This window comes from Chachezhania sediminis (assembly GCF_009765275.1).
Lineage (GTDB): Bacteria > Pseudomonadota > Alphaproteobacteria > Rhodobacterales > Rhodobacteraceae > Chachezhania > Chachezhania sediminis.
The window spans coordinates 56,103-171,445 of record NZ_VOPH01000007.1 but is presented as its reverse complement, the minus strand read 5'-3'; the positions used below and the strand labels follow the sequence as shown (position 1 = coordinate 171,445).

Sequence of the window (115,343 nt, the reverse complement as noted above, 5' to 3'; positions counted from 1 at the left end):
GCCGCCGACGCTCAGCGCGTAGATGCCATAGGAGAAATCGGAATAGGTGGTGATGTCGGAATTCCCGGCCTCGACCGTAACCGCGCCGCCGTCGCCGCCGGAGGAGCCGGTGCCGCCGATCGCCACGGATGTCGTGACCGCGTTGGCATAGGACATCAGCTGCGACAGCGAACTGCCCGCGCCGCCGGATCCGCCACCGCCGCCGATGCTGCGGGCAACGATGGCGGACGACTGGTCGCCCGTGGTCTCGACCTTGCTGTCCGCGACCTCGATCTCGACGTCGCCCCCATGGCCGCCCTTGCCGCCGGACCCGCCCACCGACACCGCGACCGACACGGCGTCGATCGTGCTTGCGTACTGCACCGCCAGGGTCTGCGCCGTCGCGTTCCCGCCCGCGCCGCCACCGCCGCCGATGCTCTGCGCCTCGATCGCGTTGGCATTGCTGCCATGCGTGGTGACCGCCGCGCGGTTGCGGATCCGCACCGTGCCGCCGTCACCGCCGCCGCCACCAGTGCCGCCGATGGCCGTCGAGACGGAAATCGACGGCAACTTTGGCACGCCGACGCTGATCGAACGGGCCTTGGCGCCGCCCCCGGCCCCGCCGCCGCCCCCGACCGACTGGGCCAGGATCGCCGTTGCCGCGTCGCCATTGGTCGTGATGTCCGACATGTTGGCGACCGAGATGGCGCCGCCATGGCCACCGTCGCCGCCGGACCCGCCCACGGCCACCGAAACCGAGATGACGGGACCAAGGGAATTGCTGTTGGCCGCGCCGCCGTTGCCCCCACCGCCGCCGACCGACTGTGCCAGGATCCCGTAGGCGGTATTGCCCCGGGTCTCGATCCTGGATCCCGCATGGCGGGCGATTTCGTCCGTGTCGTCGAAGGCGTCGTATTCGCCGATCTCCACGTCGGCCCCGTCGCCGCCGGGGCCCCCGTCCCCACCGATCGAGACGGAGACGAAGAAGCTGGCGTCCGTATCGCCGCCCCCATTCCCGCCGTTGCCGCCGATGGACTGGGCCAGGATGCCATAGGCCCCGTCGCCCTGGGTTGCGATCGTCCCGTAGTTGCTGACCGTGACCGTGTTGGCCGCGCCACCCCGGCCGCCGTCGCCGCCATGGGACCAGAACCACCAGCCGCCGCCGCCGCCATCCCCGCCGCCACCGGCCACATAGGTGCCCTTGGTGGAATCGAACGCGGCCATCGGATCGCCGCCGCCGATCGACTGCGCGACGATGGCCGTCGATCCGTCGCCCCGGGTGCCGATGTCGCCGGCATTGGTGATGGTCACCGTTCCGGCAGCCCCCGCATCGCCGCCGTCGCCGCCACTGGCGGCAAAGGCATTATACCCGTCGCCGCCGTCGCCCGCGACAGACTGGGCGACGATCCCGAAGGCATAGTCCTGCGTCGTCTCCACACTGCCGTCCAGCGTCGCCGTCACATTCCCGGCATCGCCCCCGGCGACGGCGTCCTCTGCATCCGAGTTGCCGTCGCCGCCCCGGCCGCCCACGCTTTGCAGCAGGATCGCGGTCGAGGCATTGCCCGTGGTCCGGACCCGGGTGCCGGCCTCGGCGGTGAAGGTCACGTCACCGCCCTTGCCCCGCTTCGAACTGTTCCCGATGTCGCTGCCGGATGTGCCCGCAGCCCCGCCCACGCTTTTCAGGACGAAGGCCTGCGCGTTGTCACCGCTGGTGCCCACCGTGAAGGTCTTGCCGGAACCGTCCGCGGCCAGCCGTGCCGCCACGGTGCCGCCGTTGCCTCCGTTGTTCGCCGGATCGCCCTTGACATAGGGCCCGCCCTTGCCGCCGGTCGAAACCGCGACGACCAGCGGATTGGCGTCCTCTATCGTCTGGACCGCGGCCCCCAAGGTGACACCGATATCGCCACCCTTCCCGCCGTTCCCGCCTTTCCGCGCCTTGTGCCACTGCGCATTGTCTTCCGTTCCGCGACCCGGGTTGCCGCCGGCCGCCCCGGTCGTTTCCAGCAGGATCAGCGGGTGGCTGTCGTCGCCATCCTGCGCGCCCGTGTCGGCAACCCGTATGGTCCCGTCGACCGTCAAGGTCAGGCTCCCGCCATCGCCGCCGTTGCTGCCCACGCCGGCCTTGCTCTGAGTCCAGTCGTTGGGTCCGTACCGTCCGGCCGTGCCCCCCGTCGATGACAGGTGGATCTGGGTCTGCGTGCTGCCGGATGTGTCGCCCACGGTCCCGGTGGCGCTGATCGTGACGTCGATCGCCTCGGCCGCCTGCCCGTCGGTCTTCTGGCTTTCCGTACCCGCCATCTGGTCGCCGGCCTGCCCCACGGTGGACCGGATCAGCGCCATATCCTGATCATCCGAGATCGTGATGTCTTCGGCATGCAATGCGCTGCCGCTGCCGGACAGGACCACGGAGATGGCAAGCACGCTTGCGCATCCGCGCAGCATCGTCAGCGCAGAGGATTGGGCGCAGCGGGTCGTCATGGGGAGTTATCCTGAACTCGTTGGAAATCGGACATAATGAAAAGGCCGAAACTGTGGACCATCAATCAAATACCATATGGTATGAAGCAGTTGTGGCCTGCCCTGGCCGCCGGCCCACTTTCGCCCGTGTTGTTGTCGCACTACATCGGTTCTCTTGTACAACTTGCAGTACAATAAAATCATACAACCTAGAGTGGCATCCAGCAATGCAATGGCTGGACATCTCCCCGCCGCGCACCATCACACGACAGTCCGTTGGCTCGTGAAATTCAGCGCCTTCACGGCAATCGTGCTGCCGCGCGACCGGATCGAACCTGGCCAAAGGCCAGCCTGCGCGGTCCCGGCATGGCGGCACCTGCGTGTCGCCAATGAAAATGACGACGTCGGCGCCGATCTCGACCACGACGCACCCGGGCCGGCCGTGCGAACCAGTTCGGTCATGTGCCCGCCGCCATGTTCGCAGAAATCGGACGCGAAGTGGCCGGCCGAATGGTCGAAATCGACAAGGTTCTGGACGCGCGGTGACGGGTGGCGTCCCCCGTCGGCATATCGGTCCGCCCATTCCCGTCCAACACGGGCCAGACCGGGCGGCACCCTTTCGGGGGGCAGGAGAAGCCAAAAAACATCCCCTCACCCAGCGGCAGGATCCGGATTTCGTCGCAGCCAATTGTCCCGCGCAGAAAGCTGGGCGCGATCCGGCCCACTCGGTGCATCCGGGCAAGGTCGAGTTTCGAGCGCAAGCACGCCCGGAACAGATTGCAGTCCCCCTTCGATTTCAGGCGACTGAAGAAACCGGACCAGGAACAGGCGCGCGATACACGCGGCCATTCAGGACCGGAAAATCCCGGCCGCGCATGTTCTGGAACACCCCACGCCAGATCGGTCGAAGGCCATGATGTGCGGCAGAGGCATGGCACCCAAGCCCGGGTGGCTTCACTTCCCCGGTCCGTAATTGGAAAAGGCCGCGATCACCTCCTCCATCTGCGCGTCGGTCAGGAGTACCGGCTCGCCGCTCATGCGGGACAGGAGGTAGACCCGGGCAAGGTTTTCCAGCTCCTCCATCCGCCAGAGCGCCCGATCGAGGCTTTCGCCGACCACCGTCGCACCGTGGCTGGCCATCAGGCAACCGTGACGGTCGCGCATCGCATCGGCCACGTAGCCCGCCAGCTCGGCACTGCCGAACAGCGCGTAGGGGGTGATCGGCACGTCGTTCCCGCCGAAGGCGGCGATCATGTAGTGGCAGGCCGGGATCGGTTGCCCCTGCATGGCCACGGCCGTGCAATGGGCCGGGTGGGCATGGACGGCTGCCGACACATCGGGCCGTGCCGCCATCAGGTACTGATGAAAGCGCCATTCGGTCGAGGGCCGCAGGTCGCCGCTCATGTCGGGCTCGCCCTCGGTCACCAGCCGGACGATCATGTCCGGGGTCATCCGATCATAGGGCACGCCCGAAGGCGTGATCAGGATCGCGCCCGGCACACGGACGGAAATGTTGCCCGACGTACCCTGGTTGATGCCGCGGTCATTCATCCAGCGGCAGGCATCGATGATGGCCTGGCGGGTTTCCGTCGTGTCTTCGTATCGGGTCACGTGTCGCTTTCCAGAAGTTCAGCCGCGATATCGGAGCTGGTGGCGAGATGGGTGGCGAAACCGCCCCTGAGAGCGGCCCGGGTGGCGGCAACACGGTCGATCCCGGCGGCAACCAGCAGGCCCATGGGCTTGTTTGCCATCTGGTCGAGTGTCACGCCGATCATCCGGTCCTCGTTGCCCGAGGGCATGGGACGACCTTCGCTGTCTATGAGCTGCCCGCAGATCACCCCGGTGGCACCGCGGGCGCGCATGTCGGCAAGCTGGGCATCGCTCAGAAGCCCGGTGCGGGCCATGTGGCTGTCCGGGCCGCAGGTCCCGGCGGCGAAGACCACCTTGTTGCATTCGGCGACGGCGCGAAGCTGCTCAGCCACCACCGGCTCGGCCTTGAGCCGGGCACAAAGGTCGCGGTCACTGAGCAGAAGCGGCACGTGCAGGTTGATGCAGGCCGCGTCGAGCCGGCGGGCGAGGTTCGAGGAACAGGCTTCTGCCGCGAAGCCCAGATTTGCGGAGCGCGAGCCAAGAAGCTGCACCACCGTCAGGTCGCCCACGGAAGTGCGGGGCGAGGCTTCGGCCAGCCGATAGATCGTCTCGCCCCAGGCGACGCCCAGCCGGTCCCCGCGTTCCAGCAGTTCCGGCAGCCAGTCGGCGGCGGCGCGGATCACCCGGCCGATCCCGCGCGTGGCGTCGCCCGCCGGCACGATCAGCGTTTCCGTCAGCCCGAACCGGTCCTTCAGCCGCGTGGCCAGGGCGCTCGTCCGGAAGACCTCTGTGTCGAGGGTGATCCGCACGTATTCCCGGCGCCGCGCCTCGGCCAGGTAGTTCACGACCGAAGCACGGCTTACGCCGAGGCGCTGCGCGATCTCGTTCTGGTTCAGCCCCTCGTGGTAGTAGCACCAGGCGGCTTCCACGATGGCCTCGTCCTGCCGGGCACCGCGGCCGTCCGGGTCCGAAACCGTCCGGCCGCGCGAGGTGGAGATCGGGCTCATGCCCCTATTCCGCGGCCTGCACCATGTCCGGGAACAGTCCGGCCAGCCCTTCGGGCGTGGCAGCGCAGACCCCGCGTTCGGTGATCAGGCCGGTGACCAACCGGTTGGGGGTAACGTCGAAGGCCGGGTTGCCTCCGGGCGTTCCCTCGGGCGAGACGCGAACCCAGGCGATTTCGCCGTCGTCGCCGACGCCCTGGATATGGGTGGTCTCGAAGGCGTTGCGTTCCTCGATCGGGATCTCGGCCACGCCGTCGTCCACCGTCCAGTCGATGGTGGGCGACGGCAGCGCGACATAGAACGGCACGCCGTTGTCATGGGCCGCCAGCGCCTTGAGGTAGGTGCCGATCTTGTTGCAGACATCGCCGCGACGGGTGGTGCGGTCGGTGCCGACGATCACCATGTCGACCAGCCCGTGCTGCATCAGGTGGCCGCCCGCATTGTCGACGATGTAGGTATGCGGGATGCCGTGGCTGCCAAGCTCCCACGAGGTCAGCGCGCCCTGGTTGCGGGGCCGCGTCTCGTCCACCCAGACATGCAGCGGGATGCCTTCGTCATGGGCGTGGTACATGGGGCTGGTGGCAGTCCCGAAATCCACGGTGGCCAGCCAGCCGGCATTGCAGTGCGTCAGGATGCGAACCGGCTCCCCGGCGGGCTTCTTGGCCGCGATCTGGCGGATGATCTCCAGCCCGTTCCGGCCGATGGCACGGTTGATCTCGACGTCCTCGTCGGCGATCTCGTGTGCCATCTGCAGCGCAAAGGCCGCCCGTTCGGCTTCCGGCACGGCACGCAGCGCGCGGCGGCAGCGGTCAAGCGCCCAGCGAAGATTAATCGCGGTCGGCCGGGTTTCGTGCAGGTGGTCCCAGGTCTTGTCCAGGTTGGCGTCCGACGCGTCCTCGGACATGGCGAAGGCCACGCCGTAGGCGGCGGTCGCCCCGATCAGCGGCGCGCCACGCACCCGCATCTCGACGATTGCGACGGCATAGTCTTCCAGCGTGTCCAGCTGCTGGATGCGGAAATCATGCGGCAGCCAGCGCTGGTCGATGATCTGCAGCGCGCCAGCGGTCTCGTCCCACCAGAGCGAGCGGTAGGGAGTTCCATTGACCTTCATAGCACGTCCTTTCCGTTATAGGCCCGGGCCATGTCGCACAGCGCGGCCGGGTCGGCGATAGTCTCGGCATTCAGGATCAGATCCCGGCCCATCATCAGGTTGCGCACCTCCAGCGACGCACGCATTGCGACATCCTCGATTTCTTCGAAATCGGCGTTGTGGGCCAGCGACAGGCAGCGGCGATGCATCTCGATCCCGCAGATCGCCATGGCATCCTGCCAGATATTGCGCAGCAACTCGTCGCGTGCCTCGTCCGAAGGCTGACCCTGATCCTCGAACAATGCGGCAGGATACAGCATCCCGGTCCGTTCCTCGCGCCAGAGCCGGGCGAACTCCGCCTTGAAGGCGGCGAAGGTGCCGGTGATGACCTCCAGCAGCCACTCCTGGTACGCTTCCAGGTCCGCGCCGCGATGGGCCGGCTGGCTGAAATAGGCCATCAGGTAGTTCGCGGTCAGCATCCCGATATCGAAGCCCATGGGGCCGTACTGCACGAATTCCGGGTCGATGACCTTGGCTTCCGTTTCCGTCGCCATGATCGAACCGGAATGCAGATCGCCGTGCAGCATCGTTTCGGTGTTGGAGGCGAACGTCATCAGCATCCGCTGGACCCTGGCCTTCATCCGGGCGTCGCCGCGCAGGGTGGCGATGATCGGCTCCAGCCCCGGGGTATGACTGTTCATCTCGGCGTCGAAATAGGGGTCGGTGAAGACCAGGGACTCGGTGATCGCCGGGATCTCGACATTGCCGGAAAACAGGCCGACATCGGCCTTCTTGCGGCCGCTCTCCATGCTCAGCTCGGACCCGCGGAAGGCGGTGCGGGCGCAGAAGAGACCCAGCCGCTCGGCCAGCCCCCCGACCTGCTCTCCCAGGATCAGCTTGCGCCGCAGGATCACGTGGGGGCTGAGGAATTCCATGACGATCAGCGCCTGCGCCTCGTCGAAATGATAGATCTCTGGCACGGACCCCGGATCGCGCTCGGCCTGCCGGATCAGGGCATGGTACTCGTAGAACGCGCGGTAGAGCGGGAGGGGCCAGCTGTCGCCCACCAGGCGGACGTAAGGCAGGGCCTGCTTGACGATCGCGGTTCCCTTCGGGCCTTCGACGATGAACACGAGGTTCAGGTTCCCGTCGCCGACCTCGCGCACCTTCCAGAGTGACGGATCCGCGCCGACACGCTCTTCCAGCCGGTCGATCCCGGACAGCCTTTCGCCCAGGGTTTCCACGCTGAGGGCACCGTATTCGGTGCCTGCGGCCTCTGCTGACATGGATCGATTCCTCCTTTTTTCCGGGAACATCACACCGGGCTTGGCAATAGTCAATGGATTTGACATTCGTCACAAGCGGCGAAATAAGTGCCCCGTCCAGCCTTGGAGGAAGAGGTCGGACGACGGAGGACGGATGAACGAAATTGCTTGCAAGATCCGTGGGTTGGAAAAATCCTTCGGCCAGAATCACGTGCTGCGCGGGATCGATCTGGACCTTGCGCCCGGGCAGGTGACGGTGCTCATGGGCGCCAACGGCGCGGGCAAGTCCACGCTGGTCAAGGTGCTTTGCGGCTATCACCGCAAGGATGCGGGCACCCTGGAACTTGGCGGGCACCCCTACGATCCGACGGACGCGGCCGATGCGATTTCCAATGGCGTGGTCACGGTCCACCAGTCGATCGACGACGGCGTCATTCCGGATCTGGATGTCGCGACCAACCTGACTCTGGACCGCCTGACCGCGCCGGGTGCCCGGCTTTTCGTCCGCGACCGCCAGCTACGCCAGGCCGCGCGCAAGGTGGCCGAGGGCATGGGCCTGACGATGGACGTGCGCACCCGGGTCGGGGACCTGGACGTGGCCGACCGGCAGATGATCGCCATCGCCCGCGCCATGGCCCGCGCGCCCCGGATCCTGGTGCTGGACGAACCGACATCGTCGCTTTCGGCGGCCGAGGCGGAACGCCTGTTCCAGCTGATCGACCGGCTGCGTGCGCAGGGTGTGGCCGTCCTCTACATATCGCACCGCATGTCGGACATCCGCCGCGTCGCGGACAAGATCGTCTGCATGCGCGACGGCGCCATTTCCGGCATCTTCGCCGACGCACCGCTGGACTATGAAGGTGCCGTCTCGGCCATGCTGGGGCATGCCATGACCGACGTGGACATCGCGCCACAGGCCGGCACCGCCCCGATTCTGGAAATCGAGGCCATGCGCCTGACCGCCGACGGTCCGAAGCTGGACTTCACCGCGCGGGATGGCGAGGTGGTCGCGGTCACCGGGCTTCTGGGAAGCGGTAAGACCAGGCTGGCAGAGATCATCTTCGGCCTTGCGGACGCGCCCGAAGGCACGATGAGGATCGACGGAAAGCCCTATGCGCCCCGACACGCGCGCGAGGCCGTGGCCCGCGGTGTCTTCATGACGCCCAAGGATCGACGGTCGAACGCGGTGATCCCGGATTTCGACATCAACGACAACATGACGCTGCCCTTCCTTGGCGCCTTCAGCCGACTGTCCTTCCTGTCCCGCAGGCGTCAGCGGCAGGCATCGGACGACATGATCGGCCGCATCGGCGTGGTCTGCCAGGGCGGGACGGATTCCATCCTGACGCTGTCCGGCGGCAACCAGCAGAAGGTGATCATCGGCCGCTGGCTGATCGAACCCTGTCGGGTGCTGCTGCTGGACGAGCCATTCCAGGGCGTCGACATCGGCGCGCGGCGCGACATCGGACATCATATCCGCGAAACGGCCAGGGGCCGCGCCACCGTCGTCTTCGTTTCCGAAATCGACGAGGCGCTGGAAATCGCGGACCGCATCGTGGTGCTGCACGAAGGCGCCGTGGCGGGCGAGCATGTCAGCGGAAACATCGACCTTGGCCTGGTGGTAGCTCAGGTGTCCGGGCAGGCAACCGGCACCGCACCGGGACAACCCGGAACAGGGGTCGGGACAGAAGGACAACAACATGGGTAACGAGCGTTTCCTGAATTTCGCGATCAAGTACGGCTTCCTGATCCTGCTGGCCGGGCTGGTGATCTTCTTCAGCCTTTCGACCAACGGCTTCGGCTCGGCCCGGTCGGCGGTCTTCATCCTGCAATCGGTGGCGATCACCGGGATCCTTGCACTTGGCGTGACCTGCACGCTGGTGGTGGACGGTTTCGACCTCTCCATCGGCTCGGTCGCGACGTCGTCGCTGATGCTGTCGGCCTATGCCATGGTCGTGCTGGAGCTTTCGGCAGGCAGCGCGATCCTGCTCTGCCTGCTGATGGGCGCGTTCGTGGGCCTTGTGAACGGGCTTTTGATCGTCAAGTTCAAGGTGCCCGACCTGCTTGCGACGCTGGGCATGATGTTCCTGCTGATCGGCCTGCAACGCATTCCCACCCAGGGCAATTCCGTGGCGACCGGTATGGCGCTGCCCGACGGCAGCACGGCCGAAGGCACGTTCTCGCCCGCGTTCCTGTGGCTGGGCCGGCATCGCATGGATTTCTTCCTCGAAAACCTCCTGCCCGTGCCGGTGGTGATCTTCCTGCTGATCGCCGTGGGCATCTGGCTGTTCCTCGGCTTCACCCGGCAGGGGCGGCTGATGTACGCGATCGGGTCGAACGAACGGGCAGCCGAACTCGTCGGGACACCCGTGAACCGCTACAAGATCATGGCATACATGATCTCCGGGGTCATGGCCTCGATCGGCGGCATCCTCCTGGCGGCACGTCTGGGGCGGGGCGACATCGCCTCCGGCACCAACCTGCTGCTCGACAGCGTGGCGGCGGCCCTGATCGGCTTCGCCGTGCTGGGCGCGGCCCGTCCGAACGCCTTCGGCACCGCCGTCGGCGCGCTCTTCGTCGGTATCCTGCTCCAGGGCCTGACGATGATGAACGCGCCCTATTACACGCAGGACTTCGTCAAGGGGGCGGTGCTGGTCATCGCGCTTGTCTTCACCTTCTACCTCTCCTCGCGCCGCAGCGCGGGCGGGAAATGAACGAAACAGGGATTCAAGGGAGGAATTTCCTAATGCTCAGACGCAATCTTCTGAAACTGGCCGGGGCGGCCACGCTCACGTTCGGGGCTCTGCCGGCGATGGCGCAGAACGCGCCCGCACCCTTCGACAACCCCGGCGACGTCAAGATCGCGCTGGTGCGCTATCTCTCCACCGGCGACTTCTTCCAGTCCTACCTGTCGGGCGTGGAACAGCAGGCCGCCGCCCTGGGCGTCGATCTGCGCGTGCTCGACAGCCGCCAGGACGCCGCACTTCAGGCGGACATGGTCGACCAGGCCATCGCGCTTGGCGTGGACGGGATCATCATCCAGCACGGTCTGACCGAATCCATGAAGGCCGCGGCACAGCGCGCCGTGGATGCGGGCATCAAGGTCGTGGCCTTCGACGTGGACGTGGAAAACGACGCGATCCCGCAGATCGAACAGTCGGACTACATGCTGGCCAAGCTGGCGCTGGACCAGGCCATCGCGGACCATGGCGACGACTTCACCGCGGGCTATGTCTATGTCCCGGGCATCGCCCCGCTCGACCGTCGCGACGTGGCGTGGAAAGAGGTGAAGGCCGCCAACCCGGGCATCACCGAAGCCGCGCAGTTCGGCACGCTCGACAACCCGATCGCCAACGCGGTGGCCAACCAGGCGCGGTCCGTGCTGCAGGCCAACCCGACGATCAACGTGATGATCGCCCCCTTTGACGAATTCGCCAAGGGCGTGAAGATCGCCGTGGACGAAGCCGGCCTGAGCCAGGACATCGACATCTACTCGGCCGACGTCTCGACCGCCGACATCGCGGCCATGCGCGAACCGGATTCGGCCTGGGTCGCGACCGTGGCGACGAACCCGGCGGTTGTCGGCGAAGTCTCGGTCCGGGCGCTGGCACTGATGCTGGCGGGCGAGGACCCGGGCCACAACGTCGTCGTCCCGCCGACGCTGATCACCCAGGACTTCCTGAACGAGAACGACGTCAAGAACATGGGTGAACTCGGCTCCAAGATGCCCCAGTTCCAGCATGCGGACGTGGCCACGGCGGACTGGATCGCCCTGCCCGCGCGGTAAGATCGTTTCCGCCGGTCCGCCCCCCGGGGCGGGCCGGCCCCCTTCAAGAAGGACGCAAAACAATGCTGAACGGTATCGACAGACGGATCTCGCCGGCCCTTCTGCATTGCCTTGCGCGCATGGGCCATGGCGACGAGATCGTCATCGCCGACGCGAATTTTCCCGCCTCGTCCATCGCCCGGCACTGCCAGGTGACAGAGGCGCTGCCGCTGACCGGCCTCGACGCGGTCGAAGCCATCGACGTCATCACGACCCTGATGCCGCTGGACGGGTTCACGGACTATGCCGCGCTCAGGATGGAGATCGACGGCGCCGCCGACACTGTCGGCGAGGTGCACCAGGCGGCCTGGGACGTGCTGGAACCGCGGCTGCCCGAAGGCGGCGGGCTGTCCAGCCTGGAACGGCTGGCATTCTATGAACATGCGCGGCAGGCCTTCGCCGTCGTGCTGACGGCCGAGGCCCGGCCCTATGGCTGCTTCATCCTGAGAAAAGGGGTCGTCTTCTGACGGCGTCGACGGAATTCCGGCGGGCAGTCCCGCCCGCAACAGACACACTTGCAATGCGCCCGGCACGACCGGCCGGGCCACGAACGGAGTATTGCGATGCGCAATGAAAAGACGACCGAGGAGGTGGCGCTCGGCATCCGGCGGCGCGTGTTCGAACATGCGATGCGCAACAATGGCGGCTATCTCAGCCAGGCCTGTTCGGCGGCCGAGCAGCTGGCATGGCTCTATAACGAGGAACTGAACCTGGGTGCGCCCACGCTGCCCCCCGTGCCGGAGCCGTTCCAGGGAGTGCCGTCCGCGGACAACCCGGATTATCACACCGGCGCGGGCTATAACGGCCCGTTCACGCCGGAATACGACCGTCTGTTCATCGCACCGGCGCACTATGCGCTGGTGGCCTATGCCACGCTGATCGAAACCGGCCGCATGGCGCCCGAAGGGCTGGAGATGTTCAACAAGGACGGCTCTTCGGTCGAGATGATCGGCGCCGAGCATTCGCCGGGCATGGAAGTGCACAACGGCACGCTGGGTATCGGCCTTTCGACGGGCGCCGGGCTGGCCTGGGGCCGCAAGCGCCGGGGCGAACCGGGCCGCACCTGGGTCTTCATGTCCGACGGCGAGGTCCAGGAGGGCCAGACCTGGGAAGCGGTGCAGGCCTGCGCCTTTCACGGAATCGACAACCTCTATGCCATCATGGACGTCAACGACCAGCAATGCGACGGCGCGATGTCGAGCGTGATGGAAGTGGGCGACATCGCCACCAAGTTCCGCAACTTCGGCGCCGCCTGCGTCGAGGTGGACGGACACGACCTGTCGGCCATCCGCGATGCCGCCAAGGAAGCCCATGAAGGGCGGCCGCTGATCATCCTGGCACGGACCTCGCCGTTCCACACCATGTCGATCCTCGAGGAACGTTTCCCGCGCCTGCACTACGTGCGCTTCAAGTCGGAAGACGAACGCGCCCGATTCAACACCTCGATCGCCGCCGATCTCGGTGTCGATCCCATCGACTACGCCCATTGAGGAGCACGCGACATGGTTGAAATGGTGTCCCGCCCCTATGCCACGGCCTTCGAGAAGTTCGCCGCCGGCAATCCCGATATCCTGTGCCTGTCGGCCGACCTGACCTCCTCCTGCGAGATTGACGGCTTCCGCGACCGCTACCCGGACCAGTTCGTTTCGATGGGCATGGCCGAACAGAACATGCTGAGCTTTGCCGGCGGCCTGGGCCTTGCCGGGTTCCGGCCGTTCATCCACACCTTCGGGGTGTTCATGTACCGCAGGCCCTATGATCAGCTCATGGCCTCGATCGCCTACCCGCGGCGCAAGGTGCGGCTGATGGGCTTCCTGCCGGGCGTCACCACGCCGGGCGGCATGACCCACCAGTCGATCGAGGATATCTCGGTCATGCGGTCGATCCCGAACATGACGATCCTGGAAACCGGCGACGCGACAGAGGTGGAAAGCATCTGCGAAGCCGCCGACAGCATCGACGGGCCGGTCTGGTGCCGGGTCCTGCGCGGTTCCGTCCCGCGGCTTTTCGATACGCCGATCAAGGTCGGCGAGATGCGGGTCCTGTCCGAAGGCGACGACATCCTTGTCGTGACCGCCGGTATCACGACCGAAGAGGCGATGCGGGCCCGTTCGGCCCTTGCCAATGCGGGCCTGTCCATCCGGCACATCCACCTGCACACGATCAAGCCCTTCGATCACAGGCAGCTGCTGGACCATATCGGTTCGGTCAAACATGGCGTGGTCACGCTGGAAAACCACGTGACCGAAGGCGGCATCGGCAGCCTCGTGGCGGAAACCATGGCGGATGCCGGTGTCGGCAAGCGGCTGGTGCGGCTGGGGCTGAAGGATACCTATGCCCATGGCGGATCGCGGCCCTACCTGATGCGCTATTACGGTCTGGATGCGCTGGCGCTGGTGCGCGGCATCGAAGGGCTGATGGGTCAGGAATTCGGCATTTCCGAAAACGATCTGGATGCCGCGCGGATCGATGACGTGCATTCGCTGGTCAAGGCAGAGGCGCTCTGATGGAGCGCTTCGAGGTCACCTACCGGATCTTCGCCGACGACCAGTCCGACGCGGAATCGCGGGCGGCCAACATCGCGCTGGAAGACACGGTCGAGATCCCGCGCGACGTGGTCCCCGCGGGCTATGTCGAGGACGTCGTGCTGGGCCGCGTCGAAAGCGTGGTTCCAGAGGACGAAGGCACGTGGCTTGGCCGCATCGGCTATCACATCGATGCGGTGGGCCGGGAACTGCCCCAGTTCCTCAACGTGGTGCTGGGCAATGCCTCGATCCTGCACGGGGTGAAGGCGGTGGCCCTGACCCCGAATGCCGAGGTGCTGGACCGCTTTCCCGGCGCGCAATACGGTGTCGAGGGACTGCGCAAACTGACCGGTCGTGCCACGGGCGGCTATGTCTGCCCGGTGATCAAGCCTCAGGGCTCGTCATCGGAAACCCTGGCGCGCCTGTGCTATCTGACCGCCCGCGCGGGCGCCGACATCGTCAAGGAAGATCACGGTCTTTCGAACCAGGATGCCGCGCCCTTCCGCGAACGGGTCAAGCTGGCGGCCGAGGCCGTGGCCCGCGCCAATGTCGAAAGGGCAACAGAGGGGGATACTGCGCAGTCGCTCTATTTCCCCAGCATCGGCGGCCATGGCGACGAGGTGCGCGAGCTGGCGATGTACGCGCAGGATGCCGGCGCTTCCGGCATCCTGCTGATCCCCGGCCTCTTCGGCTTCGACGCGATGAACCGGCTGGCGCAGGACCCGGATTTCACGCTGCCGATCATGGCGCATCCCAGCCACCTTGGCCCCTACGTGCTGTCGCCCGAGGCCGGCTATGCTCACGGCATGCTCTTCGGCACGCTGATGCGGCTGGCCGGCGCCGATATCTCGGTCTTTCCGAACCATGGCGGGCGCTTCGGCTTCTCGCTGGCCGAATGCGAGGAAATCGTGGAAGCCTGCCGGGGCGATGGCCCGGGGCTCCCGATCCTGCCCAGCCCCGGTGGCGGCATGAGCCTCGACCGGTTGCCGGACATGATGCAGCTTTATGGCGAAGACTGTGTCTACCTTCTGGGCGGCAGCCTCCTGCGCTACGGCGACTGGATCGGTGATGCCATCCGCGAGATGCGCACCGCGCTGGACGCCACCTGACCGGTTCTCCGGCGGATAAGCCGGGGAATTCGCGGTATCGTCGAAGGGGCAGGTCAATTGCCCCGACTCTTCAGGCTTGGACGGGAAGCGCTGCGGAGGTGATCCCCGGGCCCGCTTTTGGCCGATTGGGGAATTCCTCCGTGCACTGCCGGTATCGGCCGCCGGTCAGAACCGTTTGATCAGGCGGAATGCCACTCCGTTGCTTCTGTAACCGTCGCCGAATGCACCGTCATATTCGACCTTCAGGTCGATGCCGGACTCTTCGTTGACGAACGAGGCGCCGATGCCGACCCGGCCGATCAGGTCTGCGATCGGAAGGTCGGTCCCGAAGGTGCCGGCCCCCGCCGGGGCGTCGGCCAGGCGGGCGGTGGTGGTCCAGTGATCCTCGGACGAGGCGCTGACACCCAGCGTGGTGGTCAGGTTGGTGGACCAGCCATTCCGCGTCTGCCAGCCGGTCCCGATCTCAACCGAAGGTGTCACCACGACGGCCGTCTGGGTTTCTCCGGCAACGTCCAGGTTGTAGATCCCCGCGCCGGTTTCGGTATAGCCGCTCATCCGCGTACGAACGAGGTCGAGGTCGAGCATCGGCGTCACGTATCCGGTCCCGGTTGTGATCGCGTAGGCGGCCCGAAGACGCGCCCCAAGGCTCGACAGGTCCGTGTCTCCCGTGGCCGTGCCGGCATAGCCGGGGACCGAGACATTGCGGGTGGTGTCGAAATTGCCCCAGGACCCGGCCAGCGCGCCCGACAGGGTCAGGTCGCCGATCTCGCGTCCGATGGCCAGCGCCAGGAAGCCCGTATCGCCTTCCGTGCCCGACACGCCATTGGCGCCGTCATAGCTCGACTGTTCCCAACCCGCCGAAATCCCGGCAATCCAGTCGTCCGCGAATTCGAACCGCGCACCACCGCTCAGCCCGGAGGCAGAGCCGTCATAGCCGTTGTCGCCGGACTGGCCCATGCGCGCGGTGCCGCCATCCAGCCACGCACAGCGGCCCGGCCCGACAGCGACATTGGCATCCAGCCCGGTCGGGCAGCGCAGCGCACTGTCCAGCCGGCCCTTGGACAGGGCGACCTGCGCGGCGGCCATGGCCTGCGACGCGCCGGGGCCCATGGCCGACAGCGCCTGCGCATAGGCGGTGCCGTCGCTGTTCGGACCCGCCAGCGCGTTCATGCCGCCCAGCAGACCCGCATATTGCGGAGCGCCGTTGGCGAAGATCGCATCCAGGTGTGCGCCCATGCTGCGTTCAGAGGCCGAGAGCGCGTCGAAGGCCCGGGCGAAATGGGTGCCTGCCACGCCGACGCTGATCCCGTTCCCGCTGCGGGTCGACTCGAAATCCACCGCGCGCGAGTTCGCGACGCTGAGGTTGCCCGTCAGCGCCCCATCCGCCGTGATCAGCCGGACCCTGCCGGACGTTGTAAGCGTCGCGGCTTCGATCTGGACCGTGCCGTCAAGGGCCGCGTCGCCCCGGACCCGAAGGCGGTCGCTGGTGCCGGGGTTCGCGAAGTCGACGCCCATGACGATGGTGCCCCTGGCGGTCTGGGTCAGGTCGCCCGCGATCCGCAGCCGGTCGCCCGCGCCGCTGCCACCCACAACCATGCGGCCGTTGTTGACCACGTGGGCCTGATAGACCTGTGCACCGGACAGCGAGGTCATGCTGTTGTTGGTGACGGTCCCCGCAGTCCGGCCATCGGCGTTCCGCAAGAGGATGTCACCGATCACGCTGCCGCCTTCCGCCACCATCACGTCGGCAGTGCTGCCGTCCGTGGTGGTGCCATTGTCGGCGGTATAGGTGATCGCGGTGCCCGACAGGGCCGACACGGTCGCGCCGTCCAGCACCGTCACCGTGTTCGCGTTGCCCGAGGCGATGACGATCCCCGCCCCCTGCCCCGACCCGCCGGTCACATCGGCCGACACCGTGACGGCCACGGTGCCCAGCATCTCGCCGCTGTTTCCGCCGCCCATGCTCTGCGCGAAGATCCCGATGGCGTTCTCGCCCGTTGTCGTGATTTCGCCCGTCGTCGTCACGGTCACGTCACCCGCGCCGTAGGCATTGCCCTGAAGGCCCGAAGTCGAACCGGCGAAGACCCCGTCGGTACCGCCGCCAATGCCGCCACCGCCGCCGATGCCGCCACCGCCGCCGATGGACTGCGCAACGATGCCATGGGCCATCGCGCCGGAGGTCAGGATCTGGCCGTCCAGCGACACCTCGACCGTGCCGCCGGTGCCGGCCGCGCCCGCGACGAAGCCCGGCGTCGTGTTAAAGGGTCCGACCGAGATGTCGCCGCCGATACCGCCGCCGCCGCCGATGGACTGCGCGATGACGCCATGGGCGCCGGTGCCGAAGGTCTGGACCAGCGTGCCCGCGGTCAGGTCGACCGAGACCGCGCCGCCATTGCCGCCATTGCCGCCGAAGCCGCCGACCTGCACGCTGGCGACGCCGCTGGCCTGGCCCGAGGTGCCGACGCCGCCGCCACCGCCGATGGACTGGGCCAGAACGCCGAAGCCGCGGTCGCCGAAGGTGTGGACATTGACGCCCATGTTCAAATCGACGGTCGACCCGTTGCCGCCCGATCCGCCCTGCCCGCCGACGACGATGTCGATGGCGTGGCCGTCGCTGTCGTCCTGCGCCGCGGCGCTGCCCACACCGCCAATGCCGCCACCGCCGCCGATGGACTGGGCCAGCAGGCCGTAGGCATCGTCGCCGGTCGTGGTCAGGTTGACGAAGTTCGCCCCCGTGTCGGCAATGGTCACCGTGCCGCCGTCTCCGGCCGATCCGCCGGACCCGCCGACGCCACTGCCGATTGTCAGGCTGCCGCTGGCCATGTCGGACCCGTCGCCACCCTGGCCGCCACCGCCGCCGATGGACTGCAGGACCACGCCATGGGCCATGAAGCCGCCGGTGGTGACGGCGTTGTTGCCGTTGTCGTTGAAGCTTGCGGTGACGGTCCCGCCATTGCCGGCCGTCCCGCCGGAGCCGCCGACGCCGATGTCCAGCTGCGCCGTCTCGCCCGTGCCGGAGGACATGGCGGTGCCGCCCGTGCCACCGCCGCCACCGATGGCCTGCACGACGACGCCGTCGGACCAGTCGCCGGTGGTCGTGACGCGGCTGTCGAAGGTCAGGTCGACCCCGCCACTGTCACCCCCGGTCCCGCCCGAGCCGCCGACCGTCACCGTCATCGTCACGTCTACGGGATCGTCATCATCGTCGTCGTCGTCGCTCGTGACTGCATCGTCGGAACTGCTGTCGGCCGTATCGTTGTCCGACCCCATGGTGCCGCCAAGACCGCCGCCGCCGCCGATGGACTGGGCCAGGATCCCGTCCGCATCGACGCCCGCGGTGCTGATCGTGCTGCCCTCGTAGGTCTCGACCGTGACCAGCTGGCTGGCGCCGCCCTGCCCGCCGGTCATGCCGACCTGAACGGTCACGGTGCCCTGGTATTCCTTGTCGTCGTCGCCCCCGTCGTCACCACCGTCGTCCCCGGCGACTTCCTCGCCGCCGCCACCGCTCTTGATGTCGGCGCCCAGCTGGATTTCGCCGCCCTGCACGGTGCCGCCGCCGCCGCCGATGGACTGGACCACCGCGCCGCGCGCGCCGGCCCCGGTCGTGGCGATCTGCGCGTCCCCATAGAGGGTCAGTCCGGCCGTGCCGCCCTCGGCCCCGGTTTCCCCGCCTTCAAGCAGGCCCGTGGACCCGACCCCGAAGCTGAGATGGACGGTTGCTGCGCCCCGGATCGTGTTGGTCTTGGTGGTGGGCACGCCGCTGTTGCCACCGCCGCCGCCGATGGACTGCACGATGACCCCGTTCGCATAGGCGCCCGAGGTCGCGATGACCGAGGCCGTGGAGGCGGGCGTGGCGCTGCCGATGGTGACGCTGGCCGCGCCACCATTGCCACCGTCGCCGCCCGCCCCGCCGACCGAGCCGTTTATGGTCAGGCCGTACTGTTCGGTCGAATCCGGGATCGTCGTCGTAGCGGTCGAGGCATCGCCGCCATTGCCGCCGCCGCCGCCGATGGATTGGACCAGCATCCCGTGAGAGCCGGCGCCCTGCGTCGTGATCGAGGATCCGCCCGACAGCGTGACCGAGGCCGCCTCGCCCGCGCCGCCGGCGCCGCCGCGTCCGCCCATCGCGAACTGGGCGTTCAGGGTGACGGTGAAATCCGGATCCTCGGGGTCGATGGGCACGCCCGTGGTGATCGCGCTTGCTGCCGAGGCGCCGCCGATGCCGCCGCCGCCGCCGATGGACTGCGCGATGATGCCGATGGAATCGTTGGCCTCGGGCCGGTCATTGGCGGTGGAGGTGCGGATCGCGCTGCCGTCTGTGACGGTGACCGAAACCGCGCCCCCGTCGCCGCCGGAATTGGCAAGCCCGCCCGCCGTCAGGCCGATGTTCAGGAAGCTGGCGGCCTTGCTTGTGGCCGACCCGCCGGACCCGCCGCCGCCGCCGATGGACTGGGCGACGATGCCGGCCGACAGGCTTTGCCGCGTCTCGATCGTGGCGCCCGACAGGGTCGCGGTGACCGTGTTGCCGGCGCCCGCGGCCTGGGCCGATCCGCCGATGGCGAACTGCATCAGGTCCAGTACCGCGTCGGTCTGGGCATTGCCGCCCGACCCGCCGCCGCCACCCACGGATTGCAGCAGCATGCCCGCGGAATTGGTGCCGTTGGTGGTCACCGACACGGTATCGGCATTGGTCACCGTCACGGTGCCGCCATTGCCGCCGCCGCCCGACTGGCCGCCCACGGCGCCCGCGGGGATGTTCAGGATGCCCACCGCGAAGGCATTACCGCCGGCGCCGCCGCCGCCGCCCACGGACTGGGCCTGAAGGCCGAAGGCGAATTCGCCCTGGGTCGACAGGGTGCCGACATCGCTCACGCTGACCACGCCGCCGGGGCCCGCGCCGCCGCCGCTCGACCCGATGGCCAGGACGCCGGTGCTGGAACTGTCGTCCGGTCCGGCATCGCCCGCGGCACTGCCGCCGCCACCGCCGATGGACTGCGCCAGGATCGCCGGGGCCGCGTCGCCCACCGTAGTGACCGACCCGGTATTGGCGATCCGCACCGCGCCCGCCGCGGTATTGGTGTCGTCGCCGCCGGTGGCGCCGATGCTGATCGTGGCGCCGGAAACGCCCGCAGCACCGCCGCCACCCGCGATGGACTGGGCCAATATGCCCGTCGCGTTGTAGCCCGTGGTCGCGATCGTGCCGCCATTCGTGACGCTGACGGTCTCGCTGGTGCCGCCCGCGCCGCCCGATCCGCCAAGGGCCAGGACCAGGCCGTCCGCCGCGCCGCCGGCCCCACCACCGCCGCCGATGGACTGCGCCATGATGCCATAGGCCTGCGTGCCGCTGGTGCGCATGACGCCGTTGTTGGTGATGGTGACCGTGTCGCCGGTCCCGCCGGTGCCGCCCGATCCGCCCTCGCCACCCAGGAAGCCGCTGAACTCGCCACCGTCGCCGCCGCCGCCGCCGATGGACTGCGCGAAGATGCCGGCCGCGAAGGTCAGGCCGGATCCGGCGTCGTCGGTGCCGTCGGTCGTGATCGTGCCGCCATTCACGGTGACCGTGACCGACCCGCCGTCGCCGCCCGCACCGCCGTCGCCGGGATTGCCCGCAAACTCGTTCCCTGCGCTGCCGAGGCCGCCGAGATTCGACAGCGACTGCGCGACGATGCCCCGTCCGCTGTCGGTCCCGTTCGCCGAACTGGTGGCCGCGATGGTCTGGTCGTCCTCAAGATCGACGGTCACCGTCACGCCGCCGCCATTGCCACCGGCCCCGCCGGTGGACTGGTTGGCGTTCGACAGGCCCGCGCCGCCCTGCCCGCCCTGGCTTCGGGCATAGATCGCGTCGACATTGGTGCCGGTCGCCGTGATCGACGTGGCTGCGTTCGACAGGACGTTCACCGCGACCGCCCCGCCATTGCCGCCCGCGCCCGCGGTGTGCTGCGACTGCCCGCTCCCGCCGGTGCCGCCCATGGACAGGGCCGTCACCGCCGTGCTTCCATGGGCCGTGCCGGTGCCGGTATCGGTCACGCTGATCGTGTCGTTCACGTTCACCGTGGTCGTGCCGCCCGTGCCACCCGGACCGCCGTCCTGAAGGTATTCCGTCACGCCGACGTTGAAGGCCCAGCCGCCATCGCCGCCTTCGCTGTGCGCATAGACGCCATGGGTCGCGCCAGTCGCGTTGGTGCGCCCCACAACCGAGATCGCGCCATCGTTCCGGATCGTCACCGCGCCACCGTTGCCACCGTTGCTGGCGCCACCGCCGCCCTGGGTTTCGTCATCGTGCGAGTTGTAGGCGTCCGGCCCCGCCCCGCCGATCGACCGGGCACGGATGCCAATGACGTTGGCACCGACCAGAGGCGCCGCCGCGGTCCCCGTGACGACCGATCCGGTCGTCCAGGTGATGGCGCCGGCCACGCCGCCATTGCCGCCGTCGCGTGCCTGGGTGATGCTCTCGTTCACGCGGCCGCCCATGCCGCCATAGGACCGAAGCTCGATCGCGACGAAATCATTGGTGTTGCTGACATTGGCCGTGCCCGCCAGAAGCGAGACATCGGTCAGGATAGAGTTGGCCTGCTGCGAAATCACGCCGCCGGACCCGCCGGGCGCGCCATTGCTGCCGTTGTTCTCGTTGTTGTCCGTCCCTGGCCCGCCCTGGGTCCAGATCAGAAGCCCCGAGGCAGAGTCGCCGATATCGATGTCGTTGGGGATGGAGACAGTGACGGATGTCGGCCCGTCCAGGGTGATGTTGCCGCCGTTTCCCCCGGCCGACGGTCCACTGTAGGATCCGTCGCCCCCGACCTGCCGCAGGTAGATCCCCTGGTAGGCGGTGTTATAGGGCAGGGCGATGTCGATGTCCGACGGAACGACGAAGACCGTGTCGGGCAGGCTTTCGCCCGGCGTCGCGTCGCTGCCGCTGTTGCCGGTGACGCTGTAGACCGCGGGCTCATTTTCCGAGGGGAAGGTGCAGACACCACCCACGATCCCGCAATAGATCTGTGCCGGGGCGACCGAAGGCATGGCAAGGATTGTCCCGGCCATCAGCGTCGCAAAGGCGCCGGGGCGGCGGGAGCGACCAAAAGTGAAACTGGTCAACGTGGTCTTCCTCTCCTGTGGACACCCGGCCTGTGCAGAAGCTATTGCCTGCCTTCGGTTCGCCCCTATTGCGGATTGTACCGAGCGCAGACTGACGCCAAGGCGGGCCTTGTGCAATCACAAGATTGGGTCAATCCGGGGTCCAAACGGTGTCGAGCGGCGTCTCCATGACGCGAACGTGATCGGGCCAGTCCGGCGCGTTACGCAAACCGGCAACGCCCGGTTGAGAGTCGATCCAGCCAAGGCCCTTTGACCGCCCCATCCACCATCTGCACAGGTGACGGCGGCGAACATCTGCGCCAGATCTTTCAAAAGCACACCCGCCACCGCCTCGCCGGCGGCAGCCGGATCGGGTCTTCGGAAACACTGTCACCCGACAACCCTGGCAGGGTACTTGTCCGGACAGAATCATCGGTACGGGAATTGCTCCCGGCGCATCGAGTTGCAGCGTGACCGGGGCAATCGCCCCGACACGGGCGACGCCATACAGGAACCACCATGGGCCCCAGTCTTATCATTTTCCTGCTTGTCTATGTCGCGCTGGCCCTGGGGCATCTGCCCGGATTCCGGGTCGATCGCACGGGTGCGGCCGTCATCGGCGCGATGGCGATGATCGGGCTTGGCCTGATCGGGCCCAAGGCAGCCTGGGACGCTATCGACTATCAGACGGTCGGGCTCCTGTTCGGATTGATGATCGTGTCCGGTGCCTTCACCGTGTCCGGCTTCTTCGACTGGCTGGCCCGAAAGGTCGCCGCGCTGGACGTGCTGCCGCAGGTGCTGCTGATGCTGATCATCGGCCTTGGAGGCGGCCTGTCGGCCCTGCTGACCAACGACGTGGTCGTCATCGCCATGACGCCGCTGCTGGTCTCGATCTCGATCTCGCGCGGGCTCAATCCGGTGCCGTTCATCCTGGGCTTCTGCTTTGCCGCCAACACGGGATCGGTCGCGACCATCATCGGTAGCCCGCAGAACATGATCATCGCCCAGACGCTGGGCCTGTCCTTCACCGAATATATGAAGGTGGTGCTGGTGCCCGCCCTGGCCACCCTGCCGATCATCTGGGGGCTGATCTGCGTCCTGTATCGTGGCCGCTGGACGATCCAGGCCAAGGCGACGCAACCCGTTGCCGGTACATCAGCCGGCCACGCCCTGGACATCGGCGGCACGGCGAAGGCGGCGATCATTACCGCCGCCGTGGTTGCCGCCTTCGTCTTCTCGGACTGGAGGAGGGAACTGATCGCCCTGTCGGCGGCCGCCGTCATCCTGGTCAGCCGGCGGGTCGCGTCCAAGGACGTGCTGGGCACGGTGGACGGCAACCTGCTTCTGCTGCTGGCGGGTCTGTTCGTGGTGAATGCCACCCTGGCGGACACGGGACTGCCCCAGAAACTGGTACATGACCTTCAGTCGGCCGGACTGGATCTGGGCAAGCCCTCGGTCATCTTCCTGGTCTCCAGCGTGCTCAGCAACATCGTCGGCAACAGCCCTGCCGTCATGCTGCTGGTGCCCTTCCTTCCGCATGCCGGCGACATGAATGCCGTCGGGGCGGCCCTGGCGCTTGGCACCGGGTTTTCCAGCAACGCGGTCATCTTCGGCAGTCTGGCCGGCGTCATCGTGGTTGAACAGGCGGCGCGCTTCAATATCGACATCTCGATGCGCGAGTTCTGCCGCGCGGGCATCCCCGTGTCGCTGATCTGCATGGCACTGGCCCTTGGCTGGATCCTGTTGACCTAGGTGTTCAGTCCCGGCATCTGGTGGATCGGATCGACGGTGAATCTATCTGGCTCTGAAGTACAGATCTTGCAGATGTATTCGTAGGGCGCCAGGCCGCCGAGCGTCTTGAAGCGGCGTGCGAAGTTGTAAGCGGCCATGAAGTCGGCGAGGTGGCCACGAAGGTGATCGTGACTGTCGTAGTGGAAGCGTTTGACAGTCGCCTCCCTGATTGTCCGGTTCATACGCTCGACCGCTGCCCGGCAGGCGATTTGGCATAGCCAATTCTGCCGAGAGGGGTGGCCATTGGTCCACGGATGGTTGGGCTTGGAATGCGGGCAGCGAATGACGTGCCGATCCGATACTGGCTCTGCCCCGGGCGCGAACGCCGCAGCAAACATCGGATCCCCCCGCCCGGCGGGGAGCTTCATGCAGCAGTTGTCTCAAAAATGGTTCCCCGCCTTTGCGGGACAAAAAATCCGGCTTCATTCGGTTATAGCAGTTTCCGATCCACGCCGCACCCGGGTCATGACTCATGCATGAACAGAGGCGGCCTTCCGCGCCGGGTCAGTCCGTGAAACATAGGTCTTACCGACACACATTGTCGCCATCGACCCGAAGCTTCACTGCGAAACGGCCGATGCCCGGACATGGCGGACGCACAGAACCACCCGGGATGCCATCCATGGGCCGCCAACAGTTTGCCGTTTCAGCATGGCAAACACTTCCACCATGGGCCCGTTCTGATAGACAGGGAACCGTGTCCCGGCCCGAAATGTACGTTCCGTCAGAACCTTGTCGGACCGAGACTGTGGACAACTCTTGCGCGATTCCGCATGCCCGGGCGATAGTCTCGAAAAAATCCGCGAGTTTCACAAAAAACCGTGACCACGGATCGGGCAGACGTGAGCGGTAGCGACCAGAACCTAGACATCGCCATCGGGCATTACGCGGAACTTCTCGCGGCGAATCTGCACGCGCAGAGAGAAGCACATTCCCCCCCGACGCACAGAAGACCATGCGGAGCCTGACCAGTGGCGAGGCCGCGGAACTTCTGGACGTCGACCACACCTACCTGCGCAAGCTCCACCGCGAGGGCAAGATTCCCGAAGTCGAGATGACGGCCGGCAACCACCGCCGCTATACGATCGACGATATCTGGGAAATCCGGCAGGCCCTTGAAGGCAACGCCAAGCGGGCCCATTCCTATGTTACCGGCCGGCGGGAAGGCGATGCGCTCCAGGTCATCTCGGTCGTGAATTTCAAGGGCGGGTCGGGCAAGACGACCACATCCGCCCACCTGGCGCAGCGGCTGGCCCTGAAGGGATATCGCGTGCTGGCCATCGACCTGGATCCGCAGGCCTCTTTGTCGGTGCTGCACAGCATCCAGCCTGAAATCGACCTGATGGAAGGCGGCACGCTCTACGATGCCGTCCGCTACGGCGACCAGGTGCCGATCCAGGACGTGATCCGCAAGACCTATATCCGCGGCCTGGATCTGATCGCCGGCAACCTCGAACTGATGGAGTTCGAGCACGAGACACCGGCAGCCATCCAGAACGGCGGCGCACGGGCCTTCTTTGCCCGGGTCCGCGATGCGCTGTAGGAAGTCGGGACCGATTACGACGTCGTGGTCATCGATTGCCCGCCGCAGCTGGGCTTTCTGACCATGTCGGCGCTGTCTGCGTCGACCGGCGTTCTGGTGACAGTCCACCCGCAGATGCTGGACCTCATGTCGATGAGCCAGTTCCTGCGGATGACCTCGGACCTCTTGGGCGTGATCCGGGATGCGGGCGCGAACCTGCGCTATGAATGGCTTAAATTCCTGCCGACCCGCTACAAGGTCGGCGATGCCCCCAGACCGAGATGATCACCTTCATCCGCGGCCTGTTCGGACGGTCGGTGCTGACCAATCACATGGTGGAATCCACAGCGATTTCCGATGCCGGCCTGACCAAGCAGACGCTGTACGAGGTCGACCGCAAGGGTTTCACCCGCACGACCTTCGACCGGGCGATCGAATCCATGAACGCCGTGAATGACGAGATCGGCGCACTGATCCAGGCCACATGGGGCAGAGACGGGGGCAAAGATGGTAAGAAAGGACAAGCTGAACCCGGCGCTCAGCACGCTGTAGAACGCGCCCGACGTCCGCGAAAACCGCCGACTGCGTGGCGGCATCGCCGAGATCGACACCGGCCTTATCGACGTCACCGGCCGGCTGGCCGACCGTCTGGACATCGACGTGACCGACCTGGCTGCGTCCATCCAGCGGAACGGGCAGCGGGTGCCGATCCTTGTCCGCCCCACCGAAGGCGACCGGTACGGCCTGATCTACGGGCGGCGGCGGCTGGAGGCCTGCCGCCAGCTGGGCCTGAAGGTCCGCGCCATCGTCACCGAACTGGAAGATGACCAGGCGCTGAAGGACCAGTTGCTGGAAAACCAGGCCCGCTGCGACCTGAGTTTCATCGAACGGGCGCTGGTGGCGCAGGCCCTGCTGGAAGGCGATCACCTCCCCGCGGGCGAACGCACCAACAAGGCCGTGGCCGAGGTCCTGAACCTGACCGAGGCCGGCGTGTCGCAGATGCTGAGCGTGGTCCGCATCGTGGGCGATGAACTGGTCCGCGCCATCGGTGCCGCACCGGGTATCGGCCGCCCCCGGTGGGAAGACCTGAAGCGCGCGATTTCCGATGGCGCGGACCCCGCTTTGCTGTTCGGCACCGCGGCCGTGGCCCGGTCTGCCGAAGGTCCCGCCGATACCGTGTCCGACAAGGCTTTCCTGGATACGCTGGTGGCCGCGCAAGGCGCGGATGCGCCCCGGGCCCCTGCCCCCGCGTCTGCGGACGGCATCGCCATTCCCGGCGTCGGCACGGCCAATGTCCGGTCGTCCGGACGCGGCAAACGGCTGAAGATCCAACTGCAAGCCCAGGAAAAGCAATTCGTCAGCTGGCTGGAAGGCAATGCCCCGGCCCTGATCAAGGAGCTTCACGACCGCTGGAAAGCGGCGCAAGATTGAGCATGAGCAGTCAACAACAAGGAGGCACGATACAGGCAGAATAGAAAAAAGCCCCGCAAAGCCAGCTTCACGAGACCTTTTCACAGGGTTTCGTCACGGCATCAGCTCGCAACCAAACTCAGTTTTGGCACCTCTGGCAGTAGCGAGCAGATGGCCAACCCGCAAGCCAAAGCGATTCGCGGACCTCTAGAGTTTTGCCTTCGTGAACGAAGAATGGGCTATGTTCCCCTGTCGCCGTTTCAGCGGCCGATCTAACACGCCCATCTGGTGGCCAGGCGGGATCGTGCTGCCCGCGCATCTGGACCCGCCGTCAACAAGTGGGAGCTGCTGCGAAATCTGTCGAAGGCGGGCCGCATCTTCGGCCTGTCGGATCCCGAACTGACGGTGCTTCAGGCACTTCTCAGCTTTCATCCGCAGGACATGCTGGGGGACGGCGCCATCGTCGTCTTTCCGTCGAACCGGTCACTGTGCGAACGGCTGAACGGCATGGCCTGTTCGACCATGCGCCGGCATCTGTCGCGCCTGATCGAGACCGGCCTGGTCGACCGCCGCGACAGCCCCAACGGCGAGCGCTATGCCCGATCGGATTCCACCGGCAAGGTTGCCTATGGCCTTGACCTGGCGCCCCTGCCCCGCCGTGCCGCGGAAATCGCGGACGCGGCCCGGCAGTTGCAGATCGCCGAGGATCGCCTGCGCCGCCTGCGCGAAGCCGTCAGCCTGGTACGCCGCGACCTTGTCGCCGTGGCCACCTACGGCGCACAGGTCAGGCCGGAACTTGGCTTGTGGGACCAATGTCAGGACATGGCCGCCCTCACCGCTCGTGCCCTGCGCCGCAAGCTGTCCGAAGCCGATCTGGAGGCGATCCGCGCCGAATTGACCGAAACCCTGAACCGCGTCAGCGCCCTTCTGGACGAACCGGAGACAGCTGCCGTGCCGTTCTGGATTACCATGACGGTCCGATCCGCCATTGGCATCAGCTGTTCGATGCGGCCGCCGTGGTTGGACCGGCAATGGGGATCACCCGGTCAGCGTGGAAAGAGGCGCAAAACGCGATGGGTCCGGAACAGGCAGCGGTGGTCGTGGCCGCCATGCTGGAACGCTTCGCCGAAATCCGAAATCCGGGCGGCTTTCTCAGTGCTCTCAGCGCCAAGGCGACGGCCGGAGCGTTCTCTTGCGGCCCCGTGATCTTGGCCTTGAGGAACCGGGAAGTGGCGACTTAACAGCTGTTAAGTCTTGGTCGTCTTGGCGCCGGTTTATCCGCAAGTACCGTATTCCAATTCCGGCCGGGTTTTCGCTGACGGTCTAGGCCCATGCCCTTCATGAAACATGCACGGACCGACACAACAGACGCAGGTGCCACGGTTTGCTGCCGGAACATGTCGATTGCGGCGGGGCTGTCCAGCGAGGAAAGAGGTGGCTCGTTTTTTTCTGAACAGGTTCCTGGCGTTTTCCAAGTGGTTTTCCGCCTCGGTTATGCCGCTGCCAGATCGGGCAGCAGCGGGTTGAAGTAGGCTTGATCGGGTGTCCAGCCGTCAAGCGATGAATGGGGGCGGCGCCCGTTGCAGAAGGCGATGTAACGGCTGATGCCAGCTCGTGCTTCCGCGACGCTGGCGTAGGCCCGAAGGTAGACCTCCTCGTACCTGATACTCCGCCACAGCCTTTCGACGAAGACGTTCGTCGCGCCATGCGCCTTTTCCGTCCATGCTGATCTTGATCTGGCGCGAAGACAGACCCTTGATGAAGTCGGTAGATGTGAACGACTGCCCTGATCGCTGTTGAATATCTCGGGCGACCGTGCCGGGCCAAGGCCTCTTCCAGCGCTTCGATGCAGAAGCCCGCGTCCAGCGTCATCGACACTCGCCATGCCAGGATGCGGCGCGTGGCCCAGTCGAGCACCGCCGCGAGGTAGATGAAGCCCCGGGCCATCGGTATGTAGGTAATGTCCATTGCCCAGACAGGGTTGGGACGCGTGACAGCCAGATTTCGCAGCAGGTAGGGGCAGATCTTGTGGCCCGGCGCAGGTTTCGAGGTGTTGGGCTTTCGGTACAGTGCCTCGATGCCCATGCGCTTCATCAGGGTGGCAACGTTCAGGCGTCTCACGACGACCCCCTCCTGGACCAGCAGTCCCTTCAGCATCCGGCTCCCCGCGAAGGGGAACTCCATTTGCTGCTGATCGATCCGGTGCATGAGTTTCAGATCGGCGTCCGCGACCGGCTGCGGCTTGTAATAGATACTGCTGCGGCTGATCCCGAGGACCTCGGCCTGGCGTGACAGGCTCAGCTTCGCCTTTCGATCGATCATCTTTTTGCGCTCGGCAGCAGACACGCCTTGCCGAGCGCGCCGGACAAAAAATCATTCTCCGGCGTCAGCTCTCCGATCTTCGCATGCAGGGTCTTTACGTCGAGCTTCGGGGCGGGATCACCCTTCGGTGTCTCCCGAATACGCCGGTCGCCCCCTCCGGAAGCTGGTCCCTCCATTGCTTGATCTGGTTCGGGTGCAGGTCGAAATCCTGCGCCAGCTCGACCAAGGTTTTCCCGCACTTGATCGCAGCCACCGCCACCTTCGCCGTGAACGCCGCTGAATAGCGTTTCCGTTTCGTCACCTCGGGTCAGTCTTCGTCAGGCGCTACAGCCTAACACCTGGTCCGAAATCCAGCGACCACCTCTGTCGGACAGTACCACCATCGGGGTATAGGACAGCCGCCACCAGCAACGGCAAAGCTCGCTGCAGAAACGGGAGCTGTGCCGGGACCTCAGGGCCGATCGGTCGTGATGCCGTTCGCCTCGGCGATAAGCTTCCGCACGACGCTTACAGGCATGAACATCCGCAGCGGATTCGAAGGCAACGACTGAAACCCGTAACTTTCATAGAGCGCCTTCCGGCGCGCGACCCTTTCGGGATCGCCACAATCGAGCACGTCCAGCATGACGACCGCGACACCGATCGCGTCCGCAGCTGCAGAGATCCGGCGCAAGGCGTCGACCAGAAGATCACCGCCGTAACTGCCTCCGCGGAACTTCTGGTCGCGCCCGATCATCGAGATGTAGGCTGCGGGAATGCTACCATGCGCCGGACGGGTGCGAGCATACTTTGCGGGCAGTTCACCATAGTCGACGGCATGGGCGTTGAGGGCGTAGAAGCCGATCACGGCACCATCGGCGGCAACCATGACATAGAGACGAACGTTGTCCGCCTTGGCGAGCTTGTTCGCCGTCTTCTGGAAATAGTTGTCGACCTGTTCGACGCCGCAAGAAAAGGCCTTTCGATCATGCCGGGAAGGATCGAAAGGCTCGATGACGTTGCCCGCAGACTCTGGTGCCGCCATTATCGCGAAGTGACAGACTCGCTATGCCGACGAAACGCCCCACGCAACGCATCGGTAGGTTCGGCAGGTGTGTCCAGGGCGGTGAAAAACGCGTCGTGATCGACCGGCTGCAATACCGTGCGTTCGTGCGCCGAAATCGTCGCCAGAGCCGCCTGGTAAGCCGCATTCATCGTGAAGACAGAGTCGTCCACACCAGACAGCGCCGCGGCCTGCTGGATTGCGCTCTTGATACGCGGCTTGGTCCGAAAGTTCATCCGGGCCTCGTTCCGCTCGTCGATCGCGCGCGTGGTGTCGTGGAAACCAAGCATGGCCGCCTCCAGTTTCATTGCCCAGCATGTACGCCCAATCGACGTACATTTCAAGTGTTCAGTGTGGAGCGTTCTTCGGAATACCAGCGTCACCCGACCCGCGGTGCGGCCAGGCAGGACGTGTTCGAATACATCGAACTATTCTGCAACGCGAAGCGCGAACATTCGAGCAACGGAATGCTATCGCCCGTTGATTTCCAGACAAGACAGCCGAAACCAACCGAGGTGGGCGTCTGGGAAACCAGGGTCAGGACCAGATCATCCGCAAGCCACGGCACTTCAGCGCTTGGTTCAAGGCTGGCCTGCTCCTGCTCTTGCAGGGCAGGAGTGTCGGTGTGCTCACGCACCCCAGCCACCGTACTGGCGTCACGAGATGAATCCATCGCAGTATTTGCGCAACAGCCCCGCCATAAGTTCTACTTCGACTGCAGTGAAATCGCGTGCTGCGAGAGCAGCGTTCTCTTGAGCGGTAGAGTACGCCGGGCTATGACTTAAGAATAACAAATATATCGACACCTCAGCTTTCGAAAAGCGAAACTCATGCCCAGCTTTGACATGGACGCGCTCCGGACGGTCGTCGTTGGCTCGGACCTGGGAAGCTTCGCGCGCGCTGCCGTTCAGCTCGGCCGCTCCCAATCCGCCGTCAGCATGCATCTCAAGAAGCTGGAACAGCAGGCGGGCACAACACTGTTCGTACGCAAGGGGCGCGGCCTGGTCCCGACCGAAGCGGGTGAAGCTTTCATCGCCTATGCCCGACGTATCGTCGCGCTGAATGACGAAGCCGCGCTCTCGGTTGGCGCGGCGGCAGGCTCGGCCTCCGTTCGACTTGGTTTACCTCAGGATTTCTTCGATGACGTGATGCCAGCAACACTTGGCAGGTTCGGACAGGAGGTGGAAAACGTGCATGTCGACGTGCAGGCCGGAGAAAACCACAGGCTCGCCGAAGAGGTCCGTGCAGGGCGCATTGACGCCGCGATCGCCTTCTTCCGACCGGGCAGCTCTGCCGAAGGCGAAACCCTGTGCGACCACCCCATGCGCTGGCTGGCGCATCGCGATCTGATGGATAGGAACGCCGCAGACCCCCTGCCCCTGATCATGTTCAACCACCCCTGCCTGTTTCGTCAGGCCATGCTTGCTGCGCTGGACCACAGCCAGACACGCTGGCGCGCCGCGCTCACCACGCCGAGCCTGCCCGCCGTCTGGGCCGGTCTGCGCAGCGGGCTGGGCATCGCCGTGCGGACGGATCACGGCAGACCGGAGGATATCGCCTGCGTCGGCCCCGCCCTTGGCCTGCCGGAATTGCCGAATATCGAGGTGCGCCTGTTGCGGGCGCCGAACCTGTCGCGTTTTGCAGAAAGGCTCGCGCAAGTGCTGCGGGAAGAGACACTCAAGCATCTGGCCCCGGGAATACGCAGCGCGGGCAGCGTTGATTTCGGGCGCCATCCTGATAGGATGCGCGCCACCTAGGGGTGTCCCGGCAAGGGGCTGAGATATCGCTGGCGCGTCGGTCGCAGGATCGTCGGGCAGCGCGGTGACCCTTTGAACCTGATCCGGATCATGCCGGCGAAGGGACAGGATCGCAGCGCTCTCTTGCCCTTGCCGGCCTCAGAATCACGAGGCCGACTTGCCATCTCCACCCATAGACCCTCGCCCGATTTCGGCGACCATCGCCGCCGTCATACGCGACAACCAGGTGCTTCTTGTTCGCCGCGCAAATCCGCCCGATGCGGGACGCTGGGGATTTCCGGGTGGAAAGATCGATCAGGGCGAGACCCTATTCGACGCCGCAGCCAGAGAACTGGCGGAGGAAACCGGCGTTACCGCAAAGCCGCTCCGCGTGTTCACGGCAGTCGACGCGTTCGACCACGACGACGCCGGCACCCTGCGCAGACACTTCATCCTGATTGCCGTGCTGTTGCGATGGACGGCCGGAGAGCCGGTTGCGGGGGACGACGCGCTGGAGGCGCGGTGGTTCGATCTGGGCGCGCTGAACGACCCCAGCCTCGCGCTAAGCCTCGATGTGGCCGAGGTCGCGGACCAAGCCGCCGCCCTGATGTCGGAGGTGCCGTCATGATCGCCAATGTCCTGACCATCGCAGGCACCGACCCTTCGGGCGGCGCAGGCATCCAGGCCGACATCAAGGCCATGTCGGCGCTTGGGGCCTATGCCTGTTCGGTGGTCACCGCCGTGGTCGCGCAAAACACCTGCGGTGTCCGGTCTTTTCAGGCGCTCGATCCGGATTTCGTCGCCGATCAGATCGATGCGGTGCTGGACGACGTGCGCATCGACGCGGTGAAAATCGGCATGATCGCCAATGCCGGGATCGCCCGCGCCGTGGCCGACCGGCTGCGCCATCACGGGGCACGCAACATCGTGCTCGACCCGGTGATGGTGGCAAAAAGCGGTCACGCGCTGCTCGACCCCGAGGCGGTCTCGGCGGTGCGCGAGGCGCTTGTGCCGCTGGCCCGCGTCATCACACCGAACCTGCCCGAAGCCGCCGTGCTGCTGGGTCGCGACGACAGTTGGACCGCCGAGACGATGCAGGCCGCCCTGCCCGACCTCCTGGCGCTCGGCTCCGACTATGTCCTGCTCAAGGGCGGGCACCTGGCGGGGGCGGACAGCACCGACCTTCTGGCCGGGCCGGACGGCACCCGGGCACTGAAGGCCCCGCGCATCGCCACGACCAACGATCATGGCACCGGCTGCACCCTGTCCTCGGCCATCGCCGCGCTTCTGCCGCATCACGACATGCCCGAGGCCGTGGAACGCGCCAAGGCCTACCTGCACGCCGCGCTCGCCCAAAGCGACGCGCTGGACGTGGGCCACGGCCACGGGCCGGTGCATCACTTCCACGCGCTCTGGGGCTCAGGCGGTTAGGGCGTCGATCCTGTCCCTAAGGGCGCGAGCGGCGGCCTCGGGGTCCGGTTGACCGCAGATGGCCGAAACCACCGCGACGCCCCGCGCCCCGGCCTTCAGGGCCTGCGCCACGTGGTCGGCCTTCAACCCGCCGATGGCCACGGCAGGCACCGGGCTGGCCGCGACCTGCGCCGCCAGCCCGTCAAAGCCCACCGGCGTCTTGTGATCCAGCTTGGACGGCGTGGCAAAAACCGGGCCTGCACCGATGTAGTCGACCAACGCCGGGTCGACCGCTGCGGCCAGAGCCGGCGTCTCGACCGACAGGCCCAACACCATCGCCGCGCCGATCCGTGCCCGTGCCTCGGCCACAGCCATGTCGCCCTGCCCGATGTGCAGTCCGTCAGCGCCGATCTGGATCGCCGCCTCCACGTCATCGTTCACGATCAGCGCCGCACCGGTCCCCGCCAGCGCGGCCTTCAGCGCGCGCCCCGTCTCGATCATCCGCGCGGTATCGGCCGTCTTGTCGCGCAGCTGCACCACCGTGGCCCCGCCCGCCATGGCGGCGCGGGCCGTGGCGACCATGCCGACACCGGCGCAGAGGCCGGGATCGAGCACGAGGTAAAGCGACAGGTCCGGACAACGTCTCATGCCGGGACCGCCGCGTCGTGGATCACTGCGCCCGCCAGCGCTTCGGGCGTCACCGCGGCCAGCGCGTCCAGGAACCGCGGCGCGAAACTGCCCGGCCCCAAGGCCCCGTCATGCGCCCGCGCACCCGCCACGGCGAAATGCGACAGTGCGCCCACGGCGGCATCGAAGGCATCGTCGGCCACCGCCGCATAGGCCCCGCAGAGGCAGGTCAGCGAGCAGCCGAGCGCGGTGTTCATCGGCATGAAGGGCGAACCGCCCTCGATCCGCACCGCGCGCGTGCCGTCGGTCACGTAGTCCACCTCACCTGTCACCGCGACCACCGCGCCGCTGGAGCGGGCCAGCCGACGCGCGCCTTCCTCCGCCGCCTCGACAGGGTCGCGGCCGTCGACACCCTGCCCCTGGCTGGCCTCGCCCGCCAGCGACAGGATTTCCGAGGCATTGCCGCGGATGATCGTCGGGTGCCGCGCCACGAGTGCCTGCACCACCACGCGGCGATAGCTTGTTGCCTGACAGGCCACCGGGTCCAGCACCCAGGGGCGCCCGGCCGCCTGCGCGCCCCGGATCGCCGCCTGCATCCCCGCCACGAAGGGCGGCGACAGTGTGCCGATGTTCACCGTCACCGCGCCCGCGATCCCGGCGAATTCCTCGGCCTCTTCCACGTCCGAGACCATGGCGGGGCTGGCGCCCGCCGCCAGCAGCACGTTGGCCGCGATGTTCATGGCTACGTAGTTGGTGATGCACTGCACCAGTGGCGTGCTGGCCCGCAACGCGGTCAGAAGGGTTTCGGGGGCCTGGGTCATTTCACGTCCTCCACAGGCATGTAGAGATCGCCGCCCTCGCGGAACTTCTCGGCCATGCGCGCCATGCCTTCCTTCTGCGCCTCGGCACGGATGTCGTGGCTGATCCGCATCGAACAGAATTTGGGCCCGCACATCGAACAGAAATGCGCCACCTTGTGCGCCTCTTTCGGCAGGGTCTCGTCATGCATGGACCGCGCGGTTTCGGGATCGAGCGACAGGTTGAACTGATCCTCCCAGCGGAACTCGAACCGCGCACGGCTCAGCGCATCGTCGCGGATCTGTGCCGCCGGATGTCCCTTGGCCAAGTCTGCGGCATGGGCCGCGATCTTGTAGGTGATGACACCCACCTTCACGTCGTCGCGATCGGGCAGGCCAAGATGTTCCTTAGGCGTCACGTAGCACAGCATCGCCGTGCCGAACCAGCCGATCATCGCCGCGCCGATGCCGCTGGTGATGTGGTCATAGCCCGGCGCGATATCGGTGGTCAGCGGCCCGAGCGTGTAGAACGGCGCCTCGCCGCAGACCTCCAGCTGTTTGTCCATGTTGGCCTTGATCTTGTGCATCGGCACATGGCCCGGCCCTTCGATCATCACCTGGCAATCCTTGGCCCAGGCGATATGGGTCAGCTCTCCCAGCGTCTCCAACTCGGCAAACTGCGCCTCGTCATTGGCATCGGCGATGGAGCCCGGCCGCAGCCCATCGCCCAGAGAGAACGACACGTCATAGGCGCGGGCGATATCGCAGATGTCGTCGAAATGCTCGTAGAGAAAGCTCTCGCGGTGATGGTGCAAGCACCACTTGGCCATGATCGAGCCGCCGCGCGAGACGATCCCCGTCACCCGGTTCACCGTCATCGGGATCATGTGCAGCCGCACGCCCGCGTGGATGGTAAAGTAGTCCACCCCTTGCTCAGCCTGCTCGATCAGCGTGTCGCGAAAGACCTCCCAGCTCAGGTCCTCGGCAATGCCGCCGACCTTCTCCAGCGCCTGGTAGAGCGGCACGGTGCCGATGGGCACGGGGCTGTTGCGCAGGATCCAGTCGCGGATGTTGTGGATGTTGCGCCCCGTCGACAGGTCCATGACCGTGTCGGCGCCCCATCTCGTCGCCCAGACCATCTTTTCGACTTCCTCGGCCATCGAGGAGGTCACGGCGGAATTGCCGATGTTTGCGTTGATCTTGACGAGGAAGTTGCGCCCGATGGCCATCGGCTCGGCCTCGGGGTGGTTGATGTTCGCGGGGATGATCGCGCGGCCCTGGGCGATTTCATCGCGGACGAACTCCGGCGTGATGAAGTCCGGGATCGCCGCGCCGAAGCTTTCACCGTCGCGAGGCAGCTTCTCGGCCTGCGCCTTGCGGCCAAGGTTCTCGCGGATCGCCACGAACTCCATCTCCGGCGTGACGATCCCGGCGCGGGCATAGGCCATCTGGGTCACGGCACGGCCTTGCGTTGCGCGGCGTGGGGCATTGCGAACGGGAAATTCCGGCACCAGCCGCGCGCCTTCGGCAAAGCCGTTGTCGGCGGGAGTGATGTCGCGGCCCTCGTAGGTCTCGGTATCGCCACGGGCCGCGATCCAGGCCTCGCGCAGGCGCGGCAGGCCACGGTCGATGACGATCTCCGCGTCCGGGTCCGTATAGGGGCCGGAGCTGTCGTAGACGGTGACAGGCGGCTCGCCCGCCGTGGGGTGCAGGTCGATCTCGCGCATGGGGACGCGGATATCGGGGTGGCGGTCACCCGCGTGCCAGACGCGGCGCGAGGCGGGCAGCGCGCCCGTGGTGACAGTCGGAGTCAGGTCTTTCATCGGTCGGAGCCTCCATAGCTCAAAGCGTTGGAGACCCAGTTCCGCGTCGAATGGGATTGCCGGTGTGGAATACGCCCCTGCCACGAAAATGCAGTCGGGGCCCGCGCGGCCAGTGCACCATCCCTACGCCAGTGTGAACTGGATCAGGTTCATCGGGTCACTGCGCTGCGCGGACTTGGCGTCCGGCCATCAGTATCTCAGCCTCTTGTCGAGACCCCCCGGGTGAGTGTCGACAAGCTGCGCGGCAAACGCGCCGATGTCAACATATCCGACGCGCCAACCTACCCGAATTTCGGAACCCGAAGTTCAGATCATTTCGTTATTCCAACGGGTCCAGGTCAGCTAGCCTGCCTCCCGAGGCGGATGGAGACAGTCATGAAACCACAGGACCAAATCGGCTTCATCGGCCTGGGAACCATGGGCGGGCCGATGGCCCTCAACCTCTGCCGTGCGGGACAGCCGCTGATGGTGTGGAACCGGACGCCAGAGCGAACCGCGCCTTTGAGAGAGGCCGGGGCCGTGGTGGCGGCCGATGCGGGCGACCTTTTCGACCGCTGTACCACGGTGTTCCTGATGCTGGAAAATGCGGCCGCGACCGATGCCGTGCTGGGCCGCGGCACCGAGGCCTTTGCACACCGCGTCGCCGGGCATTGCGTCGTCTCGATGGGTACGACCGCGGCTGATTACTCCTTTCACCTGTCGCAAGACATCACCACGGCAGGCGGGTGCTTTGTCGAGGCGCCGGTCTCGGGCTCTCGAAAACCGGCGGAAGCGGGACAGCTTGTCGGCATGCTCGCCGGCCCGCGCGAGGAGATCGAGCGCCTGCGCCCCCTGCTCTCGCCGATCTGCAAGCAGCTTTTCGACTGCGGCGCGGTACCCGCCGCCCTCCAGATGAAGCTGGCGGTCAACACCTTCCTGATCACCATGGTCACCGGCCTTGCCGAGGCCGCGCATTTCGCCGCGCGCCATGGGCTCGACATGGACAGCTTCGCCGACATTCTCAACGCCGGTCCGATGGCCAGCGACGTCTCCCGCGTGAAGATCGACAAGCTCTGCCGCCGCGACTTCAGCCGACAGGCTGGCATTTCGGACGTGCTGAAAAACAGCCGTCTGGTCGTCGAGGCCGCAAAGGCCGCCGGCACCGCCCATCCGCTGATGGAGATTTGCGCAGGCTTGTACGAGACGACAGAGAAGATGGGATACCACGCGCAGGACATGATAACCGTGATCCGCGCCCTTGAGGCCCGGGCAGGACAATCGCAGTGACGCAGCTCCGGCAGGACGCAGACTGATCCCGAACGGAGCCCAGCGGCAGAGCCTTCAGGGCGTTGCCATTGCGCGGCGGCTTCTGGCTGCGCGGGAGGTTGCTGCAGGCAAGGTGCCGTGTCTCGCGTCCGTTGCCGTTCCGCTGGAATGGGCCAAGTATTTCGTCTCCCGCATGGGAGAGGAAGCCGCGACCGCGACCGGAAGTCTGCGCGACTGGCTTCCGGGCCCCCTGCCCGGCCATGAAGCGACGGCTAGCCCGTGACCGCCGTCACCGCGCTGCCGCCGATCATGGAGCCGCCAGCCGCATACCCCATGCGACGACGCGCACGACGGCTGTTAAAGAGCCTCCCCGTCCGCTCGGCGATCAGGAGATGTCCGGCAAACAGCACAACGACGACAAGGCTGGCGAACATCAGGCCAGACCCTGAGCAAGAGATGGGAGGTAGCTCGATTTGACTGGGTGAATTCGGCTTTCACCTCACCTCAAGACAACCGCCTTCACGTATGTCGATACATTAAATTTTCCGACCTTTATGCGCGCGGCCGCGTGCTCCGGGCGCCGGTTTTCCCGACGGGCAACGGAAACTTCCCAGGCGTAGCGCCGGCCCGCGCGGGTCATATCGGCCCCCGGGCAGAAACCTGCCCGGGCAGTGCAGTCGGGACGGCACGGGCGCCCGTGCCGTCCGGTGCGGGGCGTGCCATGCTCGTACTGGGGATCATTACACCGCAGCCGGAACAGGTCTGTTCCCGGTCCGATCTTCTGCGGGCGGGCATGAATCGAGTGAGATCACCCTGTCCGCAGTCTTGCCGACCAATGCCGTGTCATGGCTGACGAGGGCCAGCGCGCACCCTTCCTGCGAAGCCGTTTCCGTCAGAAGCCCGATCACCTCCCGTTGCGTGATCGGATCAAGGCGGGAGGTCGGTTCGTCCGCGAAGATGAACCGTGGCCGGGTCAGCAGCAGCCTGAGGACCGCAAGCCGCTGAAGCTCTCCGCCCGACACGGCGCCGGGCCTGCGGGCCAGCAGCGACGGTGACAGGCGCAAGCGGGTCAGCAGCTGGTCGATCCGGTTCGATGTCTGGCCATGCAGGGCAGCCGTATCCCGCAGCGTGCGGCCCAGGGTACGATGCCGCGGGAAGGCCGCGACCGGATCCTGGTAGAGCTTCTGGAACGCCGTCCGCGGCAGGCCCGGCTGGCGCTCCACCCGTCCGGATACCGGCATGACCAGACCCAGAAGCGTGTCGCCCAGCGTGGACTTGCCACAGCCCGACGGACCGGTGACGCCCAGGATCTCGCCTTCGGCGAGGGCAAGGGACAGGTCGGAAAAGACCCGCCGGCCGCCCCGGTCCGCCGCAAGGTCGCTGGCTGCCAGCACCGGCGCGCCACGGGGCCCGGCGGGGCGCCGGCCCCAGCTTTCGGGATCCGCCGCGATCAGGTCGCGTGCATAGGCCTCGCGCGGGGCGGCCATCACGGTGGCGGTTTGCCCCGTCTCGACCACCCTGCCCTCGCGCAGGACGATCATCCGGCCACCGATCCGGCGTGCCAGTGCCAGGTCGTGGGTGATGACCATCAGGCCCCCGCCCCGCGCCAGTTCGGCCAGCAACAATTCGGCCACATCGTCCCGGCGCGCACTGTCCAGCCCCTTGGTCGGTTCGTCCGCGATCACGATCCGGGCGCCCCCGGCCCGCGCCGCCGCGATGGCAACGCGCTGCGCCATGCCCCCCGACAGCTGGTGGGGATAGCGGTCCCCGGCCCCGGCCAGGCCCAGATGCTCCAGGTCCGAGGCGGCCCGCCGCCGTGCCCCGGCCGCATCCAGCCCGCGCACCAGCCGGTGCGCCTCGGCCACCTGCGCGGCCCCGCGCATCAACGGGTCCAGCGACAGCCACGGCTCCTGCGGCAGGACCGCGATCTCGCGCCCCCAGAGGCGGCGAAAGTCCTGCGCCCGCGCCGCGTCCAGGATCCGGTTCCCAAGCGACACGCGCCCCGTTGCTGCCAGCCCGGCCGGCAGCGTCCCCATGACGGCCTGCGCCAGAAGGCTTTTGCCCGATCCGGTTTCGCCCAGGATCACCAGCGGCTCGCCCGCCTCCAGGTGCAGGCTCAGTGGCTGCAGGATCGTCGTCGCACCGTCGGCAACGGCGATGTGTTCGGCTTTCAGCAAGGTCATGCGGAACGGCTCCCCGCCAGAAGGGTCAGGCCCAGCAGCAGGGCGAAGGTCGCGATCACCGGCGAAAGAAGCGCCAGCGGCGCCTCGCGCCAATAGGGCAGAAGGTCGACCATCATCAGCCCCAGCTCGGGCGTGGGCGCACGCATGCCGACATGGACAAAGCCAAGGGCCGCGATGGCCATGATCGCCGTCGCCGTGCCGAAGGCCGCGGCGGTCAGCATCATCGGCGCGATCTCGGGCCAGACATGGATGCGGAAGATGTAGACCGGCCCGAAGCCCAGCAGCCGCGATGCCTCGACCGCGGACGAGGCCAGCGTGTCGCGGGTGGCGGCGCGGGTCAGACGGAAGAATTCGACCCACAGCACCAGCGATAGCCCTGCCCAGAAGCCAAGCGCCGTGCCCGGCACCATGGCCAGCACGATCAGCACAAGCAGCAGCCCCGGCAACGCCAGCAACGCGTCGGCCAGCACCGTCAGCATCCGGTCGGTCCACCCGCCCCGGCCTGCCGCCAGCGTGCCAAGCATCAGCCCGGCGGCACCGGCCGTCACCACAGCGGCCAGTGCAATGGCTGGCGACAGGCGCAGGGCATAGGCCAGACGGTGGAAGATCGACCGGCCCAGATGGTCATAGCCCAGAGGTCCCGCCGCATCGGGCCCGGCCAGCGCCTTCATCAGGGATTGCGCGAAAGGATCGCCGGGCACGATCAAGGGGCCCAACAGCGCGAAGGCCAGCACGGCGACGACCAGCGCCGCACCGGTCATCCTGCCCCAGTTCGCGGGCGCGTGCATCGGAACTGCGATATCGCTCATGCCGTCCCCCGAGGGTCGATGCGCGCGACGGCCAGATCGATCAGCGCGTTCAGAAGGACAAAGCTCAGCCCCAAGACCAGCGCCGTGCCCTGAACCATCGGCACGTCGCGCGAAAAGATCGCGTGGACCAGCGCATGGCCGATGCCGGGCCAACCGAAGATCGACTCGACAACCACGACGCCTTCGACCAGCGTCACGAATTGCAGGCCCAGATAGGTGAGCAGCGGAACCGAGACATTGCGCAGCCCATGGCGCAGCAGCGCCTGCCGGCGCGACAGGCCCTTCCACTGCGCGAAACTGTAGAACGGCATCGCCCCGACCCGCGCCATCGCGTCGCGCGCGATGCGGGCATTGACCGCCGCAAGGCCAAGCGCCAGCGCAAGGGCTGGAAGGATGAAATGGCGCGCATCTCCATATCCCGCTGCCGGAAGCCAGCGCAACTGTACCGCCAGGAGCAGGATCAGCAGCAGCGCCATCAGGAACTGCGGCACCGCCTTCAGCCCGGTCGACACCACCAGCAGCGCACGATCGAGCGCGCCCCCCGGCCGCAGCCCCGCCAGGATGCCAAGCGGCGGGCCGATCATCAGCGACAGCAGCACCGCCGCCCCGGCCAGTGCCAGCGAGGCACCCAATTGGTGACCGATCTCGGCCATCACGGGCTGGCCCGACACCAGCGAGCGGCCAAAATCCAGCCGGAACAGATCGCCCAGCCAGGATAGGAAGGCGGGCAGCGCCGGGCCGCCCAGGCCCAGTTCCTCGCGCACCGCATCGGCGGCGGCCGTGTCGACATTGTCATAGCCATAGCGCCCGGCGGCGATGCGATATGCTGCGTCGCCCGGCAGGCTGCGCATCATCGCGAATGTGGCCGCCCCGATCAGCAGGGCGACCATCACGGCCTGGACACCACGTGTCGCAAGTGTCTTCATTCGGCAAGCCGCAGGTTCTGAAGACCGAAGGACCGTTCCCACGGATCGATGACCGTGCCCTCGACAGCCGCGTTCACGGCAAGCGTCTGCATGTACCAGGCAATAGGGATCACGGGCAATTCGGCCTGCAGGATCGCCACCATCCGGGAGCGTTCGGCATAGCCACCGTCGCCGCGGGCGACGTTATGGGCCAGATCCACCATCTCGGCGTTGTCCCAGCCCATGGCACCCCAGTCGCCCGAGGGCGCATAATCCGAAAGGACCGTTCCGATCGGATTCGGGATCAACCCGAAATTCCGCGCGATCAGGCCCAGGTCCAGCGAACCGTCGGCATGACGCGAGGTGATTTCCGACGAATTCGTGGTGTCGATGGTTAGATCCACGCCGATGGCGCGGAACTGCTGTTCGAGGACGGCCGCAACCAACGGCAGTTCGGGACGGTCGGGATAGGTCGTCAGCGTGATCGCGAAGGGCTGCCCGTCGCGGCTCAGGATCCCGTCGGCGCCCGGCACCCAGCCGAGATCAGCGAGCAACGCCTTCGCGGCTTTGGGATCATAGGCCAGCGGCGGCAGCGACGCATCATGCCAGTCCCCGACCGACGGCGGGAACAGCTGGCTGGCCCCTTCGGGATAGCGCAGAACGGCGCGTGCGATGCCTTCGCGGTCGATCGCAAGGCTCAGCGCCTGACGTGCCTTGGGTTCTGACAACGCGGGATGACCGGCGTTCACTTTCAACAGCAAGGTGCGCGGGATCGCCACGGAATGTACCGAGACCCCGTCCAGCATTCCCAGCCGCGCAACTGAAGCAGGGTCCAGTCCGAAGACGAAATCGGCCTCGCCCGACTCCGCCATCAACGCCCGGGTTTCCGCCCGGCTGACGCCCGAATAGCTGACATTGGGCACATTGGGCGCTGCGCCCCAGTATTCCGGGAAGACCTCGGCCTTCAGGCTCAGCGGCGGAGCCAGATCCGTGACACGATACGGGCCGGTGCCGATGACCTGCACCCCTGCCCCGTCGGCGTCATATGCCGCTGGCGCCAGGATCTGGGTCGTGTAATGCGCCAGATAGGCCGGCAGCGCGGCAAAGGGTTCGGACAGCGTCAGGACGACTGTTCCGTCCCCGGCTTCGATGGCCGAGATCGGCGTCTTGGACAAGGGTCCGGGCTTGGACCTTGCGAAGTTCAGGGCATTGACCACGGCATCGGGAGTCATGGGCGTGCCGTCGTGGAACCGCACATCTTCCTGGAGGACAAAGGTCCACGCCAGGCCGTCATCGCTGACGGACCAGTTTGCAGCCAAACCGGGGATCAGGGCGCCCTTCGGATCTGCGTTCGTCAGCGTCTCGGCCACGCCCATCCGGGTGAAGATATAGCCTGAAGTCGACGGCTCGGGCGACTTGATCTCGAACTGGGCGACAACGTCCAGCGTATCGTCGGCCAGCGCTGGCATGGCCGCACAAATCAGTGCGGCGGCCAGGAAGGCTAAGGGTCGTCTCATTTTTTCTGGTCCTGGTGATGTACGGTTTGAAAGGGTTGGCGCGTGGCTGGCGGTTCGTTGATCAGTTCCACTCGTCCTTCCGGCGGCTCTCTCTCCTCAGAGGGAGATTTCTTGATCCTCCGGGTGGATTGGGCGCAGGTGCTCAGGTCGCTTTCGGAGACCGAAAGCGTCATTCAAGTCGGGACCTCTCTGTGCTTGGCTCAACAGACAAGTGTTATGATATAACGTTTCGCTCTGATACTTTATGCCGTGGACGGAGGCAAGTGGCCAACAGAAAGCTATGTCTGCATTCCGTGACCCCTGCCCTGCACTCGCATTGTTCTCCCTGGCGCCGACGTCGTTGTCATGGAACCGAGCAGATCGGGCCCGACAGCGGCCTGCATTATCAAGGCCGGCTGGACGCGGTTTGGAGCGGATGCCAAGGTCGTGACGTGAACACACGATGGAGTCGGCTGCCTTGATAAAGGGTTGTCTTTTCGACCGGGATTAGCTTGGTCAGCATCGACAGCTCATGGCAGTGCAGGCGTTCCCCCGGTTTTGCCTTCGTATAACCGCGGCTATACCCGCGCCGCGGCGGCGGTCTGTCAGAGGTCTGCAGACCCGGAGTTGGGATGGCGGACATGTCCGAACCAAGATGATGGTTTGGCTGAACGGTCGGTCTTCGTCGGACCCCGGGTATGGGACGGAGGATATAACCGCGGTTATATGGCCTGGTATGCCGGCAATGGTAGTAGATGCCGGACAGAGGATCCAGGTGATACGGAATGCGGTGAGCTTTTCCCTGACGGCCCGCTTTGGTCCGCGCATCTATCTTGATCTCCACGCGGGTTCGCGAAAAGCAGTGCAGATGACTTTGTCGAGCCCGACAAGGTTTCAGGCTGGACCAAAGATCAGATTGCTCATCATCTGATGACCAATCATGCAGGGGCTCCAAGCATCTCGGTATTGGCGCGGGTGTAGTGCCGTCCGGTCATATAGGGGGACAAGACCTGTTCGGGTGACGGCATATCCTTGCTTGCATACATTGCTCGCGCCATCTGGTCCCGACCTGAAGCCCTGCGGACATTAACCGGAGGAAGACGGCCGCCGGCGATTGCCTCTCCTTGTTCCCTGCATCGGAGCATTGACATCAGATAGCTCTGAGGTTTGCCGATCTTCGAGATGTTTTCTGCCACGTAGTCGATCGCGATCAGGGCACCCAAAAGACCAAGACTCTCGATAGCCTTTTCGACCGTGTTCGTGCCCAGTCCCAGAAAGGATGAGAACTCGAACAAGATCTTTGCCGTTTGATGTGGGGACGAGGGCGGAGCCGGATAATACGTTGCCATTGTGTGAAGTTGTTGCCAGTTGCCGTCGATACCTGTTTCCAATCCGTGGCATGGCGTCGGAGAATTTCTTTCTTTTTGTTTCGACTCTATGTGCCGGACAGTTTGACCGTCATCGTCGGGGGGCGTGTCCGGCTGGCTTGTCGTGGGAGCAGATCGGGGCTCCGATTCCGTGGTGATACGCACCGTGCCGCTCGCGTGGCTATCGGCGCGAATTGGTGCAGGACGCGGAGAAGGCGCGTCGTCTACGATGGGGGGTATGCTGTTTTCAAGTTCGCTGATGCGGGCATCGATGGCACGCAGTTCATGCTGCGGCGTCGCTTTGCGCCGGATGGCATTGCGCAGGTGCTCGCGAAGGTCGTCGATCCAGTGGGGCAGGGGTGCAGCGCTGGCGGCAAGGGTTTTCATCACCGCGGTGAACCGGGCGCTGATCGCGTTCTTCAAGGCGCGAAGTGCAAGGCGATCCTCCTCGATCCTTCGGTGCTGATCGAGCAGGTTGCCATAGCATGCCAGCAGCGGCGCCAGATCGATGCCATAGGCATTGACGATGGTCCCTTCGACGTTGCGTTCGGGAAAGCGGCGGCCGTTCGCGCTAAGGCGCCGCGCCACAAGACCCGCGGCTTCCAGGCGGGCCTCGCCGCGGCGGAATCGCCGTTCGTCCATCCCGCAGGCACGGCCCAGAATCTCGGACACGCTCATGAACGATATGTTCAGCCGGGTGGGATCCAGCAGACCGTGGGGCAGAACCGAAAGGTGGGCGCGCAGGACCATGATGTCGCGGTCGGCCAGCCCCAGTTCCTTCCGAAGTGCCGTGACGACGGACAATAGGTCCCAGCGGTCCACGCGCGAAGGGGCGGGACCTGTATTCTGGCAAACATATTCCGTTTGCCTACGCGGCCTGGCCGCGGGCAGTTGTGGTGTCATCCTGATTTCAGACGGCAAAAATAGACCGTTCACCGGAGTCCGGTGTTGAAAGAGGATCACAAAAGGGCTAAACCATCTTTGCTACAAGTACGGTAAGGCCTCTCGGGATTTCGATCTCGGGGGGTCTTTTCTTGCCTGCTCGTCTGCTCCTGTGTTGCTGTTGGCCTGTCTTTTTGTTCCTGGTGCCATATAACCGCGGTAATACATAAATTACCGTTTTAGATCATATGGTTGAGAGTTCACTTTTCCGGCGGCGCCTTTGTTGCCCTGAAGTCCTCGATAAGCTGCGGAAGACGGTCCGAGATGTAGTCGAGTAGACCTTCGTCCGCGGATTTCCCGGCCTTGATCAGAAGCTGCCGCGACATGCGCTGCGATGCGTAGCTGCCATTCACATAGCTTCTCGATGTCGTCTTCACGGCGCCGCGTGCGCCCGGTTTCGACCGGGAGGAGGGTGCCTTTGCCTTGCCCTCCACCCCGGCCGCGACCTTGGTGAAGAGATCCTCGAACCGGTCCGAGCTTTCGGCAATCGTCGGGTCGATCAGCGGCTGGATCTGGTCGGGCCCGATCTTGCCGTCCTTGCACAGCGTCATCAACTGGTCCCATTTCCGGCGGCCGATGCCGCGGGCGGGGCCGATAGCCACGACGCAGTCCTCGTCAAAGAACTTGTAGGTCCGCACCATGGCCGAAACGAGCGGCTGGCTGATGGCCAGGAACTCCGAGATATCGTCCTGCAGGAACCCGGCCTCGGACGCCTTGACCGCGGTGCGGGCACGTTCGATGAAGCTGGTCTCCAGTCGCGCGGAATTCTCGATCCCCTGCGCGATGAAGGCTTCCTTGTCGGACATCCGGGTGATGTAGCCCTTGACCGTCGTCCGGCCGAGCTTGCGCAATGCGGCCAGCCTGCGGCGGCCTGCAACGATCTCGTAGGGTTTTTCCTGGTTGACGATCCGGACGATGATCGGGATCTGCTGACCGTTCTTGTCGATGTTATCGACAAGCTCGTCCAGGCCTTCGTTCACGTCGATACGGTCCTCGATCCGGCTGGGCTGGATCTGATCGATCTGGATGTCCTGGTGCGTCCGTTCGGACTGTGACCGGGCAGAGGCCTCGATATACCTCGGCGCCGCGGCGCCGCCCTGGATCAGCGAACTCCGCCGCCGGGGGCGGGCAGGGGACGTCTCTGTCTCGTCGCGGTCATCGGGGCCGCCGACATCGCCAAGAAGCTTCCGGGCCATCATTCACCCCCCATCTTGGGCAACTTGAAGCCCCACGAGGCCATGATCTCTTCTTCCACCTCGTAGGTGATGTTCTGCAGGCATTCGAAGATGCGGTCGTATGTCTTCCGGGTGCCGGCCGCCTGGGGCCCAAGCTCCATGATCGGCTGCATCGCATTCGACCCGTCGCCGATGGCGGCAGAGTTCAGGAAGTCCGTTTTCAGCATCGCCGGCCCAAGCTGGGAGCGCAGGAACGAACTCAGCTGCAGTTGTGCCTGATCGTGCGGGGAATACCGCGTCAGGATGAAGCGCATGAAGTCGTATTCCTTCTCCTGCTCCACCTGTTCCACGACTTCGAGCGTGCTGGCCCCGAGATCGAGGAACTTTTCCAGGCTGACGACGTCTAGCATCCCGGCAGAGACGGGGATGAGAAGGCCGTTTGCCGCGAAGACGGCGGCGATGACGGCAAAGCTCATGTGCGGCGGCGTATCGAAAAGGATCACGTCGTAGTACGAATCGACCAGTTCCAGCGCATTGACGATCTTGCGGTGCCAGGGCGTGCCAACCCCGTCGGCGAGCCGGAACGAGGCGGAGGTCTCGAATTCGAACTCGGTCATCGAAAGCGACCCGGGCACGATGTCGATGTTCGGGAAATAGGTGGGGGCGATTGCCTCGGTAATGGGGACCGGCCCTTCGGTGCGCAATACGTCGTAGATCGACGGCAGATCGTCTATGTCGGCCTTGACGTCGAACAGGTCAGACAGGCTGCCCTGCGGATCGAGATCGATCAGCAGCACACGGTATCCGCGTACGGCCAGGAATTCCGACAGGTTGCTGGTCAGGCTTGTCTTGGCCACGCCACCTTTCAGGTTGTAGACGGCGATCGTGGCGGGCAGGTCGGTTTCGCCCTTGCGCGGATAAAACTCCCGCGGGATTTTTCCGGCCTCGTAGAGGATGCGCTGGATCTCGTGGATCTCTTCGACCGAGAATGTCCGGCGGTTGCCGGGTTCCAGCCGGCCGTCGGGGAAGCCATCCATGTGCTTCAGATGGTGGCGCAGCGTGTTATAATTGATCCGGAGGGCTTCGGCCGTCTCGCGCACCGAAAGACGCCGCAACTCCTTGTCGGACTTGCGTTCGTCGGGGGCAAAGAGCCGTGCGTTCTGCCGGGACAGTGCATCGCGAATAGTATCACTGTAGCCCCGCATCGCTTGCGAGCCTCGAATCTTCGGCATGCTCTTCCTCGTTTACGTTTTTTGAAGGGGTACAACGACCCGAGGGGGAAAATCTATATAAAGTTGTTGAGCACGGGATTATTTGCGAAGAACACCTCGGATTGTTTGCCAGTGATCGCTTGATAAATGCCTTATATTCTAGCCGCTTGCGCGGGAAGTTTCGACCTGACCGGCCGCCCGGCCCTTTGAGAGGGGGATTGAACCGGCGGGCCGCCTGACCTGGAAATCCAACTGGATTGTGCAACACGCTCCGAATCCCGAAGAGGGCAGGGGCCGTTCCGGATGATTCCGGGACGGTCCGGGCCGCCCCCGCAAGGAAATGAGCGGCGGCACCGGTCAAGAACGTCCGCTTGACCATCGCCGGAAGGTGCAGGGTTAGGCAGTGGAAGTGCCGCTGCACTCGGTGCGACGGAACAAAACTCCGATTCGCGTTCAGACAGCTCTGCTATCAGGTTGCGGTCGCAGGACCTGATCCCCCGGTTGTCCAAGACGCGGTCAGGCCGGATCCTGTCTGTTCGTGACTTTGCGCGGCCCAATCCGGTCCGGGCCCGGTCCGGCCGCGCCCGGGCGTCACCGTGCGGGGGCGCGGATCGGCATGACCTGCAACCGGGCAGGGGGCAATCGGACGATATCGGCCTCGACGCCGTACATGGCATTCAGGTTGCCGGCGGTCAGAACCTCCTCGGCGGGTCCCGAGGCCCGGATCCGCCCATCATGCAGGGCGATCAGCCGGTCGGCGAACTGCGCTGCAAGGTTCAGGTCATGCAGCGCCAGCGCGATAACAGTGCCGGTGGCTGCGGTCACCTCTTTCAGCTTTTCCAGCACAAGCAACTGGTGGCGCAGGTCGAGCGCAGAGGTCGGTTCATCAAGCAACAGGACCCGGGGCGCGCGGAACAGCGCCTGGATCAGGTACACCAGTTGGCGCTGGCCGCCGCTGATCTCGTCCAGGCGCCGTGTCTGCAGTCGGGCCAGCCCGAAAAGGTCCAGCGCGGCGGCTGCCTCGTCGATCAGACCGGACGGAACACGCAGGCCAAGCGATCGTAGCCGTCCCAGCAGGACGACCTCCAGCACGGTCAGGGACGAGGTCGCGCCGGTGTCCTGCGGGACATAGGCAATCTGTGCGCCGCGATCTTCCTGCCTCACGGCCGCGCCGTCCAGCGTCACGCGTCCGGTCGAGGGCAGAAGCCCTGCAACGGCCCTAAGGAAAGTGGACTTGCCCGCGCCGTTGCAGCCGATCAGGGCCGTCAGTTCGCCGCCCTGCCATGTATCGCTGACATCTTCGATGATCCGGGCCGCGCCGTAGCGGACAGTGAGGGTTTCGATGCCGAGTGTCACCAGTTTCTCCTTTGACCGCGGAGGATGAGGAAGAAGAGGAACGGCACCCCGATCACCGCGGTGACGATGCCGATGGGCACGATGGCCCCGGGCGAGACCACCTTGGACAGGACCGAGGCTGCCAACATGATATCCGCCCCGGCAAGCGCTGCCATGGGCAGCAGAAGGCGCTGATCCTCGCCCACGGTCATGCGGGCGATATGGGGCGCGACCAGCCCGACGAAACCGATGGTGCCGACGAAGGCCACCGCGCCCGAGGTCAGAAGGGCCACGACGACAAAGATCCGGATCCGCAGCGCCTCGACATTCACGCCGATTGCGGCGGCGCGGGCGCCGCCCAGACGCAGGGCCGTCAACTGCCAAAGGCTGGGCAGCACCGCGACGGTGGAGATCGCGACCACGGCTGCGACGATGGGCACATTGGACCAGCTGGCACGGACCAGCGATCCAAACAGCCAGAAGACGATGGCCTGCAGGATCTCGGGCGCGGCAAGGTATTGGACCAGCGACTGTGCTGCCTGGAACATGAACAGGGTGGCGATCCCGGCCAGGACCATGATCTCTGGGCTCATGCCCTGCATGCGGGCAAAGCAGTAGACCACGACGCCCGCAACCAGGCACATGGCGAAGGCGGCCAGGGGGATGCTGAGCCAGGGCAGGAACGGCAGCGACAGCCCGGTCAGGATCACAAGGGCCGCGCCGAAACCGGCCGCGGCAGAAAAGCCCAGCGTGTAGGGGCTGGCCAGCGGGTTGCCCAGGATGGTCTGCATGTGGGCGCCCGCCATGCCAAGGGCCATTCCGACAAGGATCGCCATGCAGGTCACCGGCAGGCGGATGTCGAAGACGATGATCCGGGTCATCGAACTGGCGCGGGATGGCGAAAGCAGGGCCTGTACCACGTCCGGTATGCCCAGCATCGACGGCCCGCTGGCGATGTCGGCCACGGTCAGCATCAGGAAGGCCGCGACCCCGGCGGCAAGCCACAAAAGACGTCTGCGCACCAGCGCGCGGTAATCGCCCGCGGATGGCAGTGCGGGGCCGGCATCTGCCGCCCCCGCCCGAACCGTGGTGGTCATCCGTCCTGACCGACCGGTAGCCGGGTCATGTAGGTGCCGACCATCGGCACTGGCATGTAGGTGTCGAAGAACCGGTCCAGTGCCGCCTGAGGGTCCAGGTCGGCAAAGATCTCGGGATAGATCGCCTGGGCCAGGAACTGCAGGAAGGCATAGTCGTAAAGCGTCCGGTTTCCGCCATGGTAGACAGCGAAGACGCGCCCGTTCTTGACCGCTTCCAACTCGTCCCAACCCGGACGGTCCATATAGGGGCGCATCCGCTCGTGGGTCGTGGTCTCGTCCACGTTGGGCCCCATCAGGATCGCCTGGTCCTGTCCCATCCAGCCAGAGCCGGCCAGAAGAACGACCTGCGGATCCTGCGACAGCACGTATTCGGCGCTGAGCGGCCCGTAGTTCTCTACCTGGCCATTGGCGATGTTTTCTGCGCCCAGCTGGTCGATCACGGCGCCCCACTGGGTCCCGGAGTAGGAGTTGTCGTAGACGTCCTTGCCCTTGCGCCCCAGCTCGACATAGATCCGCGGTCGGTCTTCGGCAGGAATGTCCGACAGCCGCGACAGCACGGCCGCGACGGCGTCCTCGTATTCGCCGGCCAGCTGTTCGGCGCGGTCCTCCCGGTTCAGGATCTTGCCCAGCAGCAAGGTGGATTCGACGTGCTTTTCGACTGTCTGCGCATTGTAGTCCAGGACGACCACCGGGATTCCCGCAGCCTCGATCCTGTCGGCAATTTCGCCAAGGGCCTTGTATTGCCAGCTGGCCAGCAGGACCAGATCCGGCCGGCTTGCCACCACGGATTCAAGCGAGAACGTCCCGTCGCCGGTGTCGCCGACATCGGGCAGGTCCGCAATTTTCGGCATGGCGCTGACATAGTTCTTCCATTGCAGGTTGCGCCAGCCTTCCCACGGCCCGCGCGAGATACCGGCAAGGCGGTCGATGCCGTCCGGCCCGGCCACGGCCATGTAGTCTTCGTAGTAGAAGCCAAGGACGATCCGCTGCGGATCGTCGGGCACGTCAACGGTGCGCCCCATCGTGTCGGTTACGGTTTCCGCCCATGCAGGCAGAGCGGCAGATGCCACGAAAGCGGCCGCGGCAAGGCCGCGCAGTACAGGATTGAACATGGGATTTCCTTCAGGTTCACAGATCTCCGGCTGCCGCCCCGGGCGGGGAGCAGGTCGGAAAGGACAGGATTCTGGGGACCTTAAAGGATCGGTGGACCTCGGGTTTGGGCGTCGCCCACCAGACGCAATGCCAGGTGGGGCGGCGGTGCCAATTCCAGCCGGTGGGAAAAGTCGAGCGCGATCTTCTGCCAGTCGACGCCCGTGCGCGGGGGCGCGTCGATGGCGCTGCCGAAGCTGTGGCACCAATCGCAGCCGGTCGACAGATGGGTCTGTTCGACCGGTTCGCCGGTTTCCAGGTCGATCAGGACCGGTTCTTCGCCGAAGACCCCGCACAGTTCGACGATCATTCCCGTGGCCTGCGATACCTGCAGCCCGCCGGCCATGGCGAACTGGATCGCAAGCCATGTCAGCGCCGGAAAGATCAGTCCGAAGCGCCGAAGGGGGGATATGGTTCGCCGGGAAATCAAGAAACAGCAACCGGGTTCAGGAATGTCCCGCCCGTAGTCGCAGCTTGACCGGGGTCCGTCAATCTTTGGAGCGCAGGCATTTCTTTGGGCAACATGCGCCGGTCGCAAATTGCACCGGTTGGAGGCTTTCCCACCATTGACCGCGGAGCGGGCGCCTGCATGCGCCGGTTGGCCTACTGCACGGCGAAGGGTGGGGATGCCGTTTGCGCCTGTCTGTTCCTTCAGGTCTCGGGCAATAGATCGGGATCGTGGATTAGGGAGCGATGCGCGGCTGCAATCAAGCCTGCAAAAGGCCCAGGCGCGCCTGCTGGAACAATGCGCCGGCAATGTCGTCGAAGACGTGGTCCGGGATTTCGACAGCGATTTGCAGAATTGGCGGAAAGTACACGCGTGGGCGATTTCGACGGACATGTTCCGGCCGGATCCGGACAGGGTCAGGGCCGCGCGATCCGGATTCCGATCCGGGCCGCGGCGGATACCTGCCGGGTTTGGAAGGGCCTTTGCAGGCGACCTTCTATTGACAGTCTGCGCGGCCTGCTCTTGAGTGCCGCCGTCGGTTCTCCACCCGGAGATTGAAAGGGAATCCGCCGCCGGGCCTCGTGCCCGGTGAACCGGAACTGCCCCCGCAACTGTAGGCGACGAGCCTTGGTCCGAACCGTGCCACTGGGATCTTCCCGGGAAGGCCGGACCATGGTGATGACCCGCCAGTCAGGAGACCTGCCGACACTTGCAACCGTAACACCGGGCGGGGTGCCCGGGGAGGATATCGATGAATACCGCTCGTCGCGACACCTCTGTCGATGCATGTCAGCCTGCCGTTCCGGCGGGCCAGCCGTGTCGTCGCGCGCCCCGGATCGGATCCAATCGATCTGGAGACTGACATGAAAATCAACCTGTTCGGCGCGGCCGCCGGGCTCTTGCTGGCCCCGACCATGGCGCTGGCCACTGACTATCCGCTGACCATCGAGAACTGCGGCCAGAGTGTCACCTTCGAGGCGGCCCCCGAAAGCGCCGTGACCATCGGCCAGTCGGCGACCGAGACGCTTTACATGCTGGGGCTGGGTGACAAGGTCACCGGGACCTCGGTCTGGTTCAACGACGTCCTGCCCCAGTTCAGGGACCTGAACGATGGGGTCGAGCGGCTGGCGGACAACGATCCCAGCTTCGAATCCGTGGTCGCCAAGCGGCCGGGGCTGGTGGCGATCCAGTACGAATGGCATGTCGGCCCGCAGGGCATCGTAGGCACGCGCGACCAGTTCCACGACCTGGGCATCCCGACCTACGTGATGCCGGCCGACTGCGATACCAAGGACAACACGACCGGCGGCGACGGCACGCGGACATCCGCCTTTTCCACCGACAGCGTCTACAAGGGCATCACCCAGCTGGCGCAGATCTTCGATGTGGAAGACCGCGGCGCCGAACTGGTCACGGACCTGAAGGCCCGCGAGGCTGCGGCCATCGAAAAGGCGAAAGCGCTGGGGCTTAAGGATGTGTCGGCCGTGTTCTGGTTCTCGTCCGCCGACACGGATGTCGATCCTTACGTTGCCGGTCAGAAGGGCGCGCCGGGCTACATGATGGAGAATCTGGGCGTCACCAACGTGATCCAGTCGGACGAGGAATGGCCGACCGTGGGTTGGGAAAGCATCGCCCGGTCCGATCCGACTGTGATCGTGGTCGCCGAGATGGACCGTCGCCGCTTTCCCGCGGATGACATCGACAAGAAGATGGAATTCCTGACCACGGATCCGGTGGCGAAGGAAATGACCGCCGTCCGCGAAGGCCGGATCGTGGTCATGGACGCACACGCGATGAGCGCCACGATGCGATCGATCTTCGGGCTTGAAGCGGTCGCCGACGCGCTGGCCGGGCTGCAAGGTCAATGAGCGACGCCGCGCTCGTCCGGGCGCGGCGCCCGCACTGGCACTGGGGATGGATCGCCCCCCCGGTGCTGGCTGCGGCGCTTCTGGCCGGGATCTGCATCGGCGAGACCCGGATCCCGCTGGAGACCGTGATAAAGGTGCTGGGCGCCAGGATCTTCGGGATGGACCTGGGCGTCGACCGGATCGACGCCGGCATCATCTGGAGCTACCGGGCCTCGCGGGCGGTGGTGGCGGCCTGCTGCGGCACGGGGTTGGCACTGTCGGGTGTGGTGCTGCAGGCACTGCTGCGGAACGCGCTGGCCGATCCTTACCTGCTGGGGATTTCGGCCGGGGCATCGACCGGGGCGGTCGCGGTCACGGTGGCCGGGTTGGGGGCGGGCGCGATTTCGCTTTCGGCGGGGGCCTTTGCGGGCGCCGTCCTGGCCTTTGCGCTGGTCGCGATCCTGGCACGCGCCGCGGGGGGCGGTCCCGGGATGCAGGCCGCAGGGGTCATAGTGCTGGCCGGCATCGCGGGCTCGCAGCTCTTCAACGCGCTGACGGCCTTTATCATTGCCAAGTCGGCCAATGCCGAACAGGCGCGGGGCATCATGTTCTGGCTTCTGGGCAACCTGTCGGGGGTGCGCTGGGACGATGCCCTTGTGGCCGTACCGGCCGCGTTCGGCGGACTGGGGATCTGCCTTTGGTTCATCCGTGCGCTGGATGCCTTCACATTCGGGGCCGACAGTGCGGCAGCACTGGGCGTGCCGGTGCGGCAGGTCCAGGTGATCCTGATCGCCGCCACCGCGCTGGTCACCGCCTGCATGGTGTCAATGGTCGGCTCCATCGGCTTTGTCGGACTGGTGATCCCCCATGCGATGCGCTTTGTCGTGGGGGTCCGTCACGGGCGACTGGTTCCGGCATCGGCGCTGGCCGGTGCCGTCTTCCTGATTGCCTCGGATATCATCTCGCGCGTGCTGATCCCGGGGCAGGTCCTGCCGATCGGGGTCATAACCGCATTGGTGGGTGCGCCGGCCTTCGCCCTGATCCTGATCCGTGGAGGACGCGGCACATGATCCTCGAAGCACAGGACCTGGGCTGGTCGGTCTCGGGCGCCGACATCGTCGACGGGGTTTGCCTGTCGGTCCGCGAAGGCGAAACGCTGGGGCTGATCGGTCCGAACGGGTCCGGCAAGTCGTCGCTGCTGAAGATGCTGGCGGGCATCAGGCGGCCGGGGCGGGGGCAGGTCCGGTTGGATGGCCGACCCATGGCTGACATGGGGCAGCGCGCCATTGCGCAGAACATCGCGCTGGTCGAACAGCAGGCCGACACAGGCAACCGCATAACCGTCCGCGACGCCGTAGAACTGGGCCGGACACCCTGGCTGAGCGCGCTTCAGCCCTGGTCTTCGCAGGATGACGCCATCGTCGGCCGTGCGCTGGACGATGTCGGGATGGGGCACATGGCCGGCCGGTACTGGCACACCCTGTCCGGGGGCGAACGCCAGCGGGTCCATATCGCCCGCGCCCTGGCGCAAGAGCCCCGGATCCTGATGCTGGACGAACCGACCAATCACCTCGACATCCATCACCAGCTGTCAATCCTGCACCTGGTCCGCGCACTGCCGGTGACCGTGGTGGTGGCGCTGCACGACCTGAACCAGGCGATGGATTGCGACCGCATCGCGGTCATGTCCGGTGGTCGGCTGATGGATCAGGGAGCGCCCGACGCGGTCCTGACCGAAACCATTCTGTCCGAGATTTTCGACGTCCGTGCGCGGTTCCTGACCGATCCCGTGGATGGCGCGCGGATCATGCGCTTCCAATCCGGAGACCGCGCTACGCCCGGGATTGCGGCGGGGCGGGCCACCACCCCGGATTTCCCTTATCTTGCAAAGACGAAGGTCGCGACATGAACCTGGCCAGCCCCTGTGTCGGAAACTGCACCATGGATGCCACGACGGGATTTTGCCTGGGCTGCGCCCGCACAACGGAGGAAATCGCCGGCTGGGGACTGGCCGATGCCGCCACGCGGGGCGCCATCTGGGACGTGCTGCCGGCGCGGCTGGAACGGCTGGGAGTGACCTGCCGGCGGCTTGACTGGACCACCGATCAGGTGCGCACCTTCGTGCGGAGCACGCTGGAGGGCGCCCGGGGCACATGGGTGGCCGGCGTGCTGGGCGGCGTCGGCGAGTTCTGTGCCGCTCCGGGCAAAGCGATCGAGGTCGAAGAGGACGGCGACAACATCATTGCCCGCACCGAAGGCGCGCGCCTGCGTTTCCTGATCGACGATGCCGTGCGCGCGCTGACCTTCGAGGCGCCGGATATCCCGCCGGAACGGGCGCGCATCGTCCTGGCTGTCAAGCGCGAACGCGGCCGGCCGCCGGTGGCGGACGGGATCGCGGCTCTTGGTCCGGACCGGAACGCGATCGACAGCGTCGACCGCCGGTGCGCGCTCTACGATCTGGGTCTGGGCCGGAAAGAGGCCCGGTTCTGCGTCCGTGTCGCCCCCGGCCCGGCGCACGAGGCGATGGACCGCGCCCTGGGCATCGCGTTCCCGGCCTGCATGGGCACCATCGGCCACGCGCTTCTGGCCGAAAGCCCGGCCCGGGTGATCGAGACCCCGCTGGGCCGGGTCGAGGTGCTGGCCCCGATCCCGGCGCCGGGCGGCCAGTCGCCCGTGGGGCCGCATACCCACCTTCTGCCGGACCTTCTGTCGTCGGGCCGGGCCACGCCGGTAGGGATGGACATGCCCCGGGCCTATCTGCCGGGGGCGATCTTCTATCCGCGCAGCTGACGCAGCGGGGCCGGGGCGACACCTGCGGCCACTCCGGCCCACTGCACCGCGGCCAGTAGGGTGAAGGCCAGGGCATTGGTCCAGCCGACATAGGCCAGAACCGGCAGCGAGATCGCCCCGGGATGGGACGACAGCGCCAGGCCCACCGTCCAGATCACCGCCTGCTGCGCGCAGAATGCGGTTGCGAACCCAAGGATCCATCGCAGGGCGGGGGCGGACCCGTTCAGGGCGCTCTTCGTGAAACGGGCGGCGCAGAGGGCCGCCAGCGCAGAAAGGCTCAGTGCTACGCCCCAGGCGATGGTCTCGGGATCGGTCGGATAGCCGAGAAGACCGAACCCGATGGCCTGATTGGCCAGCCACGCCAGCAGGACCGCGGCCACGCCGTCGCGAAGGGGCAGGGCCAGGGCCGCCACGGCGCCAAGGGCCGCGAAGGGCATGCCGCAGGTCAGGGCCAGGCTGATGAGGATGCTGACCGCGCTCAGAGCCGCGATCCAGGCAGGGCGTCCAAGGGTTGTCGTCATGCTGAAGTCTCCGGTGAGGTGCGAGTGTCGGTCGGGCCCGGTTTCCGGGCCACAAGGATGAAGCGGTTCCAGACCCGGGTTCTCAGCCTGTTGCGCAGGCCGTTGGCGCGCCGCTGCGCGCGCGAAATCGGGGCGTGGGACAGGTGCCGAAAATCTTCGAACCCCGCCTGTTCCAGCAGGGGCAGGATCCTGTCGACGGTCAGCCCGCCGCGGAAGGGCAGTCGGGCCATGATGTCGGCATGGGCCTTTGCGGCCGTCTCGTCCGCACTAGGCTCGGGCGACAGCCGCGCCCAGAGCGCCAGCAGTTTTGCCGCCAGCGGGCTGGCCGGGCGGGCCCAGTCGCCATCGTAGATCAACAGCCGCCCGCCGGGGCGCAGGACGCGAAACCAGTCGGTAAAGGCGGCCTCGGGTTCCACCAGCGTCCAGACCAGATGGCGGCAGAGGATCGCGTCATAGCTGGCGTCGGGCTCCATCGTCTGGCAGGCATTGGCCAGGATGAACCGCAATCGCGGCTTGCCTGCGTGCTTGGCCTTTGCCACGGCCATCATGTCTTCCGAGAAATCTAGGCCCGTCACGTCGTGGCCCAGGTCGTGGACCAGCCGGGTGACTTCACCGGTGCCGCAGGCCAGTTCCAGCACCCGCTGCGGCGCCGGACCCAGATGATCGCGCATCGGCTGCGCCCAGGCCTCGGCCTCGGGCCCCGGCGGGATGTAGTGGCCGAAAGACAGGTCGAAGGTCTTTGACCGGCGCGACCAGTAGTCCTTGATCTCGTCTGTCAGATCCCGGTTCGTGGTCATTGCTGCGCCGCCATGATCTGATCGAAGCGCTGGCGCGCGCGGGGCGGCAGGTCGTCCGGGAAGACCGGGTTCCCCGCATCGCCCACGGCGATCAGCATGACCATGCCCATCATGTAGTGCGGACTGCACTTGACCCCGTAGATCCCCGGTTCGGTGAGGGTGACGGTGAAGTCCTCGTTGATGTTGCCCTTGAAGGGCTGGGCTCCCGCCGGGATCATGCCGTCGATGGTGGCGGCATTGTGGCTGCGCTGGACCGGAACGAAGCGAACGCTGTCGCCGGGCTGTATCCGCAGGAAGTCCGGTTCATAGATCATCGGGCCGCGGTCGTTTCGCGTATACATCGCCACTTCGTGGGTTTCGGCCAGGGCCGGACCGGCCAGAAGGGTGGCGATCATCAATAGGGCAGGCTTCATCGGTAGTCCTTTGCGTTAGGGGAGGGGGGTCCGAAGCTTCTCCGGAACCCGGAGGCCATCACTGGCCCGCATTCATCGAGGTGAGCGCATCGGCCAGGGTTTCCAGCCCGTCGATCACGCGGGTCGAGCCGCCCATCGGCATCACGTCCATCGCGATTACGCGGTTCTGCTGGACGGCATCCATCAGGCTGGCCACCGGATCGGTGTGCAGGAACTCCATCTTGGCCTCGGTCGAATCCATCGGATAGCGGCGGCGGGTCATGTCGCCGATCACGATGAAGGTCGGGTTGGCCCGGGCGATGGTCTCCCATCCCACGGTCGGCCAGTCTTCGGTGCTGTCGATGATGTTCGTCAGCCCCAGTTGCCGCATCATGTAGCCCGGCGTGCCGTTCCGGCCTGCGACATAGGGATCGGCCTCCTTCGTGGCGGACGAAAACCAGAACACGATCGAGACGCCGTTTAGATCGACATCGGCGATCCTTGCCAGCGCAGCTTCTTCGCGTGCCTGCAGTTCGGCCACCAGTTCCGCGCCGCGGTCCGGGATATCGAAGATCAGGGCCAGTTCGGTGATGTCGTTGTAGATCAGGTCCATCTCGAACGGGATCGGGCGCGGCCCGTCCGAGGTCTGCATCTTGGGCCGGTCGGCGCAGTCCGAGGGCAGGTTGTAGGCGGGAATGCCGACTTTGGCGAACTGCGCCTGCGTGCCGACGACGCCCTTTTGTCCGATATGGAACTGCAGGTCGGCGGTGACGAAATCGGGTTTCCTGGCGATCACAGCCTCGAAGGACGGGTCGTTGTCGGCCAGGCGTTCGACGCGGGCGTTCGCTTCGGCGAATTGCGGCAGGACCGGGCTGCGCCAGACGGCGGTGCCCACGACCTTGTCGGCCAGGCCCAGCAGGTACAGCATTTCGGTCCCGCGCTGGCCCAACGACACGACGGTTTCGGGCGCCTTGTCGAATGTCAGATCGATCCCGCAATTGTGGATGGTCAGGGGATACCGCGTGGACCCGGCCGTGGCGGGCACGGCAAGGGTTGCGGATGCCAGGGCGGCACCCGCGGCAATCTTCAGGAACATGGGTCGTCTCCGATCGGTGTTTCGACCCGAACAGGAGAGGACACGCCGTCCCGGAGGCTTTCGGCCGGACGGACCGGGGCGGCCGTACCAAGCGCGATGGCAGAGGCAACCCGGTCGGGCCGCACAGGGGAAATCTTCATTCGACACCTCCCCGGACACCCCGTCCGGGCCGCGTTGCTGACAGCGTCGGCAGGTCTCCTGACTGGCGGGTCATGGCTTGCAGCTGCCTTCCCGAGGAGCCTGTCCTCAGTGGCCTTGGGTGCTGCGCGCTCACCGCTTACAGTTGCGGGGGCAGTTCCGTTTCGCCGGCGGACCGGCGGCGGATTCCCTTTTCATTCCGGGTGGAAACCGACACCCGAAGCGCTAGCCCACGGCCACGGATTTGGCAACCGTGCGTGAGCCGGCCGGCCGGTTTCATCTACGGCAAGCCCGAAATGGCGGTGTATGGCCCGGGGCATGCAATCCAGATATTGACCTTCCCACCCAAAGTGCCACAAGATACAGGTGCTTTGGTGCCCGCGACTCAAATCAAGGGCTAAGAGGGAAGCCGGTGCGGTCCGATGGACCCATTCCGGCGCTGCCCCCGCAACTGTAAGCGGCGAGCGACGCTGATCACGCCACCGGATCCACCCGGGAAGGCCAGCCGAGCGACAACCCGCGAGCCAGGAAACCTGCCAGGGCACGACCATGACGACCGCAGGCGGAGGGCCTCGGGGTGTACGCGAAAGGGCTGGCATCAGGATGCCAGCGCCGATCCGTTGTCCCCTGTCCTCGATACGCGCAACAGAGAGGACAGAGCAATGTCGATCACCGTCTATTCCAAACCGGCCTGCGTGCAGTGCACGGCAACCACCCGTGCACTGGAGGCCCAGGGCATTGCCTATAACCTGGTCGACCTGACCGTGGACGCCGCTGCCATGACCCGCGTGACCGAACTGGGCTATCGCCAGGCGCCGGTTGTCATCGCGGGCGACGATCACTGGGCGGGTTTCCGTCCGGACCTGATCCGCCGTCTGGCCTGATCCGGGGCAGGGGGACAGCGCCTTGGGAGGGATCGTCTACTTCTCGTCGCGGTCGGGCAACACGGCCCGTTTCGTGACGGCGCTGGGTCTGCCCGCGGCGCGCATCCCTTTGGGGACGGACACGAAGATGCCCCGCCCGGACATGCCCTTTGCCCTGATCTGTCCCACCTATGCCGATGGCGAAGGCCGCGGCGCGGTGCCGAAACAGGTGATCCGCTTTCTGAACGATCCCGACCGGCGGGCGTTGCTGCGTGGCGTCATCGCCGCGGGCAACCGCAATTTCGGCACGACCTTCGCACTGGCCGGCGATGTCATCGCCCGGAAGTGCGGGGTGCCTGTGCTCTACCGGTTCGAACTGGCCGGCACCGAAACCGATATCGCCCGCGTTCGCGCCGGGCTGGAAAAACTGTGGAGAGCGGAATGCTTGACGATGTGAAGGGCGGCATGAAGGGCGACGGGGCCGAAACGCTCGACTACCATGCGCTGAACGCGATGCTGAACCTCTACGACGAGGCCGGTCAGATCCGTTTCGATGCCGACCGCAAGGCGGCGCGGCAGTATTTCCTGCAACATGTGAATCAGAACACCGTCTTCTTCCATTCGCTGGACGAGAAGCTGGGCTACCTTGTCGACGAAGGTTACTACGAGGCCGAGGTGCTGGCGCAGTATCCGCGCGAGTTCATCCAACGGATTTGGGACGCGGCCTTTGCCCGCAAGTTCCGGTTCCCGACCTTCCTGGGCGCCTTCAAGTACTACACCTCGTACACGCTGAAGACCCGCGACGGGCAGCGCTATCTGGAACGCTACGAGGATCGCGTCGTCATGGTCGCCCTGACGCTGGCGCGCGGCGATCAGGCGCTGGCGATGTCCTTCATGGAAGAGATCATTTCCGGCCGGTTCCAACCCGCAACTCCCACGTTCCTGAATGCCGGAAAGGCCTCGCGCGGAGAGCTGATCTCGTGCTTCCTGCTTCGGGTCGAGGACAACATGGAAAGCATCGGCCGGGCGATCAATTCGTCACTTCAACTGTCGAAACGCGGCGGCGGCGTGGCCCTGATGCTGACCAACATCCGCGAGCACGGCGCGCCGATCAAGGGGATCGAAAACCAGTCCTCGGGCGTGATCCCGGTGATGAAGCTGCTGGAAGACAGCTTTTCCTATGCCAACCAGCTGGGCGCGCGGCAGGGGGCGGGGGCGGTCTATCTGAACGCGCACCACCCGGATATCCTGCAGTTCCTGGACACCAAGCGCGAGAACGCGGACGAGAAGATCCGCATCAAGACCCTGTCGCTGGGTGTCGTCATCCCCGACGTGACCTTCGACCTGGCTAAGAAGAACGAGGACATGTACCTCTTTTCGCCCCACGACGTGGAGCGGGTCTATGGCCTGCCGTTCTCCGACATCTCGGTGACCGAAAAATACGACGAGATGGTCGGCGACAAGCGGATCCGCAAGAAGAAGATCAACGCGCGGGCGTTCTTCCAGACACTGGCCGAGATCCAGTTCGAAAGCGGCTATCCCTACATCATGTTCGAGGACAGCGTGAACCGCGCCAACCCGATCGCGGGCCGGATCGCGATGTCGAACCTGTGTTCCGAGATCCTGCAGGTGAACGAGGCGTCGGAATTCAACGACGACCTGAGCTATGCGAAGATGGGCGCCGATATCTCGTGCAACCTGGGGTCTCTGAACATCGCGAAGGCGATGGACGGCGGCGATCTGGGGCGGACCGTGGAAAGCGCGATCCGCGCGCTGACGGCGGTCAGCGAGATGTCGGCCATCGAGTCCGTGCCGTCGGTCCGTAAGGGCAACGACGACGCGCATGCGGTGGGGCTGGGCCAGATGAACCTGCACGGGTTCCTGGCACGCGAGCGGATCCATTACGACAGCGCCGAGGGCGTGGACTTCACCCGTGCCTATTTTGCTGCCGTGGCCTTCCACGCGATCCGCGCCTCGAACGCGCTGGCGCGCGAAAAGGGGGCGACCTTCAAGGGGTTCGAGACGTCTCGTTATGCCGACGGGTCGTTCTTCGGGAAATATGTCGACCGGGACTGGCTGCCGGAGACGGAGGCGGTGCAGGCGCTGTTCGACCGGATGGGCGTGGCGCTGCCTAGGCGCGCGGACTGGGCCGGTCTGCGCGATGCGGTGATGCAGGACGGGCTTTACAACCGGAACCTTCAGGCGGTGCCGCCTACGGGCTCGATCAGCTACATCAACAATTCGACCTCCTCGATCCACCCGATCGTGTCCAAGATCGAGATCCGCAAGGAAGGCAAGATCGGCCGCGTCTACTACCCTGCGCCGTTCATGACGAACGAGAACCTCGGCTATTACCGCGACGCCTACGAGATCGGGCCCGAGGCGATCATCGACGTCTATGCCGCCGCGACTGAACACGTGGACCAGGGCCTGTCGCTGACGCTGTTCTTCCCGGCGGAGGCCACGACCCGTGACATCAACCGCGCCCAGATCTACGCGTGGCGGAAAGGGATCAAGACGATCTACTATGTCCGCCTGCGCCAGACCGCGCTGGAAGGGACCGAAGTTCAGGGCTGCGTGTCCTGTACTTTGTAACCGGTGGCGGCGGGGTAGACCCCGCCCGACGCCAGACCCGACCGTGACACATCCGCAGGGTGCGTGGTCCCCAGGCACCGCCCGCTGAAAGACCATCCGACATGGGACAGCGCCCGTTCCCCGACGTTGCAGGCCGGGGGGATGACCCCGGCCCCAGGCGGCGTCCGGATGCGCGCAGGTTCCTGCATACACAGGGCGGGGTTCACCCGCCGCCGCCCGAAAGGAATTGATTGTGAAGGACATGACCGCCCGGCGCCCCATCCCCCGCGCCATCAACTGGAACCGCCTTCAGGACGACAAGGACCTGGAGGTCTGGAACCGTCTGACTGTGAACTTCTGGCTGCCGGAAAAGGTGCCGCTGTCGAACGACGTGCAAAGCTGGGCGACGCTGCGCCCCGAGGAACGCGAACTGACCATCCGCGTCTTCACCGGGCTGACGCTTCTGGACACGATCCAGAACAGCGTCGGCGCGCCCGCCATGCTGGCCGATGCCCAGACACCGCACGAAGAGGCCGTCCTGACCAATATCGCCTTCATGGAGGCGGTCCATGCGCGGTCCTATTCCTCGATCTTCTCGACCCTCTGCCTGACGCGCGAGGTCGACGAGGCCTTCCGCTGGTCGGAAGAGGATCCGCACCTGCAGGCCAAGGCGCGGCTGATCCTGGACGAATACGGCGCCGATGCCGATCCGCTGAAACGCAAGATCGCCTCGGTCTTCCTGGAAAGCTTTCTGTTTTATTCCGGCTTCTATCTGCCGATGTACTGGTCCAGCCGCGCCAAGCTGACCAACACCGCCGACTTGATCCGCCTGATCATCCGCGACGAAGCGATCCACGGCTACTATATCGGCTACAAGTTCCAGCGCGCCGCCGAACGTCTGCCGCAGGCTGAGCGCGACGCATTGAAGGATTTCGCCTTCGCGCTGATGTTCGACCTCTACGAGATCGAGTCGCACTATACCGAGGAACTCTATGACGGGATCGGTCTGGCCGAGGACGTGAAGGCCTTCCTTCATTACAACGCCAACAAGGCGTTGCAGAACCTGGGTTTCGAGGCGCTGTTTCCGCCCGCGGCCTGCGAAGTGAACCCGGCGATCCTGGCCGCACTCAGCCCCGACAGCGAAAATCACGACTTCTTTTCGGGCTCGGGGTCGTCCTATGTCATCGGCAAGGCCGTGGCGACCGAGGACGAAGACTGGGATTTCTGACCCAGCGCCGGTTGGACCGTGGTTTGACTGGGACTGGGTCCTGGACCAGCCTCTTTCCACGGACAGGCTGCATCCGGACCCTGCTGCCTGCCGTGCCGGGACTGGACGAGGGCGCAGCGGCAAGGTTGGGCCTCGATGGTGACCGGGTCGACTGCACGGGCTTGCTTCTGGAACACGGCATACCCGGCGGACGGTGTGATCTCGGCCGCTACATCGCGCTGTTTTTCCGCATAGGTTGCCAGCGTCCTTCGAAATGCTGGCGGCCCCTGATCCGGGGCACAGGGCGGGGATTACCCCATCGCCTCGTCCGACGCGAAGCCGAAGCTCGATACGCCCCGTTCGCGCTCTGAAAAGACGAACGGACGGTTGATTGGCGGATAGGCCCTGGACGGGCAGTGCGGGCGTTCGCACAGATAGCAGTTCACCCCGATCTCGACGGGCAGCACAGCATCAAGGTCCAGATCCTGCGCATAGATCAGCCGTGGCGCATAGGCGATGTCGCATCCCAGCCCGATGGCGAAGGGCGCCGCCGGGTTGGCAAAGGTGCCCATCTGCCGCGTCACCGTCCGCGCGATCGAGAAATAGGTCGTCCCATCGGGCATTGCGATCACCTGGGTCTGCACCCGCTCGGGCGTCACGAAACAGGAATGGATGTTCCAGAGCGGGCAGGACCCGCCGAACTTCGAGAAATGGAAGCGCCCCGCGCTGAACCGTTTCGACACGTTCCCGGCGCGGTCCATGCGGACGAAGAAGAACGGCACGCCCCGCGCCTCGGGGCGCTGCAGTGTCGTCAGCCGGTGGGCGACCTGTTCGAAGCTGGTGCCGAAGCGCTGGCACAGAAGCTCGACATCGTAGCGTTCGCTTTCCGCGGCTTTCAGGAACCGGCGATAGGGCATCAGGAGAGCGGCGGCGAAGTAATTGGCGAAACTCGCGCGCGCCAGCGGCAGCGCGGCGCCGGAAAACCCGGCCGCCTGCGCTTCGTCCGCGATCAGGACATCGTATTCCAGACGGGCGATCTGCACGGCGATCTGGAAGCGGCGGCCGGGCTGGTCCAGCCGTTCCGACAGGTTCAGATGCCGCCGATGCGGGTCCAGCAGCCTCAGCTGCCCCGGCATCACATCCTGCGGCAGGATCCGCACGCGATAGCCATGCCGTTCCCGCAGCCGGTCATTCAGCACGATCTGTGGTTCGGTCCGCCAGATCTTCAACTCATCCGCCAGATCCTCGGCTGCGCGGTCCAGCGCGTCCACGTGATTGCGACGGGCATGGAAATGCGCGCGGACCTCGTCGACCGGGCGGGCAGTCTGTTCCAGAAGCTCGACCTTGTCGCGATCGGAAAAGGGATTTGCCTCGGAAATCGCGGCCATCGCCATGGCGCGGTACTTGTCATGAAGGCGCAGCAGCCCCCGCGCAAGCGCCGGCGAGGCATTCACGACCTCCTCCACCTCGGAGCGTGGAATGGACTCCGCAAACAGCGGATCCTTCAGCGCGGCCTCAAGATCCGCCTGCAGCTGCAGATCGCTGGCGCCCGCGATCTCTCCGGGCGAAAAATCGTAGACCTGACTGAGCCTGACCAGAAGCTTGGCGCTGACCGGCCGCTGGTTCGCCTCTATCAGCGTGACATAGGAGGCCGAGACCCCAAGGTCCTGTGCCATCTGCGCCTGGGTCAATCCCAGTGTGCGACGAAGCCGCTTCAACCGGGCTCCGATGATCAGTTTCTCGCCGCGTTCCGTCATTACAAACCTTACAGATGTGCAGGTCAAATCCTTACAAAGAATACATAATAACTCAATAATTACAATGCGATATTCAATTGTATAGGTGACATTACTAGCATCACACATGCCATCGAATCCAGCAGAAAGGCCGATGTGATGACCCTTGCCCAACCGATCTCTGCCGCGGCACCGGCTGCAAGCCTTCAACCCATGGTGCTGCGCGACGGGCCGGGCATCGACCGTGTGCTGACACCCGAGGCGCTGGCCTTCCTGGCCGCTCTGCAGGTGGAATTCGGACCGCGTCTGAATGCCCTGCGCACCGCACGGGCCGGCCGTCAGCACGGTTATGACACCGGATTTCTACCGGAATTCCTGGTGGAAACCGCCGATATCCGCAACGGCGCCTGGGAAGCAGCGCCCGTGCCAGATGTGCTGGCCGACCGCCGGGTCGAAATCACCGGCCCCGTCGACCGCAAGATGATGATCAATGCCCTGAACTCCGGCGCCAAGGTCTTCATGGCGGATTTCGAGGATGCCTCGGCCCCGCGCTTCGACATCATGATCGCGGGCCAGGTCAACATGCTCGACTATCGCGACGGCTGCCTGGCCTACGAGGATCCGAAAACCGGCAAGTCCTATGCGACGGGGGACGAGACGGCGGTGATGATCGTCCGTCCGCGCGGGCTGCACATGGACGAGGCGAACGTGATGCTGAACGGCAATCCTGTCGCGGCATCGCTCTTCGACTTCGGGCTGCATGCCTACCATAACGCCGTGGCGCTGGCGGAAACCGACCGCGGCCCATTCTATTACCTGCCGAAGCTGGAAAACCACCGCGAGGCGCGGTTGTGGAACGATATCTTCGTCTGCACGCAGGAAAGGCTGGGCATGCCCAATGCCACGATCAAGGCCACGGTCCTGATCGAGACGCTGCGCGCTTCCTTCGAGATGGACGAGATCGTCTGGGAGCTGCGCGATCACATCGCCGGTCTGAACTGCGGGCGATGGGACTACATCTTCAGCTATATCAAGTGCCTGCGGTCCCACGCGGCCTATATCCTGCCTGATCGTGCGCAAGTGACGATGGATCGTGCGTTTCTGGCCGCCTATTCGGCGCGTCTGGTCGACGTCTGCCACCGCCGAGGCATCCACGCGATGGGGGGCATGGCTGCGCAGATCCCGGTCAGGGGCGATGACGCGGCCAATGCCGCGGCCTTCGACAAGGTTCGGGCCGACAAGCTGCGCGAGGTGACGGCCGGTCACGACGGCACTTGGGTTGCCCACCCGGATCTGGTGCCCATCGCGATGGAGGTCTTCGACGCCCACATGCCGCGTGCCAACCAGATCCGCCAGCCGCGTCAGCATCCGCGGGTAACGCCGGACATGCTGCTGCATCCGCATGACGGTGCCGTGACCGAAGCGGGGTTGCGCGGCAATGTCTCGGTTGCCATCGAATACCTTGCGCAGTGGCTGCAGGGCCGTGGTGCCGTGCCGATTCACAACCTGATGGAAGATGCCGCCACGGCCGAGATCTCGCGCAGCCAGATCTGGCAGTGGATCCGCCATCGCGCCGAAGTTCGGCTGGACTCCGGCGGCATGCGGGTCGCCGATGCGGACTGGCTGGCCGAACTGATCCAGGCGGAAATCGGCGCCATCCTGGGGCGGCTGGGCATGCCCGGCTTTCACCGCGGCCGCTATGCCTCGGCCGCGCGGATCTTCCAGGAAGCGGTGCTGGCGGACACGCCCCCCGAATTCATCACAACACCCGCCTACGCGGTGCTGAACGCGCTCGACTGATGCTGCCCGTTCACATTGCTTCCCCTTTCGGCGGCCCGGAGATTCCGGGCGCGGCCTTTCATCTGCCAAGAAGGAGACCGATCATGGCTCAACCGAAAACCTATTCCGCGATCCGCGACGCGGTGATCGCCCGCTATCCGTCGGGCCAGGCCCCGGGCGGCGTGTCTGTCGACGACATCGTCCAGCTGAAGATCCAGAACACCTGGGACTCGCATCTGGACATCGCCCGTGACATGGCAACGGTGATGCGCGCGGACATGGCGGCCTATGACGCCGACACGTCCAAGTTCACGCAGTCGCTGGGCTGCTGGTCCGGTTTCCACGCCCAGCAGATGATCAAGGCAGTCAAGCGCATGCGCGGCACGGCCAAGGGAACCTATGTCTACCTTTCGGGCTGGATGGTTGCCGGTTTGCGAAATACCTGGGGCCACTTGCCGGACCAGTCGATGCACGAAAAGACTGCCGTCGCCGACCTTATCCGCGAGATCTATGTCTCGCTGCGGCAGGCCGACGAGGTCGAACTGAATGATCTATTCAAGGAACTGAAAACGGCCCCGGATGCCGCCGCCCGGGCCGACGTGATCGCGAAAATCGATGCCTATGAAACCCATGTCGTGCCGATCATCGCCGACATCGACGCGGGCTTCGGCAACGAACACGCGACCTATCTGCTGGCCAAGGAACTGATCAAGGCGGGCGCCTGCGCGCTGCAGATCGAAAACCAGGTCTCGGACGCCAAGCAGTGCGGCCACCAGGACGGCAAGGTCACCGTCCCGCGCGAGGATTTCATCGAAAAGCTGCGCGCTTGCCGCCTGGCCTTCGAGGAGTTGGATGTCAATGACGGCGTGATCGTGGCGCGGACCGACAGCCTTGGCGCGGGTCTGACGCAGAAGGTTCCGGTCAGTCAGGCGCCGGGCGATCATGCCTCGCAGTACATCAAGTGGTTGAAGACCGAACCGATCACCGAAGCCAACCCGATCCAGGAAGGGGAACTTGCGCTCTATCAGGGCGGCGAATTCGTGAAGCCGCTGCGCCTGCCGAACGGTCTCTTCCCGTTCAAGGAAGGCACCGGCCGGAACCGCGTGATCGAGGATTGCGTTGCGGTTCTGGAAAACGGCAATGCCGACCTGCTGTGGATCGAGACGGATACGCCGAACGTGGACGAGATCGCCTCGATGGTGAACGAGATCCGAAAGAAGGCGCCGCAGGCCAAGCTGACCTACAACAACTCGCCCAGCTTCAACTGGACGCTGAATCTGCGCAAGCAGGTCCGCGCCCAGTGGCTGGAAGAGGGCAGGATCGCGGCCGGCGACTATCCGGACGGCAACGAGCTGATGAAGCCCGATTTCGACGCGACCGAACTGGGGCAGGAGGCTGACGCCCGCCTGCGCGCGTTCCAGACCGACATCGCAGCGCGGGCCGGCGTGTTCCACAACCTGATCACGCTGCCGACCTTCCACCTGACCGCCAAGTCGGTGGACGAGCTGTCGCGCGGATATTTCGGTGAAGACAAGATGCTGGCCTATGTCGCCACCGTCCAGCGCGAGGAAATCCGCCGGGGGATCTCGGCCGTGAAGCATCAGCACGAGGTGGGCTCCGATCTGGGCGACACGTTCAAGGAAATGGTCGGCGGCGACCGTGCGCTGAAAGCGGGCGGCGAGGCCAACACCATGAACCAGTTCGCAGCCGAGTAGGCGGCGCAGCGCACCCCTGGTGCGACAAGCCGGTGCGCGGCCCCAACGGGCCGTGAAGCGTAAAAGCCCCGGAACCGGTTGGTTCCGGGGCCATGGCGATCCGGATATTCGGGAGGGACTACCTGGGGTTCGGGGCCAATCTGCCTGGCTGCCGAAAGGTCGCCGGGTATCGGGGCCGGAATGGGGTGCTGGCGAAAATCCGGCTGCCTGTCCGTGGCACGGATGCTCGTCCGGTCGCTGGTGACTGGCGCGCGACCTGCCACGAGCGAAGGCTGCATGTTCTGATGGGGGGCTGGCGCCAGGCTGGCTGCCTGTCTTGAAATGCCAGATAGGATGCCTGCACGCCGGCATCAAGAATAAGTATATAAAACAGATGGTTGATATATTTATCAGGATTTGAAGGCTGGTTTCTTCAGTCGGATTTCACATTCCGCAGGCCTGTCTCGGCAGCATAGGGAGAGAAGTTGGCCCGCTGGGGATCGGCCTGCACGCGGCGGCCGGTCATCGGGAAGGCACGTTGGGGGCAAGCCGGGCGTTCGCAGATCTTGCAGCCTGCGCCGATCGGCGTCGCCAGATCCGGCTGCCGCATATCGATCCCGCGCGAATAGACCAGCCGTTCAGCATGGGCCAGATCGCATCCCAGCGCGACAGAAAACCGTTTGACCGGCGCGCCATAACCGCCGGCGCCATGGCTGACCGTCCGCGCGATCCACAGATAGGACCGCCCGTCCGGCATCTGGGCGACCTGGGTCAGAACCTCTCCGGGCCGGGAAAAGGCCTCGTAGACATTCCACAAGGGACAGGAGCCGCCAATCCGGGAAAAGTGGAAATCGGTCGCCGACTGCCGCTTCGAGATGTTTCCGGCCCGGTCCACCCGGATGAAGAAGAACGGCACGCCCCGCGCATCGGGCCGCTGCAGGGTGGACAGGCGATGGCAGGTCGTCTCGAACCCAACGCCGAAGCGGCGGGACAGGAGTTCGATGTCGTAACGCTCGGCCTCGGCGGCCTCGAAGAAGGCGCGGTAGGGCAGGATCAGGGCGCCCGCGAAATAGTTGGCCAACCCGATCCGCAGCAGATTGCGCGCCTCGTCGCTGTCCATGCCGGCCTCGTCTGTCAGGCGGTCGATTTCCGCGCCATGTTCCAGAAGCCCGATCTGGGTTGCCATCTGGAAGGCGCGCTGCCCGGGCGACAGCCGCGCCGACAGGTGAAGGATGGCCGAAGCCGGGTCATGCCGGCGAAGGGTCGAGGCGTTGTTGTCCAGCGCCACTCGGATGCCGTGACGCCCGGCCAGGCGGTCGGCCAGGCCTTCGGCCATGCGACCGGGGCGCAGGCCGCGGCCGATGCTTTCGGCGGCATCGTCCAGCAGGGCAACATGGTTCCGTCGGTGATAGAAGTAATCCCTGACGGATTCGAAGGGGGCAAGGGTGGCGCCCATCTCGCCCGTGATGTGGCCGCTGACCAGATCCAGCCGTTCGGCCGTATCGCGCAGCTGCGACTTCATCGCGATGATGGCGCGGGCGACGCCCGGCATGCTGGCGGCGATCTCGCGGATCTCTGCCAGCGAGGCATCGGCCCTCTGATCCATCAGCGCCGCGCGCAGATCCGGGATCAGCCGCGCCTCTTCCGCTTCGGAAAACAGCTGCACATCGAGTCCGAAAACCGCGTTCAGTTTCAAAAGGACAGGTACCGTCAGCGGCCGCTGGTTACGCTCCATCTGGTTGAGATAGCTGGGTGACAGTTCCAGCGCGCGGGCCAGGGCCGCCTGGCTCAACCGGCGTTCTTCGCGCAGGCGACGCAGCCGGACGCCCATGAATGCCTTTTTCATCACCCGTCCTTTGCAAAATTCGCAACCCTTGCAAACGCCCTTCGCAAGACTACACATTTTCAGCAGTTTAGGGCCGATGCTGATCTGTGGAAAGGTCGTCCTGCCAATTTTGCGAACAGGCCGGAGCGATCGAAGCCGATGTCACAGCCAGTCACAGACCCGACCGTGACGGTCGAGATGATCTTTCCCGAACAGGCCAACCACTACGGGACACTGTTCGGGGGAAATGCCCTGTTGCTGCTGGCCAAGGCGGCCTTTGTCGCGGCGGTGCGGCGGGCTGGCGGCGCGGTGGTGATGGCCCGGTCCGACCGGGTGGCTTTCGCCACCCCGGTGAGGGTCGGGGAACTGTTGGAGTTGCACGCAAGCGTCACCCGCGTCGGCCGCAGTTCCATGACCGTCGCGGTCACGGGCGAGGCGCAGGACACCGGCACGGGCCAGCGCCGCAGGGTGCTGGAAGGCCTGTTCGAAATGGTCGCGGTGGACGAGGCCGGGCGACCCCGTCCCATCGTGAAGGACGTTCAAAGCAAGGAAGAAACGCATGAAGATGCATGAGGTGCGGACCTACAAGTCCGCCGAACAGTTGGCACGCGAAGACCAACTGGCGTGGAAGATGGCCGAGGTGGCCGCCGATCCGGTCGCGGTCGATGCCGACGTAACCGAGATGATCATCAACCGGGTGATCGACAACGCCGCGGTGGCCGCAGCCTCGGTCGCGCGGCGCCCGGTGGCGTCGGCCCGCGCGCAGGCCTTGTGCCATCCCTTTGCGCCGGGTGCGACCGTCTTCGGCATGGGCGACGGCACCCGCGTCAGCCCGGAATGGGCGGCCTGGGCCAATGGCACTGCCGTGCGCGAGCTGGATTTTCACGACACCTTCCTTGCCGCCGAATACTCGCACCCCGGCGACAACATCCCGCCGATTCTGGCCGTGGCGCAGCATTGCGGCCTGTCCGGCGCCGACCTGGTCCGCGGTCTGGCCACGGGCTATGAGATTCAGGTGGATCTGGTGAAGGGCATCTGCCTGCACGAACACAAGATCGACCACATCGCCCATCTGGGGCCATCGGCGGCGGCCGGCATCGGCGCCGCGCTGAAACTCCCGACCGAGGTGATCTATCAGGCGATTCAGCAAGCGCTGCATGTCACGACCACGACGCGGCAAAGCCGCAAGGGCGAGATTTCCAGCTGGAAGGCCTTTGCCCCGGCCTTCGCGGGCAAGATGGCGGTGGAGGCGGTCGACCGCGTGATGCGCGGCGAAGGTGCGCCCAGCCCGGCATGGGAGGGCGAGGATGGCTTCATCGCCCGGATACTTTCGGGGCCCGAGGCCGTCTATCACGTGCCGCTGCCCGGAAAGGGAGAGCCAAAGCGCGCGATCCTGGACACCTATACCAAGGAGCATTCGGCCGAGTATCAAAGCCAGGCCCTGATCGACCTTGCGCGGCGCATGGGTCCGTTGATCGGCGATCTTTCCAGGGTGAAGTCGATCCTGATCGAGACCTCGCACCACACCCACTATGTCATCGGCACCGGGGCGGGGGATCCGCAAAAGATGGACCCGAAGGCCAGCCGTGAAACGCTGGATCATTCGATCATGTACATCTTCGCGGTGGCCCTGGAAGACGGCGGCTGGCATCACGAGAAAAGCTATGCCCCGGAACGTGCCGGCCGGCCTGAAACGGTGGCGCTCTGGCACAAGATCTCGACTGCCGAGGACCCGGACTGGACCCGCCGCTATCACAGTCGCGATCCGAAGGAAAAAGCGTTCGGGGGGCGGGTGACCGTCACGCTGGACGACGGATCCAAGATCGTGGACGAGCTGGCGCTGGCCGATGCCCACCCGGACGGCGCGCGCCCCTTCGTGCGCGAACATTACGTCGGCAAGTTCCTGAGCCTGTCCGAAGGCGTCCTGACCGGTGCCGAACAGCAGCGATTCCTTGCCGCGGCTCAGGGCCTGGCCGACCTGGGGGCCGGGGATCTGGGACAGCTGAACTTCGCGGTGGACGCCGACAAGCTGGGGACCCCGCGGCCCCACGGCATTTTCGACTGGAGCTGAGGAGGACGAACCATGAACGGTTCCACAATGAAACCGAAGAAATCCGTGGCGCTTTCGGGCGTCACGGCAGGCAATACCGCGCTCTGCTCCGTCGGGCAGAGCGGGAACGACCTGCATTATCGCGGCTATGACATCCTGGACCTGGCCGAGGCCTGCGATTACGAGGAGGTGGCCTATCTGCTGATCCACGGCGCCCTGCCGACGCCGCCGGAACTGGCGGCCTACAAGGCCAGGCTGCGCGGCCTGCGCGGCCTGCCCAAGGCAGTGCGCGCTACGCTGGAGGCGATCCCGGCGGCGGCCCATCCGATGGACGTCCTGCGGTGCGGCGTGTCGGCGCTCGGCTGTACGCTGCCCGAGGCGTCGGATCACAACATCCCCGGCGCACGGGACATCGTCGACCGACTGATCGCCGTTCAGGGGTCGATGCTGCTTTATTGGTATCACTATGCCCAGAACGGACGCCGGATCGAGGTCGAGACCAACGACGACAGCATCGCCGGCCACTTCCTGCACCTGCTGCACGGCCACAAGCCGACCGAGGCACAGGTCCGCGCGATGCATGTCACGCTGAACCTCTATGCCGAGCACGAGTTCAATGCCTCGACCTTCACGGCGCGCTCCATTGCGGGCACGGGGTCTGACGTCTATTCAGCCGTCACCGGGGCCATCGGTGCCCTGCGTGGACCCAGGCATGGCGGCGCCAACGAAGTCGCCTTCGAGATCCAGAAGCGTTATGCCAGCCCGGACGAGGCCGAAGCCGACATCCGCGCCCGGATGGAGCGGAAAGAGGTTGTCATCGGCTTCGGTCATCCGGTCTATACCGTGTCCGACCCCCGCAATGTGGTAAGCAAGCGCGTGGCGCGCGCCTTGTCCGAGGCCGCGCGGTCGGCAAAGATGTTCGCCATCGCCGAGCGGATCGAGACTGTGATGATGGACGCCAAGAAGATGTTCCCGAACCTTGACTGGTATTCGGCCGTCTCCTACCACCTGCTGGGGGTGCCCACGGCGATGTTCACGCCGCTATTCGTGATCTCGCGCACCGCAGGCTGGGGCGCCCATGTGATCGAACAGCGCGAGGACAACAGGATCATCCGACCGTCCGCGAACTATACCGGGCCGGACAACCGGCCCTTCGTGCCGCTGGACAAGCGCGGCCTTTCCCTTTCTGCAGCGGCGGAGTGACCGGATGACGTATCTTGTTGCAGGGGATCTGCCCGGCGAATCTGCCGGGCGCCGGTTCCGCCGGATGTTGAACGAACCGGGCATCCTGCGGCTGCCCGGTGCCCATAATGGCCAGTCCGCACTGCAGGCCAAGGCCGCCGGTTTCGATGCGCTGTATCTGTCGGGGGCTGCAATGACCGCCTCGATGGGTCTGCCGGATCTGGGCATCATCACGGTGGACGACGTCTGTTTCTTCATTCGCCAGATCGTGCGGGCTTCGGGCCTGCCGCTGCTGGTCGATGGCGACACAGGCTATGGCGAGGCGCTGAACGTCATGCATATGGTCCGCAGCTTCGAAGAGGCCGGGGCCGGGGCGGTCCATTTGGAAGATCAGCTTCTGCCCAAGAAATGCGGGCATCTGAACGACAAGAAGCTGGCCCCGGCGTCCGACATGGCGGCCAAGGTCGCGGCGGCTGCCAGGGCATCGCGGGATCTGGTGGTGGTCGCGCGCACCGATGCCGCGGCCTCGGAAGGGATAGAAGGCGCCGTGGCGCGGGCGAAGCTTTATGTCGAGGCCGGGGCCGATGCGATCTTCCCCGAGGCGCTGACGGACGTGGAAATGTTCAAGGAAGTTCGCGCAGCGCTTCCCGGCGTCAGGCTTCTGGCAAACATGACCGAGTTCGGACGCACCCCGGCGCTGACCGCACAGGAGTTCCAGGAGCTGGGCTATGATATGGTGATCTGGCCGGTGTCGTCGCTTCGGGTGGCAAACCGGGCGCAGGAAAAGCTTTACGCGACGCTGGCCCGGGATGGGGCCACCACCGCCATGCTGCCCGAAATGCAGACGCGGGAAGAGCTTTACCAGACCATCGGCCTGAATGAATTCGAGGCGCTGGACCATACGATCGCGGCCTCGGTGGCGCCGGAATGGAACCCGCGCCGCGCCTGACCGGACAAGGGCAGGGCCGCTGCGCCCCTGCCAGCGAACCTGCCTCTCAGATCTCGCGCGACGCGCGCCGGATCCGGATGGATCACCGGATGAAAGCCAGGACGGAAGCCGCCGTCAGGATCGGCCCTTTCAGTTTCGGATCCAATATCGTTTGACGCGGCTTCGTTGCGAATGAGCCCCAAACCGAGTGTTGGTGCCGCCCCCGAAAGCTCTCAGGACCTATTCGCATTCCTGCCTTTGCAGGTCACTCCGGCCATCCCCCCGAGGCATGTTTGACCGATGGACAGGTGGCGGGGGATATGCCAAGCACATCCCCGATGGTGCCGGCCCGTAAAGGTCGGCTGAAAAGGGAACGCGGTGCGGGCAACTGCCCAAGGCCGCGACTGCCCCCGCAACTGTAAGCGGAGAGCGGTTCCGAGAAGCGCCACTGGGCATCCTGCCCGGGAAGGTTCGGATCCGCCGCGACCCGCAAGTCAGGAGACCTGCCATCTCCGGCGCGATGTTCGTGCCGCAGTCACCCTGACCCGGGCGGGGCGCTCCGGGGCGCAGAGGATCGAAGATGGACCATTCCTGTCCGACGACGTCGCTGCCCGTCCTTGCCCCGGCCATTCTGCGCGGAGGGCGCGATGCTTCTGGAACGTACGATCACGACATTACAGACCCAGGCCGAAACGCCGGAACGGGCCGAGGAACTGGGAAAGCTTGGCTTCATCCAGTGGCTTGCCTGGCTGAAGCCCGACGCGAGCTTTCCGGCCGAAGCCGCTCGGGCCCTTGAACTCGCCGCACCCTTCCAGCCCACGGATCCGGCCATTGGCGTGTTTTGCAGGCTTGTCCGCCAGTCCATGGCCGGGCCGCTGGCCGATCTGGACCTGAATCTGCCCCAACCCCGCCGGCGTGGCGGCGCCCGCGCGCGGCGCCTGATGCTGTAGCGGTCCCTGCCATGCGCGGGAACGTGAGCCAGTTTCATAATTATCCCGCGAAACATGAATTTGCATGCTGGCGTCTGTGCGACTAGGTCGGGGGTTCAGAACCCGCGAGTACGACATGATCAGCTTTGGCCTTCCCCCGACCGAAACTTTCGCCGCCCTGCAACGGGCGGCGCGGGAACGGATCCTCATCCTCGACGGCGCCATGGGGACGATGATCCAGACGCTGAACATGACGGAAGAGGACTTTACCGCGAACGGTCACATCCACGGGCCCGGCTGCCGGCATCACGCAACGGACCATCCGCAGAAGGGCAACAACGACCTGCTGGTGCTGACCCAGCCCGACGCGGTCGAGGAGATCCAGCTGCAGTTCGCCCTGGCGGGCGCCGACATCCTGGAGACCAACACGTTTTCGTCGACGACCATCGCACAGGCGGACTATGGGCTGGAAGGGGCGGTGCACGATCTGAACGTCGCCGCGGCGCGGGTGGCCCGCCGCGCGGGCGACCGCGCGACCGCGAAGGATGGCAAGCCCCGCTGGGTCGCCGGCGCCGTGGGGCCGACGAACCGGACGGCCTCGATCTCTCCGGATGTGAACGACCCGGGTTATCGCGCCGTCACCTTCGACGACCTGCGCGTGGCCTATGGACAGCAGATCGACGGGCTGATCGAAGGCGGGTCCGACCTGATCCTGATCGAGACGATCTTCGACACGCTGAACGCCAAGGCCGCGATCTTTGCCGCCTTCGAAAGCTTCGCCAAGGTCGGGCGGCGGTTGCCCATCATGATCTCGGGCACGATCACCGATGCGTCGGGGCGGACATTGTCGGGGCAGACGCCGACCGCTTTCTGGCATTCGGTGCGCCATTCCCGGCCCTTCACCGTCGGGCTGAACTGCGCCCTTGGTGCCGATGCGATGCGTCCACACCTGGCGGAACTTGCCGGCGTTGCGGAAACCATGACCTGCGCCTATCCGAATGCGGGCCTGCCCAATGCCTTCGGTCAATACGACGAGACCCCCGAAGACACTGCCGGCAAGGTCGAAGTCTTCGCGAAAGAAGGTCTTGTGAACGTGGTCGGCGGCTGTTGCGGCACCACCCCGGACCATATCCGTGCAATTGCCGAACATGTGGCCGCCTACGCGCCGCGCAAACTGGACGAGACTGTCGATGCGTGATCGCCTTTTGCGCCTGTCGGGACTGGAGCCCTTTGTCCTGACGAAGGACATTCCCTTCGTCAATGTCGGCGAACGGACCAATGTCACGGGATCGGCCCGGTTCCGGAAGCTGATCACCAACCGCGACTATGCCGCGGCGCTGGATGTCGCGCGGGACCAGGTGGAAAACGGCGCCCAGATCATCGACATCAACATGGACGAGGGCCTGATCGATTCGAAACAGGCGATGGTCGACTTCCTGAACCTCGTCGCTGCCGAACCCGACATCGCCCGCGTGCCGATCATGATCGACAGCTCCAAGTGGGAGGTGATCGAGGCCGGGCTGAAATGCGTCCAGGGCAAGCCCATCGTCAACTCGATCTCGTTGAAGGAAGGGGAAGAGGCATTCCTGCACCATGCAGGTCTCTGCCTTGCCTATGGCGCGGCGGTCGTCGTGATGGCCTTCGACGAGGAAGGGCAGGCCGACAGCTTCGAACGCAAGACGGAAATCTGCGCACGGGCCTACAGGATCCTGACCGAACAGGTGGGTTTCCCGCCGGAAGACATCATCTTCGATCCGAACGTCTTTGCCGTGGCCACGGGGATCGAGGAACACGACAACTACGGCGTCGACTTCATCGAGGCGACGAAGTGGATCCGCCAGAACCTGCCCTATTGCCATATCTCGGGCGGCGTCTCGAACCTGTCCTTCAGCTTCCGCGGCAACGAACCCGTGCGCGAGGCGATGCACGCCGTGTTCCTCTACCATGCCATCAAGGTCGGAATGGACATGGGCATCGTGAACGCGGGCCAGCTGGCGGTCTATGACCAGATCGACCCGGACCTGCGCGAAGCCTGCGAAGACGTGGTGCTGAACCGCAAGCCGAAGAATGGTGCCAGCGCGACCGAAAACATGCTGGAAATCGCCGAACGCTTCAAGGGCGGCGCCAGGGAAGAGAAGAAGCGCGATCTGGCCTGGCGGGAATGGCCGGTCGCGAAGCGGCTGGAACATGCGCTGGTCAACGGCATCACCGAGTTCGTCGAAGAAGACACCGAAGCCGCGCGGCAAGAGGCCGACAAGCCGCTGGAGGTGATCGAAGGTCCGCTGATGGCGGGGATGAACGTGGTGGGCGACCTGTTCGGCGCGGGCAAGATGTTCCTGCCCCAGGTGGTGAAATCGGCCCGCGTGATGAAGCAGGCCGTGGCCGTTCTGTTGCCCTACATGGAGGAGGAAAAGCGCAAAAGCGGCGGTGGCGGCGGGCGCGACACGGCCGGGACGGTTCTGATGGCGACCGTGAAGGGCGATGTCCACGACATCGGCAAGAACATCGTGGGCGTCGTTCTGGCCTGCAACAACTATGAAATCGTCGACCTTGGCGTAATGGTGCCGCCGCAGAAGATCCTGGAAGAGGCGAAGGCCCACAACGTCGACGTGATCGGCCTGTCGGGTCTGATCACGCCCTCGCTGGACGAGATGGTGCACCTGGCCAGCGAGATGCAGCGCGAAGGCTTTGACATTCCACTGCTGATCGGCGGCGCGACCACGTCCAAGGTGCATACGGCGGTGAAGATCTCGCCCCAGTACACCCGGAACCAGGCGATCTATGTGACCGACGCCAGCCGGGCGGTCGGGGTCGTGTCTCTGCTGCTGAGCGCGACGCAGCGCCAGCCCTATATCGACGGCATCCGCGCGGAATATACCGAGGTCGCCGAAGCGCATGAACGGGCCGAGGCCGCGAAGCAGCGCCTGCCGCTGGCGGCGGCGCGGGCCAATGCGATGCAGATCGACTGGACGGATTATTCCGTTCCGGCGCCCAGGTTCACCGGCACGAAGGTGATCGAAGACTGGGACCTGGCGGAAATCGCCCGTTACATCGACTGGACGCCGTTTTTCCACACTTGGGAGCTTCGCGGCACTTACCCTCGGATCCTGGAGCACGAGAAATACGGCGAAGCTGCGCGCAGCTTGTTCGCCGATGCGCAGTCCATGCTGCAGCGGATCATCGGCGAGAAATGGTTCGGTCCCCGCGCCGCCGTAGGCTTCTGGCCCGCGAACAGGGCAGGGGACGACGATATCCGCCTTTTCACCGGCGCTGACCGGTCGGAAGAGCTGGCCACGCTCCACACCCTCCGCCAGCAGACGTCGAAGCGGCAGGGCCGGCCCAACGTGGCCATGGCCGACTTCGTGGCACCCGAAGGCACCGACGACTGGATTGGCGCGTTCGTGGTGACAGCCGGTCCCGAAGAGATCGCCATTGCCGAGAAGTTCGAGAAGGCTGGCGACGATTACGGTGCGATCATGGTCAAGGCGCTGGCCGACCGCTATGCCGAGGCCATGGCCGAGATGCTGCACCAGCGCGTCCGCCGCGATTACTGGGGCTATGCAACAGACGAGAGCTTTGCCCCGCACGAGCTGGTCGGCGAACCCTATCGCGGCATCCGTCCCGCGCCGGGATATCCCGCACAGCCCGATCATACCGAGAAGACGACGCTCTTCCGCCTGCTGGATGCCGAAGCGACGACGGGTGTCACGCTAACGGAAAGCATGGCGATGTGGCCGGGATCGTCCGTGTCGGGGATCTATATCGGCCATCCGGAGGCGTTCTATTTCGGCGTCGCCAAGGTGGAACGGGACCAGGTGGCCGATTATGCGCAGCGCAAGGGGATGGAACTGGCGGAGGCCGAACGCTGGCTGACCCCGATCCTGAACTACCGCCCTGACGCGACCGCCGCCGTTGCGGCCGAGTAACCGTTCCAGCGCGGTTCGCTAGCCCCTATCAAACCAGCGCATCGGCCAGAGGTTTCCCGGCTTCCCGCCTTTTCTGGTCCACCTGACAGGCGGATGGCGGGTGTTCTGCGAGGATCTCACTCCCGTCGGGGCAAATCCGGTCCATCGGACTAAATGCCTGCTGCATGGGAGCAGCAGGCATGTCCCCTCTTTGCGAGGATCCGACACGGGCCGCAATGAAGGATGGAGTGCGCCCCCGCGGGTGGACATTGTCAGGCGGCGGTTTTGACCATGACTCGGGTGCGGTTGTCTTGGAACTGGGCGGGCTGAGAGACCCCGAGGCTGAGTGCCGGCGGCGGCTGTTGTAGACCTCGACGAAACCCGCTCGTTAGAGAGCTCTGCAACAATGCCCAAAGACGTGCTCGTTGCCGGCGGATCGGCCAGACCTCTGTCTGGGCCCAAAGGGCGAGGTACAGGGTCAGAAATGCCAGGCCACGGCGCCGGCAGGATTGCACAACTGCTTCACCGGCAGATGAACCCCGGACGGCCGCAACCCGCACCGCCGGTATCCAGCGTTGACCTTATGGGCAAAGCTTCAGTTGGGCGCCGTTCCGGTCCATCGCGGTAAGCACGTCCGACGGTGGGGCACTGTCCGTGCAAAGTACCATGCTGTCACGCCACTGGCTGACCAGCACAAGCGCCCGACGTGCGAATTTGGAATGATCGGCCAGGATCAACTGCCGGTCGGAATGCTCCACCACCGCGGAATAGACCTGCGAGGCCGTCAGCATCGCCTCGCTGACGCCCGATGCGTCGACGCCCGAGGCTCCCAGCACCGCCACCGGGGCATGAAAGCGGGCAATGGCGGCAATCGTGTCGGCGCCGGCGACGATGCCTTCGCGATGGTCATAGATTCCGGGCAGCAACACGATCTGAAGATGCGGATTGGCGGCCAGTTCAGGCGCAATGCTGTGGGACATGGTGATGACTGTCAGCGGCCGGTCGAACCCGGTCAGCGCGCGCGCGAAATGCAGCACGGTCGCCCCGCCACCGATCAGCACCGCGTCGGCATCGCCGATTTCCTCGACCGAGGCCTGGGCGATTTGCTGCCGTTCGGCAACATGCAGCGCCTGCCGTTCGGCCAGGTGCGGCTCGAACCGCTGGCTGCGCATTGCGCCGCCATAGGTACGGTTGATGCGGCCGGCCTCGTCCAGTTCCGCCAGATCCCGGCGGATCGTCTCGGCCGAGACGCTCAGCTTCTCGGTCAACTGGTTCACGCGCAGGGTCGGGTTCGAGCCCAGGAGCGACAGGATCAGGTCCTGCCGGGCCGACTTTCGCATCCGGGTCCCGGGCTGCGAGGGCGTGGTGCTATCCGTCATGGGCCTTCCAGTGCGGTTTCCGCTGCGAGGTTACACAGAACTTGACCGGTTCCAGTCAGTTTTCCCGGTCATGGCACGGTGCTGCCCGAATGTCATCCCGAACCGGTCAGAATCCCCAGGAACTGCCGTGACTTCTGACTGGACTTGCTGAAGCACTGACGATGCCTCCTTGCATTGTTGCCGACGCATTGTTGCCGACACTGCCCGAGTTACGACATATCTGTGACCGAAGATGGTCATGTGTTGTGCGGGTTGGGGCTTCACTTGCCGAAGTTATGGCCAAATTGTGAATAGTATGCCCGACTTGACCCAGAAATGTTGGCAAGATCCACAGTTTTTCTTGCGGCAATTGCGAATCGTGGCTACCGTCCTCTTATCGACAAGGCGCAGGGACAGGGGCGCAGGACAATCCCGGAGACATGTCCCCCGATCTGTTTTCACAGTCGGAAGCGCAGGAATTCAAGGGGCTGCACCGCTCTGGGTGGAGAAGCTCCGGACCGGCGCCCAAGGAATGGGCGCTGGAAAGGGTCGGCACCGATGGCCGTGCCGTGACCGCCGGTTGACCGTCTTTACACAGGCGCGACGGTCTGCAGACTTTCGTTACGCATCGGCCGGTTTCCGGCCGGCGCGACCACGATCATGACCCGCCGGTCGTCCCCGTCCGGCCCATCGAAGGACAGACATCTCCCATGACCAACATCGACCTGACCGGAAAGCATGCCGTCGTCACCGGTGGATCGTCCGGCATCGGCACTGCCGTCGTGCGCACCCTGGCCGCCGCCGGCGCCAGCGTGACCGTGCTGGCGCGCAGCCGGGCCTATTCCGACGCCGAGGCCACGATGTACGACGACCCGAAGGTCGATTTCAGGTCACTGGACGTGGCCGACAGCGCCGCGGTGACCGAAGTATTCGCCGGGGTCGCGGCCGACAAGGGCATCGATATCGCAGTCATGTCGGCCGGTGTCCTGATGCCCGGCACGATCCTGGACACCGATGACGAGACCTGGCGCAAGGTGATGGCCGTCAATCTGGACGGGCTCTTCTATACCACCCGCGAGGCTATCCGCGCGATGATGGCGCAGGGACGGGGTGGCAAGGTCGTGTCGATCGGCTCGATCTCTGGCTACCGGGCGAACCAGGGCTTCAATGCCTACTGCACCGCCAAGGGCGGCGCGCTGAACTTCACCCGGCAGGTCGCGATGGACTATGCCGCCCACGGCATCAACGTGAACGCGGTGGCGCCGGGCTTCATCACCACGCCGATGACCGAGATCTACAATGCCGAGGTCAAGGCCACGCTGGCCGGCCAGACGCCCGACGGCCAGTGGGGCACGCCGCAGCAGATCGCGGATGCGACCTTGTTCCTGTGTTCGGACCTTTCGGCCCACATGCATGGCCAAAGCCTGCTGGTCGACGGTGGCTGGACCCTGGGCGTCTTTGCCTGAGTTCGGGGCCTGAGTTCGGGGCCTGAATTCGAGACCTAAACCCGGGGCCTGACCGCCCGGCAAACCCGAAAACCTGATCCATGCTCCGGGCCCCTCGACGGGCCCGGGACGAAGAACTGTTGCCCGCAACAGACAAGCAATAACGCAATCAACAGGTGGACCCATGAAAAGACGGCAACTTCTGACCGGCCTCGGCGCCGGTGGGCTTGGCGCGGCGGCGCTTTCGGCCCTGAACGCAGGCGCGGCCCATGCGCAAACCGGCGACCCGATCCCGATCGGGGCGGCGCTGCCCATGTCCGGCCCGTCTGCTGGCGACGGGATCGAGTTCAAGAACGGCCTCGACCTGGCCGCGGCCGAGATCAACGCTGCCGGCGGCATCCTGGGCCGCCCGGTCGAGATCCATATCGAGGACACCCGCGAAATGGGTGCAGACTTGGTGGGCCAGGCCATGCAGCGCCTGATCGACCGCTACAACACGCCCGCCATCGTCAACGGCTACAACCTGGGCGCCAACATGGTCGAACTGGACGTGGCGGCCGACAATGACGTGATCGTTCTGCACAACAACACCCAGATCGCCCATCAGGAACGCGTGAAGTCCGATCCGGAACGTTATTACGGCGGCTTCCAGACCGACCCTGCTGAATACTGGTACGGGCCCGGCTGCCTGAACTTCCTGAACGAACTGGTGGACGCGGGCCAGTGGAAGCCGGCAAACCGCAAGATCGCCATCGTCGCCTCGGCGGTGGAATACTCCATCGTCATCGGAAATGCGATCCGGGACAAGGCTGCCGAATTCGGCTGGGAGGTTTCGGTCTACGAAACCGTGCCCTTCCCGACCAACCAGTGGGGCCCGGTACTGGCCAAGCTGCGGGAAGATCCGCCCGCCGCGATCCTGGTCACGCACTTCCTGGCCCAGGACCTGGCGCAATTCATGACCCAGTTCCTGACCCAGCCGACGCCCAGCCTGATCTACATGCAGTACGGCCCCTCGCTGCCCGTCTTCCGCGAGATCGGCGGCGAGGCAATCAACGGCGTGATCTATTCCACCGTGATCGGCGGCCTGCCGGACGCGTTCGCCGCCAAGTACCGCGAGGATTACCGGGCGAATTTCGGCGACACGGCATCCTGGCTGACCGGGTCCCAGACCTATGATGCGCTGTGGATGTATGCCACCGCCGCCGCCGTGGCCGGCGGCCCGGGCGAACCTTTCAACGGCGAACAGGCGCGCAAGGTCGCCGGCGTCCTGAAGGGCATGGTCCACCGCGGGATGAGCGGGTCCTTCCGCTTCGATCCCGAGGGGCTGGTGGCCTACAGCTATCCGACCGAGACGAAGGACCCCTCGCTGGGCCTGCCGCACCAGTTCCTGCAGCACCAGGACTATCGCACCGATCCGAAACTGATCGGACCGCAGCTTTACGCGGACTCGCAGTTCATGCTGCCGCCCTGGCTGTCGTGATCCACTGACGACCGGCACGGGCGACCTGCGCCCGTGCCACCCAAAGGAATGAAGGCCTGCCCATGACCGACCTCCAACCCCTGTTGCAGTGCACGAACGTCACCCGGCGCTTCGGATCGCTGGTCGCCGTGGATCGCATGACGGTCAGCGTCGAGAAGGGCGAGATCCTGGGCATCGGTGGCCCGAACGGTGCCGGCAAGACCACCTTCTTCGACGTGGTGACCGGGATCACCCCGGCCTCGGACGGGCGGATCGTCTTCGACGGGCAGGACGTGACCACGCTGGGCGCCGACAGGGCCTGCCAGATGGGCATGGCGCGGACCTTCCAGCTGAACGCCGCCTTCGACCACATGACCGTTCTGGAGAACGTGGAAATCGCCGCCTATTACGGCCGCCGTCCGCGCTTTCTGCCGGGCCTGCGGCTGGGATCCGTCACGAAACGTGCCGCCCGGGACGCGCTGGATCTGGTGGGACTGTCTGACAAGGCCGGGATGACGGTCGCCGAACTGCCCGTTCTCGATCGCAAGCTTCTGATGATCGCCGGCGCAATGGCCACCGATCCGCGGATACTGTTCCTGGACGAACCTGTCGGCGGCCTGAACACCGATGAAATCGACTTTGTCATGGACCTGGTGAAACGACTGGCGGCCGGCGGGCTGACCATCGTCCTGATCGAGCACGTGATGCGCTTTCTCCTCGCGCTCTCCAGCCGGGTGATCATCATGCACCATGGCGCGCAACTGTTCGAAGGCCCGCCCCACGCGGTGGCCGAGAACGACGAGGTGGTCGAGGTCTATCTGGGTCAGGGCACCAAGGACCGGTTGAAGAAGCATTTCAGCCTGAACGCGGAGGCCATGGCATGAGCGCCGTTCTGGAACTTGAAGATGTCCGGTCGGGCTATGAAGGGGTCGAGGTACTGCGTGGTGTCTCGTTCTCTATCGAGGCGGGCGAACTGGTGACGGTCGTGGGTCCGAACGGCCATGGCAAGTCGACCCTGCTGCGCACGATTTCGGGCCTCGTGCCCCTGCGCGGCGGCGAGATCCGGTTCGAAGGCCGGGCACTGGACCGCCACGTCCATCACACGGCTGCCCGCGGTCTGGCCCATGTGCCACAGGGCGACATGCTGTTCCCGCAGATGTCGGTTCATGAAAACCTGCTGATGGGCGCCTTCCTGTGTTCCGACAGTACCGAACTGGCCCGCCGCATGGACGAGGTGCTGACCCTGCTTCCGAAACTGGCGGAACGGCGGAACCAGCAGGTGTCGACGCTGTCTGGCGGGGAACGCCGGATGGTGGGGATCGGTCGCGGCCTGATGATGGGCGGACGTCTGATGATGATCGATGAACCCTCGCTGGGCCTGGCCCCCATCGTGATCGAACAGATCTACGAGGTGATCGCCCAGCTGGGCAAATCCGGCCGCACCATCCTGCTGATCGAGGAAAACCCGGCTCGTGTGGCCGATCTCGCCGACCGTCTGTTCCTGCTCGACAACGGCGAATTCATCTGGTCCGGCCCGCCGGCCGAACTTCTGGCCAGCGACGAACTGATTTCCGCTTATCTGGGGGGCTGAGTCATGAACACCTTCTATGCCGTCCTTGTGTCGGGACTGACCGTCGGCGCGCTTTACGCCATTGCCAGCATCGGCCTGTCGCTGGTCTGGGGGGCACTTGGCGTCCTGAACATGGCCCATGGCGCGATGCTGACGCTGGGGGGCTATGTGGCCTATGGGGTGATCACCGGGCTGGGCCTGCCCGTGCCCCTGGGCATCTTTGCCTCGGTCGCCTTCGGCGCGCTGGCGGGCGGACTGATCTATGTCCTGATCGTCCGCAACGTCCTGCGGCAGGCCAAGGCAGATTTCGAGGCCAACGTGATGATCGCCACCGTCGGGGCCGCCATCGCGCTGGAAAACGGCATTCTGCTTGTGTTCGGCGGCCAGCCCCTACGCCAGCCGGTGACCGTGAGCGGATCTTTCGAACTGGGGCCGCTGATCGTGCCCTGGCAGAACTTCATCATCATGGTGGCGGCGGTTCTGGCCATGGCCGTGATCGCCTCGCTTCTGAACTACACCCGCATGGGCCGCGCGATCCGGGCCACTGCCCAGAACCGCGATGCCGCCCGGCTGATGGGCGTCGCCGCCGACCGGGTCTATCTGATCGTGCTGATGCTGTCGGGCGCGGTGGCCGGGATCTGCGGCCTGCTGCTGTCGGCCATGGTTCAACTGTCGCCCTCGCTGGGGAACGACCCGATGCTGAAGGCCTTCATCATGTGCGTGGTGGCCGGGCTTGGGTCCTTGCCGGGTGCGGTTCTGGTGTCCTTCGGCCTCGCGCTGCTGGAAGCCTGGGTCCAGTACCAGTTCGGCGCCCGCTGGGGCTTTCCGCTGCTGCTATGCGCTGTCGTCGTGGTGCTGATCTGGCGGCCCAGCGGCCTGCTGGGCAAGACGGAAGTGAGGCGGATGTGATGACCAGCCCGACATTTTTCACGGCACAGAAGGATCCACGCGCATGACCAAGACGTCCGGACGCACCGACCTGCTGATCGCGCTGGTCCTGATCGTGGTGGCCATCGCCATCCCCTTCCAGATCGACAGCCGCTACGTGCTGGGACAGATCGTGCTGGCGTTGTTCTATGCCTGCATCGCGTCCCAGTGGAATCTGGTCTTCGGCTTCGCCGGGATCTTCTCTCTGGCACCCGTCGCCATCTTTGCGGTGGGGGGCTATGCCACGGCGATGCTGTGCTTCTTCCTCGGCTGGTCGGTCTGGGCGGCGCTGCTGCCGGCGGCACTTGTGGCCGCCGTCTTCTCGGTCCTGATCGGGCTGGCCTGCCTGCGCCTGACGGGTGTCTATGTGGCGCTTCTGACACTCGCGGTGACGCAGGTCATGTATCTGCTGATCGTGACCGACACGGAATGTTTCGTGCAGGTCGGATCCGTCTGCCGTCAGCTGACCGGCGGGCCCGGCGGCTTTTCCCGGTTCGGAGATTTCGGTACGCGGCAGTTGCTGAAAGGCGACTGGATGATCGGGAACTATGCCATCGTCTGCACCCTGTTCGTGGTGATCATGGTCGTGACCTGGGTGATCCTGAAGGGGCCGATGGGCCACGCCTTCCGGGCGATCCGCGACAATCCGGGCTATGCCGTCGCCCGTGGCATCAACCGCTTTCGCGTGCAGCTTCTGGTCTTCGGCCTCTCGGCCTTCCTGACCGGGCTGGCGGGGGGTGTCTATGCTGCGCATTTCCAGGTGATCGGGCCGACGATCCTGCAACTGCCGCAACTGATGTTCATCATCGCCATCGTGGTAATCGGCGGCACCGGGACCTTCTGGGGACCGCTGGTCGGCACCCTGGTCCTGATGGGCGCGGACGAGCTGATGCGCGAAGTGGGTGAATTCCGAACATTGGGCCTTGGCCTGATCATCGCCGCTTCGATCGTGCTTTTGCCGAACGGGCTTGTGGGTCGGTTCCGCGACCTGATGCGCTATGCTGGCCGGAACCGGAGCGCCGGCCTGAAGACCTCGAAGGACATCCAATGAACCAGATCGCAGACCTGGCCGACCTCAGCCTTTCCGCCCTGCAACAAGCCTATCGTACGGGTCAGACCGGCCCCGTGGCCGTGACCCGCGCGATGCTGGACCAGGCCGAGGCCGTGAACGACACGCTTCACGCGCTTTACGACCTGCGCCCGGACGCCGCCATGGCCGAGGCAGGGTCGGCCGAGGCGCGCTGGAAGGCCGGCACGCCCCTGTCCCCCGTCGACGGGATGCCCGTGACGATCAAGGACAGCGTGCCCGCGACCGGGATGCGCTGGCACCACGGGTCTGCCTTGCATGGCAATGGCATCCTGGGCACCGCCGACGGCATCCCGACGCGCAAGCTGAAGGCGGCAGGCGCGATCATCATCGGCAAGGGCACGATGCCCGACTTCGGGCTTAGCGGATCTGGCGTGTCGGGGTCCCACGGGACCGTGCGAAACCCCTGGGGCACGGCGTGGAATACCGGCGGCTCCAGCGCCGGGGCAGGGGCGTCCATCGCCGCCGGCATCGGAATGATGTCGGTCGGATCGGACATTGCCGGATCGGTGCGTCTGCCGGCCTGCCATTGCGGGCTCGCCGCATTGAAGCCCACGCAAGGCCTGATCCCCCACGCCCCGGCCTCGACCGTGCGGTCGGCCGGGCCGATCACCCGCCGGGCCGAGGATCTGCTGGTCTGGACCACGGTTCTGGCCGGGCCCGACGCCGACGACCGCTATTCCGTGCCCCTGCTGGGCACTGATCCCGCGCCGGGCTGGGAAAAGGCCCTGACCGTGGGCACCTGTGCCGATTTCGGCTTCGGCCCCACGGTCGAGCCGGCCGTGCAGACAGTCTTCGACACCGCCCTGCAGGCATTGGAACGCATCGTCGGGAGGGTGCAGCCGGTGACGGCGGCCTATGGCTTCGACGCCTACCTGCCCATCGACGACTCGCTGAAGCTGCGCGGCTGGTACGAATACGCCGCCGCGGACGGCGAACACCGCGCCAAGGCGCCCACCGAGCTGGTCGACTGGTTCGCCGAGGCCCGCGACTGGACCCCGGCCCGCATCCGCGAATTCGAAACCGGCATCGAACGCGGCGTTGCCGGAACGGTCGCCCTGCTGGACGGGGTCGATTTCCTGCTGACCCCGGTCATGCCTCTGGTCAACTGGCCGGCGGAAGATCGCGGTCCCGTCTTCGGCATGCCGCTGCGCCATACGACCTTCACCGCGCCCTTCAACCAGTCGGGGCATCCCGCGATCTCGCTTCTGGGGGGCTTTGACGACAACGGGCTGCCGGTCGGCGTGCAACTGGTTGGCCACCGCTTGGACGACCGGCGGCTGATGGCGCTGGCGACGCTTCTGGAAACCGAACTGGACGCGATGAACGCCGGGGGCCGCAGTTGGCCCACGACGCCCGTCGTCTCTCATTGATCTTGGCTGCACACAGGAAGGATAGATCCATGTCCGACAGGGAAAGCCAGGCGAAAGCCTTTGCCGAAACGGCCTTGGGCGCCCCGCCCACCACTTTTGTGAACCCGCTGACCGTGCTGGCCTCGCCCGCATGGCGCGGGGTTGAAGGCGACATCTGGCGGGCAGGGGCCGGCGACGCCACGGCCATCGTCAAGCACTATCACCCCGATACCGCCTTCTATGTCGATGCCGCGAAAGCCATCGCTGCCGCCCGCCATGCCGGTGAAACCGGCGCCGGTCCCGCCGTGCTGGCCGATGACGCCGACAGCGGCCTGGTCGCCTTTGAAATCCTGCCCGCGCCCTGGCGCTGCGCCGGTCTCCAGGACCCGGTCGTGCCGAAGCTTCGCGCCGCGACCATCGCGGCCAAGAAGGCGTTCCAGTCTGGGCCGGCGCTGGGGTTCTCGGCCTCGATCTTCGACGAAATCGACAGCCTTGCTGCAATGGCAGAGAAGCTCAAGGCCCCGACCCACCCCCATCTGGCGACCTTCCTGTCCGTGATCGGCGACGCCGGTGCGCGGATCAGGGCGGCGGACCGGGACCTGAAGCCCTGCCACCGGGACGGCAACACCGCCAACCTGATGATCGGCCCGGACGTGCAGGTGAAGCTGGTCGATTTCGACCTGGCTGCCGACACCGACCCCTACGAGGATATTGGCTGCTGGCTGATGGAATTCTTCGACTGCGAGCCCGAGGCGCGCACAGGATTCGAGGAATGGGAAGGCCGCTTCGACGAAGGCCTGTTCCAGCGCGCGATGCTTTACGGCATGGCGGACGACCTGCGCTGGGGGCTGATCGGATCGGTGATGGCCGTGACCTCGCCCCGGAAGGCGCTGGAATTCGCGAAATACGCGTCGTGGCGGTTCCTCCGCCTGTCGACCATGGCCCTTGGCTCGCAGGCCTCCGACCGCCTGCGCCGGGCCGCCTGAAGGAGACCCAGACATGAGTGCCGCAACCGAAGAACAGATCGCCCGCGCCATTGTCAGCGTGCCCGGCTGGACACCCGAGACCGTGAAGGTCCGGCCGCTGGTGGGGGGGCTTCTCAACTCCAACTGGCTGGTCGAGCATCAGGGCACGACCTATTTCATGAAGGTCTTCGGCATCGGGTCGGACAACTTTGTGGACCGTGAACTGTCGATCCAGGCCGCCCGCACCGCCAACGCCCTGGGCGTTGCCCCGGCGGTCGTCCACTATGACCGCGATGCCGGGGTGGAAGTGTTCGAATTCCTGACCAGCCACCGTGCTTCGACCAATGCCGACTTCGTCCGGAAGGACTTCATGTCCGCCGTGATCGGCCTTTATCGTCAGTACAACGCGGGCGAGGCGCTGCCGGTCACCAAGGACGTCTTCGCCATGACCGACGAACATATCGAGCAGGGCAACGAGGTCGGCGCGATCCGCCCGGCCGACTTCGCCTTCCTGGAACAGCAGTACAAGCGGGCCAGGGCGGCCTTCATGGCCTCGGGCCTCGACCTCGCGCCCTGCCACAACGACCCGATGCCGGGCAACTTCATGGTGCAGCTGTCCGACGACGACCGGCTTCTGGACATGAAGCTGATCGACTTCGAATTCGCGTCGAACAACGAACGTGCCTACGAGATCGGCGTCTTCCTGGGCGAGATCTTCGCGGACGAAGCCGCGACGCTGGAGATGATCGAACAGTACTACGGAGCCCTGCGCGAGGATCTGGTGGCCCGGGTCTGGGTCGCCCGCGCCGTGGCCGACATGAAGTGGGGGTCCTGGGGCGTCCAGCAGCGGCAGCTGTCGGAATGGGACTTCGACTACCAGAAATACGGCATCTGGAAATACGCCCGCGCCCGTGCCGTCTTCAACGATACGCGCTGGAACTACTGGCTTTCGAAACTCTGATCGCGCAGCTCCGCGCCGTTTAACGAAACTCCCTCGACACGCCACCCCGCGCGGCCCCTGGGCCGTGTACCGGATGGCTGTTGCCTGCGCCAAGGCGCCCGACGAACAGGTATTTCCGATGACCGACACATCCCGCTCCATCCTCGAGATGAACGCCTATTCGGGCGGGACCGAGACCAGCCCCCTGTTGTTGCGGCGGCAGGCCAACATGGGGCCGGCCGCAATTCTGTTCTACCGCGAACCCCTGGAGCTTCAGCGCGCCTCGGGCGCCTGGCTCGAGGCCACGGACGGCACGCGATATCTCGATTGCTACAACAACGTGCCCTCGGTCGGGCATTGCCATCCGCGGGTGGTCGAGGCCGTCAGCCGCCAGATCGGCCTGCTGAACGTTCACAGCCGCTATCTGACCGAGATCGTCGAAAGCTATCTGGAACGGTTGCTGGCCACCTTCCCCGAACACCTGGCCCATGCGGTCCTGACCTGTTCAGGCAGCGAAGCCAACGACCTTGCCATGCGCATGGCGATCCGCGCCACCGGCAACCGCGGATTCATCGTGACCGAGGCCGCCTATCACGGGAACACCGCCGCGGTGGCCGATGTCTCGCCCTCGTCCTGGAAGTCGGGGCATGTCCCCGACCATGTCCGGCTGGTTCCCGCGCCATCGGCCGATGCATATGGGCCGTCCGTGGCCGAAGGCTTTGCCGCCGCCGTGGCCAATGCTGCGCGGGACCTGGGCGAAGCCGGGTACGGTCTTGCCGCCTTCATCTGCGATTCCGTCTTTTCCAGCGACGGGATTCACGCGGACCCCGAAGGCTTCCTGGCCCCGGCGATCGACGCGGTTCATGCGGCTGGGGGGCTTTACATCGCGGACGAAGTGCAGCCGGGCTTCGGACGGTTGGGGCATGGCATGTGGGGTTTTACCCGCCACGGGGTCGCGCCGGACATCGTCACCATGGGCAAACCCATGGGGAACGGTTTCCCGATGGCCGGTCTGGTCGGCCGACATGAACTGTTCGCGCAGTTCTGCGAGGACACAGGCTATTTCAACACCTTCGGCGGCAATCCGGTGGCGGCAGCCGCCGGCATGGCGGTGCTGGACTGCATCGGCGAAGAGGATCTGATCGGCAACGCCGCGCGTTCCGGCAGATTGCTGATGGAAGGACTGACAAGCATCGCAGCGGAAAACAACCGGATCCGGGCGCTTCGGGGCACGGGGCTTTTCATCGGAATCGAGCTCGCCAAAACGGATGTCCCGGCAGGTGAAGGCGTTGCGCGGCTGATCGATGCCCTGCGCCAGCGACAGGTCCTGATCGGAGCCGCCGGACGCACGGGCGAGACGTTGAAACTGCGCCCACCGCTTTGCCTCTCTGCGTCAGAGGTCGATTTCTTCCTGGACGCCCTGCGCCTTGCCCTGCGCGAGGCCTGAGCTTCAAGCCGGGTGCCGCTTGGCGTTCTTGCGGGGCGGGATGACGGCATGACCCCGATCGCAAAGGCGACGCTCAAGCAACGCTGGGGAACGCTTCAGCGTGTACTGTCGAGCCGTGACCGGCTGGAACAGATCGCCAACGATATCATCCTGGACTTGGAGATGAAGCCGCGCCTGAATGCGGGCATGGGCAACGCCATGCTCGTGGCAGGCTCCATCCCCGAGGCATGCGAGCTCTTCGAGATTTTCCGTAAGTCCGGGTCAATCCTGGCCGACAAGTGCGCAGCGGTGACGTCCTACAAACGCGCCGCCCCTGAAATCACCGGTGAAGAAACCGATTTGTCCCACGCGGACTTTGCCCGAAGCATCGGTGTCGCAAAGGGCACATGTCAGAGCTGGGAGCACGGCCGCCGCCATCCGACGGGCCCGGCTCAGGTACTTCTGGCCCTGATCGCGAAGAAACCCTCCGTGGCGCAGGAGCTTCTGAGCGACGTGTAAGCCGATCCGTCTCTTTCTTGCCAGACCCACGCGGCGCATGCTGACGGCAGACCATGGGAAAGAACCGTTTGCCAAACTCTCCGGCTGTCCGGGCCCAATATGGTTCCGAGGCATCCGACGCGGACCAGTCCCAGTGGCAGATGCGCAACTCAAGGCAAAATTGGCCTGACCGCCGAAGCGTGCCACGCGACGGGGTTGCGATCTTGTCGGATGCTGTCACTCTGCGGGTGGAGGGACAGGACCGCGCGTATAGGGGACGGCGAGAGTTCTGGGTTCAGACATGAATGATGGAGTAACGCCGCGTGCCTGCGCCAGCAGGCCGGTCGTGAATCCGCGTCCGGTCGGCGGGCTGGTCGCTCTTGGTCTTTTCGGGTCTGTCCTGGCTGGGTGGCCCGCAATCCTGCCCGCCCAGGAGCTAGCCTGCGAAGGTCCCAACACGGGCGCGCTGAGCGGGCAGGTCCTGGCGTGCCAGGCGGGCGATTTCACCTATCAGTCGTCCTCTGATCTGGTGACGGGATCCCTTGGCAACGGCGACGATCTGCCCGGCTATCTTGTCACCGGAAGCGGCACGGGCATCGACGTGACGGTCAACGGCGCGCTGACCTTCGACGGTCTGCCATTCGGGCCCGGGCCGGCCATCTACTCCGTCGTAGGCTTCGAGACGACCGCGGATTGCTTCCTGAACGAACCCTGCACGATGCTGTTTCAGCCCGGTGTCAGCGCCGGCGACCTGTCGGTCACATTGGGCAGCAGCACGGTGCCGACGGGCACCGATGCGATCACCGCGACGGCCGTTACCGGAAGCACCGTCGGACCCGGAGCACTTGCCGCGATCTCTCGCGGCGGAGACGGGTTCGGCGGCGCGGGGGCACAGGTCCAGATCGACGGGCAGGACGCGGCGCCGATCGAACTGGTCTATGGCACGGATGCAGGATCGGTCATGCTGGATCTGGATGCCTCGGCCGCCATTTCGGTCAGCGGAACGGGGGCGGCCGCGGTCGATGGCGCGCCGTCGCTGGTCGGCGCGAAGGCCCTGTCGGAGGGCGGCGGTGGCAGTGCGTTCTTCTGGCTGGAAGGGATCGTCGTCAAGGAATTCGGTGAGGTCGGCGCCGGCGGCAACGCAGAGCCGGTCGCTGTGGCGACGGCCGCGGGCAGCACGATCCGGGTCACCGCAAGCGGTGCGGATGCCAGTGCCGCCGGGATCGAAGCGCGGGCCATCGGCGGCGCTGCGGGCTTCTACTTCGATGGCGAAAGCGATGCGACCTACACGGCCGGCATCGGTGGGGCGGCCGGTGCGGTCGACGTGACCCATGGCGGCGCGATCGCGGTCGATGCGGCAAGCGGCGCCGGGATCCTTGCCGCCTCCATCGGCGGCAACGGGGCGGACAGCGATCTGGAGACTCCTGCCTATACTGGCCAACCGGCGAATGGCGGTACGGTGAACGTGACGGTCCAGGGCGCGGTCGACATGTCCGGCGGTGGAATGGGGGTCTTTGCTTCCAGCCAGGCCGGTGCATGGACGCCGGTCGGGCAGACCTACCTGGCCTCCGGCGGGACCGTAAACGTGAGCGTTGGCGGAACTGCTGTCATCGCGACCGGCAGTGCCGGGCCTGCGCCCGGACCGCTGGCCATCGGGGTGCTGGGGCTCAGCACCGGCGCGCGCATCGTGTCGGGCCTGACCTCGGACCCGAACCTGCAGGGCACGGGTGTGGCGGGCACAGTGACCGTCGGCAATGCCGGATCGGTGAGGACCAATGGCGCGTCGGCCTTCGGGGTGACGGCGCTGGCGGTGGGTGGGACGACGACGGTCGGGTCCTATTCGGCAGGCAGCAATGTCGTCGGCAACAGCGCGACGGTCACCGCGGGTTGCGGCGGGTCGCCGTCGGGCTGCAACGACGTGACCCTGAACAACACCGGCAGTGTCATGACCCTGGGGACCGGGTCGGTGGGGCTTGCCGCGGTCTCCTCCGGCGGGGGCGGGATCGCGCATAACGACACGGCCATAGCTTTCGACAGCATGGGAGAGATGACCGCCGGCACCTGGGTCGGGTCCCGTCCGGCCGTCGGCGTGGATGGCACCGATGGCGGCGGGATCACGGTGAACCATTCCGGCAGTGTCACCACCGGCGACGGGCAGGGCGGCGGGATCGGCGCCATAGGCATCGTCGCGCAGTCCATCGGCGGCGGTGGCGGCGTGGTCGGCGGCACCGAGGCTGTCGCGCGGCTGGGCGACGCGGCCGGCGGCGGCGGGAACGGGGCGACGGTCACCGTGAACCTGACAGGCGGGGCCAACGTGCTGACGCGGGATGCGGCCTCGGTCGGGATCCTGATGCAGTCCATCGGCGGTGGCGGCGGCAGTGCGACCAACAGCTATGGCGCGGCGACGACGGTCGGCGGCGCGGGGGGCAATGGCGGCGGCGGCGGCACGATCACGCTGAACACCAGCGGGGCGACCTCGGTCGCGACACTGGGCAACGGATCGCAGGGCGTGCTGATCCAGTCCATCGGGGGCGGTGGCGGCAATGGCGGCTATGCGCAAAGCAGCTCCATCCTTGTCGCCACGGCCATCGGCGGGGCAGGGGGCAGCGGTGGTGCAGGCGGGGTCGCCAGCGGCTACAACAACGGGCAAAGCGAGATTTCCACGCTGGGCAACCGGTCGTCGGGCATGGTCGTCCAGTCCATCGGCGGCGGTGGCGGCACCGGCGGCGCGGCGGTGGCCCAGGCCGCGGGCCTGATCCGGACCATCGCCGTGGCGCTTGGCGGCGCGGGAGGGGCCGGCGGCGACGGGACCTATGCCACCGGCATCAATCACGGGCACATCACCACCGGCCTGTCGCCCGATGCGCTTCAGAACATCGGCCTGGGATCGGGCGGCATCTTCTATGGCAGCCTGGACGACGGCACGCAGCTGACCGCCGACATCCGGAACGGCGACATTGCCGAAGGCATGGTCAGCGCGACCCTGTCCAACGTGACGCTGACGGACGGCACCGTCCTGACTGGCGTCACGGTCCAGGGTGCGACGGTGTCCGGCACGGTCCAGACCACGGGCGAGAGCTTCTCCGGCACCATGACCAATGGCGGGATCTTCCAGGCGGTGGGCACCGACACGACCCGCGCCTCGGTCACCGGCCTGATGCTGGACGGACGCTTCACCGCAGCCACCGGCGGGCCGGCGGTGAACGGGGCGGATTCCGACGGGCTGGTCGTCCAGTCGATCGGCGGCGGCGGCGGGATCGGCGGAACCGCCATGGCCAAGTCGACGGTCCTGCCCGTCGTGGGCCTGAAGCTGGTGTCCGACGTCGTCTTCCCGTCGCTCGGCTTTTCGCTGGCGAATGGCGGACAGGGGGGTGATGGCGGCGACGGCGGCGGCGTGACGGCCGGCAACTATGCCGCCATCACGACCTGGGGCGACTATTCCCGGGGCATCCTGGCCCAATCCGTCGGTGGGGGCGGCGGCAATGGCGGCGACGGCACCGCCGTATCAACCGCGATCCAGAGCGCCAGCTTTTCCATCCAATATGCCATCGGCGGGGGCGGCGATGGCGGCGGTAACGGTGATGGCGGCACGGTGACCGCCTTCAACGGCACAGATGACGGGTCCGAGAACGGCACGATCCGCACCGGGGGCCAGTTTTCCGCCGGGATCGTCGCCCAGTCGGTCGGCGGCGGCGGCGGGACCGGGGGCAGCGGCAGCTCCAGCTCGGCCACGCCGATCTTCCAGAACGAGACCGGCCGGTCGCTGGACCTGACCTATTCCGTTGGCGGTGCCGGCGGCAGCGCAGGAGATGGCGGATCGGTCTTTGCCTACAACTACAACGGCAGCCGGATCCTGACCACGGGGTCCACCTCCTATGGCATCCTGGCCCAGTCCATCGGCGGCGGTGGCGGAGATGCCGGTGGCGCCTCGGCCACCGGGGGCGGCGATACCTACACCGCCGTGGTGGCCGTCGGCGGCGCCGGCGGGTCGGGCGGCGCCGGCCAGGACGTGACGGTCCAGAACGGCGGGCTGATTGCCACGACTGGCGGCAGCGGGCATGGCATCCTGGCGCAGTCGGTGGGCGGCGGCGGTGGATCGGGCGGCACGGCGAATGCATCGGCTTCGGCGCTGGGGGTTTACGAGGCCTACGATCACGGCATCGCCATCGTGAAGGGCTGGGCGACGGGTGGGACGCAAAGCTACAATCTGGACGTGTCGGTCGGCGGCGCCGGGGGCATCGGCAGCGACGGCGGCGCCGTAACCGTGACCAGCACGGGCACCATCGCCACCGATGGCGGCCGGGCCTATGGTGTGCTGGCCCAATCCATCGGCGGCGGCGGCGGGCAGGGGGCTGCCGCCACCGCGACGTCGCGGTCGGCGACGCCGATCTATCCGGTGACCGACATCGACCTCAGAACCTATACCGTCAAGCTGACCACCGGCGGCAGCAACGGTGCACTGGGGACGGGCGGAACGGTCGACCTGTCCAATGGCGGCACGGTGGTCACCACCGGGTACGGCGCCCATGCGCTGGCTGCGCAGTCCATCGGCGGCGGTGGTGGCACCGCTTTCGACGGGACCATGGACAGCGATCTGACCATCGCCGTGGGCCAGGCCATGTCGAACGCGCCGACCCAATCCACTGGCGGCGGCGGCGTCACGGTAACCAATTCGGCAGTGCTGGCCACGACCGGAACCGGTGCGTCGGCCATCGTGGCGCAATCGATCGGGGGCGGGGGCGGCATCGGCAGCGGCGGCACGGATTTCTTCGAGACCATCGGTGGCGGCAAGGCCGGCACCGCCACGCAGGTCATCAAGGTCGGCGGCGATTTCGGGGGCGACACCGACGGCGCGACCGAGGCGGCGGGGGCCGCCGTCACGGTCAGCCATACGGGCCAGCTGGCCACCCGGGGCGACTGGGCGCACGGCATCCTGGCGCAGTCCGTCGGCGGGTCGGGCGGGATCGGATCGGCCTACACGACGTCCAGCGTCATGACCGACCTGACGGTCAGTGTCGGCAGCTTCGGTACGCAGTTCGGCTGGGGCGATGGCGGTACGGTGAAGGTCGACCTGGCCGATGGTGCCGGCTCGCGGATCGTCACCGGGTCCGAGACTGTCGTGAACGGGATCACCACTCGCACCGGTTTTGCCGCCTTCGGGATCCTGGCACAGTCCATCGGCGGGGCCGGCGGGCTGGCCATGGCGCAGACCGATGGCGGCGCGGCGAAGGGCAGCGCTGTCGCGCTTGGTGGGTCAGGCAGCGGGGCCGGGGGGCTGGTGGAACTGACCGGCCAGGCCAGCGTCGCGACCCATGGCGACGCGGCCCATGCCGTAGTGTTGCAATCCATCGGCGGCGGCGGCGGCGTGGCCGGCCAGGGCAGCAGCGCGAATACCGGCGGGGCCGGGACGGTCGACCTGTCAATCGCGGGCGTCTACCCGGACGGGGCGGGCGGCAATGTTACCGTCAGCAATGCCGTGCTGACCGTGACGACCGCGGGCGACAATGCCTATGGCCTTCTGGCGCAATCCATCGGCGGCGGCGGGGGCCTGATTTTCGCGCAGGACGCGGCGATGGCCGCCGATGTGTCGTTGAACGTGAACAGTTACGAACAGCCGAACATGTCCCCGGGCGGCGCCGTGTCGATCACGCTGGACGCAGGGTCCGGCATCGTCACGGGCGGCGACGGGGCGCATGCCATCGTGGCGCAGTCCATCGGCGGCGGCGGCGGTATCCTGGGCTTTGGCGCGCCGGGGACCCTGTCCCCGGGCATGGGTCAGAGTTCGGTCATCACGTCACGGGGCGGCAGTGTGGACATCGACGTGGATGCATCGATCCTGACCACGGGGGCCGGCGCGCATGGGATCCTGGCCCAGTCCGTGGGGGGAAGCGGCGGGCTGATCGCCTATGGCGGCGCGGTCCATGCCGGCAGTGCCGGAGCGCCGGGAACCGACACAGGTGGCCAGATCACGATCACGCAGGCCGGATCGCTGGCCACGACCGGAACGGGATCGACGGCGATCTTCGCCCAGACGTCGGCCGGGCTCGACGTCACCATCGGCGGCACGGTCACCGGCAACAGCCATGGTCTCTGGGCGGATACGGACGGGGCCAGCACGCTGACCATCGGGGCAGGCGCGTCACTTTCGGCCGTGTCGGGCAATGTCATCCTGCAAAGTGGTACGGCCGCGCTGGACGTGACCAACATGGGCACGCTCTCGGGGTCTGCCGTCGCGCTGAACGACGGGACGCTGACCAATGCCGGCCTTCTGGATGCAGGCAGCGGCCTGTCGCTGAACGGGAATTTCGTCCAGCAGCCGGGCGGCACGCTGAGCTTTGCGCTGATCGCTCCGATTGGCGGTGCCACGGCGCCGGTTTCGGTTTCGGGTACCGCGGTGCTGGACGGCACCCTGCAGCCGGTGGTCGGCGACTGGCTGTTGCCCAAGGCGGTCCCGGTCCTGTCCGCGCCCGGTATCGGGCTTTCGGGCACCTTCGCAACAGTGACCAGCGACAGCCCGCTGTTCGCCTGGACGCAGATTCTGTCCGACGACCCTGTCTCGATCCTTGCCACGGCCGACCTGACCGCGCCCACAGGGTCCGATGCCAATGCCGTGGCCCTGTCCCAGAACCTGCAGGCCAACTGGACTGCCGCCAATCCGGACTATGCCGGGATCTTCGCAGCACTCTACAATGGCGTACCGAAGGGAGAGAACTATCAGTCCGCGCTGGCCTCGATCTCGCCCCAGACACTTGACACGCTGACCACGGCCTTCAGCGACACGGGCGGCGAGGTGCTGGGCACCGCGCTCAGCTGTCCGGAATTCCGGGGCCAGTCGCTGCAACTGGCCGAGGGACGCTGTGTCTGGATCCAGGGCGGCGACTTTTCCACGCGCTACGACCGGCTGGCGACGAAAATCGGCCGGACGGTCACCGGCCTGGGCGGCCAGACGCAGATCGCCGATGGTTGGTATCTGGGCGGCGCCTTCAGGGCAGATTTCGTCAGCGCCAACGGCCGCTATGCCAGCGGGTCCGGCACCAATTACTTCGCGACGGTCGCGCTGAAGCGGGTCTCGGGTCCCTGGCTTCTTGCCGGGTCGCTGGCCGCGGGCGTGGGCGAGCACGATCTTGAGCGGCGCGAACCCTTGGGGGGGCCCGCGACGCTGCGCAGCAGGCAGCGCCCGGTCTTCATGGGGGTACGGCTCCGCGCGGCCTACGATATCGCCGTGGGCCGGCATTACATCCGGCCGATGGCGGATCTCGATCTCTATGCCGTGAGGACGCCGGCCTATGCCGAGGAGGGCGCGTCCCCCTTCGCGATGTCGGTGAAGAAGAACACGGATACGAATGTCGCACTGTCCCCGGCGGTGGAGTTCGGTCTCCGCCGCGACCTGAAGAGGGACGGGGTCCTGCGGGGCTTCGTGAACCTTGGCGCGACCGGCACCGTCACCGGCGGCCGGCAGATCGACGCGTCCTTCGTCAGCGGCGGCGACATACGGACCGAAATCTATTCGCCCGACCTTGTCGGCCGCGTGACGGCGGGGCTGCAGGTCTATCAGACCAAGGGCTGGGACATCCGCGCGGAATACGGCCTGACCACGGGGAACGATTTCCGAAGCCACGGCGGGATCCTGCGCCTGTCCTACCGGTTCTGAGATCCGGACGCATGTCCGACCGTAGAACCGGGGGGAAGCCGAGAGCGCCCGACATGTTCCGTATCTCAGCCGCTGAAGGGATCGCGTTTTGTCAGGTTCCGGAAGCCGCTGGCGTCTCCAGTACCATGACCGTGTCCACAACGGTCACCGACGTCATTTTCGTTAACGGGCCGCTGAGAGACTCCTGCCTCGACGTCTGACGGGGAACATGCTTCACCTTCGCCACTACGATGACGATGGAGTGCGGGATGCGTGGCTCGTGCAACGGAGATGCCGTCGCCTGTTCCGGTCACTTCTGGATTTCGCCCTCGGCCGGAAGGGCGGGCCGGCCGAAGCCAGCCCGTGGGCGTCAGACTTGGGCCTGGCCGCCGTCCGCGAAAAGTTCGGCACCGTTGACGAAGCTTGCGTCGTCCGAAGCAAGGAATAGCGCCGCCTTGGCGATTTCCTCGGCCTCACCGACGCGCCCCAGCGGGATCGCGCTGGCCAGATGGTCGAGCAACCCCTGCTGCGCCTGGGCATCCTCGCCGGCCAGACCGACGAGACCGGGCGTACGGGTCGCGCCGGGGCTGAGGACATTGACCCGGATCCCGGTCCCCTGCAGATCCAGGATCCACGACCGGGCAAGGTTCCTGACGGCAGCCTTCGACGCTGAATAGACACTGAAAGCGGCCGTGCCTTCGGTCCCGGCGGTGGACCCGGCAAGGATCACCGAAGATCCGCGGGTCATCAGCGGCAGCGCCTTCTGCACGGTGAAGATCACGGCCTTCACGTTGCGCCCGAAGATGTCGTCGACCTGTGCTTCGGTTATCTCGCCCAGCGGCCGCATGTCGCCGCCGCCCGCATTGGCGTAAAGCACGTCGATCTGAGCGTGTTCCTGTTGCACCGCGTCATAGAGCCGGTCGATATCGGCCAGCACCGACATGTCGGCCTGCACGCCGGTCACGCGACCGCCGATCGCCCTGACAGCCGCGTCCAGGGCGTCCTGCCGGCGGCCGGTGATGAAGACCGCCGCGCCGGCGGCGGCAAAGGCCTTGGCCGCGGCAAGGCCGATGCCGCTGGTGCCGCCGGTGATCACGACGACCTTGTCCTGAAAATTGCGGGTCATGTTCATGCTCCTGTCTGACGGCGTGTTTGCCGTTGACTTGAACATGTTTGTGGAACGAACTTGCTGATAGTCAGCGATATTCACACTCAGCGTTCCATCAGGAGAACGATAGATGCGGACCGATCTGAATGATCTCGCCTATTTCGCCGAGGTGGTGACCCATGGCGGCTTCGCTGCAGCGGGCCGTGCGCTGGGGGAGCCGAAGTCGAAACTCAGCCGCCGGATCGCGGGGCTGGAGGACCGCCTGGGCGTGCGCCTGATCGAACGTTCCAGTCGCCGCTTCCGGGTCACCGATGTCGGCCGGGAGTTCTATGAACGCTGCCGGTCCATGCAGCAGGAGGCCGAGCGCGCGGAAGCGCTGGTGGTCGAGGCATTGGCCGAGCCGCACGGCCTTGTGCGTTTCGGTTGCCCGAGCGGCCTGGTCGAGGTGGTCGCGCCGCTGATCACCGATTACCTGGCGCGTCACCCGAAGGTGCGCCTGCAACTGGTGACGGGCGACCGGCGGCTGGACCTGATCGAAGAGCGGATAGATCTGGCGCTGCGGGTGCGGGTCTCGCTGGAAAGCGATGCTTCGCTGATCATACGCACCTTGGGCACCTCTGCCCGGATCCTCGTGGCCAGTCCGACGCTGGCCAGCAGGATTGCCACCCCGGAGGCGCTCGCGCAGGTCCCGTTGCTGGCCACCGACGACACGGCCGAGGAGGTCTCGTGGCAGTTGGAAAGCGGGACGGCCGAACAGCACCAGGTGAGGGCTTCGGTACGGATGGGATGCGCGGATTTCGCCGCGACGCGTACCGCGGCAAGGCAGGGGCTGGGTGTGGCCCTGCTTCCCGACCATGTCTGCCGCGACGCGCTGGACGACGGCAGCCTGGTCCGAGTGCTTCCGGACTGGCGGGGTCAAATGGGGACGGTGCACCTTGTTTTCACCACCCGACGCGGCCTTCCGCCCGCCGTGCGCCTTTTCATCGATCATCTGGCCCGCACCTTCCCGCGCGACATGTCGGGTGCCGGCCGAAACATCTGAAGGCAGGGGCGCTTTTGCCCCGAAGCTTCCGTCGCGACCGGAAAATACCGCCGCCGCCGAGCTGCCGGTTTGCGCTTCCATCACGACGGAACCCGGGTAACGTCGAAGGGCATTGGCAGAGGGTAAGGAGGCACCTCATGGACGGCACGCTATTCGTGGGTGGCGGTGGTGCGAACCACGGCAAGCCACAGGTCCTTCGGCTCGACTACGCCAACCGGCACGGTCTGGTCGCCGGAGCGACGGGTACCGGCAAGACCGTCACCCTCCAGATCCTTGCCGAAGGCTTCTCTGCCGCGGGTGTGCCCGTCTTCCTGTCGGACGTGAAGGGCGATCTGTCCGGCCTCGCCGCGCCGGGCCGTACGGACTTCAAGCTGCACGAGGCCTTCAGTGCGCGCGCCACGGAAATCGGCCTTGATGGATATCGCTACGAAGGTTTCCCGGTTACCTTCTGGGATCTCTTCGGGGAGCAGGGCCACCCGGTCCGCACCACGGTCGCGGAGATGGGGCCGCTGCTTCTTGCCCGCCTGATGGATCTGACCGAAGCGCAGGAAGGCATCGTGAACATTGCGTTCCGCCTTGCGGACGAACAGGGGCTGCCCCTGCTCGACCTGAAGGACTTCCAGGCACTGCTGGTCTGGGTCGGTCAGAACCGAGCCGAGCTGTCGCTGCGCTACGGCAACGTTTCACCGGCCTCCATCGGCGCGATCCAGCGGCGGCTTCTGGTGCTGGAGAACCAGGGGGGCGCCCGGCTGTTCGGCGAGCCTGCACTCGAGCTGTCCGACATCATGCAGACCGACCAGGAAGGCCGCGGGCGCATCAACATCCTCGCTGCAGACACGCTGATGGCCAGCCCGCGCCTCTACGCGACCTTTCTCCTGTGGCTTCTGAGCGAACTGTTCGAGGAACTGCCCGAGGTCGGCGATCCCGATAAGCCGAAGCTCGTGTTCTTTTTCGACGAGGCACATCTGCTCTTCGACGGCGCGCCCAGGGCGCTGGTCGACAAGATCGAACAGGTGGCACGCCTGATACGGTCCAAGGGGGTCGGGATCTACTTCGTGACACAGAACCCGGCCGACGTGCCCGAAGACGTGCTCGGGCAGCTGGGAAACCGGGTGCAGCACGCGCTTCGTGCCTTCACGGCACGCGACCGCAAGGCGCTGAAACAGGCAGCCGAGACCTATCGCGAGAACCCTGCCTTCGACACCGAGACCGCAATCCGCGAAGTCGGGACAGGCGAGGCGGTCACGTCGCTTCTGGAAAACAAGGGCGTGCCGGGCATGGTCCAGCGGACGCTGATCCGCCCTCCTTCGTCGCAGCTCGGGCCGCTCGGCTCCGAAGCGCGCGAACGTGTCATCGCGGCCTCGCCGGTCGCGGGGAAATACGAGCAGGCTGTCGACCGGGAGTCGGCCTACGAGATCCTCCGTGCACGGGCAGAACATGCCGCGGTTGCCGCCGAACGGGCCGAGACCGAGGAAGACGGACCTGTGGCGGGTGAACGCGAATTTCGCGCGGCCTGGCGTTACACCGGAACACGTGTGACCCGATCCTCGTCCGTACGCGTGGAAACGGATGATAGTTTCGGTGCTGCCATCGGTTCGGTGGTGCTCAAGGAACTGAAAGGCACCACCGGCCGCCGCATCGTGCGCGGCATCCTCGGAGGACTGTTTCGAGCGCGTTGACGGGCGTCCAAAACGCCGCCCAGGACCGCGGCTACGACGCCGACTGGTCCTGGGATGGGGCGAAAGACACGGGGTTACGTGCCTGCACCCCCGGCGGATAGCAACGAAAATGCCAAGTCACGGATAGAAAACTCCGCAACCGGGTCATGTTCGGCTGGCTCATGGATTGGCGCGTTTGAAAGGACGCTGTGATCGGAGTCCCGGGTCTACCTCTCCGCCTTCTCTGTTCTTGTTACCCACTGATCATGATGCCTGATCCCGGGGGCTGACAAGGACAAGCCCGGGATTGCCCGCATCGTCGTAAAGGGCCGAAACGGCGGCGGCGCGATGGTTCAGCACCGCGCGCTGGTTGATGTAGTGCTTGTCGGTGATCTCGCCCTGTTGCAGCGACGGCGGTTCGGTCAGGATCGCCAGCCGGTCGATCCGCTCGGCCGCGCCCGCGGCATCCGCGTTGTAGGCGCGCAGCGCCGTGGCCAAGGCATCGCGGACCTCCGGGTCGTCCCTGGAATATTGCGGCTTCAGCCAGACCAGCGCCGTGGCGCGGTCACGGTCCTGGCCGGCGATGACGGCATCCTGGACATGGGGCGCCAGCGCGCTGACCAGCCGGACTCGGACGGCACCGGCGCGGACCCAGGTGCCGCTCAGCAGCTTGAAGTTCTCGGACAAACGCCCGCGGAAGACCAGGCCCTGGCCGGGATCGTCGGGGGTCAGCCAGCTGACCGCGTCGCCGGTGTCGAAGAAGCCTTCGTCGTCCAGGAACCCGTCCTGCCCGACATAGCCCGCCGCGACCTGGTCGCCCCTGACCGACAGCCCGTATTCGTTGCCTTCGGGGACCAGCTTGACCGTGCTGCCGGGCAAGGGCAGGCCGATGGCGCCCATCCTGTCCATGTCCCAGTAGACGGCGGTGGTCATGCTGGTGGTTTCCGTCGATCCGCAGCCGGTCGCGAAATGGATGCGTTCGCCGCAGGTCGCGACGGCGCAGGCCTGGATCCGGTCATGCGTCTTCTGCCCCAGCGCGGCACCGCCATAGGTCAGAAGCTTCACGCGGGAAAAGAAGGCCTGACGCAGCGGCTCGGACCCTTCCAGCGCCTGCGCCAGCGCATCGAAGGCCGCCGGGACCGACGAAAACTGGGTCGGCCGCAGTTCCACCAGGTTGCGCACGGTAGCGGCGAACTGGCCGGGCAGGGGTCTGCCGTCGTCGATATAGAGCGTGTTCCCGTTGTAGAGCGCCCCGTTCAGCACCGCGTTTCCGCCGAAGGTGTGGTGCCAGGGCAGCCAGTCCAGCAGGATCTCGTGCGTTGGTTCGGCCAGGACCGTCTTTCGCGCGAAGGGCACGGCCACCATGTTGAACTGGGTGTTGATCACGGCCTTGGGCGCGCCGGTCGAACCGGAGGTGAACAGGATCTTGCCAACGTCGTCGCCCCGGATCGCGGACAGGGCGCTGTCGACCGCCGGGGTCGCGGGCGTGGCCACGACATCGGCAAGGGCCACCGCCCGGCCTGCCGGCTGAACGGCGATGGTCAGCGCCGGGGGCAGGTCCAGCTTTTCCAGGGCATTGGCAAAGCGGGCCGCGTCCTCGACGAAGACGGCGGCGGGCGGCACGACCCGGGCGCAGGCCAGCAGTTTTTCGCAACCGGGGCTCGCCAGCGCATAGGGGGGCGAGACGGGGACGACCGGCACGTTCACTAGGTGCGCGGCCAGCGTGATGACGGCATGGGCCAGGCTGTTGCCCGACAGGATCATCAACGGCGTGTCCTGCCCCAGCCCGGCATCCAGCATCCACTGCGCCGCATTGGCCGCCTGCTGCCAGGCGCCGGCATAGGTCAGCTCGGACCAGCCGCCGTCGGGGCCGCGCTCGGCCAGGAAGATGCGGTCGGGTAGGGCAAGGGCATTGCGGCGCAGCGCCTCGCCGATGCTGGCGATGTCGCATGTACCCTGCGTAGGCGCGTCGATCAGGATCGTGCCGTCGGCGCGGCGGTCGATCCGGATGTCGGGCGCGCGGCGCGCGAACGGGCGGTAGGGACGGGTCGACGGGTCGGTCATCTCAGCTCTTCCAATGCAGCGGGGTCACAGCAACGCCAGCGACAGCCAGGGCACCCAGGTCACGACCAGAAGCACCAGGACGATCAGCGCCAGGAACGGCAGCGAAGATCGCACCACATTCCCGAACGACGCCCCGAAGGCCGTCATTGCGACGATCAGGTTCAGCCCCATGGGCGGTGTCAGGAACCCGATTTCCAGGTTCATCACCATGACGATGCCCATGTGGACCGGGTCCAGCCCGTAGCTGGAGGCGATCACGTTCATGATCGGTGCCAAGATCAGGATGGCGCTGCCGGCATCCATGAAACAGCCGACGACCAGCATCAGCAGGTTGAAGCGGATCAGGAACCCGGTCGAGGTTTCGACATGGGCGTTCAGCCATTCGGCCACCATCTGGGGGAAGCCTTCGGCGATCAGGAACTTGTTCAGGCCCAGAGCCAGGGCCAGCACCGGGAACAGGGTTCCGAGCAGGGCCGTGGTGCGGATCGCCGTGTTCAGGAAGTCCCTGGCCGACAGCTCGCGGAACACCAGCACCTCGATCAGCACCGCATAGGCCAGGGCGACGGCGGCGGATTCGGTGGCGGTGAAAAAGCCCGAGAAGATGCCCGCCAGCAGGATCACCGGCATCAGCAGCGCCAGGATCCCGTCGCGGAAGGCGTCGACGATGTCGGCCAGGACCCAGGGCGTGCCGGTCATCTTGCGGTTCACGAACAGGGCATAGCCCGACAGCGTCGCCGTCAGCAGCAGTCCCGGCAGGATGCCGGCGGTGAAGATGTCGGTGATCGAGGTCTCGGTCGAGATGCCGTAGAGGATCATCGGGATCGACGGCGGGATGATGATCCCCAGCGTGCCGGAGGAGACGAGCGCGCCAAGGGCGAATTTCTGGTCGTATCCCTCGTTCAGCAAGGCGGGATAGAGCACGGTGCCCACCGCCAGCATGGTCACCGGCGAGGAACCGGAAATAGCGGCAAAGACGGCGCAGGACACGATCGCGGCCACCGCCAGCCCGCCCGGCAGAGGGCAGGTCAGCACGCGGATGATGCGGATCAGCTTGGCGGCGATGGACCCGCGGGTCATGATCCCGCCGCACAGGATGAACAGCGGGATCGGCAGCAGGATCTCGCTGTCGATGGCGTTCCAGACGTCCTCGGCGATCCAGGTCAGCTGGCCGCCGCCCAGGCCTACCTGCAGGTAGGCCAGGACGACCATCAGGATGACGGCGATGTTCTGGCGCAGCAGCAGAAGCCCTGCGATGATCAGCGGTATCACGACATAGGGGGGCATCAGAACAGCCCCGCGGTTTCGGGCGCCAGGCGCGGGTCGATGCCGTAGATCGTCTGGCGGATGCCATTGGACAGAAAGGCATAGGGCATGACCACCTGGATGATCCAGAGCGGCCAGTCCAGCACGGGCGCGGCCTGCCCGAACTCGTAGCTTTCCCGGACATAGAGATAGCTGACCCAGGCCGCGGCAAAGTAGAAGCCCGCGGTCAGCCAGGGTGCCAGCCGTGCCATCGCCGGCTCCAGCCCTGCGGGGACCAGCCCGTCGGCAAAGCTGGGGCGCAGGTGCATGCCGTTGTCGGTGGCAAGGCCGATGCCCAGGAAACCCGCGACGGCGGCGCAGAAGACCGCGAACTTGGTCGCGCCCCACAGGCTGCTGGCAAAGATTTCCCGCGCCACGACATCCGACAGCACCGCGCCGGCGGCCATGACGAAGGCCAGGGCTGCGACGGCGCCTTCGACGCGCCGCAGCCAGATCAGGATGTTCTTGAACATGGACCTCGTCCCGGCTGGTGTCGCGTCAGTCGCTGCACGCCGCCTTGGCGTCCTGGATCAGTTGCCAGACCTCGGGCGCGTCATTGCCGATGTCCTTCACAAGCTGGGGCCACGATTTCACCATCTCGTCGCGCAGCCTGTCGCGTTCGCCCGGGGCCATGTCGACGATGGATCCGCCTTCGGCCACCAGCTTCTGCGTCAGCGCGGCTTCGACCGACTGAACTGTCCGGCGTTGTTCAGGGCCCGGAACCGAGGCGGTCATCAGCACCTCCTGCTGCTCGGGCGGCAGCTTGTCGAAGGCGCGCTTGGACACCACGGTCAGCGACGGCAGGTAGACGTGGTCGGTCCGTGTCACCACCGGGGCCAGCTTGCCTGCACCGGTCATCACGCCGAAGGTGATGTTCAGTTCGGCCGCGTCGAACAGCCCGGTCTGCAGGCCCGAGTTGATCTCGGTCAGGGGCAGGATCACGCCGTTGACGCCGATGGCCTTGAACGCATCGACCGACCCCTTGGCCGGGGACACGCGGATCTTCAGCGCCTGCAGGTCCTCGACCGTTTCGACGGGCGTGTCCGCGAAGATGCGCTGATACCCGGTTTCGCCCCAGGACATGTTAACCAGGCCGCGCTTTTCGAAATAGGGCCGCAGCGAGGTCTGCAGGTGTTCGTCCAGCGCGCAGGCGGCCTGGTCGGTGCTGTCCCACAGGAAGGGCGCGTTCAGAAGGCCCAGTTCCGGCACGACCACCGCCGCGGCGGTGATGGAAAAGCCGCCCATCTCGACCCGGCCGCGGGCGACCTGCTGGATCACCGTGGCCTCGTCGCCCAGCTGGCTGTTCAGGAAGGGCACGATCTTCAGGTCGCCGCCGGTCCTGGTATCGGTATCCTGGACCAGGACATCGATCAGCTTGGCCCAGGGGGAATTCGACGGCGCGGACGATGCATATTTCAGCTCGGTCGCGGTGGCGACCGATGCCGCGCAGACACTGGTCATCAGAGCCGCAAGGGCGGCCAGGGACTTCAACTTCATTCTCTCCTCCTAGAGATTGCGTGTCGGGTCAGGCGGCCCCTAGGATCAGGTCGGCCGCCTTTTCGCCGATCATGATGCAGGGGGCATTGGTGTTGCCGCTGACAAGGCTTGGCATGACCGAGGCATCGGCCACCCGCAGGTTGGCCATCCCCCGCACCTTCAGGTCGGGGCCGACGACGGCCATGTCGTCTACGCCCATCTTGCAGGTGCCCGAGGGGTGGTATTCCGTTTCCGCCGTCCGGCGGATGAACGCGTCCAGTTCCGCCGCACCCCGGGCGTCGGCGCCGGGGGCGAACTCGTCCGACAGGATCCGGGCCAGCGGACCGGTCGCCGCGATTTCGCGCGCGCAGTCCAGGCCGTGGCGCATCTTTTCCATGTCCCGGTCGCTGTGCAGGAAGCGGTTGTCGATCAGCGGTGCGGCGAAGGGATCGGCGCTTTGCAGGGTCAGCGTGCCACGGTCCGCCGGGCGCAGGTTGCAGGCATGGATGGTGATCCCGTGGATGCCCACGTCCTGCATGTTCTCGCCCAGCATCATCGGGATGAAATGCATCTGGATATCCGGCCGGCCGTTGCTGGCGGGCGAGGCCCAGAACGCACCGGATTCCGCGCCGTTCGTCGTGCCGGGGCCGGTCCTGTTCCACAGGTACTGCGCCAGCGCGCCGATGGCCTTTGCCCCCTTGCCGATGCCGGCCAGGGTGACCGGGTCCTTCGTGCGGTGGAGCAGCGACAGGTTCAGGTGGTCCTGAAGGTTCTGGCCCACGCCGGGCAGGTCGTGATGGACCCGAATGCCCATGGTGTGCAGATCGTCGGCCGGTCCGATCCCCGACAGCATCAGGATATGGGGAGAGCTGATCGCCCCGGCGGCCAGGATGACTTCGCCCGCCGCGCTGGCGGTGATCATCCTTCCGTTCTGCCGGTAGGTGACACCGGTGACCCTGTCGCCCTGCATCTCCAGCGCGGTGATGTGGGCGCCGGTCTCGACCGTCAGGTTGCCGCGACCCATCACGGGGCGCAGATAGGCCACCGCCGCGCTGCACCGGCGCGCGTCCCGCTGGGTCACGGCATAGCGGCCGGCCCCTTCCTGGTGGTGGCCGTTGAAATCTGCATTGTAGGGCAGGCCGGCCTCGACCGCCGCTTCGACGAAGATGTCCGACAGCGGGTGGGTATAGGGCCGGTCCGACACGGTCAGCGGACCGTCCGTGCCGTGAAAACCCGCGTCCTTTTGGGCGCAGCGGTTGTCCTCGGACCGGATGAAATAGGGCAGGACATCGTCATAGCCCCAGCCGTCGCAGCCTTCGGCGGCCCAGTCGTCGTAATCCTGCCTTTGCCCACGGATATAGACCATCGCGTTGATGTTGGACGATCCGCCCAGGCCCTTGCCCCGCGGGATCGGGATCACGCGGTCGGCCAGCCCGTCCTGCGGTGTCGTCTGGTGGATCCAGTCGGTCCGGGGGTTGTCCTTCACCCGGTTGATGCCCGCCGGCATGTGGATGAACGGGCTCTTGTCCGGGCCGCCGGCCTCGAGCAGCAGGACGCGGGCGGCGGGATCGGCGCTCAGCCGGTTGGCCATCACGCAGCCGGCGGAACCGGCCCCGATGACGATGTAGTCGAAGGCGTGGGCCGGGGCCGTCATGGCCGTGTCTCCGTCTGCGTGCGCAGGCCCAGCCCGCTGAGGAACGAGGCGACCAGCTGCGTCACCATCTCGTGTTCGTCGATCCCGATGCTGCGATCGCCCTCGACCCGGGCGCCGTCGGCCATGACCAGCTGGGTGAAGCCGGCAACCGCCAGCGTGCCGTTCATCATCTGCATCTGGAACCAGACCGTGGCGGTGATGTCGGCACAGTCCAGGTCGGCCCGCCGGTCTTCCAGCAGGGCCGCCAGCGCGGTGCTGAGCGCCACGAACTGCCGGCGGAAGGGGGTGAAGTTCTGGCCGCCCTCGATCGGGGTCGACAGGGCCGCGGTGTAAAGGCCGCGGTTCTCGCGGAACCAGCGGACATAGCCGCGGACCACCTGGCGGATCAGCTCGCGCGTGGCGACGCCATCCCATTTCTCGGGCGTCAGGAAGTCGTGGATCTGACGGGTCGTGTCGTCGCTGATGGTTTCCAGCAGGTAGGTGAAGAACGTCTCCTTGTTGCCGAAGCGTTCATAGAAGATCCCCACCGAACAGCCGGCCCGCTGCGCGATGTCGCCGATATGGGTCTTGGCGAAACCCTTCTCCTCGATCAGGTCGCGACCGGCCTTCAGCATCAGGCGCAGCTTTTCCTGGCTGCGGGCCTGCAGGGCAGGGCGCACCCTGTCGGCTGAATCGCTTGCGCTGTCCTGCATGTCGTCTGGCCCCCTCCGTAACCTGAATCACGATTCAATTTGATGAGCATTGAACCTGAATTCGGATTCATGTTAAGGATTCGTGCGTCAAAAGCAACACCGTTCTTCGGTGCGAAACATGATCGCGCCGCGGAACGGCGGCGACGGGGATGGGAGGACAAGACCGTGACCCGGACTTCACAACCTGCAAGTGCCACGACGATCCAGCGTCAGGCGGCTTTTGCGCGGACGCTTCCGATGGAAGACACGCGCGATTTCGACGATGCGATCCGCGGGCGGATGGATGCCCTGCCGGACGCGGCCTATGACAACGAGGCGGGAAAGACTGCCTGGTCGCTGGCGCCCTACGGCTTCATCGATGGCGATGACTGTCCCGACACGGTGAATCCCAGCCTGTGGCGGCAGGCGCGGCTGAACATGATTCACGGCCTGTTCGAGGTGGTGGAAGGCGTCTACCAGATCCGCGGCATGGACCTGGCCAACATGACCATCGTGGAAGGCAAGACCGGGGTCATCGTCATCGACGCCCTTTCGACGGTCGAAGGCGCGCAGGCCGGGCTGGCACTTTATCGCAGGAACCGGGGCAACCGGCCGGTTTCGGCCGTGATCCTGACCCATACCCATACCGACCACTGGGGTGGCGTGCTGGGCGTGGCCGGGCGCGAGGATTTCACCAGCGGACGCATCCCGCTGATCGCGCCGGACCAGTTCATGGAACACGCGGTGTCGGAAAACGTGCTGGCCGGCAATGCCATGCGCCGGCGCGCGTTCTACCAATTCGGGATCTTCCTGCCGCCGGGGCAGCAGGGCCACGTGGACAACGGCCTTGGCAAGACCTATGCGGGCGGGCAGGCGGTGCTGGTGGCCCCTACGGACCTGATCTGTGCCACCGGCGACACGCGCGAGATCGACGGCGTGACCTTCGAATTCCAGATGGCCCCGGAAACCGAGGCGCCGGCCGAGATGCACATCTTCCTGCCGGCCCTGGGCGTGCTGAACCTGGCGGAAAACGCGGTCCACAACTTTCACAACCTGCTGCCCTTCCGTGGCGCGCAGGTGCGCAACGCGCTGAACTGGACGCACTACATCTCGGAAGCGCTCGAGATGTGGGGCGACGGGGCGAATGTCCTGATCGGCCAGCACCACTGGCCCGTCTTCGGCAGGGACGCGGTGCGCGACTACCTCGAAGTGCAGCGCGACCTGTACAAGTTCGTGCACGATCAGACCGTCCGGATGATCAACCAGGGCCTGACCCCGCACGAGATCGCGGACCAGATCACGTTGCCCGATTCCATCGCGCGGCACTGGCATGCGCGGGGCTACTACGGCTCGCTTCGGCATAACGTGAAGGCGATCTACCAGTTCTACATGGGGTGGTACGATGCGGTGCCGGCGCATCTGGACCCGCTGCCGCCGGTGGAAACCGGGGCCAAGCTGATGGAATACATGGGCGGCATCGACGCGGTCGTCGCCCGGGCGCAGGCGGATTTCGAGGCAGGCAACTATCGCTGGGTGGCGCAGGTCATGAACGACGCGGTCTTTGCCGATCCCGGCCATGACGGCGCGCGGCAACTGCTGGCGGATGCCTATGAACAGCTGGGCTATCTGTCGGAATGCGCCACCTGGCGGAACAGCTACCTGTTCGGCGCGCAGGAGCTGCGCCACGGGATCCGCGAGATGCCCAAGGCAGCGGCCCGGCCGGGATCGGCGCTGCAATCGATCACCGAGGCGCAGCTGTTCGACCTGATGGGCACCTGGGTCGATCCGTCGAAGGCAGAGGGCGTGTCGCTGGTGCTGGACTTCCGGTTCACCGACCTGGACCGGGCGCGGCGGGCCACCCTGCGCAATTGCGCCCTGACCCATGTCCCTATCAGCGCTTCAGAGGGGAACGGGGCCGTGGCCGACGTGGTGCTGGATATTCGGCGGTCCGACCTGAACCAGCTGATCGCGCGTGCGGTCACCCTGCCGGACCTGATGGCCGACGGCCGGGCCCGGATCGCCGGCAACCCCGCAGCCCTGAAGGGTCTGTTCGATTGCATGGCGCCGGTCTTCGGCAATTTCGCCATTGTCGAACCCTAGGTGTTTGATCCCACGGTTTGATGGCGTGATCTTTTCTTCGGAATGGAAGGAAGCATTTCGGGACAAGTTCGGCGCGGGAGCGCCACATGCTGTCACCCGGCGGTGGTTTGCGCAGCAAGCCATGAGAGGGCACGTACGTCGTCAGAGCTGCAAAACAGTGATCGGAAGCCTCGCTCGCGGCGTTGAGCAGGGAGCTCGGGATCAATCCGAAGACGGTTGCGAAGTGGCGTAAACGGCAGACGGTCGATGATCTCAAGACCGGCCCAAAGGAGCCACGTTCGACGGTCCTCACGGAGGCTGAGGAGGCGGCCATCGTCGCGTTTCGGTGCCACACGCTGCTGCGCTTGATGACTGCCTCTATGGCCTTCAGCCGTCCATCCCGCACCTGACACTCTCAGCATTGACCGCTGTCTACAGCGGTATCCCAGTGACCTCGACAGCGCGGACCTCCAGTGTTTCCTCATCAGTCCCGAGATGGATCTTGCGCCAGGTGAGCCTTGTCGCGCCATTGGTCCGAGCGACAATGGCGAACCCGTTTGGGACCGCCATGCTTGCGGGCGTGCCATTCGCCCTCGACCTCGAGGCCGGTGCTGTCCACTGCCGGGCAGGGCATTGCGCAGCAATGTCCCGAGAGGGATCAGCAGGTGCAACGGCCCCTTGGAGCCGCGATACGGGATATTGACGGCCAGAGTCTTCTGGCGGCGCGACAGCGTGCTGAAGTTGGGCACCGTCCAGTCGAGGCCAACCAGCCGCAGCAGATTTCGACGAACCCGGTCGTCTGTCGGAGCGCCATCTGGAACAGCACCTTCATCGAGAGGCACGTCTGTATGGCGGCATCGGTGTCGCTCTGCTGGCGGCCACGCCTGCCTGTCTGCGCGGCCTCCCAACTCATCTCGGGATCGAACCAGATCGTCAGCGAGCCCCGGCGCTTGAGCGCTTCATTGTAGGCTGGCCAGTTCCTGGTCTTGTAGTTTGGGAGTGTGGGGCTGCTCATGCACCCCAGCTACCACGCTGGATTCATGGGGTGAATCCCGCACCGGATTTGTGCAACAGAGCTATTCGCGGTGGGAAAACCATACATACAGTATACCGAATTTAGGTCAGCAGCGCTACCATTCTCCGCAAAACTTCCCCTGGCTGCAGAGGGGTCGATGCGGCGTCGGTGCTATGGGCCGCGAAAAGCATCGGCAGAAATCGTTTCTCTATAATTCACATAAGACTGATTCCAGAACGGGAAAGTGTGACCGCAACGTTAGAATGTCCCACATGTGCAAAGTAGAAGTGTGACACTTCCCTGTCGGTGCAGGAATGGAGCGTGGCGGTGGGATGGATTGCGATGAGCGAGCGCGCGTTGAACCGGATCGAGGTATTGAGCCAGGTAACGCAGGACCGGATGACGACGGTCGCGGCTGCGAATGTGCCCGGACTACCGCTTCGGCCCGCCCGAGATCTTGAATACGGACCAAGGCTCGCAGTTTTCGTCCTTCGCCTGGGCCGACCAGCTGAAACGGATCGGCGTCCGGATCCCCCCTCTCGGGACATTGCTTCGCAATGCCCTTCCGGGCGACGGATGGACGGCAAGGGGCGCTGCCTCGACAAC

The 115,343-nt window shown here is 65.8% G+C and carries 85 protein-coding genes, 7 pseudogenes and 6 riboswitches (2 of these 98 cut by a window edge); of the genes and pseudogenes, 51 read left to right on the top strand and 41 right to left on the bottom strand.

What is annotated here, in order from left to right; all coding sequences use genetic code 11:
- The 5 genes from FQK05_RS19265 to mtnK all read right to left on the bottom strand — a co-directional run.
- Window positions 1–2,457, bottom strand: the 5' portion of a protein-coding gene (locus FQK05_RS19265) for a hypothetical protein (RefSeq protein ID WP_158969924.1). 1,440 nt of this gene lie to the left of the window's left edge; only the first 2,457 of its 3,897 coding nucleotides appear in the window; it begins with the start codon at window positions 2,455–2,457; its stop codon lies off the left edge, out of view.
- 933 nt (window positions 2,458–3,390) lie between these two features.
- Window positions 3,391–4,047, bottom strand: coding sequence for a class II aldolase/adducin family protein (locus FQK05_RS19260; protein WP_158969922.1), 657 nt, complete (start codon window positions 4,045–4,047; stop codon window positions 3,391–3,393).
- Complete coding sequence (locus FQK05_RS19255; RefSeq protein WP_158969920.1) at window positions 4,044–5,033, bottom strand: sugar-binding transcriptional regulator; 990 nt, start codon at window positions 5,031–5,033, stop codon at window positions 4,044–4,046. The genes FQK05_RS19260 and FQK05_RS19255 overlap by 4 nt, the downstream gene beginning before the upstream one ends.
- 4 nt (window positions 5,034–5,037) lie before the next feature.
- On the bottom strand, window positions 5,038–6,141 hold the full coding sequence (mtnA, locus tag FQK05_RS19250) for an S-methyl-5-thioribose-1-phosphate isomerase (RefSeq protein WP_158969918.1): 1,104 nt from the start codon (window positions 6,139–6,141) through the stop codon (window positions 5,038–5,040).
- Window positions 6,138–7,406: an S-methyl-5-thioribose kinase gene (gene mtnK / locus FQK05_RS19245; protein ID WP_158969916.1), complete on the bottom strand. Its 1,269-nt coding sequence runs from the start codon at window positions 7,404–7,406 to the stop codon at window positions 6,138–6,140. The genes mtnA and mtnK overlap by 4 nt, the downstream gene beginning before the upstream one ends.
- A 133-nt stretch (window positions 7,407–7,539) precedes the next feature.
- On the opposite strand from mtnK, the gene FQK05_RS19240 reads away from it, so the two are divergent.
- From FQK05_RS19240 to FQK05_RS19210, 7 genes are all read left to right on the top strand, one after another.
- Window positions 7,540–9,093, top strand: a complete 1,554-nt coding sequence (locus FQK05_RS19240) for a sugar ABC transporter ATP-binding protein (RefSeq protein ID WP_158969914.1) — start codon at window positions 7,540–7,542, stop codon at window positions 9,091–9,093.
- Window positions 9,086–10,099 (top strand): ABC transporter permease, encoded by a 1,014-nt coding sequence (locus FQK05_RS19235; RefSeq protein ID WP_158969912.1) that lies wholly within the window; start codon window positions 9,086–9,088, stop codon window positions 10,097–10,099. The genes FQK05_RS19240 and FQK05_RS19235 overlap by 8 nt, the downstream gene beginning before the upstream one ends.
- A gap of 32 nt (window positions 10,100–10,131) precedes the next feature.
- Window positions 10,132–11,172, top strand: a complete 1,041-nt coding sequence (locus FQK05_RS19230) for a substrate-binding domain-containing protein (RefSeq protein ID WP_158969910.1) — start codon at window positions 10,132–10,134, stop codon at window positions 11,170–11,172.
- Window positions 11,173–11,234: 62 nt separating this feature from the next.
- Window positions 11,235–11,678, top strand: coding sequence for an RbsD/FucU family protein (locus FQK05_RS19225; RefSeq protein ID WP_158969908.1), 444 nt, complete (start codon window positions 11,235–11,237; stop codon window positions 11,676–11,678).
- Between the two features lie 96 nt (window positions 11,679–11,774).
- On the top strand, window positions 11,775–12,701 hold the full coding sequence (locus FQK05_RS19220; protein ID WP_158969907.1) for a transketolase: 927 nt from the start codon (window positions 11,775–11,777) through the stop codon (window positions 12,699–12,701).
- A 12-nt stretch (window positions 12,702–12,713) separates the two neighbouring features.
- The gene (locus FQK05_RS19215) at window positions 12,714–13,718 is read left to right on the top strand and encodes a transketolase family protein (protein ID WP_158969905.1); all 1,005 of its coding nucleotides are present in this window, start codon (window positions 12,714–12,716) and stop codon (window positions 13,716–13,718) included.
- The gene (locus FQK05_RS19210) at window positions 13,718–14,845 is read left to right on the top strand and encodes a RuBisCO large subunit C-terminal-like domain-containing protein (RefSeq protein ID WP_158969903.1); all 1,128 of its coding nucleotides are present in this window, start codon (window positions 13,718–13,720) and stop codon (window positions 14,843–14,845) included. Before FQK05_RS19215 ends, FQK05_RS19210 begins: the two co-directional genes overlap by 1 nt.
- A gap of 165 nt (window positions 14,846–15,010) precedes the next feature.
- Here FQK05_RS19210 and FQK05_RS19205 read toward each other — a convergent pair whose 3' ends face one another.
- On the bottom strand, window positions 15,011–21,937 hold the full coding sequence (locus tag FQK05_RS19205) for an autotransporter outer membrane beta-barrel domain-containing protein (RefSeq protein ID WP_158969901.1): 6,927 nt from the start codon (window positions 21,935–21,937) through the stop codon (window positions 15,011–15,013).
- 498 nt (window positions 21,938–22,435) lie between these two features.
- Here FQK05_RS19205 and FQK05_RS19200 point away from each other — a divergent pair, with 498 nt between their 5' ends.
- The gene (locus FQK05_RS19200; protein WP_158969899.1) at window positions 22,436–23,668 is read left to right on the top strand and encodes an ArsB/NhaD family transporter; all 1,233 of its coding nucleotides are present in this window, start codon (window positions 22,436–22,438) and stop codon (window positions 23,666–23,668) included.
- Here the strand turns inward: FQK05_RS19200 and FQK05_RS19195 are convergent.
- Window positions 23,665–23,976 (bottom strand): annotated as a pseudogene (locus FQK05_RS19195) (integrase core domain-containing protein); the annotation flags it as partial. The gene FQK05_RS19200 and the pseudogene FQK05_RS19195 sit on opposite strands and share 4 nt — an antisense overlap.
- 573 nt (window positions 23,977–24,549) lie before the next feature.
- Between FQK05_RS19195 and repA the strand changes: the two are divergent.
- The 4 genes and pseudogenes from repA to repC (FQK05_RS26425) all read left to right on the top strand — a co-directional run.
- A pseudogene (repA, locus tag FQK05_RS19190) lies at window positions 24,550–25,723 on the top strand (plasmid partitioning protein RepA); the annotation flags it as partial.
- An 88-nt stretch (window positions 25,724–25,811) separates the two neighbouring features.
- Entirely contained in the window at window positions 25,812–26,660 is an 849-nt protein-coding gene (gene repB / locus FQK05_RS19185) for a plasmid partitioning protein RepB (RefSeq protein WP_325063917.1), read from the top strand.
- A gap of 267 nt (window positions 26,661–26,927) precedes the next feature.
- A pseudogene (repC, locus tag FQK05_RS26430) lies at window positions 26,928–27,524 on the top strand (plasmid replication protein RepC); the annotation flags it as partial.
- Window positions 27,452–27,880 carry a replication initiation protein RepC gene (gene repC / locus FQK05_RS26425; protein WP_325063916.1) on the top strand — a complete coding sequence of 143 codons (429 nt, stop codon included), beginning with the start codon at window positions 27,452–27,454 and terminating at the stop codon, window positions 27,878–27,880. The pseudogene repC (FQK05_RS26430) and the gene repC (FQK05_RS26425), both read left to right, overlap by 73 nt.
- A gap of 251 nt (window positions 27,881–28,131) precedes the next feature.
- Here repC (FQK05_RS26425) and FQK05_RS19175 read toward each other — a convergent pair.
- From FQK05_RS19175 to FQK05_RS26565, 4 genes and pseudogenes are all read right to left on the bottom strand, one after another.
- A pseudogene (locus FQK05_RS19175) lies at window positions 28,132–29,262 on the bottom strand (IS3 family transposase).
- Between the two features lie 150 nt (window positions 29,263–29,412).
- Window positions 29,413–29,985, bottom strand: a complete 573-nt coding sequence (locus FQK05_RS19170; RefSeq protein WP_158969897.1) for a GNAT family N-acetyltransferase — start codon at window positions 29,983–29,985, stop codon at window positions 29,413–29,415.
- The gene (locus FQK05_RS19165; protein ID WP_158970007.1) at window positions 29,985–30,293 is read right to left on the bottom strand and encodes a type II toxin-antitoxin system TacA family antitoxin; all 309 of its coding nucleotides are present in this window, start codon (window positions 30,291–30,293) and stop codon (window positions 29,985–29,987) included. Before FQK05_RS19165 ends, FQK05_RS19170 begins: the two co-directional genes overlap by 1 nt.
- Before the next feature lie 89 nt (window positions 30,294–30,382).
- A complete protein-coding gene (locus FQK05_RS26565) occupies window positions 30,383–30,640 on the bottom strand; it encodes a hypothetical protein (RefSeq protein WP_158969895.1) in 258 nt (85 codons plus the stop codon).
- A 193-nt stretch (window positions 30,641–30,833) separates the two neighbouring features.
- On the opposite strand from FQK05_RS26565, the gene FQK05_RS19155 reads away from it, so the two are divergent.
- From FQK05_RS19155 to thiD, 3 genes are all read left to right on the top strand, one after another.
- Window positions 30,834–31,760 (top strand): LysR substrate-binding domain-containing protein, encoded by a 927-nt coding sequence (locus tag FQK05_RS19155; RefSeq protein WP_233270579.1) that lies wholly within the window; start codon window positions 30,834–30,836, stop codon window positions 31,758–31,760.
- A riboswitch (TPP riboswitch) is annotated at window positions 31,749–31,883 on the top strand. It overlaps the preceding gene by 12 nt.
- Before the next feature lie 34 nt (window positions 31,884–31,917).
- Complete coding sequence (locus FQK05_RS19150) at window positions 31,918–32,367, top strand: NUDIX hydrolase (protein WP_158969893.1); 450 nt, start codon at window positions 31,918–31,920, stop codon at window positions 32,365–32,367.
- Window positions 32,364–33,170 carry a bifunctional hydroxymethylpyrimidine kinase/phosphomethylpyrimidine kinase gene (gene thiD, locus FQK05_RS19145; protein ID WP_158969891.1) on the top strand — a complete coding sequence of 269 codons (807 nt, stop codon included), beginning with the start codon at window positions 32,364–32,366 and terminating at the stop codon, window positions 33,168–33,170. The genes FQK05_RS19150 and thiD overlap by 4 nt, the downstream gene beginning before the upstream one ends.
- Here the strand turns inward: thiD and thiE are convergent.
- From thiE to thiC, 3 genes are read right to left on the bottom strand one after another with little or no spacing between them, the layout of a single operon-like run.
- Entirely contained in the window at window positions 33,159–33,797 is a 639-nt protein-coding gene (gene thiE, locus FQK05_RS19140; RefSeq protein WP_158969889.1) for a thiamine phosphate synthase, read from the bottom strand. The genes thiD and thiE overlap by 12 nt on opposite strands.
- Window positions 33,794–34,597 carry a hydroxyethylthiazole kinase gene (gene thiM, locus FQK05_RS19135; protein ID WP_158969887.1) on the bottom strand — a complete coding sequence of 268 codons (804 nt, stop codon included), beginning with the start codon at window positions 34,595–34,597 and terminating at the stop codon, window positions 33,794–33,796. The genes thiE and thiM overlap by 4 nt, the downstream gene beginning before the upstream one ends.
- Window positions 34,594–36,396: a phosphomethylpyrimidine synthase ThiC gene (gene thiC / locus FQK05_RS19130; RefSeq protein WP_158969885.1), complete on the bottom strand. Its 1,803-nt coding sequence runs from the start codon at window positions 36,394–36,396 to the stop codon at window positions 34,594–34,596. Before thiC ends, thiM begins: the two co-directional genes overlap by 4 nt.
- 102 nt (window positions 36,397–36,498) lie before the next feature.
- A riboswitch (TPP riboswitch) is annotated at window positions 36,499–36,627 on the bottom strand.
- Between thiC and FQK05_RS19125 the strand changes: the two genes are divergently transcribed.
- Window positions 36,619–37,662, top strand: a complete 1,044-nt coding sequence (locus tag FQK05_RS19125; protein ID WP_233270578.1) for an NAD(P)-dependent oxidoreductase — start codon at window positions 36,619–36,621, stop codon at window positions 37,660–37,662. Its footprint overlaps the riboswitch before it by 9 nt.
- A gap of 251 nt (window positions 37,663–37,913) precedes the next feature.
- On the opposite strand, the gene FQK05_RS19120 is transcribed toward FQK05_RS19125, so the two are convergent.
- From FQK05_RS19120 to FQK05_RS19065, 12 genes are all read right to left on the bottom strand, one after another.
- Entirely contained in the window at window positions 37,914–38,075 is a 162-nt protein-coding gene (locus FQK05_RS19120) for a hypothetical protein (protein ID WP_199252711.1), read from the bottom strand.
- A gap of 306 nt (window positions 38,076–38,381) precedes the next feature.
- A complete protein-coding gene (locus tag FQK05_RS19115; protein WP_158969883.1) occupies window positions 38,382–39,824 on the bottom strand; it encodes an ABC transporter ATP-binding protein in 1,443 nt (480 codons plus the stop codon).
- Window positions 39,821–40,633, bottom strand: coding sequence for an ABC transporter permease (locus tag FQK05_RS19110; protein WP_199252710.1), 813 nt, complete (start codon window positions 40,631–40,633; stop codon window positions 39,821–39,823). Before FQK05_RS19110 ends, FQK05_RS19115 begins: the two co-directional genes overlap by 4 nt.
- A complete protein-coding gene (locus FQK05_RS19105) occupies window positions 40,630–41,559 on the bottom strand; it encodes an ABC transporter permease (protein ID WP_158969881.1) in 930 nt (309 codons plus the stop codon). Before FQK05_RS19105 ends, FQK05_RS19110 begins: the two co-directional genes overlap by 4 nt.
- Complete coding sequence (locus FQK05_RS19100) at window positions 41,556–43,055, bottom strand: ABC transporter substrate-binding protein (RefSeq protein ID WP_158969879.1); 1,500 nt, start codon at window positions 43,053–43,055, stop codon at window positions 41,556–41,558. Before FQK05_RS19100 ends, FQK05_RS19105 begins: the two co-directional genes overlap by 4 nt.
- Window positions 43,056–43,972: 917 nt before the next feature.
- Window positions 43,973–45,304, bottom strand: a complete 1,332-nt coding sequence (locus FQK05_RS19095; RefSeq protein WP_233270577.1) for a helix-turn-helix domain-containing protein — start codon at window positions 45,302–45,304, stop codon at window positions 43,973–43,975.
- A gap of 239 nt (window positions 45,305–45,543) precedes the next feature.
- Window positions 45,544–46,539 (bottom strand): ParB/RepB/Spo0J family partition protein, encoded by a 996-nt coding sequence (locus FQK05_RS19090; protein WP_233270576.1) that lies wholly within the window; start codon window positions 46,537–46,539, stop codon window positions 45,544–45,546.
- Window positions 46,539–47,750, bottom strand: coding sequence for an AAA family ATPase (locus FQK05_RS19085; RefSeq protein WP_158969873.1), 1,212 nt, complete (start codon window positions 47,748–47,750; stop codon window positions 46,539–46,541). The genes FQK05_RS19090 and FQK05_RS19085 overlap by 1 nt, the downstream gene beginning before the upstream one ends.
- A 570-nt stretch (window positions 47,751–48,320) precedes the next feature.
- Window positions 48,321–49,085 (bottom strand): ABC transporter ATP-binding protein, encoded by a 765-nt coding sequence (locus FQK05_RS19080; protein ID WP_158969871.1) that lies wholly within the window; start codon window positions 49,083–49,085, stop codon window positions 48,321–48,323.
- On the bottom strand, window positions 49,082–50,161 hold the full coding sequence (locus FQK05_RS19075) for a FecCD family ABC transporter permease (protein ID WP_158969870.1): 1,080 nt from the start codon (window positions 50,159–50,161) through the stop codon (window positions 49,082–49,084). Before FQK05_RS19075 ends, FQK05_RS19080 begins: the two co-directional genes overlap by 4 nt.
- A complete protein-coding gene (locus FQK05_RS19070) occupies window positions 50,158–51,273 on the bottom strand; it encodes an ABC transporter substrate-binding protein (protein ID WP_158969868.1) in 1,116 nt (371 codons plus the stop codon). The genes FQK05_RS19075 and FQK05_RS19070 overlap by 4 nt, the downstream gene beginning before the upstream one ends.
- Before the next feature lie 80 nt (window positions 51,274–51,353).
- Window positions 51,354–51,620, bottom strand: a complete 267-nt coding sequence (locus FQK05_RS19065; RefSeq protein ID WP_158969866.1) for a hypothetical protein — start codon at window positions 51,618–51,620, stop codon at window positions 51,354–51,356.
- 657 nt (window positions 51,621–52,277) lie between these two features.
- Window positions 52,278–52,479: riboswitch (cobalamin riboswitch) on the top strand.
- Window positions 52,480–52,621: 142 nt separating this feature from the next.
- Here FQK05_RS19065 and FQK05_RS19060 point away from each other — a divergent pair.
- Genes FQK05_RS19060 through FQK05_RS26220 form a run of 4 tightly spaced genes read left to right on the top strand, consistent with a single transcriptional unit; the run spans window position 52,622 to window position 56,395 of the window.
- Window positions 52,622–53,626, top strand: a complete 1,005-nt coding sequence (locus tag FQK05_RS19060) for an ABC transporter substrate-binding protein (protein ID WP_158969864.1) — start codon at window positions 52,622–52,624, stop codon at window positions 53,624–53,626.
- On the top strand, window positions 53,623–54,675 hold the full coding sequence (locus FQK05_RS19055) for a FecCD family ABC transporter permease (RefSeq protein ID WP_158969862.1): 1,053 nt from the start codon (window positions 53,623–53,625) through the stop codon (window positions 54,673–54,675). Before FQK05_RS19060 ends, FQK05_RS19055 begins: the two co-directional genes overlap by 4 nt.
- Window positions 54,672–55,514: an ABC transporter ATP-binding protein gene (locus FQK05_RS19050; protein WP_158969860.1), complete on the top strand. Its 843-nt coding sequence runs from the start codon at window positions 54,672–54,674 to the stop codon at window positions 55,512–55,514. Before FQK05_RS19055 ends, FQK05_RS19050 begins: the two co-directional genes overlap by 4 nt.
- Complete coding sequence (locus FQK05_RS26220) at window positions 55,511–56,395, top strand: DUF1289 domain-containing protein (RefSeq protein ID WP_158969858.1); 885 nt, start codon at window positions 55,511–55,513, stop codon at window positions 56,393–56,395. The genes FQK05_RS19050 and FQK05_RS26220 overlap by 4 nt, the downstream gene beginning before the upstream one ends.
- Here the strand turns inward: FQK05_RS26220 and FQK05_RS19040 are convergent.
- The 4 genes from FQK05_RS19040 to FQK05_RS19025 are packed head-to-tail and all read right to left on the bottom strand — an operon-like array spanning window position 56,380 to window position 59,201.
- Window positions 56,380–56,916 (bottom strand): hypothetical protein, encoded by a 537-nt coding sequence (locus FQK05_RS19040; protein ID WP_158969856.1) that lies wholly within the window; start codon window positions 56,914–56,916, stop codon window positions 56,380–56,382. The two genes, FQK05_RS26220 and FQK05_RS19040, sit on opposite strands and share 16 nt — an antisense overlap.
- Window positions 56,913–57,713, bottom strand: coding sequence for a class I SAM-dependent methyltransferase (locus tag FQK05_RS19035; protein ID WP_158969854.1), 801 nt, complete (start codon window positions 57,711–57,713; stop codon window positions 56,913–56,915). The genes FQK05_RS19040 and FQK05_RS19035 overlap by 4 nt, the downstream gene beginning before the upstream one ends.
- Window positions 57,710–58,126: a pseudoazurin gene (locus FQK05_RS19030; protein ID WP_158969852.1), complete on the bottom strand. Its 417-nt coding sequence runs from the start codon at window positions 58,124–58,126 to the stop codon at window positions 57,710–57,712. The genes FQK05_RS19035 and FQK05_RS19030 overlap by 4 nt, the downstream gene beginning before the upstream one ends.
- Window positions 58,127–58,184: 58 nt before the next feature.
- On the bottom strand, window positions 58,185–59,201 hold the full coding sequence (locus FQK05_RS19025) for an ABC transporter substrate-binding protein (RefSeq protein ID WP_158969850.1): 1,017 nt from the start codon (window positions 59,199–59,201) through the stop codon (window positions 58,185–58,187).
- 171 nt (window positions 59,202–59,372) lie between these two features.
- A riboswitch (cobalamin riboswitch) is annotated at window positions 59,373–59,569 on the bottom strand.
- Window positions 59,570–59,694: 125 nt separating this feature from the next.
- A riboswitch (cobalamin riboswitch) is annotated at window positions 59,695–59,894 on the top strand.
- 107 nt (window positions 59,895–60,001) lie between these two features.
- Here FQK05_RS19025 and nrdH point away from each other — a divergent pair.
- The 4 genes from nrdH (at window position 60,002) to nrdF (ending at window position 64,004) form a co-directional block, all read left to right on the top strand.
- Window positions 60,002–60,223, top strand: coding sequence for a glutaredoxin-like protein NrdH (gene nrdH / locus FQK05_RS19020; RefSeq protein ID WP_158969848.1), 222 nt, complete (start codon window positions 60,002–60,004; stop codon window positions 60,221–60,223).
- Window positions 60,224–60,245: 22 nt separating this feature from the next.
- Window positions 60,246–60,659 carry a class Ib ribonucleoside-diphosphate reductase assembly flavoprotein NrdI gene (nrdI, locus tag FQK05_RS19015; RefSeq protein WP_158969846.1) on the top strand — a complete coding sequence of 138 codons (414 nt, stop codon included), beginning with the start codon at window positions 60,246–60,248 and terminating at the stop codon, window positions 60,657–60,659.
- On the top strand, window positions 60,644–62,797 hold the full coding sequence (gene nrdE / locus FQK05_RS19010; RefSeq protein WP_158969843.1) for a class 1b ribonucleoside-diphosphate reductase subunit alpha: 2,154 nt from the start codon (window positions 60,644–60,646) through the stop codon (window positions 62,795–62,797). Before nrdI ends, nrdE begins: the two co-directional genes overlap by 16 nt.
- Before the next feature lie 241 nt (window positions 62,798–63,038).
- A complete protein-coding gene (nrdF, locus tag FQK05_RS19005) occupies window positions 63,039–64,004 on the top strand; it encodes a class 1b ribonucleoside-diphosphate reductase subunit beta (protein ID WP_199252716.1) in 966 nt (321 codons plus the stop codon).
- Window positions 64,005–64,294: 290 nt separating this feature from the next.
- On the opposite strand, the gene FQK05_RS19000 is transcribed toward nrdF, so the two are convergent.
- Window positions 64,295–65,740, bottom strand: coding sequence for a helix-turn-helix domain-containing protein (locus FQK05_RS19000; protein ID WP_158969839.1), 1,446 nt, complete (start codon window positions 65,738–65,740; stop codon window positions 64,295–64,297).
- Window positions 65,741–65,878: 138 nt separating this feature from the next.
- Between FQK05_RS19000 and aceB the strand changes: the two genes are divergently transcribed.
- Together aceB and FQK05_RS18990 are read left to right on the top strand one after the other, a co-directional pair.
- Window positions 65,879–67,519 (top strand): malate synthase A, encoded by a 1,641-nt coding sequence (aceB, locus tag FQK05_RS18995; RefSeq protein WP_158969837.1) that lies wholly within the window; start codon window positions 65,879–65,881, stop codon window positions 67,517–67,519.
- A gap of 83 nt (window positions 67,520–67,602) precedes the next feature.
- Window positions 67,603–69,213, top strand: coding sequence for an isocitrate lyase (locus tag FQK05_RS18990; protein ID WP_158969835.1), 1,611 nt, complete (start codon window positions 67,603–67,605; stop codon window positions 69,211–69,213).
- A 412-nt stretch (window positions 69,214–69,625) separates the two neighbouring features.
- Here FQK05_RS18990 and FQK05_RS18985 read toward each other — a convergent pair whose 3' ends face one another.
- A complete protein-coding gene (locus FQK05_RS18985; RefSeq protein ID WP_158969833.1) occupies window positions 69,626–71,038 on the bottom strand; it encodes a short-chain fatty acyl-CoA regulator family protein in 1,413 nt (470 codons plus the stop codon).
- A 138-nt stretch (window positions 71,039–71,176) separates the two neighbouring features.
- On the opposite strand from FQK05_RS18985, the gene FQK05_RS18980 reads away from it, so the two are divergent.
- The 7 genes from FQK05_RS18980 to metH all read left to right on the top strand — a co-directional run bounded on the left by FQK05_RS18980 (window position 71,177) and on the right by metH (window position 80,032).
- Window positions 71,177–71,590 (top strand): acyl-CoA thioesterase, encoded by a 414-nt coding sequence (locus FQK05_RS18980; RefSeq protein WP_158969831.1) that lies wholly within the window; start codon window positions 71,177–71,179, stop codon window positions 71,588–71,590.
- A complete protein-coding gene (locus FQK05_RS18975) occupies window positions 71,577–73,088 on the top strand; it encodes an MmgE/PrpD family protein (RefSeq protein ID WP_158969829.1) in 1,512 nt (503 codons plus the stop codon). The genes FQK05_RS18980 and FQK05_RS18975 overlap by 14 nt, the downstream gene beginning before the upstream one ends.
- Window positions 73,089–73,100: 12 nt before the next feature.
- Window positions 73,101–74,270 carry a bifunctional 2-methylcitrate synthase/citrate synthase gene (gene prpC / locus FQK05_RS18970; protein ID WP_158969827.1) on the top strand — a complete coding sequence of 390 codons (1,170 nt, stop codon included), beginning with the start codon at window positions 73,101–73,103 and terminating at the stop codon, window positions 74,268–74,270.
- A 4-nt stretch (window positions 74,271–74,274) separates the two neighbouring features.
- The gene (gene prpB / locus FQK05_RS18965) at window positions 74,275–75,198 is read left to right on the top strand and encodes a methylisocitrate lyase (RefSeq protein WP_158969825.1); all 924 of its coding nucleotides are present in this window, start codon (window positions 74,275–74,277) and stop codon (window positions 75,196–75,198) included.
- A 301-nt stretch (window positions 75,199–75,499) separates the two neighbouring features.
- A riboswitch (cobalamin riboswitch) is annotated at window positions 75,500–75,702 on the top strand.
- A gap of 122 nt (window positions 75,703–75,824) precedes the next feature.
- Complete coding sequence (locus FQK05_RS18960) at window positions 75,825–76,127, top strand: hypothetical protein (RefSeq protein WP_158969823.1); 303 nt, start codon at window positions 75,825–75,827, stop codon at window positions 76,125–76,127.
- 115 nt (window positions 76,128–76,242) lie between these two features.
- On the top strand, window positions 76,243–77,304 hold the full coding sequence (locus FQK05_RS18955) for a homocysteine S-methyltransferase family protein (protein ID WP_158969821.1): 1,062 nt from the start codon (window positions 76,243–76,245) through the stop codon (window positions 77,302–77,304).
- Window positions 77,297–80,032, top strand: a complete 2,736-nt coding sequence (gene metH, locus FQK05_RS18950) for a methionine synthase (RefSeq protein WP_158969819.1) — start codon at window positions 77,297–77,299, stop codon at window positions 80,030–80,032. Before FQK05_RS18955 ends, metH begins: the two co-directional genes overlap by 8 nt.
- 560 nt (window positions 80,033–80,592) lie before the next feature.
- Here the strand turns inward: metH and FQK05_RS18945 are convergent.
- Complete coding sequence (locus FQK05_RS18945) at window positions 80,593–81,390, bottom strand: DeoR/GlpR family DNA-binding transcription regulator (RefSeq protein ID WP_158969817.1); 798 nt, start codon at window positions 81,388–81,390, stop codon at window positions 80,593–80,595.
- Between the two features lie 419 nt (window positions 81,391–81,809).
- Between FQK05_RS18945 and FQK05_RS18940 the strand changes: the two genes are divergently transcribed.
- The 13 genes from FQK05_RS18940 (at window position 81,810) to FQK05_RS18880 (ending at window position 100,689) form a co-directional block, all read left to right on the top strand.
- Window positions 81,810–81,953 (top strand): hypothetical protein, encoded by a 144-nt coding sequence (locus tag FQK05_RS18940; protein WP_158969815.1) that lies wholly within the window; start codon window positions 81,810–81,812, stop codon window positions 81,951–81,953.
- A gap of 126 nt (window positions 81,954–82,079) precedes the next feature.
- A complete protein-coding gene (locus FQK05_RS18935; protein ID WP_158969813.1) occupies window positions 82,080–82,835 on the top strand; it encodes an SDR family NAD(P)-dependent oxidoreductase in 756 nt (251 codons plus the stop codon).
- 163 nt (window positions 82,836–82,998) lie between these two features.
- Entirely contained in the window at window positions 82,999–84,294 is a 1,296-nt protein-coding gene (locus FQK05_RS18930) for an ABC transporter substrate-binding protein (protein WP_158969811.1), read from the top strand.
- Between the two features lie 62 nt (window positions 84,295–84,356).
- Window positions 84,357–85,157: an ABC transporter ATP-binding protein gene (locus tag FQK05_RS18925; protein ID WP_158969809.1), complete on the top strand. Its 801-nt coding sequence runs from the start codon at window positions 84,357–84,359 to the stop codon at window positions 85,155–85,157.
- The gene (locus FQK05_RS18920) at window positions 85,154–85,864 is read left to right on the top strand and encodes an ABC transporter ATP-binding protein (protein WP_158969807.1); all 711 of its coding nucleotides are present in this window, start codon (window positions 85,154–85,156) and stop codon (window positions 85,862–85,864) included. The genes FQK05_RS18925 and FQK05_RS18920 overlap by 4 nt, the downstream gene beginning before the upstream one ends.
- A gap of 3 nt (window positions 85,865–85,867) precedes the next feature.
- The gene (locus FQK05_RS18915) at window positions 85,868–86,752 is read left to right on the top strand and encodes a branched-chain amino acid ABC transporter permease (protein WP_158969805.1); all 885 of its coding nucleotides are present in this window, start codon (window positions 85,868–85,870) and stop codon (window positions 86,750–86,752) included.
- 43 nt (window positions 86,753–86,795) lie between these two features.
- Window positions 86,796–87,821: a branched-chain amino acid ABC transporter permease gene (locus FQK05_RS18910; RefSeq protein WP_158969803.1), complete on the top strand. Its 1,026-nt coding sequence runs from the start codon at window positions 86,796–86,798 to the stop codon at window positions 87,819–87,821.
- The gene (locus tag FQK05_RS18905) at window positions 87,818–89,230 is read left to right on the top strand and encodes an amidase family protein (RefSeq protein WP_158969801.1); all 1,413 of its coding nucleotides are present in this window, start codon (window positions 87,818–87,820) and stop codon (window positions 89,228–89,230) included. The genes FQK05_RS18910 and FQK05_RS18905 overlap by 4 nt, the downstream gene beginning before the upstream one ends.
- Before the next feature lie 29 nt (window positions 89,231–89,259).
- Window positions 89,260–90,195 (top strand): phosphotransferase, encoded by a 936-nt coding sequence (locus FQK05_RS18900; protein ID WP_158969799.1) that lies wholly within the window; start codon window positions 89,260–89,262, stop codon window positions 90,193–90,195.
- A 13-nt stretch (window positions 90,196–90,208) separates the two neighbouring features.
- Complete coding sequence (locus tag FQK05_RS18895) at window positions 90,209–91,135, top strand: phosphotransferase (protein ID WP_158969797.1); 927 nt, start codon at window positions 90,209–90,211, stop codon at window positions 91,133–91,135.
- Between the two features lie 118 nt (window positions 91,136–91,253).
- A complete protein-coding gene (locus FQK05_RS18890; RefSeq protein WP_158969795.1) occupies window positions 91,254–92,561 on the top strand; it encodes an aspartate aminotransferase family protein in 1,308 nt (435 codons plus the stop codon).
- A 48-nt stretch (window positions 92,562–92,609) separates the two neighbouring features.
- Window positions 92,610–93,059 carry a helix-turn-helix domain-containing protein gene (locus FQK05_RS26215; RefSeq protein ID WP_233270575.1) on the top strand — a complete coding sequence of 150 codons (450 nt, stop codon included), beginning with the start codon at window positions 92,610–92,612 and terminating at the stop codon, window positions 93,057–93,059.
- 325 nt (window positions 93,060–93,384) lie between these two features.
- A complete protein-coding gene (locus tag FQK05_RS18880; protein ID WP_158969793.1) occupies window positions 93,385–100,689 on the top strand; it encodes an autotransporter outer membrane beta-barrel domain-containing protein in 7,305 nt (2,434 codons plus the stop codon).
- A gap of 349 nt (window positions 100,690–101,038) precedes the next feature.
- On the opposite strand, the gene FQK05_RS18875 is transcribed toward FQK05_RS18880, so the two are convergent.
- Window positions 101,039–101,794, bottom strand: a complete 756-nt coding sequence (locus tag FQK05_RS18875; RefSeq protein ID WP_158969791.1) for an SDR family NAD(P)-dependent oxidoreductase — start codon at window positions 101,792–101,794, stop codon at window positions 101,039–101,041.
- A gap of 112 nt (window positions 101,795–101,906) precedes the next feature.
- On the opposite strand from FQK05_RS18875, the gene FQK05_RS18870 reads away from it, so the two are divergent.
- Together FQK05_RS18870 and FQK05_RS18865 are read left to right on the top strand one after the other, a co-directional pair.
- The gene (locus FQK05_RS18870; protein WP_158969789.1) at window positions 101,907–102,818 is read left to right on the top strand and encodes a LysR family transcriptional regulator; all 912 of its coding nucleotides are present in this window, start codon (window positions 101,907–101,909) and stop codon (window positions 102,816–102,818) included.
- A gap of 137 nt (window positions 102,819–102,955) precedes the next feature.
- Window positions 102,956–104,497, top strand: a complete 1,542-nt coding sequence (locus FQK05_RS18865; RefSeq protein WP_158969787.1) for a helicase HerA-like domain-containing protein — start codon at window positions 102,956–102,958, stop codon at window positions 104,495–104,497.
- Between the two features lie 243 nt (window positions 104,498–104,740).
- On the opposite strand, the gene FQK05_RS18860 is transcribed toward FQK05_RS18865, so the two are convergent.
- From FQK05_RS18860 to FQK05_RS18835, 6 genes are read right to left on the bottom strand one after another with little or no spacing between them, the layout of a single operon-like run.
- A complete protein-coding gene (locus tag FQK05_RS18860) occupies window positions 104,741–106,540 on the bottom strand; it encodes an AMP-binding protein (RefSeq protein WP_158969785.1) in 1,800 nt (599 codons plus the stop codon).
- A 24-nt stretch (window positions 106,541–106,564) separates the two neighbouring features.
- Window positions 106,565–107,824 (bottom strand): TRAP transporter large permease, encoded by a 1,260-nt coding sequence (locus tag FQK05_RS18855; protein ID WP_158969783.1) that lies wholly within the window; start codon window positions 107,822–107,824, stop codon window positions 106,565–106,567.
- Entirely contained in the window at window positions 107,824–108,315 is a 492-nt protein-coding gene (locus FQK05_RS18850; RefSeq protein ID WP_158969781.1) for a TRAP transporter small permease, read from the bottom strand. Before FQK05_RS18850 ends, FQK05_RS18855 begins: the two co-directional genes overlap by 1 nt.
- A 25-nt stretch (window positions 108,316–108,340) precedes the next feature.
- Window positions 108,341–109,339, bottom strand: a complete 999-nt coding sequence (locus FQK05_RS18845) for a TRAP transporter substrate-binding protein (protein WP_158969779.1) — start codon at window positions 109,337–109,339, stop codon at window positions 108,341–108,343.
- A 28-nt stretch (window positions 109,340–109,367) separates the two neighbouring features.
- Window positions 109,368–110,972 (bottom strand): GMC family oxidoreductase, encoded by a 1,605-nt coding sequence (locus FQK05_RS18840; protein WP_158969777.1) that lies wholly within the window; start codon window positions 110,970–110,972, stop codon window positions 109,368–109,370.
- On the bottom strand, window positions 110,969–111,664 hold the full coding sequence (locus FQK05_RS18835; protein ID WP_158969775.1) for a TetR/AcrR family transcriptional regulator: 696 nt from the start codon (window positions 111,662–111,664) through the stop codon (window positions 110,969–110,971). The genes FQK05_RS18840 and FQK05_RS18835 overlap by 4 nt, the downstream gene beginning before the upstream one ends.
- Before the next feature lie 165 nt (window positions 111,665–111,829).
- On the opposite strand from FQK05_RS18835, the gene FQK05_RS18830 reads away from it, so the two are divergent.
- Both FQK05_RS18830 and FQK05_RS26205 read left to right on the top strand, forming a co-directional pair.
- Window positions 111,830–113,743, top strand: coding sequence for an alkyl/aryl-sulfatase (locus FQK05_RS18830; RefSeq protein WP_158969773.1), 1,914 nt, complete (start codon window positions 111,830–111,832; stop codon window positions 113,741–113,743).
- 161 nt (window positions 113,744–113,904) lie between these two features.
- A pseudogene (locus FQK05_RS26205) lies at window positions 113,905–114,166 on the top strand (IS481 family transposase); the annotation flags it as partial.
- Here FQK05_RS26205 and FQK05_RS18820 read toward each other — a convergent pair.
- Window positions 114,167–114,737, bottom strand: a pseudogene (locus tag FQK05_RS18820) (IS5 family transposase); the annotation flags it as partial. It lies immediately after the preceding pseudogene.
- 576 nt (window positions 114,738–115,313) lie between these two features.
- On the opposite strand from FQK05_RS18820, the pseudogene FQK05_RS26200 reads away from it, so the two are divergent.
- Window positions 115,314–115,343, top strand: a pseudogene (locus FQK05_RS26200) (integrase core domain-containing protein) (its annotated part continues 210 nt past the right edge of the window); the annotation flags it as partial.

What these genes read in the sequence shown, in the direction of transcription:
- FQK05_RS19100 (WP_158969879.1), bottom strand. Translation starts at nt 43,055, where the DNA reads ATGAGACGACCCTTAGCCTTCCTGGCCGCCGCACTGATTTGTGCGGCC.
- FQK05_RS18975 (WP_158969829.1), top strand. Translation starts at nt 71,577, where the DNA reads ATGAAGATGCATGAGGTGCGGACCTACAAGTCCGCCGAACAGTTGGCA.
- FQK05_RS19120 (WP_199252711.1), bottom strand. Translation starts at nt 38,075, where the DNA reads ATGTTCGCCAGCCTTGTCGTCGTTGTGCTGTTTGCCGGACATCTCCTG.
- FQK05_RS19170 (WP_158969897.1), bottom strand. Translation starts at nt 29,985, where the DNA reads ATGGCGGCACCAGAGTCTGCGGGCAACGTCATCGAGCCTTTCGATCCT.
- FQK05_RS18890 (WP_158969795.1), top strand. Translation starts at nt 91,254, where the DNA reads ATGACCGACACATCCCGCTCCATCCTCGAGATGAACGCCTATTCGGGC.
- FQK05_RS19200 (WP_158969899.1), top strand. Translation starts at nt 22,436, where the DNA reads ATGGGCCCCAGTCTTATCATTTTCCTGCTTGTCTATGTCGCGCTGGCC.
- FQK05_RS18835 (WP_158969775.1), bottom strand. Translation starts at nt 111,664, where the DNA reads ATGCAGGACAGCGCAAGCGATTCAGCCGACAGGGTGCGCCCTGCCCTG.
- FQK05_RS18900 (WP_158969799.1), top strand. Translation starts at nt 89,260, where the DNA reads ATGTCCGACAGGGAAAGCCAGGCGAAAGCCTTTGCCGAAACGGCCTTG.
- FQK05_RS19230 (WP_158969910.1), top strand. Translation starts at nt 10,132, where the DNA reads ATGCTCAGACGCAATCTTCTGAAACTGGCCGGGGCGGCCACGCTCACG.
- FQK05_RS19095 (WP_233270577.1), bottom strand. Translation starts at nt 45,304, where the DNA reads ATGACACCACAACTGCCCGCGGCCAGGCCGCGTAGGCAAACGGAATAT.
- FQK05_RS18920 (WP_158969807.1), top strand. Translation starts at nt 85,154, where the DNA reads ATGAGCGCCGTTCTGGAACTTGAAGATGTCCGGTCGGGCTATGAAGGG.
- FQK05_RS19240 (WP_158969914.1), top strand. Translation starts at nt 7,540, where the DNA reads ATGAACGAAATTGCTTGCAAGATCCGTGGGTTGGAAAAATCCTTCGGC.
- mtnA (WP_158969918.1), bottom strand. Translation starts at nt 6,141, where the DNA reads ATGAAGGTCAATGGAACTCCCTACCGCTCGCTCTGGTGGGACGAGACC.
- FQK05_RS19040 (WP_158969856.1), bottom strand. Translation starts at nt 56,916, where the DNA reads ATGACGACAACCCTTGGACGCCCTGCCTGGATCGCGGCTCTGAGCGCG.
- FQK05_RS19115 (WP_158969883.1), bottom strand. Translation starts at nt 39,824, where the DNA reads ATGACCTTGCTGAAAGCCGAACACATCGCCGTTGCCGACGGTGCGACG.
- FQK05_RS18945 (WP_158969817.1), bottom strand. Translation starts at nt 81,390, where the DNA reads ATGACGGATAGCACCACGCCCTCGCAGCCCGGGACCCGGATGCGAAAG.
- FQK05_RS19165 (WP_158970007.1), bottom strand. Translation starts at nt 30,293, where the DNA reads ATGCTTGGTTTCCACGACACCACGCGCGCGATCGACGAGCGGAACGAG.
- FQK05_RS18925 (WP_158969809.1), top strand. Translation starts at nt 84,357, where the DNA reads ATGACCGACCTCCAACCCCTGTTGCAGTGCACGAACGTCACCCGGCGC.
- FQK05_RS18875 (WP_158969791.1), bottom strand. Translation starts at nt 101,794, where the DNA reads ATGACCCGCAATTTTCAGGACAAGGTCGTCGTGATCACCGGCGGCACC.
- FQK05_RS19065 (WP_158969866.1), bottom strand. Translation starts at nt 51,620, where the DNA reads ATGATCGTCGAACTGTGCGGGGTCTTCGGCGAAGAACCGGTCCTGATC.
- FQK05_RS19225 (WP_158969908.1), top strand. Translation starts at nt 11,235, where the DNA reads ATGCTGAACGGTATCGACAGACGGATCTCGCCGGCCCTTCTGCATTGC.
- FQK05_RS18855 (WP_158969783.1), bottom strand. Translation starts at nt 107,824, where the DNA reads ATGCCCCCCTATGTCGTGATACCGCTGATCATCGCAGGGCTTCTGCTG.
- FQK05_RS19060 (WP_158969864.1), top strand. Translation starts at nt 52,622, where the DNA reads ATGAAAATCAACCTGTTCGGCGCGGCCGCCGGGCTCTTGCTGGCCCCG.
- FQK05_RS19235 (WP_158969912.1), top strand. Translation starts at nt 9,086, where the DNA reads ATGGGTAACGAGCGTTTCCTGAATTTCGCGATCAAGTACGGCTTCCTG.
- FQK05_RS19110 (WP_199252710.1), bottom strand. Translation starts at nt 40,633, where the DNA reads ATGAGCGATATCGCAGTTCCGATGCACGCGCCCGCGAACTGGGGCAGG.
- FQK05_RS18985 (WP_158969833.1), bottom strand. Translation starts at nt 71,038, where the DNA reads ATGAAAAAGGCATTCATGGGCGTCCGGCTGCGTCGCCTGCGCGAAGAA.
- thiC (WP_158969885.1), bottom strand. Translation starts at nt 36,396, where the DNA reads ATGAAAGACCTGACTCCGACTGTCACCACGGGCGCGCTGCCCGCCTCG.
- nrdE (WP_158969843.1), top strand. Translation starts at nt 60,644, where the DNA reads ATGCTTGACGATGTGAAGGGCGGCATGAAGGGCGACGGGGCCGAAACG.
- FQK05_RS18895 (WP_158969797.1), top strand. Translation starts at nt 90,209, where the DNA reads ATGAGTGCCGCAACCGAAGAACAGATCGCCCGCGCCATTGTCAGCGTG.
- FQK05_RS19255 (WP_158969920.1), bottom strand. Translation starts at nt 5,033, where the DNA reads ATGAGCCCGATCTCCACCTCGCGCGGCCGGACGGTTTCGGACCCGGAC.
- thiM (WP_158969887.1), bottom strand. Translation starts at nt 34,597, where the DNA reads ATGACCCAGGCCCCCGAAACCCTTCTGACCGCGTTGCGGGCCAGCACG.
- FQK05_RS18845 (WP_158969779.1), bottom strand. Translation starts at nt 109,339, where the DNA reads ATGAAGTTGAAGTCCCTGGCCGCCCTTGCGGCTCTGATGACCAGTGTC.
- FQK05_RS18860 (WP_158969785.1), bottom strand. Translation starts at nt 106,540, where the DNA reads ATGACCGACCCGTCGACCCGTCCCTACCGCCCGTTCGCGCGCCGCGCG.
- FQK05_RS19055 (WP_158969862.1), top strand. Translation starts at nt 53,623, where the DNA reads ATGAGCGACGCCGCGCTCGTCCGGGCGCGGCGCCCGCACTGGCACTGG.
- FQK05_RS18935 (WP_158969813.1), top strand. Translation starts at nt 82,080, where the DNA reads ATGACCAACATCGACCTGACCGGAAAGCATGCCGTCGTCACCGGTGGA.
- FQK05_RS26220 (WP_158969858.1), top strand. Translation starts at nt 55,511, where the DNA reads ATGAACCTGGCCAGCCCCTGTGTCGGAAACTGCACCATGGATGCCACG.
- FQK05_RS18850 (WP_158969781.1), bottom strand. Translation starts at nt 108,315, where the DNA reads ATGTTCAAGAACATCCTGATCTGGCTGCGGCGCGTCGAAGGCGCCGTC.
- FQK05_RS18910 (WP_158969803.1), top strand. Translation starts at nt 86,796, where the DNA reads ATGACCAAGACGTCCGGACGCACCGACCTGCTGATCGCGCTGGTCCTG.
- mtnK (WP_158969916.1), bottom strand. Translation starts at nt 7,406, where the DNA reads ATGTCAGCAGAGGCCGCAGGCACCGAATACGGTGCCCTCAGCGTGGAA.
- FQK05_RS18955 (WP_158969821.1), top strand. Translation starts at nt 76,243, where the DNA reads ATGATCAGCTTTGGCCTTCCCCCGACCGAAACTTTCGCCGCCCTGCAA.
- FQK05_RS19210 (WP_158969903.1), top strand. Translation starts at nt 13,718, where the DNA reads ATGGAGCGCTTCGAGGTCACCTACCGGATCTTCGCCGACGACCAGTCC.
- prpB (WP_158969825.1), top strand. Translation starts at nt 74,275, where the DNA reads ATGACGTATCTTGTTGCAGGGGATCTGCCCGGCGAATCTGCCGGGCGC.
- FQK05_RS18905 (WP_158969801.1), top strand. Translation starts at nt 87,818, where the DNA reads ATGAACCAGATCGCAGACCTGGCCGACCTCAGCCTTTCCGCCCTGCAA.
- FQK05_RS19085 (WP_158969873.1), bottom strand. Translation starts at nt 47,750, where the DNA reads ATGCCGAAGATTCGAGGCTCGCAAGCGATGCGGGGCTACAGTGATACT.
- nrdH (WP_158969848.1), top strand. Translation starts at nt 60,002, where the DNA reads ATGTCGATCACCGTCTATTCCAAACCGGCCTGCGTGCAGTGCACGGCA.
- FQK05_RS18840 (WP_158969777.1), bottom strand. Translation starts at nt 110,972, where the DNA reads ATGACGGCCCCGGCCCACGCCTTCGACTACATCGTCATCGGGGCCGGT.
- FQK05_RS19030 (WP_158969852.1), bottom strand. Translation starts at nt 58,126, where the DNA reads ATGAAGCCTGCCCTATTGATGATCGCCACCCTTCTGGCCGGTCCGGCC.
- FQK05_RS19090 (WP_233270576.1), bottom strand. Translation starts at nt 46,539, where the DNA reads ATGGCCCGGAAGCTTCTTGGCGATGTCGGCGGCCCCGATGACCGCGAC.
- thiD (WP_158969891.1), top strand. Translation starts at nt 32,364, where the DNA reads ATGATCGCCAATGTCCTGACCATCGCAGGCACCGACCCTTCGGGCGGC.
- FQK05_RS26215 (WP_233270575.1), top strand. Translation starts at nt 92,610, where the DNA reads ATGACCCCGATCGCAAAGGCGACGCTCAAGCAACGCTGGGGAACGCTT.
- FQK05_RS18980 (WP_158969831.1), top strand. Translation starts at nt 71,177, where the DNA reads ATGTCACAGCCAGTCACAGACCCGACCGTGACGGTCGAGATGATCTTT.
- prpC (WP_158969827.1), top strand. Translation starts at nt 73,101, where the DNA reads ATGAACGGTTCCACAATGAAACCGAAGAAATCCGTGGCGCTTTCGGGC.
- thiE (WP_158969889.1), bottom strand. Translation starts at nt 33,797, where the DNA reads ATGAGACGTTGTCCGGACCTGTCGCTTTACCTCGTGCTCGATCCCGGC.
- FQK05_RS19155 (WP_233270579.1), top strand. Translation starts at nt 30,834, where the DNA reads ATGCCCAGCTTTGACATGGACGCGCTCCGGACGGTCGTCGTTGGCTCG.
- FQK05_RS19050 (WP_158969860.1), top strand. Translation starts at nt 54,672, where the DNA reads ATGATCCTCGAAGCACAGGACCTGGGCTGGTCGGTCTCGGGCGCCGAC.
- FQK05_RS18960 (WP_158969823.1), top strand. Translation starts at nt 75,825, where the DNA reads ATGCTTCTGGAACGTACGATCACGACATTACAGACCCAGGCCGAAACG.
- nrdF (WP_199252716.1), top strand. Translation starts at nt 63,039, where the DNA reads ATGACCGCCCGGCGCCCCATCCCCCGCGCCATCAACTGGAACCGCCTT.
- FQK05_RS19070 (WP_158969868.1), bottom strand. Translation starts at nt 51,273, where the DNA reads ATGTTCAATCCTGTACTGCGCGGCCTTGCCGCGGCCGCTTTCGTGGCA.
- FQK05_RS19035 (WP_158969854.1), bottom strand. Translation starts at nt 57,713, where the DNA reads ATGACCACGAACCGGGATCTGACAGACGAGATCAAGGACTACTGGTCG.
- FQK05_RS19025 (WP_158969850.1), bottom strand. Translation starts at nt 59,201, where the DNA reads ATGTTCCTGAAGATTGCCGCGGGTGCCGCCCTGGCATCCGCAACCCTT.
- FQK05_RS18915 (WP_158969805.1), top strand. Translation starts at nt 85,868, where the DNA reads ATGAACACCTTCTATGCCGTCCTTGTGTCGGGACTGACCGTCGGCGCG.
- FQK05_RS19220 (WP_158969907.1), top strand. Translation starts at nt 11,775, where the DNA reads ATGCGCAATGAAAAGACGACCGAGGAGGTGGCGCTCGGCATCCGGCGG.
- FQK05_RS18930 (WP_158969811.1), top strand. Translation starts at nt 82,999, where the DNA reads ATGAAAAGACGGCAACTTCTGACCGGCCTCGGCGCCGGTGGGCTTGGC.
- repC (WP_325063916.1), top strand. Translation starts at nt 27,452, where the DNA reads ATGTCAGGACATGGCCGCCCTCACCGCTCGTGCCCTGCGCCGCAAGCT.
- FQK05_RS19075 (WP_158969870.1), bottom strand. Translation starts at nt 50,161, where the DNA reads ATGACCACCACGGTTCGGGCGGGGGCGGCAGATGCCGGCCCCGCACTG.
- FQK05_RS18870 (WP_158969789.1), top strand. Translation starts at nt 101,907, where the DNA reads ATGCGGACCGATCTGAATGATCTCGCCTATTTCGCCGAGGTGGTGACC.
- FQK05_RS19215 (WP_158969905.1), top strand. Translation starts at nt 12,714, where the DNA reads ATGGTTGAAATGGTGTCCCGCCCCTATGCCACGGCCTTCGAGAAGTTC.
- FQK05_RS18865 (WP_158969787.1), top strand. Translation starts at nt 102,956, where the DNA reads ATGGACGGCACGCTATTCGTGGGTGGCGGTGGTGCGAACCACGGCAAG.
- metH (WP_158969819.1), top strand. Translation starts at nt 77,297, where the DNA reads ATGCGTGATCGCCTTTTGCGCCTGTCGGGACTGGAGCCCTTTGTCCTG.
- FQK05_RS18940 (WP_158969815.1), top strand. Translation starts at nt 81,810, where the DNA reads ATGTCCCCCGATCTGTTTTCACAGTCGGAAGCGCAGGAATTCAAGGGG.
- aceB (WP_158969837.1), top strand. Translation starts at nt 65,879, where the DNA reads ATGACCCTTGCCCAACCGATCTCTGCCGCGGCACCGGCTGCAAGCCTT.
- FQK05_RS19000 (WP_158969839.1), bottom strand. Translation starts at nt 65,740, where the DNA reads ATGACGGAACGCGGCGAGAAACTGATCATCGGAGCCCGGTTGAAGCGG.
- FQK05_RS18990 (WP_158969835.1), top strand. Translation starts at nt 67,603, where the DNA reads ATGGCTCAACCGAAAACCTATTCCGCGATCCGCGACGCGGTGATCGCC.
- FQK05_RS19105 (WP_158969881.1), bottom strand. Translation starts at nt 41,559, where the DNA reads ATGAAGACACTTGCGACACGTGGTGTCCAGGCCGTGATGGTCGCCCTG.